This window comes from Alkalibacillus sp. S2W, from assembly GCF_046764385.1.
Taxonomy (GTDB): domain Bacteria; phylum Bacillota; class Bacilli; order Bacillales; family Alkalibacillaceae; genus Alkalibacillus; species Alkalibacillus almallahensis.
On the sequence record NZ_CP177234.1, the window covers coordinates 346030 to 460974 of the forward strand.

Consider the following 114945-nt stretch of genomic DNA (forward strand, 5'->3'; position numbering starts at 1 on the left):
AGCTAAATCGCTTGTAAAGCATACCACTCAACAATACGTTGTTTCAATCATTAATTATTCGAATTCCTTGGATAGCTACAGTTTGATGCATGGAGTATGAATTGTCTTGGATATTTGACTTATAATAGTACTTGAACTAACATAATGCTAATAATTTACTGGATTAGGCTGAGGGTACAGTTTATATTTCATTGTCGGGAAATAATCATCGAGACACGTCATATTACCCGGGAAATAATTTGATTTTGTCGGAAGGTGGTATTGTAATGAAAACAATTGGTGTGATTGGTGGTATGAGTTGGGAGTCGACCGCTGAGTATTATCAGGAAATGAATAGACAAGTGAAGGAACGTTTAGGCGGGCTTCATTCTGCTGAGTGCATGATTTATAGTGTGGATTTTGCTGAGATTGAACGTTATCAGGCTGAAGGTGAATGGGATAAGGCTGGACAAGTGTTAGCAGAAGCAGGGAAGAAGCTTGAATTAGCTGGAGCTGACGTGATTGTCTTAGCTACCAATACGATGCATAAAGTAATCGATCAGATTGACAAGGCAATTGAAGTTCCGACCATTCATATTGCTGATGCAACAGCTGACGCCATAAAAGCACAGGGTCTAAATCGTGTCGCATTATTAGGAACGAAGTATACAATGGAACAAGAATTTTATAAAGGACGAATAGCTGAACAGAATTTAGAAGTATTAGTACCTAATGAGACTGATCAGAATCGTGTCCATCGAATTATTTTTGACGAGTTAGTTTTAGGTGAATTCCATGACCATTCAAGAGAGTATTATATAGATGTGATTAATCGACTTGTACAGCAGGGTGCAGAAGGGGTGATTTTTGGCTGTACAGAGATTGGGTTATTGATTAAATCACACGATGTGACAGTGCCTGTTTTTGATACGTCTCAAATTCACGTCACACGGGCTGTTGATTACGCATTAGAGAATTAGTGGTTTGACCGTTTTTCACGGATTCGTTCGTCAAAGAACCAAATCATCAAAGCGGCTAACACACTAGCTATAAGTAGACCATACATGTCTGCAATATAATGGTTAAATTCTTGCATGAGTTTAGAGGGGTCTGCTAATAAACCGAGGGTAAAAATAAAGCTAAATCCGAATATAAGATGCCAAATGAGCGCTGACTTTTTGCGGTTTTTAGGTTTTAATTTATAAGTCAAAACATCGCTTAATACGGATGAGGGAATGCCATAGGAAATAAGGCAACCGATGACATACAAAGCGACCATCAGTAATAGAATGGTGAAAGAAATAGTACTTGTAAAACTTAATGTAATCGTCACGATTGGAATTAAACATATTGACGTTAGTAAAAAGGCGTAAAACTTTCTTAAGAGCATCATGATCACCTACTTTATTGTTAGCTTATCACGGCTCAGTAGTTTTTGAACATACAAAACGGGAGAGTAATCATATTCTCTCCCGTTTTTATGTTTATTCTATAATGGATAATCCTCGTTCAATTAACGTGTGTAGTTCATCGTTAACTTCTTGTAATTCATGCAATTCCGTTTCGACTCTGGTTGTTAATGGATCGTTTGGGGCTATGTCGTTTAATATTTCGAGCAACTCAAGCCGTGATAACCATTCATGAGGATGGTTTTCGTTTAATTCTTGGTGGATTTTCTTTATGGCTTCCACAGTCGGATTGTTCTCACGAATCTCGCGAATTTCAGCAAACAAGGCATTTAATGGCGTGTCTTCAGTCGATTCCGTGCCCTCGTTTTCATTTTCGTGAGCGGTATGGAAACTCTCACCGTCTGCTGCGCCTGCAAACACAGATATAACAGACATGCCAATTGCTAAATCAAATGACTCTTCCTCAAATGTCACAAGTGAATGTTGACCAAGTGACGCATGGCCGTTCTTGAGTCTTAAGAGAACAACTTTGTCATATCGTTTGATGATTGACTCAACCTCACCATTGATTTCTATTCCACTATTATAAATCAATGAGACTCGTTCACCTTCATGAATACCATTAGCTACTAATTCGTCATCTGTTAATGTTTCAAGTGGTTGGTCTAAATTGATAACTTCACCGATTGGAGCCTGGAACCCTTCTGGATATTGCTCTGAACCGTGTCCGACTAATTGTTGATCATCCACGGCTAGAGCTGTTGCTCCGTCTGTGGTGAACCAAATCGCTTCTCCTTGGTCGTTCTTAAGTAAATCAGCGATTGTGCCTGTAATCTGTAGACCTGATGACATCACTGCTGTTGCTGTATGACCTGACTTAACGGCTTTATCTAAACTTTCAGTACCACCTTGCATAAAGGCCATTGATTGTGCGAGTTCTTCAGCAGCTTCTGATAATTGTCCGAAACTTTCACATACAAATAAATGAGGTTGTGGTTTCGTAATATCAAAATCTGTTTTGATGACTGTTTCCTTATCAAATGGTAACTTATCTACATCATCGCTCAATGCGTTAGATCCTTCGCCGACAGAAGATAGTAAACCGGCGCCATATATTTTTGGGTCATCGAGTGTTCCGATAAGACCAAATTCAACTGTCCACCAGTAGAACCGTCCTACGATCTGCGCTTCAGATAATTCGGTAATCTGTGCCTCACGTTCCTCTACTTGTTGTTTTGCTTCAAGAATTTGTTCGTCTGTCGCTTCACCTTTTTCTAATAAATTAGAGTAGTGGCGGACGGCTTCAAAGTGGTCGTGTTCTTCTTTCGTCGCTAATGCTTTCATTCCAATTTCACCAAATCGTTTGACGAAAGCAGAGTATTCAGGGTCGGCTAAAATCGGAGCGTGTCCCGCCGCCTCATGAATAATGTCAGGCGCTGGTGTGTATAATATGTTCTCTAATTTCCGTATTTCATTAACGACAGGGAGAATACCATGTGCTTGAAATTCGAAAAATGCCACACCTGGAATAAAACCATCAATTGTCGCGGCACCCCAGCCAAATTGTGCTAAACTTTCATTCATCTCATCGACATTAGGTATTTGTTCAATTGATATAGCAGATGCTTTAAGTCCATCTGTGTAGGCTTCATGAGCTTTATCTTTTAGCAAATTATGATTTTGTCGCATCACATAACGCCAAACGGCATGATTAATCGCTGTATAGTTTTCATAGTTCTGGTCAACCGTGTATTTTCGTAAATGTTTAGGGACTGATTTTGGTTTAATTGTCTGCATGTTACCTCTCCTTTTTAGCGCTTTTATACTAAATCGCTTAAACGCTTTTATTTATTAAAGTTATGTAAGAATTATAAAAAATATAACATGGACTGTGAATCTAAACAAATATTTTTTAATATTTTTTGACTAATTTTCTCCAACTTGAACAGGATATAGTTGGTAATAGCTGATGTGGTGGGTGTTTAAGATATTTAGAAGAAGGGTATATTGAACAATATGTAGAGTGAAAGTACGGATCATTATTGAAAGGGGATTTAAGCTTATGAAAATGAACGTAACACAAAAACTCATTTCTGAACATTTAGTTTCAGGTGAGATGACACCTGGTGAAGAAATCGGGTTACAAATTGATCAGACATTAACGCAGGATGCGACGGGTACCATGGTCATGCTTGAGCTTGAAGCAATGGGTATTGATCAAGCTAAAACAGAAGTCTCTGCCCAATATGTTGACCATAACTTAATCCAAGATGATTATCGGAACCCAGATGATCATATGTTCTTACGTAGTGCAGCTAATCGTTTTGGCATTTATTATAGTCGCCCGGGTAATGGGGTCAGTCACCCTGTTCATATGCAAAAACTAGCTCGTCCAGGTAAGACATTATTAGGTTCAGACAGTCACACGTGTGCAAACGGTTCTATGGGAATGCTTGCGATGGGTGCAGGTGGTATTGATGTTGCCTTAGCGATTGCAGGAGAGCCTTATTACATTAAAATGCCAGAAGTTTGGGGCATTAAGTTAACTGGTAAGCTACCTGATTGGGTCAGTGCCAAAGATGTAATTCTTGAGTTATTACGTCGTCATGATGTAAAAGGTGGCGTCGGCAAGGTGATTGAATATTATGGTCCAGGTGTTAAAGAATTATCAGCCATGGATCGTCACGTGATTGCGAATATGGGAGCTGAGCTTGGTGCAACAGGTACGGTTTTCCCAGCGGATAAAGAAGTGAAACACTTCATGAAAGTGCAAGGTCGTGAAGAAGAATTTGAAGAATTATCAGCTGATCGTGGCGCTGAGTATGATATTGAAGAAGAGATTGATCTTTCACAATTAGAGCCGTTAATTGCTAAACCTTCAAGTCCTGGTAAAGTCGTACCTGTTACTGAAGTGGCAGGAGAACCGCTCTATCAATCATACATTGGTTCATCAGCTAACCCTGGTTATCGTGACTTTGCTATTGTAGCTGAGATTGTTAAAGATAAACATATTGCTGAAGGGTTATCGCTTGATATTAACCCATCATCTCGTCAGATCCTAACGCAACTGGTGGAAGATGGCCATATCGCAAGCTTACTTCAAGCTGGAGCTCGTCTTCACCAAGCAGGTTGTAATGGATGTATTGGTATGGGGCAGGCGCCAGCTTCAGGGAAAAACAGTTTAAGAACGACGCCTCGTAACTTCCCTGGTCGTTCAGGTACGAAAGAAGACAGTGTATTCTTATGTAGTCCTGAAACAGCAGCTGCATCTGCTCTAACAGGTAAGATCACGGATCCTCGTACGCTTGATATGAGTTATCCGAAGATTAAAGAGCCAACAAAGGTCGATTTCCAAAAAGAAAAACACATGTTAGAAGCGCCATCAACACCTGCTGAAGGATTAAAAGTGGAACTTGAGAAAGGACCTAATATTAGCTCGATCCCGCAAATGAATCCACTACAAGATCAGTTTGAAGTGCCAGTCCTACTGAAGATGGGAGATAACATTTCAACCGATGAGATCTTAGCTGGTGGTTCACGCGTTCTACCGTATCGTAGTAACCTACCTAAGATTAGTGCGTTTACATTTGAAATCGTTGATGATCAGTACTACGAACGGGCAATGAATATTAGAAATGAAAGTGGTCACGCTGTAATTGGCGGATATAACTATGGTCAAGGTTCAAGCCGTGAGCACGCTGCACTTGCGCCAAGATATCTTGGTATGAAAGCTGCTATAACGAAGGACTTTGCGCGAATCCACTTACAAAATTTAATTAACTTCGGTATTTTACCGCTAACGTTCGTGAATGAAAGTGATTATGATAAGGTGGAACAAGATGATGTCTTAGAATTCACCGATGTCCGTAATAAAATCCAAGAGTCTTATGAATTTGATGTTGGTATCAAAGGAAAAGATGAAACAATTCGAGTTAAACACAGTTTAACTGACCGCCATTTGGACATAATACTAGCAGGAGGCATTATTAACTGGGTGAAAAACAAACAAGAAAGTGGTGTCTAAATGGGTTCACAGGATTCGCGTTGTAAGGCATGTGATGGCGCTGGTCTATTAATGGACGATGAGGAATGGCGCTATACTTGCACAGTTTGTGGCGGTGACGGTTTTGTTTCAGTCTATGACCAAGAGGAAAATCGTCACTTAAGCAATGTTGATGATAACAATCGAATTTTAGACTAATGAGAAGCATCTCAATCCTTAGGTTGAGATGCTTTTCTTATGCAGGTTATTTTCGTTTAAATCGGGCTTTTGCTATGATGAAGTTAGGAGGGATGAGGAAATGAACGAACAAACAATTTTTGCAGATATGGACTTTTGGCGCAATGGTTTAATTAAATTAACAGAATCGATGACAGAAGAAGATTTAGATCGAATTCCTCAAGGTTTTAACAACAATCCGCGTTGGAACATTGGTCATGCTTTAGTCACAACGGATAGTTTGGTCACAGGTGCTTTGGGTGAAAGTAGCTTAGTACCAGAAGGTTATGCTGAGCTATTCGCACGTGGAACGAGTCCAAACGAATGGGAAGATAAAGTAGTACCTACGAAAGATGCGTTAATTGAACAATTATCCGTGCATAATCAGAAATTACAAGAATTAGTTTCAGGTAAATTAGATCAATCAATGGCATTTGACATGTTTCACTTAGAAACCGTTGAAGATGCGATTAAATTTGCAACATCTCATGAATCGATGCATTCAGGTATTGCTAAAGCGCAAAACCAAATGAAGTAAGTGAAAAAGGCTGACATATGTCGGCCTTTTTTTAGTTCTTTTATAAAGTTTTCTTTGAACACGTCACACATCCCGACATTATTTGTTAAAATAATATAAGTCTTTGTTTAAAGTTGAAATCAATGGGGGTGTTGAAATGACGTGGGAAATTTTAAATGTGATTGGCACAATGGCATTTGCTATTAGTGGAGCGATTGTTGCCTTAGAAGAACGATATGATCTTTTTGGTGTTTATTTACTTGGCTTTACGACTGCCTTTGGTGGTGGCCTCATACGACACGTTGTCTTAGGTTTACCAGTTTCAGAAGTATGGAATCAAAGCATGTTGTTTTTAATTGCATTTATCACGTTAACGTTATTATTTTTCATCCCGTTTCATTGGTTTTTAACAGGTTGGGCCAAATGGGGCGCATTCTTTGACTCTATCGGCTTATCCTCCTTTGCTGTTCAAGGGGCGCTCTTTGCTGTAGCAGCTGGCTATCCGTTACCAGCAATTATTGTAGGAAGTGTCATCACAGGAACAGGGGGCGGAATGGTGCGAGATGTCCTTGCGGGTCGGAAACCACTTGTATTACATAAAGAAATTTATGCGATGTGGGCTGTGTTAGGTGCGATTGTAATTGGTGTTGGCTTAGCTGATGAGATGATGGAATATATGATATTATTGTCCTTAATCATTACGTTAAGAATGCTCTCAGTTATGTATGACTGGCGATTACCTAGTCGAGGTGACTGGTTGAATTTCTTGAGACGAATGGGTCGATCGTCTTAAAGTTTATACCATTCAATAGTTTAAGTTTGTAGGGGTTATGGGGAACAATCATCCAGAAAGGGAGATATCATGACTTATTCAATGGGATTCTTTCGCCAATTTCCAATTTTTCAGGATTTAGCTGATGAAGAATTACAAGAAGTGAATGATATTGCTAATCAGCGTGATATGAAAAAAGGTAATGTTGTTTTTCATCAAGGAGAAGCGCGTGATGCTGTCTTTTTTGTGATTTCTGGATTGATCAAAGTTTACAAAGTGAGTGAGAGTGGCCAAGAACAAGTGATTAATTTCATTCACTCAAATGATATGTTTCCGCATGTAGGTTTTTTTGATGATTCCCCTTATCCTGCGACTGCTGTTACATTAACAGATACTCACTTGCTTGCAATTCCAATTGAAGCTTTCGAGAATTTATTAATTCAAAAGCCCAAGATTTCAATCAAAGTGATGCGAGTGATGGGAAAGAAAATCTTAGATTTACAATCTCGTGTCCAGCAAATTAGTACGAAAACAGTGTTTGAACGAACGGTTTCGATGCTAATTCAATTGACAGATGAGTTAGGTGAAAATGAAACAAGTGGTGAAATTACTGTAAACTTACCGATTACGAATACTGACTTAGCTAATATGGTCGGGGTTACACGTGAGTCAGTGAATCGCACATTTAATCAACTAAAGAAAGCAAATATTATTACATATAACCGAAACTATGTGATCGTCCACGATTATGAAGCGTTATTAGATCGGATATAACAGTTGAATCTTTTCAAAGCCTTTTAATGAAATGGCAGCATTGTGAGAAATATCACAAAGCTGTCATTTTTTTATGCTCCAAATGTGATATAAATCACAAATTATTCTCCTGAGGATTAGTATGATGAGATTAGATTCTTAAGAGGGGGCGTTAATATGAGTTCAAGAAAGAAGTCGGACCAAAATGAACCGAAACTTTATGGCACGTTTATTTCGGTTATAATCGTTGGAATTATTATTACATTGATGTGGATCGGAATCTTTATAGGATTTATGTAATTCATAAATAAGAGGGGAGAGTGAGTTTATGCATGTACACAAGTTAGAGAAAGTATGGTTAGCAATTGGGTTTATCACGTTAGTAGCATTTTTAACAACAGTCGGTATTCAAGCTTTTGCTTCTGGACACGGAGCACCTAGTGATTTAACAAAAGTGGATCCGCAGAATCTTGAAGAAACAGAGCCGTTTGATGACCCAGGTTTACATGAAATTGGGGAAAATGAATATGAGTTAGTGATGATTTTACAGTCTTATGGATTCACTCCTAATGAAATCACAATACCTGAAGATGCAACGGTGCACTTTAAAATTGCTTCAAAAGATGTGGTACATGGTTTTGAAATTGCGGGGACAACAGTCAATATGATGGCAACACCTGGGTATGTTAATTCAACAACTTATACCTTTGATGAGACAGGCGAGTATTTAATCTTGTGTAATGAATACTGTGGAACGGGTCACCATTTCATGAGTGCTCAATTGGAGGTGAAGTAAGTGGTTAATCAAAATGACGTAAAGTTAAGTTTATACCATATTTACGCGGCATTTGTCGCACTGTTTATTGGCGGATCATTAGGATTATTACAAACCTTAGTTCGTAGTGAATCGATTACACTGCCATTTAAGTTAAACTATTATCAGATTCTGACTGCTCACGGAGTATTGCTAGCATTAGTGTTTACGACATTATTTATTTTTGGGTTTATGTATGCAGGCATCTCACGCACAACAGGTGAATTCACTTCACACCGGCGTAAAGCAGCTTGGATTGGTTACCTTCTAATGATAATTGGTACGGTTCTTGGTGTCGTGATGATTTTAATGAATAAGGCAACAGTGCTTTATACTTTCTATGCGCCATTACAAGCATCACCTTTGTTTTATATTGCATTAGCATTATTGATCGTCGGAACGTATTTTGCTAGTTATGCCATCATTTCACAATACAATGGATGGCGAAAAGCTAATCCTGGTCAAAAGACGCCGTTATTTGCGTTTATGGCAGTTGCAACGATTGTCTTATGGTTAATTGCAACATTAGGTGTAGTTGCGGCAGTGCTTTTTCAGTTTATTCCTTGGTCATTGGGTTGGTCTGAGGAAATTAATGTCACCTTAAGTAGAACATTATTCTGGTATTTTGGGCATCCATTAGTGTACTTCTGGTTATTACCAGCTTATATGGCTTGGTATGTAGTCGTACCAAAAGTGATTGGTGGTAAAATATTTAGTGATTCATTAGCACGATTAGCCTTTTTGTTATTTATTTTATTCTCAATTCCTGTTGGTTTCCACCATCAGTTAACAGAACCAGGGATAAGTGAGGCGTGGAAGTTCTTACAAGTTATCCTAACGTTCGCGGTTATTTTACCATCATTAATGACTGCCTTTTCTATGTTTGCAAGTTTTGAGTTGGCTGGACGTGAAAAAGGATATAAAGGTGTGTTTGGATGGTTCAAAGGTTTACCGTGGAGTGATGTTCGTTTTCTATCGGCTTTCATTGGTATGGCATTCTTCATTCCAGCAGGAGCAGGCGGAATTATCAATGCGAGTCACCAAATGAACCAAGTCATTCATAATACAATTTGGGTCACAGGTCACTTCCATATTACAATAGGGGCAACAGTGATTTTAACGTTCTTTGGAATCGCTTATTGGTTGGTGCCGCATTTGAAAGGGCGCGTGCTGACGAAACGAATGAATAGTTTGGCTAATTTCCAAATTGTATTGTGGACAATAGGTATGTTTATCATGTCAGCAGCTATGCACTTCTCAGGATTGTCAGGCAATCCGCGCCGTACTCAAAACACTGATTACAACGGCCATGAAGTCGCTAGTCAATGGGGGAGTTATGAGACGGCGATGGCCGCAGGTGGAACATTATTATTGTTCTCAATCTTTATGTTTATCATATTAATTATTCGCTTAGCTAAAACTGAACCATTAGGTCAAGAAGAATTTCCAATTGGCACTGCCTTAGATGAAAGTACTAACCCTCCGAAACTTTTGGAAAACTGGAAGCTGTGGATTGGGATCGCGATTGCGTTGATTTTAGTTGCATATACCATCCCAGTATTTGATATTATTCAAAATCCTGCACCAGGTTCTCCAGGTTATAAATTCTGGTAATATAAAAGGGGGCGTCTGAAAATGAAACGACATGAATCGTTATATCCTCTGTCCCATCACCACCATCATGCCTTAGTGATGGCTGTGAATATGACTCAAGTAGGTACGGAAAAACAGAAGCACTCATATCGTGATATGTTGAGGCAGTTGATTGAGTTTTGGGAGAAAGACGGTGATCAACATTTTCATGATGAAGAAACAGTGCTGATTCCTCTTTACCTCGCGTATGGTGAAGAAGTTGATCATGAATCAGTAAAACGCATGTTATATGAGCATGCGCAGGTTCGTGGTTATGTTCACCAACTGAGACACTCAACGCGTGCTATGACAGAAGAGATGCAAGCTTTGGGTCAACTATTGCAAGATCATATCCGTTTTGAAGAACGAGATTTATTTCCAAAGGTAGAAGAACAAATACCAGAAAAGTATTTATATCAAGCAAATGGACAGTTTACACGAGATTCATATAGTGGGTTTTAAAAAGCTCGAGCGCATGTTGCGCTCGAGCTTTTTTGAAAGGAATTCGCTGTATCGAGAAAGGAATTCGCTGTATCGAGAAAGGAATTCGCTGTATCAGAAAACGAACTAGCACAATCGGATGAGTTGAACACACAAAAAACCAGCCGCATGAAGTTGCGGCTGGTTTATCAGTCAAAGTTTATTTTTTCACATCTTCAGGTACTTCCATGCCAAGACCGTCTGCAACACGTTGACCGTATTCAGGGTCTGCTTTGTAGAAGTGACCGATTTGACGTTTCTTAACTTCTTCCATTGTGCACTGGCCTAAGTGACCTACGACTGCTTCGATGAGGCGATCTTTTTCATCAGCGCTCATAAGGCGATATAAGTCACCAGCTTGTGTGTAATGGTCAGCGTTAGGGTAAGGTGCTTGTAGTACTTCACCTTCAACATCAAATGATTGTACTTTGCTGTCTGGATCTTCTTTCGGTGCGTCATCATAGCTATTAGGTTCATAGTTGATGTTGCTACCGTGATCACCATATTGCATGTAACCGCCACGCTGATAGTTGTTTTGCTCATTTACTGGACGGTTAACGGGTAATTGTTCATGGTTAACGCCTAAACGATAACGTTGAGTATCTGAGTAAGAGAATAGACGTCCTTGTAACATTTTGTCTGGTGATGCTTCGATACCAGGCACTACGTGAGCTGGAGATAACGCTGCTTGTTCAACCTCTGCGAAATAGTTTTCAGGGTTGCGGTTTAAGACCATCTTACCAACTTCGATACGAGGATAATCTTCTTTGCTTACTGTTTTGGTAACGTCAAAAATATCCCATTCATAGTCTTTGAAGTCGTTATAAGGAATGATTTGTACGTAAAGTGTCCAAGAAGGATAATCACCTTTATCAATTGAATTGAAAAGGTCTTCTGTGTGATAGTCAGGGTTTGTACCTGCGATTTCATCAGCGACACTTTCGTCCATGCCTTTCACACCCTGGTCACTAACAAAGTGATATTTAACCCAGAATGCTTCTCCTTCTTCGTTAACCCACTTATACGTGTGGCTACCGTAACCATTCATGTGACGGTAAGTCGCTGGAATACCACGGTCACCGTGTAGGTACGTCACTTGGTGTAATGACTCTGGTGAATTACTCCAGAAATCCCAAACCATGTTTTTGTCTTTTAAGTTTGTTTGTGGGTTACGCTTTTGTGTGTGGATGAAGTCCGGGAACTTGACCGCATCACGAATGAAGAAGATTGGTGTATTGTTACCAACTAAGTCATAGTTACCTTCTTCAGTATAGAATTTCAATGCGAAACCACGTGGGTCACGTAGTGTATCAGCAGAACCTTGTTCACCTGCAACAGTTGAGAAACGAGCGAACATTGGTGTGCGTTTACCTTTTTCGTTTAAGAAATCTGCTTTTGTATACTTAGAAATTTCATCATTAGTTACTTCGAAATAACCGAAAGCGCCTGCACCTTTTGCGTGAACGACACGCTCTGGGATACGTTCGCGGTCAAAGTGTGCTAACTTTTCAAGTAGATGAACGTCTTGAATTAGCGTTGGACCACGTTTGCCAGCTGTAATCGAGTTCTGATTATCGCCGACAGGAGCACCGCTAGACGTCGTTAGACGATTGTTTTTGTCTACCATAAAATAATTCCTCCTTAGAATTAAATGATACATTATTATATTAACTAATTTATATAGATTTGTAAATTAAAATAATTATAAATAAACTGTGACAAAACTATAGTGAAAAAGTAGCTCAAAAGACTAATGGATTTAATTGAAACTATTTGATAGTTCTCAAAAAAATCAAATAAATTTACACTTTTTATGATACATGGATTTTTGATATTTGGCTAGTGAAAGGACCTTAGAGGTACCATGAATTCTTAGTACCTCTTAATCGGCCAGTTTAGAAGCGTTTGGCGATGCCTTCAATCTCGACTTTAACGTTTTTAGGTAATTGGCTGACTTCATATGCCGCTCGAGCAGGATAAGGTTCATATAAATAGCTCGCATAGATATCATTTACCGTCGCAAAATCACCCATGTCATCAAGTAAGATGGTTAATTTAACTAGGTGATCATACGTTAACCCCGTTTGATCAAGTATAGCACCAATGTTTTTCATCACTTGTTGGGTTTGCTCTTCAACAGATTCGCCTACAATCTCCATTGTTTCTGGGACGAGAGGAATCTGACCGGAAATATAGATCGTACTGTCGACCTCAACGGCTTGAGAGTAGGGACCAATCGCTTCTGGTGCTTGACTTGTTGCATAAACTTTTTTCATCGAATCGCTCCTTTCGTGTTAACTCTATCTTAGCAAAAGAATACCCGAACGAAAAATGACAATTAAGATAAGTATAAAATAATTATTTATATTTTAAGAAAATTTGGTATAATCAGATTTATACAATAATGAAAGGGTGATTATATGAATAGAGAACAATTAATAGCACCTGAATATTACAACATCGTAAATGAATTTGAACAGTATCTAAAAGACCCGCAACGTGATGCAATTTTGTGGCAAGATGAAAACGGTAACAAGGACAAGGTAACCTATGAAGGGTTATTTAATCGTGCGAATCAATTTGCAAATGTCTTTACAGAAGCAGACTTACATAAAGGGGATAAGGTCTTAGTGATGACCCCCCGCCTAATTGAGGCGTATGAAGTGTATGTTGCAGCATTAAAAGCTGGACTTGTTGTTATTCCAAGTTCTGAAATGTTGCGTACAAAAGATTTGCAGTATCGTATTCAACATGGTGATGTTAAAGCGGTCGTCAGTTATTATCCGCATACAGATGAGTTTGAAGCGGTAAATCAGTTTAGCGATTTAACACGTTTTATATTAGGTGATAATCAAACGGGATGGCACCGATTAGATGAATTAGCTGATAAAGCCTCTACTGAGTTTGAAACCGTACAAACGAAACGTGATGATATGGCATTTCTATCCTATACTTCTGGTACTACTGGCAACCCTAAAGGTGTTGTACACACACATGGTTGGGGTTATGCACATTTGAAAACAGCTGCGCCGAAATGGTTAGGCATTCAAGAAAAAGATCTTGTATGGGCAACAGCTGGACCAGGTTGGGCGAAATGGTTATGGAGTCCATTTTTATCCGTATTAGGATCAGGGGCGACAGGTTTTGTTTACCAAGGGAAATTCTCACCAACGACGTATCTATCCTTACTTGAGTCTTACAGCATTAACGTTTTATGTTGTACGCCAACTGAATATCGTCTAATGGCCAAAGTCGATGGATTAGGTGAGTATGATTTAAGTAAACTTCATAGCGCTGTTTCAGCTGGGGAGCCGTTAAACCGTGAAGTCATTGATACATTTGAACATCATTTCAATTTAACGGTACGCGATGGTTATGGACAAACGGAAAATACATTACTTGTCGGTGTAACGAAGGGAATGGAAGTTCGTCCTGGTTCGATGGGTAAACCTACGCCAGGTAACTCAGTAGATATCATTAATGAAGATGGTCATCCAGTTAAAGTTGGTGAAGTGGGAGATATTGCTGTTCATCAATCGACCCCTGCTTTGTTTAAGGAATACTATAAAGACCCAGAAAAAACAAGTGCTACTTATCGTGGCGAGTATTATTTAACGGGTGACCAAGCGACGAAAGATGAAAACGGATATTTCTGGTTTGAAGGTCGAAGCGACGATATTATCATTAGTTCTGGTTATACGATTGGGCCATTTGAAGTAGAAGATGCCTTAGTGAAGCATCCCGATGTTCAAGAATGTGCTGTGGTCGCTAGTCCTGATGAAGTACGTGGTGCGATTGTGAAAGCATTTATTGTCTTGAAAGATGGCGTTAATCACGAACGTGAAGGTTTTGTTAAAGAGTTACAAGACCATGTTAAAGACTTAACGGCGCCGTATAAGTATCCACGTGATCTTGAGTTTATCAAAGAACTACCGAAAACAACGTCAGGCAAGATTAGACGGATCGAACTTAGAAAGCAAGAGATGCAATATTAAATAAATAAAGGTAGAATATAATAATTTTAGCCTTAAAATGATGGATGTTAAAATCACTATAATTAAGCACTTATGAAGCGGAATCAAAACACGTAGACGCCTGCGGGAACAGCACGCGTCTCGAGACCCCACAGGCCACTCTTTTGGACCGATGAGGCTCGAGCCGTGCCCGCGGCAAGCGAAGTGTTTTGATGGAGCGTCATTCAAGCAGAAACCCGAACGATTTATATTTTCAATTAAATCGTTCGGGTTTTATTTTGCATTATTAACTTTTGTCCCAGCCTCATCTTTGCATCCAAAATAACTATTCATGATAAGGATTAACGTGAACATAAACGTCTTGCACTTCTTGATGGTCTTCCATGAGTCGTTCTTTGACTCGAGCTGCAATACTATGACCTTCATCGACTGTAATATTAGGGTCGACACTGATTTTGACGTCAATAATGACATAGGATCCATGGGTTCTGGCATTTAATAAATCGAGTCGCTTAACTCCATCGATTTTTTCAGTGGTGATCTCGAACTTTTTCGTTCGACCGTGATCTAGCACAGTTTCTAATGTCACACTGACCGCATCGCGACCGATTTTAAAGCCCATCCACATGACGAGAATTGATATTAAAGCACCCGCAATTGGGTCGAAATATTGTAAAACTGGAATGCCAGCACGTTGACCAATCATCGCAATGCCAATACCCGCCAGAGCAATAAAGGAAGAGAGTGCATCTGATCGGTGATGCCATGCATCAGCAATCAATGCAGGGCTATTAATCTTATCGCCGAGTCGTTTCTTATATTGAAACAGAACTTCTTTCACAATAATCGAAAAGATGATGACATATAAAGCAATCGTCTTTGTGGCGCTTTCTTGTTGTTCTCTTAAAGATGTAATGGAATCCAGGAGAATCTCGAAACCAACAACAACCAGTAAAATCGCAACAATTAAAGTTGCGATATTCTCAGCTTTACCATGCCCATATGGATGCTCAGGGTCAGGTGGTTTTCTTGCTGCACGTATCCCAACTAAGACGGCAACTGAGCTTACAACATCCGATGCTGAATGAAAGGCATCAGCTATCAAGGCTTTACTATTACCAAAGACACCCGCCACACCTTTGATAATGGCAAGAATTAAATTAGTGACGATGCCAATAATTGATGCAAATTGTGCTTTTTGATGACGATTTTCCATATTTTAACCCACTTTATAATGTTCTAATGTTTATCATACCAATCTTAATTCCCTTTAGTCTAATGTTATTAAAATTATTTATGAAACTTTTGTTCTTCATCACATATGATAACGACATAGAAGATTAGGAGAGGAGTCGGTTCATATGTGTGGATTAACGGGGTGGTTTCATTGGAATCAGACAAACCCTAATCAGTATCCAGTGTTAAAAAAAATGACAGAGACACTTCAACACAGAGGAACAGATGATCAAGGATTTTTTATGAATCATCACGTCGCATTGGGTCATCAACGATTAGCTGTCATTGACCCAGATTACGGTAGGCAGCCAATGACAGTAGAACATAATCGCAATCGCTATACGATTGTCTATAATGGGGAGCTTTATAATACGGAGGAGTTAAAACGAGAATTAAAGCGCGAAGGTTTTGAATTTCAAACAACCTGTGATACAGAAGTTTTGTTAACAGCTTATGTTCATTGGGGAAAAGGTTGCTTAGATTATTTAAATGGAATATTCGCCTTCGCTATTTGGGATGATGCCGAAGAAGAGTTGTTTATGGCACGAGACCGACTAGGGGTGAAGCCACTATTCTACAGTGAAATTGGTGGTCAATTCTTATTTGGCTCAGAAATTAAAGCTTTATTACAGCACCCGAATATAGAACCTCTTGTTGATGAGAACGGATTAGCAGAGGTCTTTGCACTCGGACCATCCCGTACGCCTGGCCATGGGTTATTTAAACAGATTCGTGAATTGCGTTCAGGTCATGCTTTAACTTGTTCGAAGAAAGGTGTTCGTGTGTGGCGCTATTGGCAATTAGAAAGTCGTGAGCACATGGATTCGTTTGAAGAGACCGTGACTAATGTTCGTGAGTTGTTCACAGATGCTGTTAAACGACAATTGGTTTCTGATGTACCTATTTCAACATTTTTATCGGGCGGCGTTGATTCGAGTGCTATTACAGCTGTTGCGGCGAATCACTTTGAAGGGCAAGGTAAAGGGAAATTGCCAACATTCTCAATTGATTACCGTGGAAATCGAGATCATTTCGAATCGAATGCCTTTCAACCGACAACAGATGCTGATTTTACCTCAATTATCGCTGATCGATTTGGCACGAACCATCACAACTATTATATCAGTGAAGAAAACTTGGCTGGTTACTTAAAGGATGCCGTGATCATGAGAGACGCACCAGGTATGGCAGATGTGGATTCATCATTATTATGGTTTTGTGAGCAAATAAAATCAAAGACGACTGTTAGTTTATCTGGAGAATGTGCAGATGAGATCTTCGGTGGGTACCCTTGGTTTCAAGATGGTTTTGATCAAAGTTATGGTGGATTTCCGTGGATTCGCTCGTTGGCGGAACGAGAGAACTTATTAAGCCCTGAATGGCGGAAACGATTAAATATACAGGAATATGCAAACATGAGATATCATGAAACATTAGCTGAGACACCACAATTAATGGGCGAGAGTAACCAGGATCAAGAGCGGCGGGCTCTTTTTTATGTGAATATGCAGTGGTTTATGGCGCAATTGCTTGAACGGAAAGATCGGATGAGTATGGGCGCAACACTAGAAGTAAGGGTTCCATTTGCGGATCATCATTTAGTTGAATATGTTTGGAATGTTCCATGGGAAATGAAGCAAGCAGGTGGCTATGAAAAAGGGCTATTACGTTATGCTCTAGAAGGCTTATTACCGCAGGAGGTCTTATATCGCAAGAAAAGTCCTTATCCGAAGACTTTCCAACCGAAGTACACAGAATTGGTCGTTTCGATGATGAATGACGTTTTGAAAGATTCACAATCGCCTATATTTGATTTTGTTTCGAAAGAACATATCACTGAATTAATAGAAACAGAGGGAAAAGCTTATCGCAAACCATGGTATGGTCAGTTAATGACAGGACCCCAATTATTGGCACATCTTTGGCAGGTGAACTATTGGCTTAGTCATTATGATGTGCGTGTGACGTCATAAATTAAAGGCACGTCAGCTATGTCGAAAACATACTGACGTGCCTTTATATATGTGTTAGATGTGTCCTTTGCCTTCATGTTTCATAATTAAGTCAGCTGTTAATTGACCAGATAATGTCACCATAGGAACGCCACCACCTGGGTGAGTGGAGCCGCCGACAAAGTATAAATGCTCGAACTGGTCGCTCTTGGCAGGGATTTTAAATCCGCCGTTTGTTTTCTTATTGGCTGCTACACCATAAATGGAACCACCATTAGATGAATAAATAAAAGGAATGAGTCGTGCACGCTGTTTCATCCATTGTTCGTATGAATGACCAAAGGATTTAATAAGTATGCTTTCTTCTAACTGTATTCGGTGAATAATGGTAGGAATAAACCAACTGAAGACTAATAGAAATCCCAGAAAACTTAAGTTGATAAGGGTAAATCCTGTAATAATTAATAGTAACCCAGTGTAGAGGGGGTGACGTAACGATTTGAACGGTCCGTGCTTGATTAATACATCTGCTTGATCAACATAGACATGTCGGGTGAATTGTTTACCGAGGGTTCTAATCCCCCAATACCTCAAGGTAATACCACTGGCGAAGATAACTATTCCAAACCATGCTGCAATGGGCCAGTCGATTACCCAGAAGTTCATTTCACGTGAAATAAGTGATGCTGTAATAATGATGAGAACAGCTATTAACACCCAAGAAAAGCTTCCTCGATCAGTTGAGTCGTTCACCTTACGATTACGAAAGACAGTGAATTCTGATAGCCATATAATGGACAATATGATAAATAAAAAATCAATCATTTACTTACCCCGTTTAAACGACATGTTTCTTTTTTTCTACTCTGCAACTTTTCAATCTCAATTTTTGCATTTTATAAAAAAAGCCTATTAATGATGGTAGTATAAAATAACATCATTAATAAGCTGGCTAATGAACATCAGGATTAGTCAAATGAGTAATCACTCAATATTAATTTTGCTGGATTAGTTGCGAATAAATGTAAACGGTGAAGCGGTCTTGTTAAGGAGACGTATAGTAATTTAATGTCTGTCTCTTCATGACTATCGAATAAGTCATTAATTGAAACGACGAAGACAGAATCAAATTCTAGTCCCTTTGATAAATAAGACGGAATAATGACAATGGCTTCACTATCCATTCTTTCGTTTGGATCCTGAATTAATTGAGTGTGTATATATTGCGATAACTCCTCATGAATTTCTTTACAGTCTTCATATGTTTTGGCAATGACAGCAAAAGATTGAAGATTTCTTTCCTTCAGTATTTTCTTTTCATGTAAAATTGGATCAATTAAATCTTTTCCATGGTTAATTGATGTAAAAGTCGGCTTTTTACCGTGTCGTACAACTGGTTCTACTTTCGGTATATCAATGGTTAAGTGGTCGACCACATGGTTAGCGACGTCCATAATTTCAATGGTATTCCGGTAACTCTTTTGTAATTCATGATAATTAGACTTTGGTAAAATACTTTCCACTAATTCATCCCAAGTATCTATGCCTTGAAATCCATAGATACCTTGAGCAATATCGCCAACAATGGTAAATAACTGTGTATCCATAGCATCACGTAAGGCAATGAATTGGATTGGGCTATAGTCTTGAGCTTCGTCTATAATAACTTTGTTCATTTTATAATCTGATTCGACACCGTAAAGTACATCATGTAATAACAGAAGAAGCGCTAAATCTTCAGTTTCAAATTGGTTCTTACGAATAAGCTTCAATGTATGTTTAGAAAGGTCCGCAGCATCTTTCTCGGATAGATGACCATCACTATAAGAAGCGAGCCTTTCAGGGTCTTCCCACAGTTTTTTGTAGTATGTCATTAACCCTTTGTTAGGAAAATTCTTAAAGTATCGTTGCGTTGCACCTTTAATAGCAGTCTTTAATTCTTCCATACGCTGTTCTTTCTGCGTAATTAGCTTTGAAACAGTTTCTTTCCGCTTTTCTTCATCCTTCATACTATAGATAGCTTTTTCTAATTTCTCATCATAAAAACTCTCAACTTTTTCGGTCATTTTCTTTTGTTTCTGTTTGAAGTCTTGTTTAATAACATTTTTAATTTTATTCATTCGTTTGTATAGCGGTAGATAGCTATAATCGTCTCTAAACAGACGTTCAATTCGTCGGGTGCTATATAGTTTGAATTTATCAACTTTAAAATCCTCATCAGGAATAAAGGTTGGGATTAAATCGTTTATAAAATTATTGATAATGGTTTTGAAGAAGGAAGAGCCTTTTAAGTTTGATAAGTATTTAAGTTGATCTGTTTCTTCATCATTTAACTGTGAGAGTGATTCTAAGTCTTTGTTGTGAATAATCGTTAAGTTTTTACCAATCGCTTGTTGGACATAATCGGTTAGTGTTGTTTGATTGATACGGTCAACGCCTAATTCAGGTAATGCTTCAGAGATATAGTCTAAGAAAACATGGTTTGGTGCTAAAATCATGAGTTTATCTGGATCGAAGTTTTCGGCATATTGATAAATGAAATATGAGATACGGTGTAATGCAATAGTCGTTTTACCACTACCTGCAGCTCCCTGTACAATCATTGGTTTGTTTAGGTCTGAACGAATGACACGGTTTTGTTCTTCTTGAATCGTTGAAACAATTTCGGTTAAACGACTCCCTGCTGAACCTTCTAGTGACTCTTGTAATAATTCGTCTGTGGTCGTAAGGTCGATGTCACGGATGGATTGTAATTCACCATCTTCAATCATAAACTGTCGTTTTAAGGCGAGATAAGCTTCGCGCTCTTCACCGTTCACCTCGTAATTGACATTACCAATCCGTCCGTCGTAATAAACATTGGCTAAGGGTGAGCGCCAATCGATTAATATGGGGTCTTGTGACTCACGTTGATAGAGAGAGGTTTTTGAAATGTAGTACTCTTCATTTTGTCCTTCACGTTCTAACTGTACTTTGGCAAAGTACGGTTTAGATTGTATTTGACGTAGATTTTCGAGTTGTTTTTGGTTCGTTTCAAGTAAACGAGCGTTCGTTAAGATATTAATGTAGCTTAAACTTGAATCAAACCAATCTAAGTCAACAAAGGCCTCTTTGATATTCGCTTTAAATTGATCTTCATCATCATTTCCGGTCTTAATTACAGCCTGTATATAACGTTTAACAAATTCTAAATGCTGTTGTTCTTTTTCGAATTCCGGATGTCCTTCAACTGACATAGCATACGACTCCTTTTATCAAAATCACCATTATAAAATATCATATTATGAGATGTTTGGCGACAAACAACATCTCGAATTGTAACCCCTTCCAATAATCTGAATATTTAAACTTTATTTTTATGCAGAATACAGCTTTGACAACGACATATAATGTGTTAATATACATTTAAACGTATAAATATACAGAAAGGGCGATGAATATGAAACAAAACAAATGGGGATTAGCTTTTCTATTAGGAATAGTCTTAATCGTATTATCAGCATGTGGTGCAGGTAGTGCTAGTGACGGTGAGAGTGGTGATGCAAATGAAAGTAGTGAAGGAAATGGCGAGGATGAAAAGCAAGTGATTGAATTAGCAACATCTGCTGACTATCCTCCGTTTGAATCGATTAATGAAGAGGGTGACATTGTCGGTTTTGATATTGATTTAGCGAATGCAATTGCAGATGAATTAGGTTATGAATTGAAGATTAGTGATATGAACTTTGATGGGTTGATTGGAGCATTGCAATCAGGACGTGCGGATATGGTGATGGCTGGTATGTCAGCTACTGAAAAACGTTCTGAAAATGTGAATTTCTCAACGTCTTATCATAGTTCAGGTGAGATGTTCGTGACCAATCCGGATTCTGATATTACTAGTATTGAAGATCTAGATGGCACAACAGTCGGTGTTCAACTTGGTACGATCCAAGAAGAGGGAGCAGAAAATTTACAAGAAGATTATGATTTTGAAATTCAGGCCATGGATAAAGCAACAAACATTATCCAAGAGCTTAAAACAGGACGTATTGATGTTGGTTATCTAGATAAAACTGTTGCAGAAGGATACGTCGAAGAGCAGAACCTAGCAGGATTCGATGATCCAACTGAAGCAGCACCAGGCATGGCTATTGCTTTTCCAAAGGATGGCGATGAAGAATTATATAACGAAGTAAATAGCCTTGTAGAACAATTTTTAGAAGACGGTACGGTCGAAGAACTTGAAAAGAAATGGGAATTAAATGAATAGTTTTTAAAGTATACTGTTGATATTAAAAGTCATTAATAGGACTGAGTTGTTGAATTGTGAGGAGTGAAGGTGGCGACTCCTGGTCAACTAAGTTCGGTCACGTCCTGTGACCAACGTTGACATTAGGCCGTCCTGACCGTCACGGGAATAGCACGAGTCTCGAGACCCCACAGGCCATGCTTTTCGGCCGAGGGATGCACCTGCGTCTTCTCGTAACGCTTCGAAGTAGGCTTCCTCGGTGCAAGTAGCAGAGAAGCTTATTCGATGTAGCTGCCTGGCTCGAGCCGTGCCCGCGGAAAGCGTCCACCGAAAGCGGATCACAATTCAACAACGGACTTTAACAACACGAATAAAAAGAGAAAGTTAGGGGTGAGTAAGGCATGAATTTGGATTTTAGCCAAATCGTGCCTTATATTCCTTTTATGTTAGAAGGAGTATGGGTCACGTTACAATTTGTTATTATATCGATTATATTTGGTTTTATTTTAGGATCATTAGTTGCACTAGTAAAAATTAGCAATATTAAATGGTTGAAATTTCTAGCGGATGCTTATACATCCGTATTTCGTGGAACGCCATTGATTCTGCAGTTGTTATTGATTTATTATGCGATTCCACAGTTAACGGGATATGATATTTCACCGTTCTTATCAGCCATATTAACGTTCGGTTTGAATTCATCAGCATATGTATCAGAAATTATTCGTGCAGGGATTCAAGCTGTCGATAAAGGGCAACGTGAAGCAGCTGAAGCTCTTGGAATCCCGTATCGACCAATGATGCTTAAAATTATTTTGCCACAAGCAATGAAAAATATTTTACCAGCTTTGATGAACGAATTTATTACATTGACGAAAGAATCAGCGATTGTTTCTGTCATCAGTTATTTAGATTTAATGCGTCGTGCGCAAGTGGTTGCTTCAGATATATACCGTAACTTTGAACCATTATTATTTGTTGGCGTCTTGTATTATATTATGGTCATGATCCTCACAATTGTTGGTAAGTATGTAGAGAAAAGGATGAGAGCAAGTGATTAAAGTCGAACAGTTGCACAAAAGTTTTGGAGACAATGAAGTATTAAGTGATTTGAATACATCAATTGAACGCGGTGAGGTTGTAACGATAATTGGGCCATCTGGTTCCGGGAAATCAACGTTTTTACGTTGTTTGAATTTACTTGAGAAGCCCACTTCAGGTCACGTTTACGTCAATGATGCTGATATTACGAACCCGAAAGTGGATATTCTCAAAGTACGTGAACAAATCGGTATGGTTTTTCAACACTTTCATTTATTTCCGCATATGACGGTTTTAGATAACTTAACTTATGCACCGATGACGGTAAAGGGAATGAAGAAGGATGAAGCGGTTCGTAAAGCAAAAGATCTGTTAGAGCGAGTAGGACTTAGTGATAAAACAAATGCTTATCCGAATAGTTTATCAGGTGGACAAAAGCAACGTGTCGCTATTGCCCGTGCTTTAGCGATGGAGCCTGAATTAATGCTATTTGACGAGCCTACATCAGCTCTGGACCCAGAAATGGTCAAGGAAGTATTAGATGTTATTAAGGATTTAGCACATTCTGGAATGACATTAGCTGTTGTCACGCATGAAATGGGCTTTGCGAAAGAAGTGGCAGATCGAGTGGTTTTCATGGATCAAGGTAAGATTGTAGAGGAAACACAACCGAAGACCTTTTTTGATCAACCGAAAACTGAACGCGCCCAAAATTTCTTAGATAAAGTCTTATAATCATCTGAAAAACACATCGAGATTCGGTGTGTTTTTTGTATAGATTTAGGGTTGTTCGGGCTAACTAATAATAAATGATTAATGAAGGATGATGGTCATGGGGCAGAAAACACTGCGTTATTTTTTGTTAGCCTTAGCAATTAGTTATATTATTGGTTTATTTCTGTTCGCGCCTAGTGAAGATGCCGGGGCGCTACAGGCTGAAGAAACTGATGAAATAGAAGACACAACCTATCCTGATATTCAAATTCGAACTGTTTCAAGAGAAGATGAGCAATATAAGCTATATGTTCAGACACCAGTGTTTCAGGAAGCGACTTTAGACCAATTTTTTGGTGATTATGTCGAGCAAGTGATGAATCAATTCTTTCATATTGTTGAACAGAAGCAACAGCTGAATCATGATGTTCCAGCTGAGTTGAAGTTAACCGTTGAAATCGCCAAAGCAGGCGAGGGGCTATATTCGATACAATTTCATGAAGAATCGTATACAGGCGGTGCAACCGTTAACCAAAAAGTGAAATCATGGATGGTGGATTTAAAAGAGGGCGAGTTATTTGATCGCAAATCTTTATTTAAGGACACGGAAAAAGCCAAGGACACGGTGTTTGCCTTAATTGAAAAACAGCTCTACACGTCAGAACAATATCGTGATTATATTTTGGAACCAGAGTTAGAAGGATGGTTAGCTCAAACGGATTATCATTTTTCGAATATGTTCATTGATGATGGAAAGGCTGTATTTCATTTTGATCAATATGAAGTGTTGAGTGGGGCGGCTGGACTGCCAGAAATTTACGTTCCGATGCAGGAATTAGAGGGCTTGATTCAAGATGAATGGCTTAAAAGGTTAGAATTAGAAGATGCGACAGGGTTAGATTTTTATATGTAAGGCACTGCTAGAAGATGAGCATACTAGCAGTGCTAATCCTTAATCAATAAGTAGATAAGAATGTCTCAAGCTCATCGATTTTTGGAGATGAACGGGCGCCTTCTTTTCTGACACTGAATGCAGCCGTGGCATTGGCGTATTTAAGACTCTCTTCTATGGAATAACTCTTCATGCGAGCGTAGATAAAACCAGCGTTAAAGATATCTCCTGCACCAAGCGTGTCCAAAACTTGAATAGGGTAGCCTGAAGCTTCAATCGTATTCGTTTGTTGAACGGCTAATGCTCCTTGGTCTCCCATGCGTGCGATATAGGTTTGGTTTGCTGATACCAATTGTTTAACAGTGTCTAACCAGTTCTGTTCAGGGGACAAATAATGGAATTCATCCTCACCCGAGCCAAGAACATAATCAGTGTATTGAAGCGTCTCGATAATTGCTCTGTAATAGTCTGAATCAAGATCACTGTCTACCCTTAAATTTAAATCAAATGAGGTTGTTAACCCCAATTCTTTCGCTTCTTTAAATAGTGATAAGATTGTCTGTCGAGCTGATGTGTCCTCAAGCATTGAAATGCCTGATGAATGAACCCATGAGACGTTTTGAAAGATGTTGTCTTTAATGTTGTCACGTTTTAACGACTGAAATGCTAAGTCATGTTTAGGCCAAATATAAGGGTGTCGCTCACCATTTTGGTCAATAAAAGCGAATGTTGAAAACGTATTTAGATCATGATTGACCATTAAGTGATCGATGTTAACGCCTTCCTGTTGAAGCTCTTCAATCACTTGCTTACCTGGCGCATCATCACCTATGGTACCTAGAAAAGATATACTCATCGCTAATCTACTTAGGGCAACAGCTGTATTGGCTGAAGTGCCACCTCCGAGTAAAAAGGGTTCTTTAAAGTCAGCCTTTCCATCTCCACTAATTTCAGGTAAATGAACGACTATATCTACACCTGCATCGCCAATCACTAAGACTTGTAAGTTTTGTTCAAGCATCCTGAGCCGCCTCCACAAATGCACGTATTTTTTTGAAAGCCTTAATATGTTTTTCATCAATCGGATTGTCTTCATTGGTTGAAGTGAATGAATCAACGCCGTATGGTCTGGAGATACGGATTGCTTCTTGAACATTTTCACTCGAAAGACCACCCGCTATAATGCAGGGGACATTTGTTGATTCAATGATGGCCCGATCAATCTGCCAATCATGTATTTCGCCAGTCGCCCCGATTACATCTTCAGAATGAGATTTTGTATCGATTAGAAAATAGTCTGAAACGCCCTCATAACGTCTTACATAATCAAGTGCCTTTTGGCTTGCCAAATCTTGATCAGCATAGACTGGAATCGCTTGCATAATCTTTAATGGTTTAAACGCTTGTTTTAGTTGCTCAATTTCTTCAGGTGAAATGGCTTCGATATTACCAGAAAGATGAAGTACATCTGGCATAACAGCTTGTAAATTTTTTTGGATGTGATTGATATCTTCTGAAATAGTTAGTCCGATTTTTAATAGGTTAGAAGGAATAAATTCAAACACTTTCTTTGCTTCTTCACATGTCAGATGGCCAGGGTAAGTCGGATTTTGATCATATGGGATGCCTAGATGATCTGCCCCTGCTTCAATAGCCTGTTGCGCATCTTCAATTGATCGTATCTCATAGATTTGCACTTTCATGAATCATCACCCCTTTTTGAAGTGGTGCTCATAAATTCTTTATATCTATTATAGCAATAATTTTCGGAATATTTAATTTTGAAGTACTGGATAATGAAAAACTTGAATAGCCTTACCTGAAATATTTGAAAAATATGTTAATATAAATACCATATAAGTCTTGATGATAAAAAGGGGTGAGGGAATTGAATAGGGTAGAAATTTTGGGCACCGTTTTATTCGCATCGGGCGTCTTGCTGTTTGGACTTATGCACCTTGCGATTGCTAATTATGTGTCTTACGAATTAAATAGTTTTATATTTAGTCGTGTCATGGAAGCAACCATGGTTAATGTCCCATACTTTTTAAGTATAGGATTTATGGTCGTTGGGTTAATAATGATGTTTTATCGTGATATTAGACGCTATACGCTTTGACCGTGCAGAATTAGAAGAGAAACAAATCTAAAAACCCGAATGATTTCTATAGGATAAATGACTCTCACTCAGTAGATCGTTTGAAAGGAAACGGTCTACTCAATAATCCTATAAATAAATCAATCGGGTTTGTCAGTGTAAATGATGATTCAAAATTAGTAGGTTTTGTTCATTCTTTATTGTGATTTAACGGAATCCTCATGCATTTATTGAGCTTGAGTCTTGAGCTGAGCTTGGTGTAAATCAGCATAATGACCGTTTTGTTGCATTAATTCCTCGTGTGAACCTTTCTCAATCACTTGACCATTTTCAAACATAATAATTTCATCAGCATGGCGTATCGTATTAAGACGATGAGCAATCACGATACTCGTACGACCTTGCATTAATTGGCGCATGGCTTGTTGAATCTTAATTTCAGTCACTGTATCAATACTACTCGTTGCTTCATCTAAAACTAAAATTTTCGGATCTGATAAGATCACACGAGCAATCGTAATTAATTGTTTCTGGCCCTGACTAATACCACTGCCTTCTTGGTCAAGCATGGTGTCATATTGATCAGGTAGCTTCGCGATAAAGTCGTGTGCATTGGCAAGTTTAGCCGCTTCGGTGACTTCTTCATCCGTTGCATCTAACCGTCCGTAACGAATATTGTCCCGAATCGTTCCTTCGAATAGATAGGCATCTTGCAAGACAAAGCCCATGTACTGACGTAAGCTTGATCGTTTTATATCTTTTATGTCGGTTTCATCTAGTAGTATTCGGCCTTGATCGTATTCATAAAATCGAGATAATAGGTTAATGATCGTCGTTTTACCTGCACCAGTATGACCGACAAGGGCTGCCATACTACCAGCTTCCACCTGAAAAGAGACATCGTCTAATACTTTTTTATTATCATAGGCGAAATGAACATGATCAAATGTGATGTCGCCACGAGGTTCATCAATATCAATCGCATGAGTCTCGTCTTTTTCCTCGCTCTCTTCATCTATGATGTCAAAAACACGTTCTGCCCCTGCTACTGCGGTTAATAATTGGTTGAATTGATTGGCAAGTTCGTTTAATGGACGTGTGAATTGGCGTGCTAATTCTGTGAAAATGACAATGGTACCCACTGTCACCATACCATTTAATGCGAAAACACTGCCGGCAAAGGCAATAAGGGCAAAGCTTAACGAGTTCAGCATATTTAATACTTTAGGAATGAATCCAGAAAAGACAGATGCCCAATAACTTGAATGCATAACAGCGTTGTTTTTGGCCTCGAATTCGCGAATCACCCGATTTTCTTGGGAGAATGTTTTAACAATAGGCTGACCTGAAATCGTTTCTTCAACATAGCCATTTAAGTCACCAATACGATTTTGTTGGATTTTAAATAAAGGTCTGGTTCGTTTCGTAATCCATTTAATCCCGATCACAAGTAAAGGCACAATGGTTAAAGTAACGAGCGTCAATGGGGGACTTAAATAAAGCATGACACTGACGGTTCCAACAAGGGTTAAGATGCTTTGAAATATTTGAATAAACGATTGATTTAATGTGTTACTAATATTATCGACGTCATTTGTCACACGACTCATAATTTCTCCGTACTGACGCTTATCAAAAAATGAAATCGGCAGCTCATGTAATTGATTAAATAATTGAGAACGTAAACGATAAACAGCGTTTTGAGCAACACCAATCATGAGGAAGTTTTGTGTAAACAGCGTAATCGAGTAACTGAGATAAATGACAAGTAAAATAAGAATGAATCTCGTAAACCCATCTGACTGACGGTCCACAATGAAATCATCAACACCTCGACCAATTAAATATGGCCCAAGAATGGAAAAGGCTGCACTAAACATGACGAGAATCATGACGCCAAGTAAAAGCCAATTTTGACGCCACAAATAAAACCAAATACGCTTGATCGTTCCTTTCCAATCACGGACTTTTGGTTTTCGCCCCGCTGATGACTGATTAGCTTCACTTAAATCAATTTTTTCATATTGAAATGGCTCTAATAGTTTTTGTTTAAGACTCATGGCGTTCACCCTCTCCAAATTGTGACTCAACAATTTGTTGATACATCATCGATTGTTGCAATAGGTGGTCGTGGGTGCCCTCTGCCATTAATTGACCTTCATCGAAGAGTAAAACACGGTCAGCTTTCATAGCTGTAGAGATTTTCTGAGTCACAATCAAAGTCGTGCACTGATAATGATCAATAGCGTGGAGTAGTTGGGCTTCCGTTTTTAAATCTAATGCACTCGTACTGTCATCGAGCATGAGAATCGTCGGTTTACGAATCAGTGCTCTGGCGATGGAAATACGTTGTTTCTGACCTCCAGAAAGGTTAACCCCTTTTTGCCCGATCTTCGTTTGATAGCCATCTGGTAATGATGCTATTGTATCGTGAATTTGCGCATCTTGTGCTGCTTGTTGAACATCTTCAAGTGAGGCGCCATTTTTCCCCCAAGCAATATTGTGAAAGACTGTTCCTGTGAATAAGAGTGGATCTTGCGGAACGTATCCAATTGATTGCCTTAATTGATCGAATGAATAAGATTGAACGGGATGATGATCAATATATAATTGTCCCTCACTTGTATCATATAAACGCGGAATCAATTGAAACAAAGTTGATTTCCCTGACCCTGTTGCCCCGAGAATAGCCACTTTTTCTTGTGCCTGAATCTCAAGATTAATATCTTCCAAGACATTGTCATGAGCGTTTGGATAGTGAAATGATACTTGATTAAACTGAATGTTACCTGCAGTGACATGTTGATTCTGGTCGACTGATGGGTCTTCGAGTAAATCGACTTCTGTTGTGAAAACGTGTTCTAAACGTTCTGAAGAAGCCTTAGCACGAGCGAATGCTCTTGTTAAGAAGCCAAACATATTCATCGCTAGAGAAACTCTTAGGGCGTAGTTAATAATCGAAACAACTTCACCTACTTGGGCATTGTTTTGATTTATTTCTTCGTAACCAAACCAAAGAATGAATAGAAGACTCAGGTTCATGATTAATAATAGAATCGGAGAGGATGCTTCAATCACACGAAAAGCTGTTTTCGTTTCGTTCATGAGATGAGTATTAGCTGTTACAAAACGGTTTTTTTCATGTCGACTTCTTAGAAAAGCCTTAATTAATCGAATGCCACTTAGATTTTCTTGCATCACACGATTCACTTTATCCAAATAGCCTTGGACTTTAGTGAAAAGTCGGCTACTGATTTTCACAATGATCCCTAGTAGTAAAATAAGAATAGGCACGGATATTAGGAATATGAGCGCGATTCGCCAGTTAACGATAAACGACATGGTTATGCCGCCAATAACTAATAGTGGCGCACGGAACATAATTCTTAAGGCTAAGAAAAGCCCGCTTTGAATTTGCCTAATATCATTGGTGAAGCGGGTGATTAAGGTTGATGTCGGGTGTTCATTTAGGTTTTTAAACGAAAATGATTGGACTTTATCGAATAAATAGCCTCTAATATCATAACCAAATTTATAGGTCACATGTGATGAATAGAAGGAGTTTCCGATTCCTGCTATAAAAGATAAAATCGCAAGCCCAATCATAATTGAGCCCCAGTATATGACGACGTTTAGGTCTTGGGTGAGAATGCCGTTATCAATCATTTTGCCAAGGATAAATGGCAACATTAGCTCGACTGATAATTCGATTAACATCAGACTCCAAGCGATGATCATATGGAAATAGTACGGTGTTAAGTATGACAAAATATAACGCATATGATGGCCTCCGTGATTGCTACAATGATGGGAGAATAATATAGCTTAGAAATATACTCTATCTTATCACATGGCTATTAGTAGGTAACAGCAATATGAAATCTATGAAATAAGGTACTGTTAAAGTTTAGCGTTGATTTCAATTAATTTAGCACTTAGTTGTTGAATTGTGAGAAGCGAAGGTGGCGACTCCTGCAGGAACAGCACGAGTCTCAAGACCGCGCAGGCCACGATTTTCGGCCGAGGAGGCTTGAGCCGTGCCTGCGGAAAGCGTCCACCGAAAGCGGATCACAATATCAACAACGGACTTTAAAAATGCTTAAAATAAAAAAGAATCTGCCAATTAGGATGGCAGATTCTTAAGTACTATAGTTGTTCGTAATCAACGTTTTCTAAGATCCAGTTGTCATCTTGATAGCTGATGTTATAAATGACTCGAACGTGGCCTGAGAGTTCATTTTCTATTTCTTGAGTAACACGATAAGTCGTATCAGACGGTTGTTCAACTTGATAATCTTCTTCGAGGTTGATCCGTGTGTCACCACCTGTTGGACGAATATATAAGCCTTCTGAAGCGTCACTTGTAATATCTTCTTCAACAATGAAATTATCATATAGGTAATTAACTCGTGTTTCGGATAAAGTGTCACTCACGTCACTGATAATCTCTTCTTTGCTGTCATAGTGCGCTAAGCGATGGCTCTCACCTTCCACAGTTTCCAAAATTCTATCCTGAACAGCGTGATACTCATTCAATAATTCTTCTATATTTGGTTCAGAAGGGGAGTTCGTTTGTTCTTCTGATTCAGACTGTTCTGAGTTAGATTCATCTGAGTCGGATTCATTTTCGTCTTGATTTTGTTCTGAGCGTGAAACTGTCATGCTCTGGTCACTAAAATTAACTGTTATCGCTTCGATTGAGTCGTATTCAAATACGATATTGCCAATGTCATCAACTAGTGCATCTTGATCGATGTTGCCTGCGTTATTAAGGTTGATCGTTAGCATTTGTTCTTCGGCTTCAAATCCTTGATAGTTAAGACTGCTATAGTCATCATTGATTAATTGTGATAAGGATAAATCAAGTTGAACGTGTTCTGCGCCAAGTAATGATTGGTTTTCTCCATAAGTGGTACTGACACTAGAACCATCGACTGCGATTGCGAAGCTGGCGGATTGACCTTCCATTCCAGCATCTTGAATATCAATTAACCAGTAGCCATCCTCACTTAATAATTCAACGTTACTCACTACTTTAACCGTGTAGTCCTCGATAGTGCGTAAGGCTGATGCTAAAGCTTCTTGTTGTGACATATCGGATTGTTCACTTTCTTCAACAACTTCTAGGTGATCGGCTTCACCTTGTGAAGGATAAGATTCTGCTAAATCAGAATGCCATACACGGACTTCGTCACCTAATTGAACATCTTCCTCTGCATTAGAGTACCAAGTGGCAGGGTATTGGCCGTTTTCATTCTGCTCACTTCCCGTTACAAGAATCCGGGTATCTTCTTCTTCAACGACATACCCTTCGACATCAGGGTCGCCTTCAGGTGCCGTTATGGTTTCTTCTTCACCTTCATTGGCTGTGTTTGGGCTATCATCAGTTGCTAAGCTTGCAAAAATGGTGAACATTAGTAGTAAAGCTGCCGCAAGTGGAATGATCACTTTTAATGGAAACATGGGTTGCTTTTCTTTCCGCTTCGGTTCATTTAATTTCGCTAGAACTTGTTTACGATCATCATTCGTAAACGATGTTTGATTTCGATAAGTTTCACGTAAATCTTTAAGCTTTTGATTCATTTTCTTCACCTCCAGACTCGATGATGGTTTTGAGTCTTTCTCGTCCTCGTTTTAACCGAGCCTTAATTGTATTAGATTTCGTGTCTAAAATTGATGCAATCTCTTGTACGGATAATTGTTCAAAGTAATATAATATAATCACTTCTTTATACTTTTCCGATAATTGGTACACGCGTTGTAGTAATAACTCATTTTCATCAGCTTCTACTGAAATGGATTCAGGTGTTTGGGTTTCAATCGAATCTTTCTGTGCTGATTGCATCAATTTATCTCGAATTCGTTGTTGTCGTTGTTTAAACGAACGCAAATGATCTTTACTTTTATTAATTGCAATCCGAAAGAGCCAACTTTTTAATTGAGATTGTTGGTTAAATTGATCAACCTTGTGATAGACCGTAATAAATACATCTTGTGTCACGTCTTCTGCATCGGCTTCGTTCTTCACATATGAAAGCACGACACGCTTAATATCAGACCCGTAATATTGCATGCAATAATCCAAGATGTCGAGCCGGTCTTGTTCGGTTAAAGATTCTTTTTCTAGTGCAGCTAATTCAGAAACCGACATAACGAGCCTCCTTTCTGTTTTACTTATTAGACGTCGTAAAGCCAAAAGCGGTTGCATGATTTATGAATATTATAACCTTTATGTTATTAATCAGTGTATAATAGAGTGAATATAAATGAACAACGGAGGCCCTATATAATACATGGATGATTTAGTTCAATATTTACAAGATCGAGAAGGTGACATGGTAGAGTTGTTGCGTGAATTGGTTTTAATGGAGTCACCTTCCAATGATACTAAGTTGACGAAAGCAATGGGAGATTATTTGTACAAAATAGTGAATACGATGATTAAGGCTGATGTGGCACGTCTATCAGGCGACCCATATGCACCTCATATAAAAGCTGAATGGGGTGAGGGAGAGGAGCAGTTGTTGATTGTGACTCATTTAGATACGGTCTGGCCTGAAGGTACATTGGAAGACATGCCTTGTCATATAGAAACAGGTAAACTATATGGACCAGGTTCGTTTGACATGAAGGCAGGGATTGTTCAAGCGCTTTTTGCGATCCAAGCGATTGAGCAGGTTAATCAAGCAATGGATAAGAAAGTAATTCTATTAATGACGAGCGATGAAGAATTAGGGAGTCCGACGTCTAAGCCCTATATAGAAGAGGAAGCGGCGAAAAGCGATGCGGTTTTTGTTTTAGAACCAGCACAAGGAATACATGGTGCTCTGAAAACCGCTCGAAAAGGAGTGGGGACTTATGAGCTTACGGTTCATGGTATATCTTCTCATGCTGGGATTGAACCTGAAAAAGGCGTCAGTGCTATAGAAGAGTTAGCTGAACAGATTACATATCTATCTAATCTAACTGATATTGATCAAGGAACAACCGTCAATGTCGGTGTGATTGACGGTGGCTCATCGAAAAATATGATCGCAGAAGAAGCACATGCAGTGATCGATGTTCGTGTTCAATCTGAAGCAGAAATGAACCGAGTGGTATCTGAAATTGAAACAATTAAGCCGATTAATGATGGCATTAGCATTGACATAGAAGGCAGTATTTACCGTCCACCTCTTGAACGTACAAATGATAGTGAGGTGTTATTCGAGCATGCTCAAACCTTAGCGAAACAATGCTTAAACATTGAATTAGAAGAAGAATCGACGGGAGGAGGAAGTGATGCGAATTTCACTGCTTCATTAGCTCCTACATTAGATGGTTTAGGTGCCGTAGGGGATGGGGCTCATGCGAAGCACGAGCATGTGATCATACACGAGCTTCCGAAACGCAGTGCTCTTTTAGCTATGTTATTACGTCGTTACGGCCAAGTATCTCAATAAGCAGGTCGTGTTATCTGAACGGATAAAGGGTTTGTTTTTTAATATGATGGGTCATTTACTTCAAAAGACACGTTCATTAATCAATGCTATAATGACAACCATAGATCGTTTAAAGGAGTCCAACCATGATTTGCGAACATCCCTATATTACGTTCAGACGTGAAATTGATCATGTTCATTTTCAACAGAAAAACATCGAAGATACCCATTATATTCGATTATATGAAGATCGTATTGAAACAGCTGAATACACGTATGAAATAAGCATGATCTTTGATATGTCTTATAAGATGTTATCAGGTCAGTATGGGTTTTTTTATTTCCACACCACAAAAGGTGTTATGACCTTCCAAATAAAAGAAAATCCTGAACATTTAATTCAAGAATTCCGTAAAGTTGAAATCAAGTAATGGAGGAACACAATGAGAAAACATGTATTACTCGTTGATGGAATGGCTTTATTATTTCGTGCTTACTATTCCACAGCGATGATGAATAATTTTATGATTAATAGCCAAGGCCTTCCAACGAATGCGATTCATGGCTTCACACGTCATTTATTAACGGCGATTGATACCTTTAACCCAACACATGTGATTAGTTGTTGGGATATGGGAAGTTATACGTTTCGGAATGACCTTTTCCCAGACTATAAAGCCAATCGTAGTGCCCCGCCAGAAAATCTCGTGCCACAGTTTGATCGAGTGAAAGAAGTGACGACTGCGATGGATATCCCGAACGTAGGGATTCCTGGTTATGAAGCAGATGATTGTATTGGCACATTAGCAAGTCATTATCAAGATGAGGCAGATGTCACAATCCTTACAGGGGATCAAGATATCTTGCAATTATTAGATGATCATGTTCGTGTCGCCCTTCTGAAAGAAGGATACGGCAACTATGATACTTATGAGGCGCCACGATTTGTAGAGGAAAAAGGCATTGAACCGAAACAAATGATTGAACTTAAGGCTATGATGGGCGATACGAGTGACCATTACCCAGGTGTTCGAGGCATTGGTGAAAAAACAGCCTTGAAATTGTTAATTCAACACGGGTCACTTGATGCCATTCTTAATAATTTAGATGCTCTGACGAAAGCCCAGCGGACAAAATTTGAAGCTGACCTTGATATGGTTCACTTATCAAGACAACTAGCCGAAATTCGGTGTGATGCAGATGTGTCATGTGATTTGAATGAAGCACTATATCAGCCAGAACGTGAGAAAATAATCGCTAAATTTAATGAATTTGAATTTAAACGGTTAGGCGAGCGAATCTAGGAGGCGATGGCATGCGCGTATGGTCTATTCACCCGAAATACTTAGATGCTAAAGGTTTAGTGGCGTTGTGGCGTGAGACCTTGTTAGCTCAAAAAGTATTAAAAGGTGAAACAAAAGGGTATCGAAATCATCCTCAACTCGTACGTTTTCGTGATCAGAAGAACCCACTTCAAGCGATTGGTACGTATTTGCAATATGTGTATGATGAAGCTGTGCAACGTGGTTATAACTTTGATCAGAGTAAAATCTATGATATTGATCAAAGCTTACATCTGAATGTGACGAAGGGGCAAATAGAATATGAATGGCATCATTTGCTGACAAAATTAGAAGTGCGTGATCCTGAGCGCTTTGAATCGTTAAAAGGTATGAAACACGAATCAATTGAAGCACATCCTTTATTTTCGATTGTGGAAGGTGAACTCGAAAATTGGGAACGTGTGACCAAGAAATAGGAAGGGTTATACATGAGTCAATTAACATTAATTAAACCGACAACATCACTTGAATCAGCTTATTTGGATTTTTTAAATGACTGGCATGAAGCGGGTGAAAGTGTTGTGCCGTCTGTTTTAGATGCAAAACCATCAGAATTCGAGGCATTAGTTGAACAATTATTAAACCGTGAAAAAGGGGTTGGCCTAACAGGAGAAGAGGTCCCAGCTTCAACACGTTGGCTCGTTGATGAAAAATATAAAATCATCGGTGCATGTGTTATTCGCCATGAACTAGTCGGTTCCTTAGTAGAAGTCGATGGTTTAGTCGATTTCGGCGTGCGACCATCTGAACGAAATGAAGGGCATGCGACGTTTATGTTGAATGAAGCGATGGCAATGTTGAAATCATTTAGCATTCCTCGTGCCTTAGTCACTTGTCAGGATGGTGACTCAACTGTACAACGCGTTTATGAAAAGGTAGGCGGTATGCAAGGTCTGCCATTTACCAAAGAAAATGGTGAAGTCGTTAGACGCTTCTGGATTGATTTACGAGGTTAAGTATAAACAAAGAATTAAATTAAACAAATCAATCGATTGATTAATAGTAAAGCATCATGTATTAAAACATGGAGGTGAGCATATGAGTATTTTAGGAATCCATCACGTATCAGCCATGACGAAACAAGCCCAATTAAATGTTAATTTCTATACGAAACTATTAGGAATGCGGATGGTCAAAAAGACGGTCAATCAAGATGACCCATCGATGTATCACCTCTTTTACGGTGATGAAGTTGGTCGACCAGGGACTGAATTCACATTCTTTGAAATTCCGCAAATTGGTCAGAATCATGATGGCAATAATAGTATTTCGGCAACATCGCTTCGCGTACCTACTGACGATGCCTTGTCCTATTGGGAGGAGCGATTATCCTCAGCTAATATAGAACATGATGGGGTTCAGGAACAATTTGGTCGGAAGGTCTTACCATTTCGAGATCATGAGAAACAACGGTTGGTTTTGGTGTCTGATGAAGGGAACAACGGTGTAGCTGGCGGCAAGACCTGGGAAAAATCTTCCGCAAGCCCGCAGCATGGCATTGTTGGTCTTGGTCCTATTCATTTAACGGTGTCTGACCTTAAACAACTTGAATCAGTAATAGTCGACGTTCTGGAATTCCGTCATATTGGCGAGTATCAAGGTGAGCAACGTGAAACGGTTTATGTCTATGAGATGGGCGAAGGTGGTACAGGTGCAGAAGTACATGTCCATCATCGCGCGGATCTTCCTTCAGAACGATTAGGTCGTGGTGGCGTTCATCACGTGGCATTCCGTGTTGAAGATGAGTCGAGTTTGAAACGCTGGATTGATACTTTAACTGCGAATGGAATTGGCCATTCTAATTTTGTTGATCGTCATTATTTTAAATCCGTCTATTTTCGTGAACCTAACGGAATTTTATTTGAATTAGCGACTGATGGCCCTGGATTTGCAACTGATGAAGATATTCATCATCTAGGTGAGTCACTTGCTTTGCCGCCATTTTTAGAACCGAAACGGAACCGTATTGAAAAAGTTTTAAAACCAATTCACACGTCATAAGAAATTGATATGGTAGGTGCCAATAAAATATGAAAAAAGTATACTGTCAAAACTGCGGAAAACACATCGAATCCAAACGAGATTTATTTACAACTCAAATCTTCTTTATGATTCAAGCTTATTGTCAAACATGCTATTTTGAACGCATTAAAAAGGTGTCATCACTTGCAGTGAGCAATACACCACTGAATGGACGTTATTCAAATTTCCTAGCGTTAATGACATTAGTGGGTTTAATCATGGTCTATTTTGCAGAAATAGACTATATCAAAGTTCCATTATTAGTTGTTCTATTCATTGTGTTATTCATGCGTTTGTATTCATTTATTCGATTTGAACGGCATTTGCTAATTTAAAGGTGGGACATGTCCATGCGTTTTATGTTTCTTGTCTTAGCGGGCGCAATCTTGTGGGGAACGACAGGAACGGCGCAAGCACTCGCACCTAATGAGTCATCACCATTTGTAGTAGGTGCATTACGCTTACTCATTGGTGGTGGCTCTTTATTTATTTTAGTTTCATTACAAAAACAATTTTCGTTTCGTCATTTACCTAAGAAACCAATATTAATAAGTGCCATTGCTATGGCTTTATATCAACCATTCTTTTTTTCAGGTGTCGCAATGACAGGAGTTGCTGTTGGAACAGTCATTGCGATTTGTGGTGCTCCAATTATAGCTAGATTATTCGAAGTCATTAAATTTCGAAGTATCCCAGAAAGACTATGGGTCATAGCAACAGCTTTAGCGATTCTGGGGTGTATCTTATTATTTTCAGCAAGTGAAAAGGTCGCCTTTGACCCGAGGGGAATGATTCTCGCTTTGCTTGCTGGGGTAGCCTTCGCTGTTTATACATTAACGAGTAAACAACTTGTCGCATCTTATCGATCAGACACGATTGTAGCTGTGGTGTTTAGTACGGCAGCACTGTTCTTATTACCTGTTCTAGTAGTATCTGATTTAGCCTGGGTTTTTGAGCCAACGGGACTTGTGACGATGCTTCACTTAGGGTTGCTGGCCACTGCTTTGGCCTATTTATTATTTGCAGCTGGCTTAAAAAGTGTTTCCGCTTCGGCTGCTGTCACGCTTGCCTTAGCAGAGCCTTTAACAGCTGCTATGCTCGGGTTTATTTGGCTAGGTGAGCCATTAAATTTCGTGTCTGGTTTTGGAATCGTGCTGTTATTAGGTGCGATATTGATCCTGACTTTAAAACCGTCAAATCAAGCTTCAACCGCATAGAAAGAACCGTCCAAACCTTTAATCATTTGGACGGTTCTTTCGTTTGCTAAAACTCATCACTAGTGATGATAAGAAATGACCAACTAAAGTGTATACTAGTACGGCAAAAATGGCGGAGAACTCAATGACATAAATGCCATCTAATACTTTTGAAGGAAAGATCCCTTCAAATGGGAAGAGTAATGGGGCGCTTGTTTGATAAATCCATTCCACAAATGGAGCCGACTCAGACGCTCCGAATAATTTTAGGATAATTCGTAATCCTAAGAGTATCTGAACGATCCAGACTAATATATTGATCAATTGGTTGATATATTGCATCATTTTCATAAGTTTCACCTCTTATTCATGGTTACCACATATGTTTCGTAGCTTAAACATCTCTTTTGACGTTGACTATGATATAGTTTTGTTAAAATGATATGTTTTTATCTTATATAATGTTTCTGTTAAAGTTTAGCTGTGATTCTTATTAATTTAGCACTGAGTTGTTGAATTGTGAGAAGCGAAGGTGGCGACTCCTACGGGAACAGCACGTGCCTCGAGACCCCGCAGGAAGCGATTCTCTTCCGAGGAGGCTCGAGCCGTGCCCGTGGAAAGCGTCCACCGAAAGCGGATCACAATTCAACAACGGACTTTAACAGTGTCTATAAGCATAAAAGACTGAAGGAGTTTAAACATGTTTACGGTATTAATTATTTCAATTGTGATTGTCATTGTTGTAGCTGTTCTAACAATTATTGCAATATCAAAAGGGTATGCCTATGAACATACCGTCGATCCTTTACCTGAAGAAAAAGATCAATCAGATCCTGACAAAAACAATGAGTAGCCCAAGCCATTTGTTAAAGGCCGACATGTACTTAAAAACGTGCATGTCGGCTTTTTTTATCACTTCGGAGTTCGGACAGGACGTCCCGAACTTAGCCGAAGTTCCTTTAGTTGCCGAGAGATGCACCTGCGTCTTCTAGTAAAGCTTCGAAGTAGGCTTCCTCGGTGCAGGTTTCAAGAAAGAGTATTCGATGAAGTTGCCTGGCTCGAGCCGTGCCCCTGCATAGAAAACACTGTGAAAAACGAACGTAGTGAGATTGAACAGTTGTTGCACTTGTGCCTTATGGGTAAAAGCGTCCACCGAAAACGGATCACAATATCAACAACGGACCTGAACAAAGCCAAATAGTACAAAATATTACAACGATATAATAAATCAATAACAATTTAGTTGTATGGGTTCAATCAAGTATAGAGATGCGGTATTATATCTTTGGTTGATGGGAGGCGAAAAGATTATGCAACGACTAGCCTTTTTTGACAACGCCAAAGTCTTTTTTATATTTTTAGTTGTTTTTGGCCATTTAATCCAACCTATGCAAGGTGATTTGATCAGTGTTGATGCGCTGTATCAATGGATATATATATTTCATATTCCTGGATTTGTGTTAATGAGTGGTTATTTCGCTAAAGGAAGAGGCGATCAAAGTTTTCTAGTTAAAATGATGAAAAAGCTGTTACTACCATTCTTATTATTTCAAGTACTATATTCCATTGTACCTATTTTAAGTAATAATGATCCTTGGTATGTCGCTTTATATGAGCCTCATTGGAGTCTGTGGTTTCTAGTAAGTCTATTTTGTTGGCATCTTCTATTAATTGTTTTCAAACACTTATCACCAATTAAAGGTTTGTTGATCGCGTTTAGTATTGGTTTAGGCATTGGTCTTGTCCCATTTATTGGGCATGAATTTAGTGTGTCGAGAACATTTGTCTTTTTCCCATTTTTCCTAATGGGTTACTGGATGGACCAAACGTTAATCACGTATCTAAAAGAAATGAAGTTCAAGCTTGTAGCCGTTTTGATCTTAGCCATATTATTTGTAGGCAGTCTAGTTATGCCTGTTATCCCTGATGAATTACTGTTTGGATCAGCTTCTTATAGTGCATTAGGGATGGAATCGATTGGAATTATAGCACGGCTTAGCTTATACGCTTTAGCGATTTTAATGGTGTTTGCTGTATTAGCCTTAATTCCAAATAAGAACTATCAGATCACGGCAATGGGGCCTTATACACTTTACGTCTATCTGCTTCACGGTGTGATTATTCAATTTGTTCGCGAGTTAGGATTGCTGCGAATGAATGAGAATTTAGATGTCTTAGCTTTAGCGATTATTGCCGGTGCCATTGTCATGTTCCTATCATCAAGATATGTGTTGATTTTCACTCAGCCGATCATTGAAATGAATACAGTCTGGGCAAAACAGTGGTTGAAAATTCGAAGTCAGCAACAAGTGAATTATCGAAATCATCAATCGACATAAAGTTAAATCATTTGTGAATCTAAAAAATCTCCGAACTATCCAGATGGGTAGCTCGGAGATTTTTGTGTTTGTTAGTCTAAAACAACTTGATTGAAAAAGGATTCGAATTGTTCGTTTGGTGCTGCACCGACAATACGGTTGATTTCTTCGCCATTTTCATAATGAACGACAGTTGGTGTGCTTTCGATATTGAAATTATTCCAACCTTGGTCATGTTCAAGAAGGTTAAATAATGTCAGATCAACATCCATATCTTCAGCTAATGGCATCAAACGTGGTGTTGTTTCTTGACAATGGTGGCATTCGGGGCTGAAATAGTACACTGTTAAGGAATCTTCTTCTGCAATTTGTTGTTCTAATTGGTCTGGTTCGACCGCTTGACTATAATATTCTTCATTGGATGTGTCAGATTCTTGGTTTGTTAATAAGATTAAGACGACAAATAAGACAATGATAATACCGCCAAAAATTAATATTTTTTTCAACTTAAATCCTCCTAAGTTAGATCAGCATAAATTAATGAGATTGCTTGATCTTACGGTTCCCTAAGATGCTTAACGTAATTATAATCGCAAATGCAAGCCCTGCTAAGAATGGAATCGTAATAAATCCACCCCAGTTAATATATTGTGCGACACAAGATACCTCACCACAGCTTAAAGCATTATCTTGCATAAAAGCAATTTTTTGAATCGTGTAATGATATATCGAGATAGCTAGTCCTATACCTGATAAGATCATGCTGTATTGGAAAACGTGACGATCTTTCCCGACAATACCGATTATCATGATTATGACGAGTGGATACATGAATATCCGTTGATACCAACATAATAAGCACGGATCGAACTGACGAATTTCTGAGAAGTATAAAGACCCGAGTGTAGCAACTAAGGCCACAATCCATATCATAATCGCAGTGTTTTCGCTTTGTTTTTGCATGGATAGATCTCCTTTTACAAATAACATCTATCACAAATTATAGTATGAATGCTTGAAAAAAGTAAGTTTTATTTATGAACATTTTCTAACTTCACGAAAATGGTGTATGATAAGAAAAGATTGGAGGCGAATTCATGCATAAATTACATAATATAAGCAGTCGAATGGCAACAGCTTTTTTGACTATGGCCTTAACATATATCGCTTACTTACTATATTCAGGTTTTCGTTTGTCAGAAGCTTATGATCTTGTGTCTAATCCATTTGTATGGTTGATTTTCATTGTTTACCTGGTGATTTGCTCTTATGTAAATGAATGGGCAGTACGTAAGCTGGATGATGACTCAAAACGGACGTTTGTGTCATTGTATATGCTTTCAGCTATGTTTATTTGGGTACTTGTTTATATCCCTTTAGCGATGAGTTCTATGGCGGCGTACCTTTATATGATTTTTTATAGTAGTTTGTTTACAGTATTTGCGTTTTTATTGTTTTATTTTATTGAACGCATTGTGCGTCGTTCGAAAAGACGTCCATTTGGCGTGGGGGTTCCTGCGATTATTATTCTAATTATTATTATGATATGGAATCCTGCGATTAAATCTGGATTTTCTGAAACATATGATGAAGGTCAGTATGAAGTAACATTTGATCAATTTAATGGTGAAGAAACGGTGCATATACCAGTGGAATCCGGTCAAAATTATGAAGTGAGGGTTGAATGGGACCTAGTCGATGACTCAGGAAATAATTATGGCCTAAAACGCCATTCGGCTACAAGTAACTACGGTAACTTAGATTATATCGGTGAAGATGAGGATTGGTTATACCAATTCGAATCTTCTGAGTCAGGTGATTTACCTATAAAATATCACGGTCATAATATAAGTGGCTCAATTGTGATTACATGGAAAAACGTCTCAGACAATTAATCTTGTCCGAGACGTTTTTCATTTGATTTAAGCTCTTGTTTATAATCATACATCGCACGATCAGCTTTTGAAATATAGAATTCAATGTTTTGTTCATCATACAGGGATTCAATTTCATTGGCGGTTAATTCCACAAAGCCATAAGATAATGAACATTCCCTAGATTCTTCTTTAAACTGTTGATCAATATCATGAATGATTTGTTTAATGTCAGCGAGATTATACTCTGTTGTAATAAACAAAAATTCATCTCCACCAAAACGAAAGACCTGTGTTCGGTCTGTTTGATACTGATCAACGATTGTAGCAAACAATTTAAGGAGTCCATCTCCTGCAAGGTGACCATAATGATCATTGATTCGTTTTAAATTGTTAAAGTCAATCACTGAGAGAATTAAACGGGGAGGTGGTTGATTTGCGTTATAAAGCTAAGCGATTTGATCATAGAAATGCTGACGGTTGTACAAACCCGTTAAGGGGTCAGTCATACTCTTTTCTTTTAATTGTTTGATTGCATCATTTAATTGTTTTTCATTTAAGGCTTTTTCAACGTACAAATCATTGAGTTGGTTGGTAGTATCATAAATCTTGGAAATCGAACCTAAAAATGATTCAGGAAAAGGTGTCATGATCAACCAGAATTCCTTTTTGACATGTTAAACCTCTACTATATAAGGAACTGACTCATCATTTAGCTTTAAATAAATATCTGATGTATATTGTTCTTCATGGTTTAAGAATCGCTTCATTCTAGTTAAAGATTGCTCATCAACAAAGTCAAAAATGGATTGAGAAGGGTACATTTTCTTTGCTTGTTTACCTGTTCGGGTTAATATTTCACCGTCGTGATTAGTTTGGATAATCAATGTATCGGATTGATTCAGAACTTGTATGAGGTTCTTATTGTTATTGTGAATAGAAATCTCCTCCAGGGTCTAATTGAGCAATAGCTTTTTTTAAGCATGTGATGAAAAAATGTTGTTCATTAAAATCCGTAATAGTCTTTGGGATATGTTCAATTAATAATCGATAGTTTTGCACGATATGCCCCGAATCAATGCCGCGACTTGTTAATACTTCGTTTAGCCAAGCTGTATAATCGAGAAAAATAGATGCCGATTTTAATTGATAACTTGTTGTAAGATACTGCAAATGGAAATAGTTATCCTCTCGACAACGTTCTACCCCTTTATCGCCAAAGCGATCGTACAGTTCCGGTTTCTCCTTGTAAATGTCTGCCACAACAGCATCAACAAGTTGTTGATAAGGGGCATGCTGCATAAGTTCTGCAGGGTACATTACGTCGCCACCACCTTATATCGATAGACTTTCGGTACAATTTGGGCTAGCTCTTGATCAGGATAATTTTTCTCCAGTTCATGAATTTGTTTAAACTGTTCGCTACGAGCCCAATTCAAATAATCTTGCTTTGTTTCCCAAATAGTATGCACGGTTAACTCATGAGGTTTTTTGTCGTTTTGAAGCAATTCAAATTTAATGAAGCCAGGTTGTTCATCTACTTGACGTGATCTATTTTGATAGATTCCAATTAGCTCATCAATTTTGTCTTCTGGTACGACGACAGTGGAGTCGACAATATACATCTTAATCACCTTTTCTAATCAACCACTGATGAAGTTCATCAATGCTTTCAAAATTATAGTCATGTTCAAGTTGATTATAGAGCTCAGGATACTGTAATAAGGCGTAACCGCCAATCAGTATTTTCGTATGGGCTAATCTTTTCTCGTTGCGAATCATTTCACCGAGCTCTTTCGCTTTTGTTATATGGTTAGGCAACGTCATCGAATAACAAATATAGTCTGGTTGATGTTCAATCAATGATGAGATTATATGGTGATTCGGAATATCCGCGCCATAATAATAAGTCAAAAATCCATGCTCTAAAAACATGTTGAGAATGATCTGAATGCCTAAATTATGTTGATTCGTTTCAACAGAGAATAAGGCAACAGACTGGTTGTATTCTTGATCTGCTTCTATTGCTTGAATCGTTAATTGCGTAATCACGAATTGTGATACAGCCGTTGCTAAGTGTTCCTGAGCAACTGACAAGTTGTTTGCCTGCCAAAGTTTACCGACTTCATACATTGCCTGTGAGACGAGGCGATAAGCATCCATTGTGTCACCCTGCTCCAACAAGGAATTAATGATAGTCTGAGCATTATGTGTATTACCAGATAGAACTGCTTCATAGAAGTCATTAAAATAATCAGATGGGTGCATAGCTTTACCTCACAAAAATACAAATTTCGATAAATATATTATAGCGGTTAATCAAGGAGAAATAAAGGATTTAACGTTATCGACAGCCTCTTTACAGTTATTAGTCTATAATTTATAATGATATAAGTATTAACTTATATAAGGAGATGCTTATATGATATTGCAACCACAATCCATTCAGCAAACGTCTCAAACGCTTAAGTTATTAGGAGATTCTAATCGTCTTAGAATGATGCAGTTCATTTATGAGCGTGAATGTTGCGTGTGCGAACTAGTTGAATTAATCAGCCTATCTCAGCCTGCTATCAGTCAACATTTACGTAAACTGCGAGATGGTGGTCTCGTCGTGGAACAACGAAAAGGATCATGGGTGTTTTATCGAATGAATGATGAACACGCAACTATTGAATTAATAAAAGAAATTCTACAATCTTTACCAAGTGTCCAGGGTGAGTTGGATGAACTTGAACAAGATGGACTAAACGTTATATGTCATAAATAAAGGAGTTTACGTCATGGATTTAATCATAGCTATCATCATATTTTTAGTTACGTTAACATTTGTTATCTGGCAACCTAAGAATTTAGGAATTGGTTGGACAGCGTGTGCTGGGGCATTACTCGCCTTGGTATTTGGCGTTGTAAACGTGCAAGACGTCATTGATGTAACAGAGCTGGTGTGGAATGCGACATTCGCATTCGTTGCGATTATTATTATCTCGCTAATATTAGATGAAATTGGCTTCTTTGAATGGGCAGCCTTACATATGGCACGACTTGCCGGTGGTAATGGTGTGAAAATGTTTGTGCTAGTGACATTACTTGGCGCTGCTGTGGCTGCGTTATTTGCGAATGATGGAGCGGCGTTAATTTTAACACCGATTGTTTTATCAATGGTGCGTGCTCTTAATTTCAAAGAGGCGATGATTTTGCCGTTTATTATGGCGAGTGGTTTCATTGCTGATACGACATCACTACCTTTAGTGATTAGTAACCTCGTGAATATTGTGTCGGCTGACTTTTTTGAGATCGGTTTTTTAGAGTATTTAATACGGATGATTATTCCAAATTTATTTTCAATGATTGCAAGTATTGCGGTATTATATCTATTCTTCCGAAAATCTATTCCAAAGACTTATGATTTAAGCGAATTGCAAGAACCTAAAGACGCGATTAAAGATCATAAGATGTTCCGCATTTCGTGGTTTGTCTTAGCTGTTTTACTCGTTGGGTACTTCGCAAGTGAGTGGGTTGATTTTCTTTACGTATCATTCGTGGCAGGGGCGATTGCCGTTATCTTTCTCATTTTAGCGAAACGCAGCCCTGCAGTTCCGACAACCGATGTTGTCAAAGGTGCCCCATGGGATATCGTCTTCTTTTCGGTTGGAATGTATGTCGTTGTCTACGGGTTGCGGAATGTTGGTTTAACAGATGTTCTGGCAAACGTAATTGATTTAGCTGCAGGTCAAGGACTTTTGGCTGCGACGATGTCGATGGGCTTTCTGGCGGCAATCTTGTCTTCTGTGATGAACAATATGCCAACCGTCATGATCGATGCTTTGGCTATTGAGGCCTCAAATACATCAGGTATGATTAAAGAAGCATTAATTTATGCCAATGTGATCGGAAGTGACTTAGGTCCGAAAATCACACCAATTGGTTCACTTGCGACATTATTATGGTTGCATGTGTTATCGAAGAAAGGGATTAAGATTTCGTGGGGCTACTACTTTAAAGTCGGCTTAATCTTAACGATTCCAGTATTAGCTATCACGTTACTCGGTTTATATGTCTCAATTATTTTAGTGAATTAATAAGGAGTGTTTTGTATGAGTAAACCTATTATTTATTTCTTGTGTACAGGTAATTCTTGTCGCAGTCAAATGGCTGAAGGATTAGGACGTCAATTATTAGGTGATGAGTGGGAGGTCCATAGTGCTGGGATTGAAGCGCATGGTGTAAATCCAAAAGCGGTTGAAATGATGGATGAAGTAGGCATTGATATACGAGATCAGCAATCAGCTGTCATTGATCGTGATTTATTGAATCGAGCGAGTTTAGTGATCACGCTTTGTGGTGATGCGAAAGAAAACTGCCCCGTTACGCCACCGAATGTTGAGACGGATCACTGGGGGCTTGTTGATCCGGCTAAAGCAGAAGGAAGCGAAGAAGAAGTAAATCAAGTTTTCCGTGAAGTCCGAGATGATATTAAACATCGAATTGAATCACTGAAGAATCATAAATAAAACCAAAAACACCTCAGCTTCATGAAATTCAACTTGAAGCTGAGGTGTTTTGTATGGTTGAGGTTATTGTACTGTTTCTAGTTCTTCTTGTGGGCCGAAGAATTCAAAGTTAAGACGATCTTCAGTCACGTCGTGTTGATTTAAATGATTCATAACAGCTTCCATAAACGGTTTCGGACCGCAGAAATAAAAGTCAGCTTCATCCATTGGCAAGTGATCCTTCATCCAATCATATGTGATGAAACCTTTTTGGTGGTAATGTTTAGTGGCCTCATCATCCGCTGTTGGATGAGATAGAATGGTATAAACATTAACATGTTGATGGTTTAACACTAAATCCGTTAGTTCTTGTTCGAAAGCTTGAACATCTCCATTTCGAACAGCATGCACGAATGAGACTGGTCGATTCGGTTGTTGCTCAACGACTGTATGGAGCATATTGATAAGCGGTGTGATGCCAACGCCACCAGCCATTAGAACGAGTGGTTTTGTACTATTCATGTCTAGCGTAAATTCGCCTGCTGGTGCACTGACGTCTACCTGGTCACCAATGGATGCTTCGTTGTGTAAATAATTGGAGACCACGCCATTCGGATCATGCTCATCTTCACGTTTAACACTGATTCGGAAATAATCTTGATTCGGTTTGTAGGAAAGACTGTACTGTCGAATATTCGTGTAGGTTTCACTTGGAATATCAAGTTTAACACTAATATATTGACCAGATTCGAACGTTGGTAGTGGTTGTTCATCAACTGGTTTTAAATAAAATGATGTGATGACATCACTTTCAATCACTTTATCCGCAATGTAGAAAGGTTTGAAATCTTTCCACCCACCTGGTTGTTGCTCAGTTGCTTCATATAAATCTGCCTCAACACTGATGAAAATATCAGCAATCACTTGATAAGCATCTTCCCAAGTTTGCATGATGTCATCTGTTGCAGCATCACCTAATACGTCTTTAATCGCAATAAGTAAATTTTCACCGACGATTGGATAGTGTTCAGGTTTAATGCCTAAACTGCGGTGTTTATGAGCGATTTGTTCGACAACAGGCATAATCGATTCTAATTGGTCGATGTGTTCAGCTGATGCGATAATAGAGTTAGCTAAAGCGCGTTGCTGTTTACCTTGTTTTTGATTCGCTTGATTGAATATATTTAAGAGCTCTGGGTGTTTTTCGAAAAGCAATTGGTAAAAACGCGTTGTAATCGTCGTGCCATGTTCACGTAATACCGGAGCTGTTGCTTTAATGGTATCTTTTTGTTGTTCTGTTAACATTTGAAACCCTCCATATTTGAGTTAATTTCATTATCTAATTTATAGAAGGGTTGATTTGTGATATATATCACAAAAACAGTTTGAAATTATGAAGATTTTATTGACTGTAAGATTTTTTGATTGGTTACGTCTAATAAGTAATTCAGGCAGAAAGTGGGGGCGTGAGATGGATGATGATTTGATTATAAATTGGTTTGATCAATATGCTGATGATATTTATCGGTTTTTAGTCTTTCGGTTAGGTACACCAGATGTAGAAGATTTGGTTCAAGACGTCTTCATTAAAGCGATAAACCATCAACAGTCATTTCGTGGCGATGCGAACCCTAAAACATGGCTGATTAGCATTGCCCGTAATTTAGCTACAGATCAAATGCGTAAAAACAAAGTAAGAGATTGGCGACGATTGATAGATGAGGAAGACTTTCAACCCAAAACAGTTGATTCGCCCGAGACAGTCGTGGAAAATGCTGAATTAAAAGTTTATGTTCGAGAATTAATCAATCAATTAAAGCCCAATTATCGTGATGTTGTCTTTTTACGCGGTATCGAAGAATTCACCGTTGCAGAAACCGCACAAGTATTAGGATGGTCCGAAAATAAGGTGAGCACCACTTATCATCGTGCGATTAAAGCACTTCAGCGTAAAGGAGGGGTTGCTTTTGAGTCAGAATCATGATGAATTAGATGTTTTGAAAGAAGAGTCGAAGGATTGGAAAATGGATCAACAAAGAAAAGAACAGATGCGCCAAACGCTTCAACAATATGCTCAGAAAAAACAAAAGCGTCAAAAACGACAACGTTGGATGGTGGCTGGTATTGGTTTAGCTGCAACGGTTATCTTTATGTTGGTTGTTCTATCATTTGCGATTGGTGATGATGTTGCTGAGCCTACAGGAGAAGCCCCTGAAAAAACAGTAACAAATGGCCTTAAAGTTCATGATATGGAATCTGTTGGTTCAGGCGATCGTAAACGTCAATACAGAATCGTTAGTTCTATAGAAGGTGAATATGAATCATTTACTAATGAGATTAAATCAGAGAACGGTCAGACATATGATTTTACCATTAATGAAAGGAACGACCGATTTATTATTGAACTAACAATCCCTGAAGATGAATTACCATCCTCGGGTGTACTTTACTGGCATGCCACGATTGATGGTGAGACCGAGTCGCACAGAATTGAGGAATTTCCGCGTGAAGATGAATCGACAGAAGGTGAACCAATAATGGTTGAATTAGTGTCAGAGGAAGAAGAAACCATTGTTCTTGAAGGAATGGAAGAGAAAACTACCATCCTTACGTATCGAATCACGCCTTACAATATAACGTATTCACTTGAGGAATTCTTTTCAAATGTTTCATTTCCGAACGAAGTCGTCACTCATCGTAATCGTGATGCTACGACGGGAATAAGTATTAAAATACAAGTATCTGAAAACGGAGCGCTAGAAGAAGTAAAAGCTGATTGGCAATCTGAAATTGAATCACTAGGAGAAGCGGATTTATCTACCTATGATACAGCACTTGAAGGGACGCATTACGCTGGTCAAGGAGAAGGGTATGTCATTGGTGAGCTAGGTGAAGATGTAGTTGTTATTGAATATGAATTCCCGATGGAAGCGGGTGACGGATTCTGGCCGCGCTTTGAACAATTACTTGAAACAATTGAAAAAGAATCTTAATCGCAGTATGGAAGCCTTATTGGTACAATAGAGACTAATAAGGCTTTTTTATGTGGGTGGGAATAAAATTATGTTTGATTCATTATTAGCTTTAAAGAAAGGTAATTCGTATCAAAGACGAGCTTATGACGTGATTCAAGAGGTTGGCGTTTTAAATGAGTTCGCATCCTACGATCCGATTGTTTGTGGGACGATTCCATTGAATATTCATGACGGGGATTCTGATCTTGATATTATTTTTTATGTACATGATCTTGATGATTTTGCTAGACGGTTAAGTGAGGCTTATCAGTCATTTAAGTCATTCTCACTCAAAACAATTGAAGTCAACGGGTCAACTGTCGTTAAAGCTAATTTCTATGCTTATGGCTTTGAATTTGAATTGTTTGGTATGAATCAACCAACCAATAGGCAAAATGCGTATTTACATATGATGGTTGAAGGGCACATATTGATGAATCATCCAGAGTTTATGGAGGATGTACGTCATTTAAAAAGAGAAGGATTCACAACCGAAGCGGCGTTTTGTGAATGCCTAGGACTGGATTATCAAAATCCTTTCGAGCGATTAAAGGATTATGGTAAGGAACATAACTATATTTAAGAGGGTGTATAAGATGAAAGAGAATATTTGGCATACTCAAGCGAAAGAACAATGGAACGAACGTGCAAATTTCTGGCACGCTAGAAGTCAACCCATGTGGGAAGAAGGAAGCCGACGTAATATTATCCCATTTTTTAATCAGTTCGTGCCGAAGCAAAGTGCAGTCCTAGATTTAGGTTGTGGTGATGGCTACGGCTCTTATAAGTTGTGGCAGTTAGACTATAAGGTAACAGGTGTTGATTTATCGGATGATATGATTGACTTATGTCGTGACCGTTTGACTGAGGATATGACTCATTTAAATTTTCAACAAGCTGATATGGCTCATTTACCATTTGAGAACAATACGTTTGATAGTGTGCTTGCTATTAATTCACTGGAGTGGACTGAGAAGCCATCTGAGACTTTACAAGAAATAGGGCGAGTCGTTAGATCTGGAGGCTATTTGTGTTTTGGTATCTTAGGCCCTACAGCAGGACCTAGAGCTAATAGTTTTGAACGATTATACGGTGAAGATGTCATTATGAATACCATGATGCCATGGGAATTCGAGCAATTAGCCGAGCGTGAAGGTTATCGTATTATAGGTTCAGAAGGGATTTATAAGGAAGCTGTGTCAGATCGCATGCTTGGGCAATTACCGAAAGATTTAAAACAAAGCTTAACTTTTATGTGGTTAACGATGTTACAGAAACAATAAAACCTGATTGCTTAACCCATTTTATAAGTCACCAATATATTGTACAGAACGAATGTGAGTTTTGGATAATTCAATGACTTCATAGATGAAATCGTCTTGGCTTTCTTGAAATCCTTCTTGAATCCAACTTTGAATTAAACCATAGAATCCGAAAGCAATATAATGTTTAAAGTAACCCATATTAACAGGCTGGTCACTAATTGTTTCGAATGTAAAATAGTTTTTATAGATGTCCAAGAATTTGTTAGGGAGACTGCGGTGCAGACCAGGCAACGTATCATCATAGTTGATTAAGTCAAAGTAAAAGCGTTGCTGGTGAATATAAGAAATAATTTCAAAATGTGAAGGTTTTAATTTGTCAGTGTTGATTGTTTGGCTTCGTTTATAGGGAACCTGCACGGCCTCCTCTAGTCCATATAATAGCTCATGTAGGAGTTCTTCTGCTAATTCAAACTTATCATGGTAATGAACATAGAAGGTACTCCGATTATATTGTGCTTGTTGAACGAGATCTTTTACTGTAATCGTGTGGAAGCCTTGTTCTTTAATTAATTCAGTTAAGGCGATTTTGAAATGGTTCTTTGTTCGGTTTTGTCGAATGGATTCCTCTTGCATGATATTCCTCCCTTTATTTAGACAAATGAAACGAATCTGTCTAAACAATAGACAAATGTTTAAAGATTCATGATTGTACGATTGTCCAAGCGTTGTATACTTTCATTATAAACGAACATTATGCGACATGACATAATCTAAAGCTATGAAATTTTAGTCGTTTGATGTAAGCATTTACTCAAAAATAAAGTAAATCAAGGAGGTTTATTCATGCAAAAACGTTTCGACAATCAAGTTGTATTGATTACAGGTGCAGGGTCTGGTTTAGGGCAGGCTGCAGCAGTCCAAGTTGCAAAAGAGGGGGCGAGCCTTTCTTTAGTGGACCTTAATCAAGAAACATTGGATGAAACAAAAGCGAAAGTTCAAGAAGTAGCGCCTTCAGTTGAAGTACTCGTTATTAAAGCAGATGTCTCCAATGAAGATGAAGTTAAGAATTATGTTGATCAAACGGTAGAAACATTTAAACAAATTGATGGATTCTTTAATAATGCAGGAATCGAAGGGAAATAAAACTTACCAGAGGATTATGGTTCTGATGAATTTGAGAAAGTTGTTAATATCAATTTGAATGGTGTTTTCTATGGTATGAAATATGTATTAGAAGTGATGAAGAAACAAGAATCTGGTTCAATTGTTAACACAGCCTCGGTAGGAGGTATTCGTGGTGTTGGTAATCAATCTGGCTATGCGGCAAGTAAACATGGTGTCGTAGGCTTAACGAAAAACTCAGGTATTGAATATGGTCAATATGGCGTTAGTATTAAAGCTATTGCACCAGGAGCGATTATGACACCAATGGTTGAGGGGTCATTAAAACAGATCGATCCTGATAACTGGGAAAAAGTTGGCGAGCAATTTGTTAAGCCTAACCCAATGAAGCGGTTTGGTAAACCAGAGGAAGTAGGTTATTTAATCGCTTTCTTACTTTCTGATCAGGCTAACTTTATTAATGCTTCAGTCATTCCAATTGACGGTGGACAATCTTATCAATATTAATAAAAAAAAGCTACTCCGAAAGCTCGGAGTAGCCTTTTTAATTAATTAAATTTTAACGTTAACTTCAGTGTCTTCTTTTAGATTTTCAATTAACGTTTGTTGTTGTTCGCGTTTTTTCTGTTGTTTGACTTGTGATTCTAGTTTGCTACGCATATTTTCTAAACTTTCTGCTTCTTGATCTGCTTGTTCCATTTGTGATTTGTAGTCTTCATATGCTTTTTGAATGTCTTCATCTGAAACGCTTGGTTCTTCCATGTTTTCATCCAAATAGTTTTGGATTAATAAAGATGACCGAATTTGATCTTTAACCTCTTCTTTGCTCATACCAAGTTGCTCGTATACAGCATCTTTAGATTCAAGCTCATTTTGTTCTTGCATTGAACTAATTTGTGAGTCAACTTCTTTAGTCACTTTTTCTTCAGAAGGTTCAAGACCAGCATCAAGTGCTGCTAGTTCAATTACTTTTGAGTTAACAACCTGATTCATAGCTGCATCACGAATTGCGCCAGCATTTTGACTAGGATCTTGTCCCATCATTTGATAGCGTGAACTTAATGTTTGCTCAGCTTGAAGTAAGCGAGAACCTAAGATGTCTTCGCCACCAACAGTTGCGACGACTTCATCTTCACCAACGTCTGAAACAGATTCACCTGATGATTCAGAGTTACCTTCACCGTTAGATGACTCTTCACTGCTACCATCTTCGCTATTACTATTTTCTTCATTACTGTTACCATTTTCATTGTTACTTTCTTCTTCTGATGTACCTTCATTTTCTGTGCTACCTGAATCGCCTTCATCGTTATTATCACCGCCACAAGCGACCATTACGCTAGCGAGAATCGCTAATACGAAGAGTAAAAGCGTCTTTTTCATGTTAATACACATCCTTTGCTGTTTATAAAATGTTTCGTTAGTGAATTGTAGCAGAGGGCTTAGACTAGTACAAGCCAAAACCCTGCTCGAAAATAAAATGTAATATGATTGTTATAAAGTGTTATTAGCGCATCTTTTATAGGGTGTTCTAAAAAAAGATTTTTTATTTTAAAGGGTTTGGGGTTGCAATTTAGTTCAGAAGGGTGTAAAGTAAGAGTTGAACAAATGATTGATATCGATGATTACTGAAAGGCCTCTCTTAATTGATGTCGTAAGTAACGAGATTCAATTTTTGTCAACACAATTAAGGAGGTCATTATATATGACAGGTACAGTTAAATGGTTTAATTCAGAAAAAGGTTTCGGATTTATCGAGCGCCAAGACGGTGACGATGTATTCGTACACTTCTCAGCTATCCAAGCGGAAGGTTTCAAAACATTAGAAGACGGCCAAACAGTTGAATTCGAAATTGTTGAAGGCGACCGTGGACCACAAGCAGCAAACGTTGTTGCTCAGTAATAGACTGATTAAAAAGGTGTGTAGCTTAAGCTACACACCTTTTTTTGTATCTTCTAGGGCTTATATAAACCTCTCCATAAACACAAGTTTTTATGGATAAATTTCAGGGTAATGGTTAACTATCAACTTAAATGGACGATTAGGAGGTACAATTTATGCGTGATACTTTTAAAAAAGGATTATCATTAGGTTTGGGATTAGCACAGGCAAGTAAAGAGCAAGTGGATAAAGTATTAGATGAAATGTATGATAAAGGTGAGTTATCCAAATCAGAATTAACCAATTTATTAAATGAAGTTCGTCACAAAGGTGAACAACGGCAAGAAGAACTGGATCAAAAAGTTCATGATAAGCTTAAGTCGTATCTACATGAATTAAACATTCAGACACGTGAAGATTATGATCGATTAGAAAAACGTGTTGCTGAATTAGAAGCGAAACATGATACGAACGAAGAGTCCTAATTAATAGCGATGGAGGCATTCCATGATTGGTAAACGAATGAAGCACATGCGGCGGTATAGAGAAATAGCAGCAGCACTAGCACGAAATGGCTTTGGATACTTCGTAAAAGAAGTAGGGCTTGATCAAGTGTTTTCTCTACCACGTCGCGTTTATGTTAACCAACGACATAGTGAGACACCCCAACAATTAGGGATGAGACTACGGTCATTTTTAGAAGAGCTAGGTCCGACGTTTATTAAGGTTGGCCAAATTGCTAGTATGCGTCCTGATTTATTACCTAAAGATGTCATTCGTGAATTGTCTTATTTACAGGATGAGCTAGAACCATTTTCATTCGAAGATGTTCAAATGATGATCGAGCAAGATTTCGGGGAACGTGTTGAAGATTTATTTGATGAATTCAACCCTGAACCAATTGGTGTAGCGTCTATTGGTCAAGTACATGAAGCGACATTACCTAATGGTCAACGTGTTGCGGTTAAAGTTCGCAGGCCAGGCGTGTTTGAACAAATACATACAGACCTTGAAATTTTAGAAGAGTTAGCCAAACGTGCTGAACGTCGTTTTAATTGGGCCGAGCAGTATCAAGTTACAGGTGTTTTAGAAGAATTTAAGAGTGCTATTATTGATGAACTTAATTATGAAACAGAAGGATTAAATGCTGATTTAATGCGCAAGCAATTCGATGAATGGGAAACCATTAAAATTCCTAATATCTATTGGGATTACTCCTCTAAGCGTGTGTTAACGATGGAATTTGTAGAGGGGTATAAGCTAAACCAAGTTGATGAGATGAAAGAAGCGAATTTTGACCTTGATACAATTGCAGAAAACATGATCCAAGCCCTTTATCATCAAATCTTTAAAGATGGATTATTTCATGCGGATCCTCATCAAGGAAACTTCTTTATAACTGAAGATCAAAAAATCGCTTTAATGGATTTTGGGTTAGTTGGAAGGTTGTCCCGTGATATGAAATCCAGGTTGGCTTCATTGGTCATTGCCATTGTTCGCCAGGATGCCAATAAAATCGTGAAGACGATTAAGAAACTAGGAATTGCACCAGATCATCTAGATGAATCGTCTCTAAGAAGAGATATTGATCAGCTCATGATCAAGTATTATGATGTCCCATTAAAAGATATTAGCATTGGTGAATCGATCACGGATATGTATAAGATTGCTCAGCAACATCAAATCTATATTCAACCTGACTTATCGTTAGTGGGCAAGACGATGTTTACCATGGAATCAGTCATTGAAACGCTTGCGCCTGATCTTGATATGTTTGCGATTGCTGAGCCATACGGGCGAGACTTACTTCGTCAAAAGTACAACCCGAAACGAACAGCTGAGAAGATATTTGACCAATTAGGTGAATATGGAGAGGCTGTCGAAGATTTACCAGAAGTCTTACAAGAGATAAATGCTATGGCTAAGAAACGCAAAGTTCCGATTGAGATGAATTTCTCTAAAGCAGACACATTTATGCGGAAATTAGATCAAGTGAGTAATCGATTATCATTCAGTATTGTGTTATTAGCGTTTAGTTTGATTATGGTCGGGTTAATGATTGGTTCTGCATTAAACGAACAACATTCCATGGTTTGGAGTATTCCTGCGATTGAAATTGGGTTTGTGATCGCATTATTAATGTTTCTTTGGATGTTATATTCAATTATGAGGTCAGGCAGGTTTTAAGTTAATATTAGAAAGTTAATGGCAGCGAACGGTTTAGTTTGCTGTCTTTTTTTAATTGACTAAAATCAAGTGGCCACAGATAAAGTATGTAGTGATGCAGTTAATGTTACGAATTTTGTCGAAATATCATAGTCATTTTGTCTTAACTGTATTAAAATATGGATAGATGTTACAAGAAATTGTGAGGAATATTAGATGGGTTTATTAGACTATAATTTGATCATGACAGTAACAATCAATGGTACATACAATCAGTTTTTAGTAATTTTATCAATTCTGATTGCGATTATTGCCTCTTATGCAGCATTGTCCTTAAATGAGCGTTTATATCATAGTGGTCTAATTCATCCTTATTTTTGGATTGGTTTAGCGTCGTTAACGATGGGAGCTGGTATTTGGTCGATGCACTTTATTGCCATGAGCGCTTATCAATTAGGCGTACCCATGACGTATGATCCTATATTAACCATTTTGTCCGTTTTGCCAGTGATTTTTGCTGCATTATTAGCTTTTTGGATGGTTTATTATCGTAAGCGTAAGTACTTACATATGTGGATTGCTGCTATGATTATGGGAATAGGGATTGCATCTATGCATTATTTGGGTATGGAAGCGATGCGAATACCTGATGTCACCATGGACTATCATGCTGGCTATGTATTTCTCTCAATCTTACTAGCGGTGGTAATTTCATTAATTGCTCTTCTCATATTGATTAACCAACCTGAACGCATGAAATTGCATAATAAAGCGGCCATCGCCAGTCTATTAGGTTTGGGCGTGTCTAGCATGCACTACACGGGAATGTATGCGACATCCTTTGAGGCAGATCCTGTAGTCTTAGAGACGGAAGGGACACATGAGTTGTTCGGGATTCTGATGGCAAGTGTTATAGTAGGGGTTTTGGCAATCGTCTTTTTCTCAATATTTAGCACAGTGTTCGATCGTCAATTAAAAAAGCGATTAGAATTGTATGATCCATTGACTAATCTCCCTAATCGAAAAGTTTTTAATCAACAGATGGGTCAATTTAAGAATATGAATGAGGTTGGAGTTGCCGTTATTCATCTACGTGATCTCGATACGATTAATAATAAGTATAGTTATCAACAGGGTGATGAAACGATCAAAGTACTAGTTGATTTTATTAAACAGGCTTATCGAAAGTCTCTTTCTAGGCGTGAATTCTTAATTTACCGGATTAGTAATCAAAAAATCGGTGTCATTGCTAGCGAATTTACGATATCAAAGAAACTAGGAGCTTTCTCTAAAGACTTAATTCATCGGTGTCAAAGTGAGACTGTTGCAGGACTTAACGTCAGTGTAGCTTTAGCTTCCAAGCCAAAAACAACGAAAAATACGATGGAATTAGTTGATCAAGCCTATGCAGTTATAAACACAAAAGGTTTTGAATTGATCAATGATTATGCGTTCTATCAGGGCACGACACATAGTGAAGGGCTTCGAGAGAAACTATTGGAGCGAATGCGTTTAATTGAGTATGACGAGGAATTAGTAGTGAAGTATCAACCTAAAATTGCAAATCATAGTCACGAATTTATTGGAGTTGAAGCATTGATTCGGTGGAATGATCGACAGCTTGGCTTTATTTCTCCAGGACAATTTATCCCGATTGCAGAAAAAACAGGTGATATTCACCCCATTACACTCTGGTTAATCGAGCGTGTTTGTAAACAAATCAAGGAATGGCAGTGGGCAGGATTTGATGTCGGTAAAGTGGCCATTAATTTATCAAACCGAACACTTATAGAAGATACTTTTGTTGTTGATGTTGAAAATATTATTGAGAAATATCAGATCAATCCAAGTTTATTAGAATTTGAAATCACGGAATCAAGCATTATTGAAGAAGAGAAAGTGGCACTCATGACGATAGAAAGCCTACGTGAATTAGGAGCAACGATAGCTTTAGATGATTTTGGTACAGGTTTTTCATCGTTAACTTATTTGCGTAAACTCCCAATCGATAAAATGAAAATCGATAAGTCATTCTTAGAGGGAATCGTAGAAGATGCACTGGCTCAACAGTTTTTAGCGGATGTGATCAATCTCGGTTCAACTTTATCCCTTGGTGTTGTTATTGAAGGTGTTGAAGAAGTTGAAGAGCTTGATATTATTAGACAAACCTCTGCTGACGAAATTCAAGGTTTCTATTTCGGAAGGCCAATCTCAGCTCATGAATTGATGGACTGGAACACTTCCTATCAAGAAAAATTATTAAATTAATATAATATTGCATGCATGAAAATTTGATTTTTCGGGTATAGATTAGATAGACTTTATATAAAGGAGTGTTTAGATATGAGTCATTTATTTACAACAAAAGCAACAGCACAAGGCGGACGTGGTGGTCACGTTAAGTCAGAAGATGGCGTGATTGATTTAAACGTAGTTATGCCGACAGAAAATACGGATGAAACAGGGACAAACCCTGAACAATTATTCGCAGCAGGTTATGCAGCATGCTATGACGGTGCTCTTAACTTAGTTGCTAAGAATCAAAAGAAAGACATTGAATCAACAACACATGGTGAAGTTAGTTTCATGAAAGATGAATCTGATGGTGGATTCAAAGTTGGTGTGAAACTGATTTCTGAAATTAGCGGTGTTTCTCAAGATGAAGCGGACGAATTGATGAAAGAAGCGCATAAAGTTTGTCCATACTCTAAAGCAACGCGCGATAACATTGAAGTAGAGTTAGAAGCGGTTGTTAAATAAAATTGTGTGATAAAAAGGTCTGTGGCGTTTCAAGCCACAGACCTTTTTTTTGAATCAAGAACCTCAGAAGTTGAAGCAAGCATCCCAAAAGATGAATTAAGCCTCTTCAAAGTTGATCTAAGTCCCACGAATAATAAACTAGCATAAAAATAAAACCATTTAAGGAGTCAGTTCCTCAACTGGTTTCATGCATTAGTAATCTAAAATCTTAATTTGAACTTGTCTTCTTCCGAATCGGTTCGCATCAGCCTCATTGGCCATAAAGACATCGATACGATTACCTTTAATAGCGCCACCGATATCACCTGCTACAGCAGTACCATAGCCTTCAACCCATACGGTTGCACCCAATGGAATAACATTCGGATCGACGGCAATGACTTTCTGATTTGGATTTGCACGTAAGTCAATGCCTGTTTTTGTTGTACCACTGCAGCCATCACAATGTGCTGTATAAGCGGTTGCTTCCATATACATTGTTTCTTTCACGTCATTGGATTCGCTGACATGTTGAACCTCACCAGAATTATCTTGTTGCTTTGTTTCTTGTTCTTGGTTATTATTTTGGTTCGACTCTTGAGATTGTTGTTGCTCATTGTTTTGTTTTGATTCCTTTTCTTCGTTATCTGCTTGATTACTAGATTGTTTGTTAGCTACTTTTGTTTTAGATTCTGATTTCACAACAGTAATGCTCTCTTTTGTTGAGAGATGTGTTGAGATGGCTTGGTAGTTATTTGAGCTTGTCTTCGATGAATCTGTGTCTTCTGTGTTTTCTGCATCTGTATCTTGGCTTGAATTAGCGTCTTTTATATTAGAATCAAATGCTACTAATAGAATGGCAATCAGGATCCCTGCACCAAGCATTAGTACAATAGTTTTATTCATGTTCATACCTCCGTAAATTGAATAAATTGACAATAGGACTTTGGTTTTCTTTTTTGAGCCCGAGGGGTAGTATAACAGTTACAAGTAACAGGTCAATCACAGTGCTTGTACAAATGTATAACAGTTTGATGACATGCCTGAAAAGAATCTAAAAATTTTTAACAAACAGACTAAAAGCACTATTTCATCAATTTGAAAAGGCTGTCACAAAGGGTTAAAATAAAGTCAAGATCCTAATGGGAGGGGTATTAGTGAAAGTTGTATTATTGAATGGAACTATGGTTGGCTCAAAGACAAAGACGCTTTTATTAGAAGCGGAGCAACATTTAAAAAATATATCAAACGAAATTGAAATTGAATCTATAGATTTAGAACAATATCCTGTCGATTTTGCAGACGGGCGGGGGTTAGAAGATTATTCTGAAGTGACACAATCGTTGATTAAAAAATTGGAAGAAGCGGATGGTTTTATTGTGGCGTCGCCTATTTTTCAAGGGTCTATTCCAGGTTCGCTTAAAAATGCTCTTGATCTTGTATCACCTCAATCGATGCGCTACAAACCTGTGGCGCTCATGGCAAATGGAGGCACGGTACAACATCATTTAGTGATCGAGAACCAACTGAAGCCTGTTTTTGACTACTTTAAGTGTTTAATCACACCTAATTATGTCTATACCGATTCGTCTCAATTCTCCCATACTAATGAATTAATTGCGGAAGGTGTAAAACATCGCATTTATGAAATGGCTCGTGTATTTTCACATTATTTACCGATGAGTCAGGCGATTAAAGAAGGCGATCATTTATACTCTTAAGCTAAAAGTGAATAGAGACTTTTAATATAATTCCCTAAAGTACAGGTCTAGACCTGTACTTTTTTAATGGTGTCAACATTCATGTTGTCAAAAATGCTTTAAGAGAAGATTGTGAAGGTAATGAAAACGCTTTACCATAGACATTAGCAATCATATTAGATTCAGTTAAAATCATTTTATAAGTAACTTGAGGAGGAAAAAGTATGGCACAAAATAGTGTGCGCGAAAAGATTCAACGTTTCGGTAGTTATTTAAGTGGCATGATTATGCCGAACATTGCAGCTTTTATTGCATGGGGCTTAATCACGGCATTATTCATTCCGGACGGTTGGATTCCAAATGAATCATTGGCTCAGCTCGTAGGACCGATGATCACCTATTTATTACCGCTTTTAATTGGTTATACCGGCGGTCAAATGATACACGGTGGCCGAGGTGGCGTAGTTGGTGCAACAGCGACAATTGGTTCTGTTGTGGGTACAGACATTACCATGCTCTTAGGTGCTATGATCCTAGGTCCACTCGGTGGTTATATCACTCGTAAAATGGACGAGGCGTTTCAACATCGTATTCGCTCAGGATTTGAAATGCTTTATAATAACTTCTCAGCAGGTATATTAGGTGCAATATTAGCAGGATTGGCATTGAAAGTCTTTGGCCCATTAGTTTCTGCATTAAACCAAGTGTTAGCATCAGGCGTTGAAGTGTTAGTGAATGCAGGATTATTGCCATTGGCGAATATCATTATTGAACCGGCCAAAATCCTGTTCCTTAACAATGCCATCAACCATGGTATCTTAAGTCCGTTAGGGTTAGAAGAATCAGCTGAAACAGGCAAATCGATTCTCTTCTTATTAGAAACGAACCCAGGTGTGTAATGCAAAATAAAAGTACAGAAGTTTGCAACTAAAAAGTACACAACACTGCAATCAAAAAAAAAGACTTGCCAGCCCAATCAAATACCACTACTGTTATTGGTGTCGAATCAATTAAACAGTGGAGGTTGAAAGGAATGCTGGCAATGTCTGAAATTAATTGTATCAAAGTTTTACGAAATCAAAAATCAAAATCCGTCAATTCAATCGCTGAAATGCTTGGTATTAATTGGCGTACAGCTAAAAAGTACGCCGATAAGGATTGGGTGCCTCAAGAAAACGTGCAACCCAAACAAGGCATGATGCATGAAGAAGGATGGGGTGAGATCGTATCGGATTGGCTTATAGAAGATTATAAACTACCTTACAAAAAGCGTCGTACGAATAAAGCTATTTTTGCACAATTACAAGCCATTGGCTTTGAAGGCTCATATCGTACCGTTTGCCATTTTATTAAAGACTGGCGTGAAGGAAAGATCAACGATGATTCCACGAAGGATAAGGGGTACGAAAGGTTACAACATCCTCCAGGTGAAGCGCAAGTTGATTTTGGCTTGTTAGAAGCTGTTAAAGATGGTCAATATGTCGATGTTCATGGTTTGTCCCTTAGTTTACCTTATAGCAACGCAACTTTTTGTGTTCCGTTACCAAGTGAAAACCAAGAATGTTTCTTAAAAGGGCTAGAAACTATTTTTAAACAAATGGGAGCCGTTCCTAGAGTGCTAAGAATTGATAATTTAAAAGCAGCTGTTATTAAACCTAGGGGACGCCATCAGGAAGTTGAATTCACCCATGAACTCCATCAATTTTCAGCATATTATGGTTGTGAGATTCAAGCTTGTAATCCCTATAGTGGCCATGAAAAAGGTCATGTCGAAAATAAAGTTGGTTATATTCGATATAATTTCACAACACCTGCACCTGTCATGACGTCATATGAACAACTCACAGACTGGTTGGAGGACCAACTGACACAAGATCGCCAACGCCAACATTATGTAAAACAACAAACAATTGAAGACCTTTATCAAGATGAACATCAACACATGCTTCATCTTCCTGATCAAGATTATCCGATATTTAAAGAAAAATGGGTGAAAGCTAATAAATATGGGGAAATTGTGGTCGACCAAGTCAAAGTACATGTACCTAAGAGCTATAATTTTGGACAAGTTCGATTAGTGCTTTATTGGGATCAATTTAAAGTCACATCTCCTAACGGAGAGATCCTTATGAAAGATGTTAGACCGTATATGCATAAAAGAAGACAAATTCCTTGGCAAGGTATTCTATCCTCTTGGCTGGATAAGCCAAGAGCCATAGAGTATTCACGTTACCAACCATACTTGCCGGTTCGAATATTTGAATATATCCGGATTGAGGATCATCGTTTAAGAAAAGAAAGGCTGCGTTGGTTGATTCATCAATTGGCCCAACATGATATGGAACAAATTAATGATCAATTTTATGACTTAATAGATAACGATCTACAACCTGAACACGACGACCATCCATATGATGTTGACTGGAGCCTTTATGATCAAAACATTCCAAGGGGTGAGTCAACATGACGCGGGATATTAAAGCCATGTGCAAGTCACTAAGATTAGCGTATGTAGCAGACGTTTATGAATCAATACCATTTGAAACAAAAGAGCAATTTTTAAAAGAGCTATTTGAAAAGGAATTCGCTTTAAGGGAGGAAGCCAGAGCGGACCGCTTAATGAAGAAGGCGAAGTTCTTACATGTTAAAGAACTGGATGATTATCATTGGGGAAGCCATATCCATTTTCCTCAACAATTAGATAAAGATGAACTGATTTCCCTCAGTTTTATCAAACGCGTCGAAAATGTCATCTTAACAGGAGCACCAGGAACAGGTAAAACCCATCTAGCAACAGCGTTAGGCCGGGAGGCTTGTCGAAATGGTTTTGAGGTCCGATTCTTCCGTGTTTCAGATCTCGTTGATCAATTAGATAGAGCGTGGCAAGACGGAAAATTACGAAACTTTAGGAACAAGTTTAAAACGGTTGATTTAATCGTATTAGATGAAATGGGATACATTCCATTCGGAAAAGAAGGAGCAGAGCTGTTATTTCAACTCATCTCTGAGTGGTATGAACAAAAAAGCTTAATGATCACGTCCAATTTAGAATTTAGTCAATGGAACCGGATATTTTCAGATTCACGTTTAACAGCTGCCTTAGTGGATCGCGTGATCCACCATGCGCATGTACTAAACTTCACTGGAGATAGCTTTAGAGTGAAGCACGCACTATCTAATCAAGAATAGCGAAAAAGGGCTGGCAATCTTATGTATTTTTGATTGCAAAACTATGTATTTTTCTCTTGCAAAATACACCAGGACCTGGTTTAGGTGTTTTACTAGCATTTGTTGTGTTTGGTACAGGAATGGCAAGAAGTTCTGCCTCTGGTGCGACTATTATCCAATTCTTTGGCGGTATTCATGAAATCTATTTCCCTTATATTTTAATGAAACCATCATTGTTATTAGCGGTAGTAGCTGGTGGTGTAAGTGGTGTATTCACCTTTAGTATCATGGATGTTGGTTTAACAGCAACGCCATCTCCAGGTAGTATTTTTGCTTTAATGGCAATGACTCCTAGAGGTGATCATTTAGGTGTCTTATTAGGTGTGATTGTTGCAGCAGCTGTTTCATTCTTAATTGCTTCCGTTATTCTGAAAGCGAGTAAGACTGATGGCTCTGAAGAGTTAGAGAATGCAACTAACCAAATGGAATCACTTAAAGGTAAAGAGAGTTCGGTCTCTGGACAGTTAAAACAAGATCAACAATCAGCTCAATCTGATGAAACAAACGAAGACGATCAAGCCGAAGAGGAGCCTGCTGAAGTGCCTGAGAACGTTAATAAAGTCATCTTTGCGTGTGATGCAGGTATGGGCTCAAGTGCGATGGGCGCTTCGCTCTTAAAAGACAAATTCAAAAAAGCTGACATTGAAGGTATTGAGGTAAATAATACAGCCATTAATGAATTGCCTGGTGATGCTGATATTATTATCACGCATAAAGACCTTACTGATCGTGCTAGAACGAAAATGCCAGGTGCTTATCATATTTCAGTAGAAAACTTCTTGAATAGTCCTAAATATGATGAGTTAGTTGAAACTATTAAAAAGCAATAATCTAACAAAAAATCGTGGAATAGCCTTTCTAGAGTGATTTCCACGATTTTTCTATGCGCATTAAATAATTAAGTTGTTTAGTTTTGACAACAATGATTATGTCTAAATAGCAAGAAGATTGAATTGCTTGAGCCGTTTTAGGGTAGTTACAATAATAGTGGGCATTTAGATGAAATGTCAGAAGGGGGTGTGAATCAGTGTACATTTCTGGTCGTGAGCGTAAATTAATTGAGACACTCTTATCTTACGATGAACCAATTCCTGTTAATCAGTTGTCAGGGGAATTAGATGTTAGTGTCAGAACGGTTCACCGTGATTTAAATAATCTTGAATCAATCATTCAAGATTATCACTTAACGATTCATAAGAAATCTGGTGTGGGCGTTGAGTTATCAGGAGACAAAGATGATCAAGAACGGTTGAAGCATGCGATTTTACAACTTGAGCACACTGATTACACACCCGAAGAGAGACAATCTATTATACTGACGACGTTATTAGAAGCTCAAGACCCGATTAAATTGTATGCATTGGCGAATGAACTACAGGTTACCATTGCGACGGTTAGTCATGACCTCGATTATTTGCAGCCTGTATTAGAGCAATACGAGTTAAGTTTAATTCGTAAGCGAGGGTATGGCGTGAAGATTGATGGTGAAGAAAAGCAAAAACGCTCAGCGATGAGTTATCTCATATCTAAACATGTCGATGAATCAGAGCTCATTCATTTGTTAAGTAAACATATAGAGCAAGACTCGCAACAGATGAATTCGATTTCGCATCGTCTTCTTGATTTAGTTGAACATGATAAATTATCGCGGGTTAAAGAAGCGGTCAATCAAACGAATGCGGATTTACCGTACGAACTAGCAGACAATGCGTACATTGGTTTGATTGTTCACTTAGCGTTGGCTATGGAACGATTACAAAAAGGTGAGACGATTCAATTTGATCAGGCGTATTTGACCGAGTTAGAAGATTCGAGAGAGTTTCAAATAGCTCAAAAGATGATAGAAAAGCTAGAGAAGGCGTTTGATATGACGATCCCTCGTGATGAAATTGGATATATCACGATGCATCTTCTAGGGGCAAAGTTGCGTTATGATCATGATTATTTGCTAGAAGAATCTTCACTTGATATGGCTTTTAAAGCTAAAGAATTAATTGATTTTGTTAATCGCAGAATGGAGCGGTTTGTATTTGAGCAAGATCAGATTTTAAATGATTTGGTGGCTCATTTAAAACCTGCTGTTTTCCGTTTATCGCAAGGGATGAATATTAAAAACCCCTTAGCATCACAAATTGAAACCGATCACCCTGTCTTATTCGAGATTATTGAAGAGGGAGTTCATCAAGTTTTTCCTCATTTAGCTTTTCCAAAAGAAGAGGTGGCGTATTTAGTATTACACTTCGCCTCGACGATGCTAAAGATGGAAGAGGATGTACGTTTTGATTTATTAGTTGTGTGTTCGAGTGGGATCGGCACATCGAAAATGTTAGCGACTAAAATTAATCAACAATTTACGGAGATCAGTTCAGTTGACCATGGTTCTTTGTTTGATATCGAACGCTTAGACTTAGAGAAATATGATTTTGTGGTATCAACTGTCCCCATTCAAAACGTGTCTTATGAGTATGTGCTGGTATCACCTATGTTAGACCAAGATGACATTCGTGAGATTAATCGTTTTATTCATAAACAACGCGTGAGTCGAAATGTAGGAAGAATGAATCGGACCGAAGAAAGCTCAATTCATTATGATGACATGAAAGCGTCTCAACCTCATCATCCACTACCGATTATTGATGATGTTTCGGTTAATCCGATTCAGGAAACATTAAGTTTAGAACAAACGGTGAAAAAGGTTTGTGAATTATTGCTTGATCAGGATGTGATCCGCGATGATCAAGTTGTTTCAGATCAGTTGTTAAAAAGGTTGAATAGCGGTGGGGTCGGAATCCCCAACACATCTTTAGCTTTATTTCATACACGGAATCATGAGATTGTGAAGCCTTCCTTAACAATTTATCCATTACAGACGCCTATTAAGGTAAAGGGAATGGACGATCACTGGATGGAAATGAAGCACATGATGGTTATGATCTCACCAGAATCTGTTGGTCAATATGAATTAGAAGTTCTAAGTTCGATTAGTGAATTACTCGTTAAGGATGATCAAGCGATTTCTGTTTTCGTGTCTCAAGAGGAAGACATAATCAAAGCTTATTTAGTGGAGCAATTGACTTAAGCGACTCTTAACATCAAATAGAAGGGAAGAATGACAATGGCTAATGATATTTTAACGAAAGACAATATTGTATTAAATGCAGAACTAAATAGTAAAGAGGAAGCTGTGCGTTATGCAGGGCAGATTTTAAATGATCAAGGGTATGTAGAAGCAAGCTACATTGACAAAATGTTAGAACGTGAAGAAGTATCTACGACGTATATTGGCAATCAAGTCGCGATTCCTCATGGTACAGAGGATGCGAAATCAACCGTTAATGAAACGGGTCTATCGGTTGTGATTGTACCGGATGGTGTAGACTTTGACGGGAACGAGGTCAATATTTTAATCGGTATCGCAGGTAAAGGAAATGAGCACTTAGAGATTCTATCTAAAATTGCACTCGTTTGTTCTGAAGAAGAAAATATTCAAAAGTTGATCAACGCTGAAACAAAAGACGAAATTCTAACGATTTTAGGAGGCGTTAATTAATGCTAGCTGTGCATTTTGGCGCTGGTAATATTGGTCGGGGGTTCATTGGGACGTTGCTCTTTGATGCGAATTACCATACCGTGTTCGTCGATGTTAATGAAACTATTATTCAGGAAATTAATGAACGCAAGCAATATCCTGTGATTTTAGCAGGAGAAGAAGAGCAAGAGAAAATTGTGAGCAATATTTCAGGTATTGTCAGTACAGAACAGCCAGAAGAAGTAAGTGAAAATATTGCTAAAGCAGATATCGTCACGACTGCCGTTGGACCACAAGTGCTTCCGATTATCGCCCGAAATATTGCTGAAGGCTTAGTGAAACGGTTTGATGAAAAGAACGATTACCTGAATGTCATCGCCTGTGAGAATATGATCGGTGGCAGCACATTACTCAAAGAAAAAGTGTTAGAACATTTGCCACAAGAGTATCATGCGTTGTTAGAAGAGCGGGTAGGGTTTCCAGATGCTGCTGTTGATCGCATTGCCCCTAATCAAGAAAATGAGGATCTGTTAGTCGTTACAGTTGAGCCTTATTATGAATGGGTGGTCTCACGAAATGATGTGAAAGGTGAGATTCCAGATATAAAAGGAATTACTTATGTTGAAGATTTAACATCATATATTGAGCGCAAATTATTTACGGTCAATACAGGACATGCTGCGATCGCTTATCTAGGTGACCAATTTGGATATGACACCATTAAGGAGGCTACCCAAGATCAGGAGATTATAACGACTGTGAATGGCGCTTTACAAGAAACAGGGCATGTTCTCATTCAATTATATGGATTTGATGGCGCAACGCATAAGAAGTATCGTAAGAAGATTGTTAATCGATTTAAAAACCCTTATTTAAACGATGAGATTACGAGAGTAGCACGTGGACCGAAACGTAAATTAGGAGAGAGAGATCGCTTGATTCGTCCAGCCCTTCAGTATGTTGAATTGTTTAATGAAGCTCCTAAATATTTGATCAAGGTGATAATCAGTGCCCTTGACTATAGTAACGAATCAGATGCTGAAGCAGTGGAATTACAACAAATGATTCAAGAATCTGGCTATGCTCAAGTCTTAGAAGACGTATGTGGCTTAAGCCCAGAAGAACCACTATATGATTATATAATGGACGAGTTAGGTAATTAAAGCTAAATCCCTTAGCCAACTCATACATACGAGTATGAAGGCTAAGGGATTTTTATTAAGAAATTAATTTGGTCTTACTCCCAAGTGAAATTCGGATGGCGCTTATTAAGGAAGGCATCAACACCTTCTTGGTGATCCGAAGTTTGTCGCATGTTTGTCTGACCTTTTGTCTCAGCAGCCAAGAACGATTTGAGTTGATCAATCGTTTGCTGATGATAAATCATTTTCGACTCAATCATCGCCAAGATTGGTGACTTCTTCAATTTATCAATATACTGATTAACCACTTGATCCATATCAGAGTTAATCACAAAGTCGATTAAACCCAACCCTTTTGCCTCATCAGCTTCTAATCGTTTACCTTCCCAGATGATTTGCTTCGCACGTACAGTCCCGATACGTTGTTGCATGAAGAAATGTCCGCCTCCATCAGGAATCAAACCTATTCCGATAAAGTTCATCGCGACTTTAGCATCTGATTTCGCTAAAACATAGTCACAAGCAAGTGTTAAACTAAGGCCTAGTCCAGCAGCTGAACCTTTCAGAGCAGCGATCGTGATTTTAGGCATTTGATAAAGTGTTAAGACAATGTCCTCAATGGTGTTCATAATGTTTTCGAAATCCCCGCCAGCATCTGAATTTACCATCATGTTTAAGTCTCCACCTGCTGAAAAAGCTTTACCGTTCGCTTCTAAAACGACAATTTTAGAATCATTATGGAATGCTTCATTTAAGCGTTCAGCTAAAGCACTTAACATTTCTTCGTTTAAAGCATTCATTTGTTCAGGACGATTCAAGGTAATAGTCGTCACATGATCTTCTTCGGTTAATAAAACGAGATTAGACATAGAATCCCTCACTTTTAATAGTTTAGATGCCTAATTGCATCAACTTGTTATAATACATAATTGCTTCTCTGTCGCGGTTCTGACTGACTAATGACTCTGCAAGGAAGAAATATAGTTGTTTTAAAGTCCTATTTTCTCCTCGTTCAACCAAATAATTGAGCCAGTATTGTTCAGCTTCATTAATAAACTGTGTTGTGTGAAGGGTATCATAAATTCGGTGTTCTAACAGCCATAATAAACAACGAATTTTCTGATCACCAATCTGATCACTTAATTGTTTACCATATTCAATATACGACACGGCTTCGTCATATTCCTGCAAATGATGATAAGATTTTGCGATTAGTTGAACACAATGAAGTTTTTCAAAAGTAGAATAAAATCCTGATAAAGCTTGTTCTAAGTAGTTCAATGCGTGTTCCCACTCTTGTTTTTCACAATACATGAAGCTAATATTATACTGTACATTGGCCGTTACATGATCTGAATCCATCATCGGTCTTGAGTTTAATACTTGAAAGAAATAGCGTTCTGCAATATCAAATGCTTGCAATAATGTATAATTGATGCCGAATAAGATGTAACAATTGGTAATTTTGGGATACATAAACACATTGATATATTGTTCTTTAGCGATTTGACAATAGTGATTGCTGCGAGCAGGTTCAGATAATCTGGTGTAAGTAGCAGCAATTAAATAATACAAATCAGGATCTTTCATCGCATAACGCGTTAGGACTTGTTCAGCATCGATGAGATATAGAATCGCTTGGTGAGGATAAGCAAGGTGAATATAGTAAACGCCCATGATTTTAAGAAAGTAGTAGCGTTTTTCTTCCTCGAAGCTTGATTCCATTTGTAATAGCTCATCTATTTCGTAGTAATTAACTCGGTCATCTTTCATTTCAATAAAATAATAAAGTTCGATTAACTTGAATAAATGGATGATTTGTTCATGGTGAAAAGGAGTTAATTGGTTTTTTAAAAATTGATAGTAAGAGCTCGCTTCATTGAAATTCTTTTTCGAAATAAGTTTATAAAGCCACATGATTTCGTCTTCAATAGCATAGTTCGTCATTTTATTAAAAGATTCAAGTGAGATACCCAATCGTTCGCATAACATATTAAATAGATCTTGGCTTGGTTCAATCGTATCGTTTTCTATTTTACTTAAATATGAGATCGAACATATTCCATCTGCAAGATCTCGCTGGGATAAGCCTTGATTTGTCCTATGATATTGAATGAATGAGCTCACATTAAACATTTTTTCACCTAATTTATAAGAGTAGGATGGACTGTTATAAAACAATTGTATGATTTTACCTTCTATTAGTATTGTAAGCAAAAAGGTAACGAATGTAAAAATCCCTTTCGACTTAACTGTTATGTTGTCGAAAGGGACCGATTTACTTAGTGAAAATGTGATGTCTTTTCATTTAATTCTTCAATCATCATTTCAAGTTTCTCAGCTTCTTGTTGTAATTTTTGGAAGGCATTTTGCTGTTCGCTTGCTGAGGCTGAAATTTCTTCAGTACCTGCGGCTGTTTCTTCAGTAACAGAACTAATGCTTTCCATTGTTGCGGTGATTTGCTCAGATTGCTTACGTGATTCGTTCATATTTTGTGATAGTTTCTCTAGGCGATCATAGATTTGGCTGACATGCTCAGCGATATTATTAAACGATTGCTCAGATGTATCGACTGCATTCACTTGTTCTTCGCTTAGACGTGTTGTTTCTTCCGTTTGAACATTGATTTTATCAACACCTTGGCGAATTTGATCAACCATTTGTTTAATATCATCTGTCGCTGAAGTTGATTGATCAGCTAATTTACGAACTTCATCAGCTACAACGGCGAAACCTTTACCGTGTTCACCAGCACGCGCAGCTTCGATCGCTGCATTTAAAGCAAGTAAGTTCGTTTGTTCAGCAATATCGTTTACAAGTGCAACAGCTTGTTCAATCTGCTCCGTGTAATGCGTGAATTGTTCTACTGAGGAACGAACTTCTGCCATTGCTTCTTGGTTCTGATCCATAATGGTTTTCTGTGAGACAAGTGCTTTATGCCCGTCTTGGACAGCTTGTTGTGCATGGGTACTTTCTTCATTGGCGGCGTCACTTTCTTCAGCATTTGCTTCAAAATCATGTTGCATATTTTCAACGAGTGTCACCGCATCTTGGACATCGTTAGAAATTGATTGACTACCTTGAGCTAATTCATCGGTAGAACTTGCGACTTGTTCACTGCCCTCTGTTAAACTTTTAATTTCATCGTTTAGTTGTGTACTAAAGTCGTCTACACGTCGATTAATAGAATGGATGGATTCGACGGTGTCCTTTAAGTTTTCAATCATCGTCTTAAATGAACGCTTAAGCTGGCCGACTTCATCTTTTTCTTTCTCATCAACGTCAATGTCTAATGATAGTTTACCAGAAGCTGCTTCTTGTGCTTGTCGTGATAATGCTTGTAGTGGGTTAGCAATGCGGTTCGATAATCTAAGGGTTAAGAATAATGTGAAGATAATCAAGATCATACTCGCGATTAAAATAATCATCAGTATTCCACTGATCATATTTTGCTGTTCTTCGATATTCTGATCATACCAATTATTACTCGCACGTTCTAACATGTAGGCATCATTCACAAGTCCAGCAGTTCTTAATGCTTGCTGTTGGACGTTGTTCATATTCTCAGATTCGAGCGCTTCATTGGTTGCTGTTTGCCAATTCGAATATTTTTCTTGCGCTTGGCTAGCCCAGCGTTGTTGCTCCTCTGTCTCAACTAAATCCATAATCCCTTGAATTGTTTCATTTGTTTGCTCTACTTGCAATTCAGCCTCTTGTTTCGTTGCTGCAGAAGGGCTGTAGAAGTAAGTAGACAAAGCCTGTTCAGTAGATTGAAGCTGAGAATAGATATCTTTACTTTCAAGTAAGACATCAATGTCATCTTGTGATGAATCTTGTAAATTAATCATCTGATAAGCAATAAATGACACGATTAGTAAACTCAATATAAGCGGTGTCAATGTCATTATGTACAATCGTTTTTTAATGGACATTCAAAGACTCCTTTCCGGATTAATTTTGTGCATCATCTAAGGTCTGTTGTTGTTGATCCGTTAGCTCTATGACGCGAATTGGCGCTAAACCAACCCCTTCTTCTTCTAGTCCTAATTCGCGGTGATTTCCTTCTAGTGATTCACCGTTACTGAGCTGTTCCATTACATTATAAATGGCAATATTGACGTTCTTGACCATGGATGAAACAACGGCATCTTCAGCAATCGTGTATTGGTCCGTATCGACACCAAATGCATGAATGCCCTGACTTTGTGCTTCTTGTAAAGCACCTGTTCCAGTAAAACCTGCAGATGGGAATATGTAATCGGCTCCTTCATCAATCATATTACTAGCGATCTCAGCCCCTAATTGGTCATCATCGAAAGTTCCGGCGTACTCAGTTAAAATCTCAGCATCTGGATTGGCTTCTTGAACACCTTGTTTAAAACCATCTTCGAATTTCTGGATCACGTCACTTTCAACACCACCGATAAAACCGACGACGTCACTATCTGTGCGCATTCCTGCAATTAAGCCGATAAGACGGCTACCTTCATCTTCTTTAAAGGTAATTGACGTCACATTTGGTAGGTCAATCGTGTCATCAATCACGACAAATTGTTGGTCTGGATATTCCTCTGCTTTTGCCTTAATGGCAGGTGACGTTGTGAAGCTGAGACCAAAGATGACATCATGGTCTTGGTCGATGAGCTGTTGAAGCTTCTCTTCATAGTTCTCATCTAATGGTTCGCGGTAATCAAAAACCACATTTAATTCATCTCGTGCTTGTGTTAATCCTTGGAAGGCTAAGTCACTAAAGGCATTATCACCAATACCGCTTTCTGTGACGAGAAGCCCAGCACTTAGGGTGTCCTCACTTGAGTCTATATTCTCACTGTTTGATGAACATGCGACTGTCATCATTAGTGTGAATAGTAGTAGAACAGTGATTTTGATTCGTTTCATAATCAACCTCCTAAACTTAATAAATATGTCGAATTTCATCGATATTTCTTACTAGATTAATATCGGACAGCGAATCATTTTTTAAAGTTAATATTCAAGAAAATAACAAAATTTGTTTGACGTTGATGACCTTTCAGCTTAAGATTAAAATTAGATTAATTTAATCAATAAAATATATAGGTGTGAATGACGAGTAGCATTCACTTAATAGGGAAGTCCGGTGTGAATCCGGCGCGGTCCCGCCACTGTGTAGAGGAGCAACTAACCAAACCACTGTCGAATCGACGGGAAGGGGTTAGACGCTAAGATCCTGAGTCAGGAAACCTGCCTATATATTTTAGCTGATTTCCTTCGGGGCTAAAGGGAACGCTATATATCAATCGATCGATTGATTTGTATATAGTAAAGCGACATGCGCTTGTTTTCTTCTGTCCATGGAGGAAATAAGCGCATTTTTTATCATAGAAAGGAAGCGGTACAGATGATGCAAAGCAACTTGAAAAAATGGCTTCTCACGTTATTAATCGTGTTAGCTGTCGGGTTAACAGCTTGCCAAAGCGATGAGGGGTCCGAAGAGGCGAGTAATGGAGAAAACAGCGGAGAAGAGACAACTGAAAATGAATCGAATGAAACTGGAGAATCCGATGAATCCAGTGAATCTGAGGAACAGTCGTATCCCGTGACGTTAACTGATCGTACAGATACTGAGGTAACAATTGAAGAAGAACCCGAATCAATCGTGTCCGTCATTCCAAGCGCGACAGAGGTTGTATACTCAGTAGGTGCTGGTGATCAGGTAGATGGTGTGTCTGAATGGGCAGATTATCCTGAAGAGGTAAACGACGTTGAAACAGTCGGGGATATGAATCTGAATATCGAAAAAATTGTTAGTTTAGAACCAGATTTAGTCGTCGCGGATGTTCAAAATGCTGACGATATTGATGCTATGCGTGAAGCCGGATTAAAGGTGTTAGTTATTGGTTCTCAAAGTTTAGAAGAGGTGTATCACGATATTGAACTAGTTGGTCAAGCTACTGGTCAAATGAACCAAGCTCAGGATGTCATTGATGGTATGAAGACAACGGTCAGTGATGTTCAAGATAAGGTAAGTGATATTCCTGAAGAAGAACGTAAAAAAGTGTGGATTGAAGTAGGACCGGAACTATTTTCTGGCGGTGAAGGATCTTTCATACATGAGGTTCTAACATTAGCAGGTGGTAAGAATATCATCGCCGATCAAGAAGGTTGGCCACAAGTAAGTGAAGAGGTCGTTATTGAACAAAATCCAGATGTCATTATTACGACATATGGTGAAACGACAGAAGGTGCACACGAAACAATCATGAACCGTGATGGTTGGGATAGTATTTCAGCTGTTCAGAATGAGGAAATTTATGATGTTAAAAACAGCCTTCTTTCACGACCTGGACCGCGTTTGGCTCAAGGTGTAGAGAGACTGGCAGAAATATTGTATCCAGAAGAGATGGAATAAGTGTAAAATGAATGGATGTTGATGATGGCAAAGCGTTCGACCTTATGGCTAACGATGATCAGTTTATTAATAGGTTTAGTGATATTAATGGGGTTATCCATATCACTGGGGTCAGCCCAAATATCGTTTACGACTGTTTGGCGAGTTATATTGTCACACGTCCCGATTATGGGGGACTGGATCGAGCGTGATTGGCCTGATTCAACAGCGACGATCGTGTTAGATTTGCGGATGCCACGGATCTTACTTGCTTCTGTTGTAGGGGCGGCATTAGCTTTAGCAGGGGCGCTTTATCAAGGAGTGTTACGCAATCCGTTAGCTGATCCGTTTATATTAGGTGTTTCATCAGGAGCATCATTTGGCGCAGCAATGACGTTTGTGTTTGGTATCCAAATGGTTTGGATTGGGCAGATGACATTACCTGTCGTTGCGTTCATATGTGGGTTTGCGACATTAATGGTCGTTTATTCGATTGCTCGAATCGGTCAAAAGGTCAGAATGGAAACGATTATCTTAGCAGGTGTGGTTGTTCAAGCATTTTTAGGTGCCTGTTTGTCATTGGTCATGTCATTAGCAAATGAGAAATTGCAGACGATTGTGTTTTGGATGATGGGTAGCTTGACGTTGACGGATTGGAGTTATAACGCAGTTGTTTTACCAGTGATTGCTCTTACAGCAATTGTGGCCATGATGTTTACGAGAGAACTTAACATGCTCGGACTAGGTGAGGAAGTGGCGCACCATTCCGGCGTATCGGTAGAAAGAACTCGATTTATTCTGCTAATCTTAGCATCGCTCATGACTGGCGCAGCAGTTGCCGTTTCAGGTGCGATTGGTTTTGTGGGACTAGTCGTACCCCATATGATTCGGCTAATCGTTGGATCTGATTATCGCATGATATTACCATTATCAATTATTGGAGGCGCGCTATTTCTTGTAGGAGCGGATACATTAGCGCGTGTCATCCTAGCACCCCGAGAATTACCGCTCGGTGTGATTACAGCCTTTTTAGGCGCGCCATTTTTCATTTATTTATTGCGTCAGGCAAAACGCGAGTACTTTTAGGAGGAATCGATATGCTTTCCTTACAACATGTGTCGAAAACCGTTGACGAGCAGACACTTGTTTCTAATGTATCCTTTGATGTGGAAGCCGGGCAGTGCGTTGGGTTAATTGGTCCAAATGGCGCCGGGAAATCAACATTAATGAAATTAATTTCAGGGATGTATGAGGTGACAGATGGGCAAGTGTTATTGTTTGGCCAAAACGTGAAACGATGGTCGCATAAGAAAAAAGCTCAACGTGTGTCTGTTCTGACACAAGATGGACTCGCACCTTATCCAATGACTGTTTATGATACGGTGATGATGGGACGTTATCCACACTTGAAATTTTTCCAACGTGAAAGTGCAGATGATTTAAGTCGGGTTGATCATGTGTTAACTATGACAGGGTTAACGGATTTAAAAGACCAAATGCTCGACACACTAAGTGGTGGTGAACGTCAACGCGTCGCGATTGCGAAGGCGATGGTTCAGGATCCTGATTTATTATTACTCGATGAACCAACATCCTTTTTAGATATTGGATATCAGACGGAGGTCTTGAACATCGTGAAAGCTTGGCAAGAGCGAACAGGCTTAACAGTGCTCATGGTGTTGCATGATTTAAATTTAGCCGCGCAATATTGTGATCGGTTAATTTTGATTAACCAAGGTGAAATCGTCAAGCAAGGGTCTAGTGATGATATTTTGACTACCGAGACATTAGAAGCCGTCTATCGAACGACGCCACAAATCGTTCGTCATCCTGTCAAAGATATTCCACAAATTTTATTATAAGGGCATCTTCCACTGACCATGTTATGTATAATAGAATAGATGAAGGTATGTAACATGGAATAGGAGTTGACGTTTGTATGGAATGGCGGAATTTATATAGAGGTATTATTATGGGGATCAGTGATATTGTCCCTGGAATAAGTGGTGGAACGATTGCTGTTATTTTAGGTATTTATGAACGGCTAATTGAAGCGATTAATGGTGTTTTATCACGTGAATGGAAAAAACATCTAGGGTTTTTGATCCCACTCGGGTTGGGCGTATTACTGGCTATATTCACATTAGCGAATGTGATTAATTGGTTACTTGACCATTACCCGAATCAAATCTTGTTTTTATTTATCGGGTTAATTATTGGTATTATTCCGATGTTATTGAAGAAGTCTGATTTTAAGAAAACTTTTGGCCCTGTACATTACTTATTGTTTGGACTAGCTGCTGTTTTGATCGCTTCGACAGCATTTTTTCAAGAAACTGCAGGTGAAGCAATCGAAACGTTTGATGCTCGCACGTATGTCTTGTTATTTTTATCAGGTTGGTTAGCGAGTTCTGCGATGATCTTACCGGGAATCAGCGGCTCGTTGCTATTGCTACTCGTTGGCATGTATCCGACATTTACATACGTGTTAGAAGATATTGTAATTCAAGGACTGATTCCGCTAGCACTCGGGATCGGATTTGGGTTACTTGTGATGAGTAAAATCATTCGGTTCTTCTTATCGCACTATTTTTATCAGACGTATGCGTTAATCGTTGGACTCGTTGTTGGTTCTGTGGTCGTGATTTATCCAGGTTTTCAACCAAGTATTGTTTTAAATGTCATGAGTATCGCACTGATCGGTGTGGGGCTCTATGTGGCGGCCTTATTAGGTAAATTAGAACATCAAGCATAAATACAGAAAACTGGGCTTACCCTATGCAAGTAGGATGAGCCCAGTTTTTAGTATCAGACTGTTGAGAAAGGCATTTAGAATTGTGCGATTTCTGCTTCATCTCTATAATTTGTGAAATTGAGGTTTTTGTTGTTCGAATGTGGCAACATAGTTAAATCCGACATCGCGCAATAGCTCATAGCTTGATTCGATGTGATCGCCAACACGTTCAGGTTTGTGGGCATCCGAACCAACTGTGATAATCTCGCCACCCATATCGTAATATAATTGCAGAATGTCACGGGTTGGGTGAACACGGTCCATGCCGTATTTGTAGCCGGACGTATTAATCTCAATTCCTTGTCCACGTGGGATAATAACTTTGAAAACTTCTTCGATCACGTCATGAAAGTGATAGACGCTTGGTTCATATTTATAACGAGTCACTAAATCAATATGGCCTAAAATACTAAATTGATCGAATGCTTTAGCGCATTCATATAACTCGGTGTAGTACTTTTCATAGGCGTCATTTAATGATTGGCCTTCGAATAAGCGTCCGGAATGCAAATCTTTATGGTCAGTCGTATGCATTGAGCCAATAATAAAATCAAAGGAATGGTCTTGTAATAATTGTTGATAACGCTCCGTTAAATGGGGTTGAAAGCCAAGTTCGATTCCTTTTTGGATCGTGATTTGCTTGCCATATGTTTGTTGCATCTCACGTATTTTTTGCTCATATTGATTTAAATTAACGTCGAAGTGAATCGTCGGATCAGGATAGTCATAGTCAATGTGTTCGGTGAATGACAGTTCCTTGACCCCGCGCTTGATTCCCGCTTCAATCATGTCTTCCATGGGTGCGTCGCAGTCAGCTGAAAAATTCGAATGCATATGATTATCAAACATGGTCTCATCCTTTCTATCAATCTCATTGTAATGGCTTGACAGTTAGTAGGGCAATCGTTAAAATATTTTACATAACTTTATTCTGATAAAGTGATAAATAAATAGAGTGATAAAGGGTGTTTATATGGCATTTAATCAACCGTTGCCACAAGGGGTAACTGATTTATACGCACAGGATTATGAATTAAAACAAACATTAATAGATCGACTTAAACAACTTTATCATGTGTATGGGTGTCAGCCGATCCAGACACCGACTTTTGAGTATTATGATTTATTTAAAAATATACCGGGAACGATGGATGACGATCAAATGATTAAATTAATTGATCGTGATGGTAAAGTGCTTGTATTAAGACCAGATGCTACGGTTCCGATTGCACGCATGGCCTCACAGGCGACGTCAGATGCGCCATTATTAAATAAAATGTATTACGTCACGAATATTTTTCGGATGGAAAGTGGTGAATCGGACCGAACGTCTCGCTCCTTTTCCCAAGTTGGCGTGGAATGGTTTGATGATGGTCGCGAATTAAATGATTTAGATATGGTTGTTTTAGCGATTAAATCATTGAAACATACTGGCTTGAACGCTATTCAACTCGAACTAGGTCAAGCTCGTTTCTTTCGAGCCCTAATGAGTGAAACAGATTTAGACGCTGTAGCGGAAGCGCAAATACAGGCAAAATTAGAAGCGAAAAATGAGTATGAACTAAGTGATTTATTGGATGAATTAAACGTATCAGAAGTGGTGAAGAAAGCGTTACTTCAATTGCCGCAATTATTTGGTAAGCCAAGTGAGGTACTAAAACAAGCGACAACACTTGTTTTAAATAGTGAAATGACGCAAGCTTTAGATCATTTAACCCGTTTAGTGGAGCGTCTGGATGAATTGGGTTATGCTGAAGATGTATCGATTGATCTTGGTTTAGTTAATCATCTGAATTATTATACAGGGGTTATGTTTCAAGGTTATATCGAAGGGTATGGTAAACCAGTGATTCAAGGTGGACGTTATGACCAATTGATGACGTATTTTAACCTGAAAACAAGTGCCATTGGTTTTGGCGTTTATATTGACGACTTGCTAAGAATCGCGAAACAACAGCAAGCTGTCTCATTACCGAAACCATCACAAGCTGTGGTTATGACGAATGATGACACGATTAAAACAGCGATGAGATTAGCTCAACAATTGCGTGAATACAATGTCGTGACGACGTTAGCTTCTAATCAAGATTCAATCAATCAGGCTGAATTAGTCATCGATGTTGTGAATCAAACGATGGATATGAACGGAGAACAGGAATCTTATCACCAATTGGATGACGTTTTTGAAAAGGTAGGTTTAACGAATGGAAACGATTAAAATTGCTCTCGCTAAAGGCCGCTTAGCTGATTTAAGTCTAGAACTGCTTGAACAAATCGGCATTTCATTTTCATCTTACTACGAAAAAACACGTAAATTAACGTTTATAAGTGATGATGGAAACTATGAACTGATTTTAGTCAAGGCGATGGATGTGGGTACTTATGTAGAGAATGGTGCTGCTGATATAGGTGTTGCTGGAAAAGACACATTGCTTGAAGCAGGGGCAGATGTGTTTGAAGTGATTGATTTAGGGTTTGGTCGTTGTGAATTTGCGGTGGCTGGTGAACCAGGCACTGAATTGTCTGCTCATCAACCACTTACCATTGGAACGAAATATCCGAAAATTACCAATGACTATTTCCAAGCACAAGGACGCCAAGTTGAAACCATTAAATTAAACGGTTCTGTTGAATTAGCGCCATTAGTAGGATTGAGTGATGTGATTGTCGATATTGTAGAAACTGGGAGTACGCTTAAGGAAAACAATCTTGAAGTGATCGAGACGATGCTATCCATTAGCGCACGACTCGTGGTAAACAAAGCCAGTTTCAAGACAAAAGGAACGGCCATTCGTCCAGTGATCGATCAAGTCAAATCAATCGTTGATGAAAAAGGACGTGTCACAAATGGAAATTAATCGTATCCAAACAAATGATATTCCTCAAATTATTAAGAATCGTAAAAGTCGTGACGCTGTTCAATACGATGAGATTGATGACCGTGTTAAAACGATCGTTCAAGCGATTAGAAAAGATGGCGATGACGCAGTTAAACATTATATCCATCAATTAGATGGCGTTGATTTAACCAATTATATCGTGACACAAGCAGAAATAGAGGAAGCCTATCGTATCGTAAGTGAGGATATGATCGAGGTCCTAAATGAAGCGAAAGCGAATATTAAGGAATATCATGCTAAACAAAAAGAGACCTCTTGGTATTCAGCAGATGCACAAGGGACGTGGTTAGGTCAGCAAGTCACACCAATTGAGCGCGTGGGCATTTATGTCCCTGGAGGAAAAGCTGCTTATCCATCAACGGTTCTGATGAATATCGTGCCGGCTGTTGTAGCAGGTGTAAGTGATATTATCGTGACAACGCCAGTACAAGCTGACGGAACGATCAATCCGATGACATTAGTTGCTGCTGATATGGCAGGCGCAAGTCAGATTTTAAAAGTTGGAGGCGCTCATGGTGTCGCAACTTTAGCTTACGGAACGGAAACAATCCAGGCTGTTGATAAAATTGTCGGGCCAGGCAATGTGTACGTAGCACGTGCTAAAAAGTATGTCTTTGGTGATGTTGGCATTGATATGATTGCTGGACCGAGCGAAGTGTGTGTTATAGCAGATGAAACGGCAGACGCAGCTTTTGTTGCTGCCGATTTAATCGCACAAGCTGAACACGATGAACTCGCATCGGCTGTCGCTGTAACGACAAGTGAAGCGATCGCATCAGCCATACAACGAGAAGTAGAGGGACAGATGAAAAAACGTGCTCGCCAGGCTATTTTACAAGAGTCGATTCAGCAACAAGGCGGGATTTATGTTGTGTCAGAATTGGAGACAGCGATGGAATTCGTGAATGCCTGGGCACCAGAACATTTGGAATTACAAATAGCTGAACCGTTCGAATGGTTACCTCATGTTAAACATGCGGGCGCGATTTTTCTAGGACACTATACACCAGAGCCTCTCGGTGATTATTTCGCCGGTCCGAATCATACATTGCCGACAAATGGCACAGCTAAATTTTCCTCGCCACTCGGAGTTTATGATTTCATGAAAAAATCTAGCGTGATTTACTATACAGAAAGTGCGTTACAACAAGTGAGACATCAAGTGGAGCGATTTGCTGATCAAGAAGGGCTTGATGGTCATAGAGAGTCGGTCCGGATTCGATTTAATGAATAAGGGGAGGTTAGAATTATGCGCCAAGCAACGATTAAACGAGAAACAAGTGAGACTGCGATTGATTTAGCTTACGGATTAGATGGTAAACAAGACATTCATATTGATACAGGTGTTGGTTTTTTGGATCATATGTTAACCCTATTTGCTGCACACGGTTCTTTTGACTTAACAGTAAGTGCTGATGGCGATACGTATGTAGATGATCACCATACTGTAGAAGATGTCGGGATTGTCTTAGGTCAAGCCTTTAAACAAGCCCTTGGTGATAAAGCTGGAATCACGCGATATGCATCTGATTTTACGCCAATGGATGAGGCCCTAAGCTTAGTATCGATTGATGTGTCCAATCGTCCATATCTAGTTTTTGATGTAGATGGCTTAGGTGAAAAAGTAGGGGCGTTTGATACAGAACTCGTTGAGGAATTCTTCCGTGCGTTTATCAATCAAGCGGGTGTGACTTTACACATTAAATTGATGCACGGCTCGAATAATCACCATATCATTGAATCGATTTTCAAAGGATTTGGTCGCGTATTAAATGAAGCGGTCACGATTAAACATGAAGACGGATCCGTCCCTTCTACAAAAGGAACGTTATCAGAGTAAGGAGTACAGCCATGATAGCCATTATTGATTACGGAGCAGGTAATTTAAAAAATGTGAAACACGCATTAAAACTATTAGAAATTGATGCATTCGTTACGGATGATCCAAGTGATCTAGCTCAAGCAGACGGGATGATTTTGCCTGGTGTTGGTGCTTTTGGTGAAGCGATGAAACGCCTTGAAGCAAGTGGTTTTGTCGATACAATTAAACAAGAAGTAGACAAGGGAACGCCTCTTTTAGGGATTTGTTTAGGGATGCAATTGTTGTTCGACAAAAGTTATGAACACGGTGAACATGCTGGTTTAGGCTTGATAGAGGGTGAGATTGTTCGGTTTTCTGACGATGTGAAAGTCCCGCATATGGGTTGGAATCAGTTAGCATTAAAACAAATGACATCGCTTAATGAAGGTGTTCAAGATGAGGACTATGTTTACTTTGTTCATTCCTATTATGCTCAAACGACGCATGAAGCAGATATTTTACATGAAACGGTTTATGGAAAGTCGTTCACGTCAGCTGTGAAACGAGGTCACGTGATGGGGATGCAATACCATCCAGAGAAAAGCTCGCGTGTCGGAATGCAATTACTAAAAAATTTCGGGGAGATGGTGCAATGAGAATTTTTCCTGCGATTGATTTACGAAACGGACAATGCGTTCGTTTAAAGCAAGGTGACTATAACGATGAAACCGTTTATGGTGATCCTATTGAGATGGCGGAACAGTGGGAACGTGATGGAGCGAGCTACTTACACCTAGTCGATTTGGATGCAGCTAAAGGGGACCCTTCTGAGAACGGCGAGGTAATCGAACAAATTGTGAGTCACGTCAATATTCCAGTGCAAGTTGGCGGAGGCGTGCGTGATTTAGATCGCATTCAAACATTATTAGATAAAGGCGTGACGCGAGTTATATTAGGGACGGCGGCCGTGAAGGATCCGGCGTTTGCTAAAGAAGCCGCTGCACAATTTGGTGGTGACCGTGTTGTCGTTTCGATTGATGCACGTGATGGTTATGTGGCAACGGACGGTTGGATCGAAACGTCTGAATTAGAAGCGGTTGACTTTGCTGTCCAGATGCAGTCTTATGGAATCAAAACGATTGTTTATACTGACATTGCTAAAGACGGCATGCTCCAAGGACCTAATATCGATGCGCTTTACGAAATGAATGAGGCCACGTCGCTTAATGTCATCGCATCAGGTGGTGTGACTTCCTTAAAAGATATACGCGCGCTTAATGACGTGAAACTTTACGGTGCGATTGTTGGAAAGGCGTTATATGAAAACAAAGTGAATCTAGCAGCGATTATGAAGGAGCCATCAACATGTTAGCCAAACGCATTGTCCCATGTTTAGACGTACAAGATGGCCGTGTGGTAAAAGGCAAGAAGTTCACTGATATTCAAGATGTGGCTGACCCGGTTGAGTTAGGTAAGCGGTACAGTGAACTAGGTGCTGATGAATTAGTATTCTATGATATAACGGCTTCCCATGAAAAACGCGATATTTTCTTAGACGTGGTCGAACGTGTATCAGAAGAAGTTCACATTCCATTTACAGTCGGTGGCGGCATTCGAACGGTCGATGATTTTCGGGCTGTTCTTCAAGCTGGTGCTGATAAAGTGTCGATCAATAGTGCGGCTGTCACGAATCCAGATCTGATCGATGAAGCATCTGTCCGTTTTGGCAATCAATGCGTTGTTTTATCGATTGATGCGAAAGAAGCGGACGGTGAATGGTACGTCTTTGTGAAAGGCGGCCGAGAGAACACGGGTAAGAAGTTAATCGAATGGGCCATAGAAGGGGAAAAACGTGGCGCTGGCGAGATTGTTTTAAATGTCATGGATACTGATGGCGTTAAACAAGGCTATCGAAGCGATGTGATGGCTCAGTTAAGTGACCACGTTAACATCCCTGTTGTTGCTTCAGGTGGTGCAGGTAAAGAAGAACATTTCCTCGATGTATTAACGAATGGAAAAGCAGACGCAGCCTTAGCCGCATCTGTCTTTCATTTTAATGAAATAGAATTAAGCGATTTGAAACAGTATTTATATAATCATGAACTTCCGATTAGGTTAGGGTGATCATAGGTGGAATCATTAAATATTCAATTCGACGAACAAGGCCTTGTCCCAGCGATCGTAAAAGACGTGCGAACAGGTGAGGTATTAATGCTAGCATATATGAACGAAACGTCGTTAAACAAAACAATCGAAACTAAGCGAACATGGTTTTATAGCCGTAGCCGCGAAGAATTGTGGCAAAAAGGAGCGACATCTGGAAATGAACAGCATGTCAAACAGTTATACTACGATTGTGATCAAGATGCTCTACTTGTAAAAGTTGAACAAACTGGCCCAGCCTGCCATACAGGTGAGAAAAGTTGCTTTTACCACGAAGTGGACTTAGGTGAGCAATTAGCTGTTGATCCACAAATAGTTGAACGTGTCTTTGAATCTATTCAAGACAGACGTGACAATCCTCAAGACAACTCATACACGAATTATCTATTTGACGAAGGCGTTGATAAAATCCTGAAGAAAGTAAGTGAAGAAGCAGGCGAAGTGATTATCGGGGCCAAAAATCAAGATAACGAGAATCTAGCAATGGAAGTAGCAGATCTAACGTATCATATGCTTGTGTTAATGGCAGAACGTGGTTTGAGTACAGATGATGTTAAAGCTGTATTAACTGAGCGGATGAAAGGGGATTCCAATGAGTAAATTCTGGAGTCGGACAGCTCGCGAAGCGGAGCCATATGTACCAGGGGAGCAACCTAGTGATGCCAATGTTATTAAGTTAAATACAAACGAGAATCCATTTCCACCATCACCTCTTGCGCTTGAGGCAATGGAACAATCCATTAATGCGGATTTGAAGAAATACCCAAGCCCGACAGCGGACCGCTTAAAAACGGTGATTGCTGAGCGAGAAGGTGTAGATGTGAATAAAGTCTTTGTTGGAAACGGTTCAGACGAAGTGCTAGCGTTTGCGTTTCAAGCGTTTTTCGACCCGAATGAAGCCATTAAAATGCCTGATATTACGTATAGTTTTTATCCTGTTTATGCGAATCTTTATGATATTCCTTATCAACAAATACCATTACAAGACGATTTATCGATTAATGTTGACGGGCTAAAACGATCTGTTGGTGGCGTTGTTTTTCCTAATCCGAATGCACCGACTGGTTTAGAATTATCACAGGAGGCAGTGGAGTCTATTGTCGCTAATAATCCCAACCAAGTAGTGATTGTAGATGAGGCTTATGTAGAATTTGGGGCAGCATGCGCTGTAAGTCTAACAACGAAACACCCTAATTTATTAGTCACGAAGACGCTATCGAAGTCGCACGCCTTAGCAGGTTTAAGAGTCGGTTACGCGATTGGTGATGTAGCGTTAATTGAAGGATTAGAACGGATTAAGAATTCATTTAACTCGTATACGATGAATCGTGTTTCTTTAGCAGGGGCTGAAGTGGCATTAGCTGATGAACCGTATTATGCTGAGACTCTGCAAGCCATCGTCAAGTCGCGTGAATGGGTTAAGCATGACTTAAAGGAGCTAGGATTTTGGGTATCTAATTCTAAAGCCAACTTTCTATTTGTTAAGCCAAGGGGAATTGAAGCCGAAACCTTATATCAGCAATTAAAAGCTCGAGGGGTTTATATTCGTTATTTTAATAAACCAGGTTTAGAAGGTTATGTCCGAATTTCAATTGGTACAGATGACGAAATGAAGCGCTTGATTGATATCATTCAATTACTTATAACATAGGCACTATTAAAGTCCGTTGTTGATATTGTGTTCCGCTTTCGGTGGACGCTTTCCGAGGGCACGGCTCGAGCCTCCTCGGAAGAAAAGCACTTCCTGCGGGGTCTCGAGACTCGTGCTATTCCCGTGACGGCCCGGACGGCCTAATGTCGACGTTGGTGACAGGACGTGACCGAACTTAGTCGACCAGGAGTCGCCACCTTCGCTCCTCACAATTCAACAACTCAGTGCTTTGTTATTTGAAAATCAACACTAAACCTTAACAGATTCATATCATAATAAATGCCGGAGGGTCGGAACCCCTCCGGCATTTATTATTTGTTCTGGTTCATGAGACGTAAGGCGTTGAGTGTAACGAGCAATGTTGCTCCCATGTCGGCTAAGATCGCAATCCACAATGTGAGCCATCCTGGGATCACGAGTAGTAAGGCGAGCGCTTTGGTACTTAAAGCGAAGATGATGTTTTGTTTGATGATCCTTAAAGTTTTCCGACTTAACTTCACGGTGTAAGGTAGGGATGTTAAATCGTCTCCCATTAATGCGACATCGGCTGTTTCTAATGCTGTGTCGGTTCCAGCACTTCCCATCGCAATGCCGACATCAGCAGTCGCAAGGGCTGGCGCATCATTGACACCATCACCTACCATCGCAACAGTCCCATGTCTCTGTTGTAATTGTTGAATTTGTGTTCGTTTATCTTTTGGCAATAACTTGGCAATATATTGGTGTATACCAACTTGATGACTGATTGATTGAGCTGTTCGATCATGATCGCCTGTTAATAAAATCGTTTCAGTTAATTGGGCTTCTTGTAGTTGCTCAATCATGTCTTTAGCAATAGAACGTAATGGATCAGCGATATTAATAAAGCCAAGTGTACGTTCTTGATCGCCTAAAAGAATCACGGTGTAACCTTGTTCCTGCGCTGCTTGGATTTTAGCTTGTTGATTTTCAGTTAGCTCGAATATTTCAGGGCTTCCAATCGTATAGTGAGTGTTATTGATCGTTCCTTGGACACCTTTTCCTGTTAAAGATTGAAAGGATTCAACGGTGAGCGTTTCGTTTATTTCGAATTGGTTATCTGTATAATCAATAATCGACTGTGCTAATGGATGTTGAGATTTCATTTCTAAAGCACTGGCTAATTGGAAGAATTGTTCCGGTGACAACTGATCATCAAAAAGTTCATATTGTTGAACAACAGGTTTTCCTTGGGTAATGGTTCCTGTCTTATCAAACGCAATCGCTTTAATTCGCCCGAGAGTTTCTAAGAATGATCCGCCTTTAATAAGCACGCCATTTCGAGCAGCACTTCCAATTGCCGTAACGATTGCAACAGGCGTCGAAATCACAAGGGCACATGGACAACCAACGACTAGAACGGCCAGGCCTTGATAAAGCCATGTTTCAAAACTTAAACCAAATGCGAGCGGTGGAATCGTCGCAACGCCAAGGGCAATAACCATAATAAGTGGTGTGTAATAAGCCGCGAATCGGTCGATTAACTGTTGTGCAGGGGCTTTTTCATTTTGAGCTTCTTCAACGAGATGAATAATTTTGGCTAGCGTTGATTGATCCGCACGCTTTTGCGCGGTGATTTCTAAATAGCCTTCTTCATTGAGGGTACCAGCGAATACATTTTCATCCACAGCTTTATAGACAGGGACAGACTCACCAGTAATAGCTGCTTGATTAATCGAACTTTCACCTATTGAGACAACGCCATCGACAGGAATTTTCTCACCGGGTTTAATGATGACAGTCTCGCCAATTTCGATGTTTTTGACATTGACGACTTCATTTTGCCCGTTTCGTTTGACGGTGGCTGTATCAGGTGCTAAGTCCATGAGTGATTGGATCGACGAACGTGCGCGGTCGATTGAGAATTCCTCGAGCCATTCGCTGATCGCAAATAATATGACGACAACAGCTCCTTCAACCCATTCGCCAATAATCACAGCGCCAATGACGGCAATGGTCATTAGCGTTTTCATATCGAATCGCCACTTGATTAGATTACGTACACCAGTCTGGAGTAACGAATATCCGCCGATTGCTATTGAACCCAGGAAGATCGTTGTTGTAACGATGTGTTCTTCACCTAATTGACTTAATGTGACTAATCCGACTAGAAGCAAAATGAACGACGTGACTAAATGCCAGTTTGATTTCAAGGTTTGCATGAGATCAAATGATTTTTTGCTATATTCTTTTGAGACTGCTAATTTTTCGAATGAACCGGCTTTCTCGAGGTCATCAATCGACGCTTCGCCATAAACCGTAATCTTGGAGGCGCCGAAATTGACTTCAGCGTCATCAACGGACTTAATCTCTTTAACATTGTCTTCAAACGTTTTTGCACATGAGGAACAAGACATCCCTTGTACGTAATAGGTTTCTTGCGTCATGACAGGGCCTCCTGTTCGTGTTGATGTTCAACAGCTACTTGGATAAGTTGGACGACATGATGATCATCCAAAGAATAATAACTATTTTTTCCGTGTTTACGGGTTTTGGTGAGCCCGTGTTGTTTTAATGTTCTTAAATGATGGGATGCTGTCGCAACAGATGTTTCAGTGACAGCTGCCACATCACAAACACAGAGTTCGTCTTCAATTGTTAACGCTTGGGCGATTTTAACGCGTGTAGGGTCAGCAAGGACTTTGAATAATTGGGTAACGGATGGCGTTTCTGTTTGACTAACTTGTTTATGAATATGGGTTAACTGTTCATCTGTAATTTCGGACGTGCAATTCGTTAATTTCACAATAAGTCGCCTTCTTTCATTCAAACCAATATTTGATTGTATTATATTAAAATGACTGTTTGAATGTCAAGCGCGACCATTCACTTTAGCGTGGTGATATGATAAACTAATGGAAAAAGTTAAAGGTGATCTTAATGATAAGAGAGGGAACAGAGCGAGACTTAGATCAGATAGAAGAGATTGTCGGAGAGGCTAAACAAGGGATGGCTCAGGCTGGCTTAACACAATGGGGAGAGACGTATCCGCTACGTGAACACTATGAAAAAGACTTACATAATCAAGAATTGTACGTGTTTGAACAAGATCAGCAAATTATTGGTGTGGCATGTATTAGTAACAAAGGACATGAAGAGTATCATGAAATTGCTTGGTCAGAAGCTGATGCATTTCTCTGTTTAAAACGTGTCGCCGTATCACCACAAGCGAGACAAAAGGGAGTGGGATTAGCCTTCTACGAGTATGCTGAACAACTAGCCGCTCAGCATGATATTCCTTACATTCGTACAGATACCAATGGAGAAAATGAAGCGGCGTTGAAATTATTCGAAAAAGGAAACTACACCCTAGTAGACAGACAATACCATGGGCAGTTTCCGCAGCCGTTCTATTATTACGAAAAGAAGGTTCATTCCTCATAAACTAAATTGAAAAGGCCAGACAAAGCATTGTTGCAATTGTCTGGCCTTTTATGATTAATTCTACTATTTAGATGTTAGATCGAGGTATTCCTCAACGTCTCGTTTACAAAGCTCAATGCCTTTTTCCCAGAACGCTTCTTTCGTAATATCCTCACCTAAGTGTTTCATGGCTAAATCTTCAACACTCATACGAGCCGTATCCTGCAATAATGCCATGTACTTGTCTTCATAGCTCACGCCTTCTTCAAGTGCTCTCGCATAGATACTAAGTGAGAATAGATAACCGAATGTATACGGGAAGTTGTAAAAAGGCACGCCCGTAATATGGAAATGTAGTTTGTTAGACCAATAGCTTGGACTCGTAGACTGTACAGCGTCTTGATAAGCTTCACGCTGTGCTTGATCCGTCAATTCATTCAATCGCTCAGCTGGGACGAATCCATTTTTACGTTCAGCATAAAAACGCGTCTCAAATAAAAAGCGAGAATGGATATTCATGAAAAACGTTACACTACGTTGTAATTTATCCTCTAATAACGCAATTTTATCTTGATCGGATTCAGCTTCTTTAACAGATGCATCCGCTACGATCATTTCAGCGAATGTCGACGCTGTCTCAGCAACGTTCATGGCATAGCGACGGTTTAATGGATGAACGGGCTTTAAAGCATGCGTATGGAAAGCATGGCCAAGTTCATGTGCTAACGTAGCGACGTTAGACATAGAACCACTGTAAGTCATGAAAATCCGTGATTCTTCGCTTAATGGGAATCCAGTACAGAAACCACCAGGGCGTTTTCCTGAACGGTCCTCAGCTTCAATCCATCCATTTTCAAAAGCATGCTCTGCAAAATCAGCTAGTTTCGGGCTGAATTGTTTAAAGTGTTTCAAAATAAACTGAGCACCTTCATCATAAGATAGAGTTTGAGTGTTTTCTTGAGTTGGTGCACCTAAGTCGTACCAATCTAGTTTCTCTTTACCTAGTAAGCTTGCTTTACGGTATAAGAAATCAACAAAAGGTTGTTTGTGTTTCGTGATGGCACCCCACATCGCATCAAGCGTCTCTTGTTGCATACGGTTAATATCGAGGGGTTCTTTTAACACATTGTCCCAACCACGTTTGTCATAAACGTTTAAGCGGAAACCAGCTAAATGGTTTAATGTGTTCGCAAATAGTGATTCTTTCTCTTTCCAAGCAGCTTCAAGCTTTTCATAGACTTGTTTACGGACATTTGGGTCTTCATGTGAAAGTAAGTTATTGGCTTGCCCGACTGATAATTCCTTTTCTTTACCGTCGACTGTCACGTTAACAGTCATTTCACCAACAATAGTGTTATACATCTGACCCCAGGCATGATAACCATCAACAGACAGAGCTGTAATTAAGGACTCTTCATCTTCTGATAGCTGTTCTTGTGCCGCTTCACGCCATTCATTTAAGACAAATGAAAGGTCAGCTAATTGCTCGTGTTTAAGTAATTCTTGCCAAACGGACGCTTCAGTTTGGGCTAGCTTTTGCTTGAAACGGTTAAAAGCTGCACCATAAGTAGCATTTAGTTCCATCACTTCACTGCGAAGGGTACTTGCTTTATGATCCGTCATATCTTGAGCTTCTAAGCACGTAATAAAAGCACCAGCTTGACGAATGTGTTGGCTAACATTTGAACCTTCTTCTATAAGTGAAGCAATGTCATCAGCTTCAGAACTCGACGTTGGGGTTTCAAATTGATTTAGTTTCGCTGAATATGTTCTTAGACGGTCTTTAACCTCATCTAAATGTTGGCGCAGCTCTTTAGAATCACTGCCCCCTTTAAAAAATGTCTCTAAATCCCAGACAATCGGATAACTTGTTTGTGGCATGCAACGAACCTCCCGTTTAGTTTCATAATTTTCTAAATAATACAACGATAGTATAGCATACTCATTAGTTCGAGTGAAGAAAATTTCGAAACTAGAAATAAATTCAACGAAAAAATCGCGCAACATCCAAGTTGCGCGATTAAATCAAACATTATTCATTTAAATCTTTTTTCGCTAAATACCAGTCAATCACTTCAACACTGTCATCGTTCACACGAGCATCTGCATCTTGTTGAGTAGCAGGTGGTGGAACAAGAACTTGATCGCCTGGAGTCCAATTTGCTGGTGTTGAAACTTGGTGCTTAGCTGTTGTTTGTAGGGCTTTAACTAAACGGACAATCTCAGCCATATTACGACCAGTTGTTAACGGGTAATAAATGATGGATTTAATCTTCTGTTGATCGTCAATGACGAATACCGCACGGTTTGCTTCAGTACCACTGTCATTCGGATGGATCATGCCGTATTTTTTAGCCACATCTTTACTTAAGTCAGCAATTACAGGAAACTCGATTTTAACATTGAAATTTTCTTCAATATTTCGAACCCACGCAAGGTGAGATTGATTACTGTCGATACTTAGACCAAGTAGCTCTGTGTTCAATTCCTTAAGTTCAGGTAAGATTTCTTGGAATGCGACAAACTCAGTCGTGCAAACAGGTGTAAAATCCGCTGGGTGTGAGAATAGTACAAGCCATTTTCCTTTGTAATCAGTTGATTTAATCGGACCTTGTGTGGTTTGCACTTCAAAATAAGGGGCATCATCGCCAATACGTGGCATTTGATACTCTTGCTCTTCACTCATAAAACAATCGCTCCTTCAAAGTATTATAATTCAGATAAATTTACTATGTTTTATTATATACTCACTTTAACAAATAGATACAGAAAAATCAAAAAAAATGACCCATATTATTAATTGGTTTACATACAGTGGGAAAAAAGCAAAGGTATAATACGTTAAGGATGCTTATTTATGTTAAGATAATTCTAAAAACTGTCATAAATGGTTTTATTTGAACGGCTTGATCTTTAAACAGTTATAACACAATAGAATCATATTGGTGTAAAAAAAAGTTATTACGACGGAGAGGAGGATCAAATGTTTAAAATCATTTTTTTGATTATCTTTTTGGGACTGATGTATGTTTTGCTGAGAAACGAAAGGAATAGCATCAAGTTCACATTTCTCATATATTTTTCTTTATTATCGATTGTATTCATAATTGGATTAAACTATATATCATCAACCTATCAGTTGTCCCACGATCCCATTGACGGTGGTTTCGATAAAAAGTTTGACTGGGTGTATGTATTTTTGTATTTATATTTCATTCCTCTGTTTATTTTATTGGGATATAAGTTATTTAAATTCACTAATAAATTTTTTGAATCAATTTGGGCAAAAATCACGATGTCCATACTTTGGCTTGCAGTATTAGCAGCAATGGGGGTTGTCTTACCCTTTATATTTATACTGATGTTTTATGGATTTGCACCATAACTAGACAGACACCTTTATAAATTGTTCGATCATATGTGCAGCAACTAGAATTTGCATTAATTTAGCAAAGAAAAGCCTTTGCAAAAATTAGTATATGTTAAGTAGCGATAATTTTTATGATGCTAAATGATGAAAGTTGGAATGATTCATATGACACTTAGTAAGAAGGCAAAAATACTTGCAATAGTTATTGGTGTAACTGTTTTTCTAAGTGGTGTAGCAAGTAAGCTAATTGAAAAGTTATTTTAAATAAAATACTGACATATAGAATTTGGGCGTCCACCTAGTTCGGATTTTGTTTTTTATGTTAAATAAGTATATTAAGGAGAGTTTGTATGTTTTCATCAAAGATTAAGTGTAGTCATTGCAATAAAGAAATTGAATCAACTGATAAGATAGCGATTATAGTTGAAGCAGGGGAGTTAAATGGTATAACAAATTTAAAGAGCTGGGCGAAGAATCATAAAATCCTTTGTTTACAGTGTAACGATACAAAATAATAAAATTAGATATAAGAAACAGCTCAGTAAAATTGAACTGAGCTGTTTTATCTTACATCAAAATCTAAATGCATTTTTAGCATATATAGTTCTTGAAATGCGTAAGAAGCAATTATTTAAGGTTTGCTTCATCCAATTTAACGAATTCAAATCCATCATTTTGTAATTGGGGAATGGCGGCTTGAACACCACCACTAGTTCCGCTTGATGGCTGGTTCATGTGTAATAATGCGATTGAGCCTGCTTCGGCTTGTAAAAGGGATTCCTCAACTTCATCGCTAGAGTAAGTTCCACCAGCGTCACCGAGAATGTCGTAGTTAACGACTTCCAACCCTAAGGCTTCTACAAGATCAACGGCGACATCGTCGTAATGAGCTGTTCCGGAACGAAAATATGACGGTTCTTCTCCAGTTATGGAGGATATATGATCTTGGTTGACCATCACTTCGTCATATGCTGCTTGTGCATCTTCCGTACCGTTAATTCCATAAGCTTCTTCTCCTGTTACAGAGAGAGGTTTATGATGAGTGCCGTGATTTTCGATTTGAAATAATGGGTTATTGGCTAGTTGTTTGAAGGTCTCAGGATTCTCTTCAATCCAGCGTTTGTTCATAAACAACGTCGCTGGAATCTCTTGTTCGATTAGGTAATCCATGAGTGCCTGATCATAGCCACTGCCATGCGCACCACCACAAGCATCAAATGTTAAGGCCATTTGTTTTTGATTGGTATCGAGTTGAGTTTTAACGCCACTAACAAATTCACCCCATTCAGAAGGGGTGCGGTCATAGTGATTAATGGTTATAGAATGGTCTTGTAATTGTAATGATTCTTTTTCATGAGTGGATGGGGCTATTTCTGGATGCATGTCAGCTGGTAGCGTATCAGAGCAAGCACTCAACAGAAAGCATCCCCCTATTAATAGTATAATCTGTTTCATAAGTTATCCTTTATTTAAATGTAATATGTTCAAACTGGGCTACCAAATGATTACCAGTATCGACTGAAATTTGACCATTATCTAGAATAATATGATCGTCTTGCCGACAACTAGGTTCAATGATTGCTAGAGTATCTAAAAAACGTTCAGGATCATTGACACCGATTTGAATGTTTGAGAACGAATCCTGGTTAATCAAGCTAGAATCGCCTGGTCGATTGATACCACCGTCCCATTCTATTAAGAAGGGGAGCGGTCTATTAAGTGATTCATCCATTGGAAATAACATGCGCCAAGCTAATTCTGATCCGTCTGGTTTGGTTCGTTGTCCAGGAAAAGGTCCCGCAAATGACACTTGCTCTTGTGTTAAACGATTCATGATGTCATCTAAATGATTGACTCGTAAAGCGAATTGAAACGGGCCCTCATGCTTTTGGTCGTACGCTTGAATGGTTGATTGAATCAGTGGATTTTCGGATGATCTCGCAATCGTTTCATCATCAACTCCAAGCCATTCAATATAACAATCATTTTGCATAAAGGCTAAATGATTATGAGTCCCCCAAGCATCGTGCTTTCCGCCAGCTGTTCCTTGTAATTGATGAACTTGCGAGAATAGTTCTTTATGTTGCTTCGGATTGAAAGAGTGTATGACAAGATGGTCAAAAGCTGTCACATAAATCCCTCCAATTTAAGATAAGTGAAAAGCGTGTGCGATCTTTTCATAAGCTGCTAGTCGCTGTTCGAATGGCGCGACAATTGAATTAATCATGACTTCACTAACTTGATAATGGCTTGCTAAGTCGATAAGCTGTTGTTTAACACTTTCGACATTTCCCAGAATCATCCTGCCACGATTTTCGACAATTCGTTTTTGTTCGAAATGATTAAACGTCATTTGACTGGCTTCTTCAGGGTTTGGAAAATGATCGCGTCGTTGACCTTGATCAGCCATTAGTAAGGCAGTATCCAAACTCGAAGCATAGTATTCAGCTTCTTCATCTGTATCACCAACGACGACGAACACGGCAATACTTGCGTATGGTTCTTCCTGAAGTGGTGACGGAATGAAATGGTCATAATAACGCTCGACAGCTTCGCGGCCATCTTCAGGGTTAATAAATTGGGCGAAATTATAAGACGTGCCAAGTTCGCCTGCAACTTGGGCACTGGATCCACTTGAGCCAAGCATCCATACAGGCGGTGTCGTTGGACTCATCGGTGTTGCTTTCACCTGATAACCCTGTGGATCTTGACCTAATAAATAATCGATTAAATATCGAGCGTCAGTCGGATAATTTTTGGTATCGGGATATTGACCACGATTGAGCGCATAATTAACGCCAGGTTGTCCGCCTGGTGCTCGTCCAATCCCTAAGTCAATTCGAGTTGGATACATCGCTTCTAAAACGCGAAATTGTTCGGCCACTTTAAAAGGACTATAATGTGGAAGCAAAACGCCACCTGTTCCGACACGAATTTGCTTTGTGTGAGCGGCAACCGTAGGAACGAGCATCTCAGGTGCTGAGCCAGCTAAGCTCGTCGTGCTATGATGTTCGCTCATCCAAAAACGTGTATAACCTAACTCATCAGCATGTTGGGCTAATGTTAAGGTTTGCTGTAAAGCTTCTTGTGGCGTGTGATTATGTAATAGTGGTGATTGATCGAGTACACTTAGTTTTAACATGATACATGACACCCTTTTCAAAATAAGTTATGATTATAATTGTTTTAGATATTACGAGAAAATTCAATTGATTTGCCTATAGAATGAGAGGAAGAGCGATGGGGAATAAACCAATCACCTGTTATTGGTGTAATAAACCAATTACTGAACGAGAAAATTTAAGAACGGCTAACATTAAAATGCTCGTTAGGCCGTTCCATGAAGACTGCTTCCAGAAGCGAGTAGAGAAGAAGAAAGAATCAGCCTCAATGTTTTTTGATGCAACACCGTTTAACGGCCGTTATGCGAATATCATGACGGCAATCTTCTTAGTCTTATATGTGTTATTTATCTTTGTTATTGAAGTCCCAACGATTGCCTATGTCATGGTGTTGCTTTATCCGCTATACCGATTATATAGCTGGTTGCGATTTGAACGAAGGTTATGATAAGCAGAAATTAAAGAAATGAAAAATGCCAGCTGCAGTGCTGGCATTTTTTTATGCGTGCTGATGATGTTCTTTAGCTAATTGTGCGAGTTGCTCAGCTGATTCATTGACTTCACTATATGATTCACTTAGTTGCTGAATAATCTCGTTAATATGCGCTACTTTGTTACCCATTTCATCATTAAGGGCTTTACTCTCATGTGTATTTGATAGAATGCCATCGAAGAAAGCATCCATACGTTTCATACTTTCGCTATTTTTCTGGATATGATTCGTCGTTTCAGAGACGCTTTCTGACACACGATTAATTTGATTATTCGTCGTTTCGATTAATTCGGTAATATGATCGATTGAACCTCGCGTCTGTTCGGATAATTTCTTCACTTCTTCTGCAACCACCGCAAAGCCTTTACCTAATTCGCCTGCCCGGGCAGCTTCGATGGAGGCATTTAAAGATAAGAGATTCGTTTGCTCTGATACATCTGTAATAAAGTTAAGTATTTCGTTGATTTTAGATGATGCTTGTTCAAGTTCTGCCATATCTCGAAAAATGGTATTCATTTGATTTTCTATGTAATCAATTTGAACTAACTGTTGTTCTAAGTCAGCTTTACCCGTTGAGGATTGGTCTTCCACGGTTGAAGCTGTTTCAACTGTTGTTTGAGAGAATGAATGGATCTCATTCGAATGCTCTAGTAATTGTTTGGTTGCTTCGTCTGTTTGATTAGAAACAGCGACGAGCTCATCTGACATACGTTCAATTTCCTCAATCAGAGCTTGCTGGCGATTGTTATGTTCTTGACGTTCTCGGTTATTTTCTTGTTCAAATGTTTCTAAAACAAGTTGTTGTTCAATGTTTAAGATTTTAGATGTTGCAGATAGGGCAATGCGAATATCATCCACATGCTCAAAGTGGTCAAAATAAATCTCGTGAAAAGAATTCAATAAGTCTTGAAAGGCACATAAATACCATTTAGGCATGAGGCCAATTTTGACATGAGCATAAGCAATATACTTACGTTGCTCAACGAAAGAATCATCAATAACTCCATTGAACATTTCTTGGATATGACGGGTTAGAGTTTGTTTCAGTCGTTCAACGGAACTATTAGTCTCAATAATTCGCATCAAGGAAGGTTCATGCTCAATATTGGCATAAAACTGTGCAACAATGGATTCAATATGCTCTGATACAAGGGGTTTGAGTGACTTAAGGGTTGCAAGATCATATGATGTTAGGTTCACCATTTTTAATTGTTTCTTTAAGTCTACCTCTTGATGAGCATTCATTTTGACTTCATTTAAGTAGTCTTCTGGATTTAGAACCGGTTCTGATTGTTTCTGACGTTTAAACATAATTGACACTCCTAAAACGGTTATTATTGTTTTTAGTATAATAATAAAGTCATGGAAAGTAAATCCGTTTTTAGAACTTTTGTCTTATTGTGTCGATTGAGCAACAGCAATCCCTAGTGGATAGTGTACACCTTCACGTCCTGGTTCGATTAAGACACCGTTTTGGTAGTATAATTCGACATCATTATAATCAGAAAATAGTTCTTGGAATTCAGCGATGGTTAATTGATGGACGTGAAAAGGTGATCCTACTGGCATGCCACGTCCCTGGCCGAATGGAGTAGACACGATTAATGTGCCACCAGGTTTTAGTAATCGTTTGTAATTATCGAGTAAGGCTTGTTCTTCAGCGATATGTTCAATGGTTTCGAAACTAACAATCGCATCGAAAGTGCCGTATCGATCAACTAACGTCTCATCAATCGCATTCTCAACCACAAATTGTGTTTTCGGGTGATAATATTCACCCTTTGCGTACTGGATGATCTTCGGGTCAAGATCCACACCGACTACTTCGTCGACTTGTTTTTTGCGTCGTTTCGCTATCATATGACTGCCATAACCAGCACCGCACGATAAATCAAGGACACGTCCGTGTACATATGGCAAGGCAAATTGGTAACGTGCGATATGTTCCAAAAGTAGCGGGTTTAAAGGATCCATCAATTTGGGAATGACGCGTTCACCTGTATCTTCAATCATAATTGTTCCTCCTTGTTTATTAGTTCAAATAATTGCCAAATGGTTTTGACGGGTGCGCACGAAAAATCTATAATTAATGTAACATAGATAAAGGATGATGAGGATGAACGAAGAAGAATATAAAGTCCGCAAAGAAGACCCGTCACTTAAATTATTTGTCGTGTTATCAAAAGCATCGGGAACGCTAAATCATTTAGCACAACATGATATGACACGCTATGGCTTGAACCCGAGCGAATTTGCCTTATTAGAATTGCTTTATCACCGAGGACGTCAACCCTTACAAAAGATCGGCGAAAGGATCCTTCTAACTAGCGGGAGTATTACATATGTCGTGAATAACTTAGAAGCAAAAGGCTGGTTAACTCGAGTGCCCTCACCTAATGATCGCCGTGTGACTTATGCAGAAATAACAGAAGCTGGCCGAGATTTGCTGAACGAAATCTTTCCGAAACATTGGCAAGCAATCGAGCAGTTTATGGGTGGATTGACAGAAGAGGAAAAGCAAGAAGCGATTGCGCTTATGAAGAAACTTGGTCGTTCTGCTGAAACACATATGCATGAAGATTCATGACGCACACCTACTTGTGTCCTTCATATAATGTGAGTATCAAGGCTTCTTAGGTGAAAGGTGGTAGGTCGATGTCTCCCAATGTATATAACGGATGGCAGAGTCCGGTCGTATATTATTATGATCCGACTGTTTATGCTGAATGGGGATACCAGACACAAATGGAAGTGCCATACTTACCGAATGACTCAATGGTTAATACGAATCAGATGGAATGGCTGTGGCATTATTTCCAAAAAGAAGACGGGGAAATAGATCTTGATAAAGTAATCAAAACATTAGGGCAAGTGGTCCAATTGAGCCAGCAAGTAACACCTATAGTTAAAACTTTATCTACATTTGTTCGTCCAAATGAATAAGTCCAATGCGCCGCGAAGCTTAGCCAAATGCGGCGTATTTTTTGTTAATCTAACATTTTAATAGATGGTTCATAAATACCGCAGCTATGTTAAACTAATTAGGGTTACGAATGATTACGATTGAAAGAAGGATGATCATGATGAAGAATCAACCACCTATTAAAACACCGTTCTATTATGGTTGGCTTATTGTAGCTGTTTCTGCGCTGGGCGTATTTTTCTCAGGCCCAGGCCAAACATATGCCATATCGATTTTTATTGAATATTACATAGAGGATTTTGATTATTCGCGTTCACTAGTCTCAGGGCTTTATTCAGCCGCGACACTGTGTGCGGGATTTCTGTTGTTTACAATTGGTAAATTAACAGACTTATATGGTCAAAGAATTATGATGTTAGTCATAGGTTCATCACTAGCATTTGCAACGGTTTGGAATGCCATGATTGTAGGACCAGTTATGATGTTCTTCGGTTTCTTCATGTTGAGGATTTTTGGACAAGGATCGATGACTTTATTACCTAATACCTTGGTGCCACAATGGTTTATGCATAAGCGTGGACGTGCATTGAGCGTGATGACAATTGGCGGTTTTGCAGGGGCAGCTTTAATTCCACCGCTTAACACCTTTTTAATTCAAACGTTTGATTGGCGAACGGTATGGTTAATCTGGGGTGGAGCTATTGCTCTTATATTTATTCCAGCTGTCTTGCTTATTGTTCGTAATAAACCAGCAGATATTGGTGAAGTTATCGATGGATCGACTCCGCATAAAGAGCATCGTCGTTATCCGTCACGGTTACCTTCGTTTGCATTAATCGGTTTGGCATTATTAATGTTAGTCACTTTAATCCCGACCATTGAGACAGCCTTTATTGATTGGATTGGTTGGTTACCATCAGCGTTTTGGCGAATCTTGTTGTTTACTGCTTTAGTGATTACGGCGTTTTATGTGATGCGTCACCGTCAATTTAAAGTGAAACAATTAGATGAATCGCCAGAGGAACAAGAGCGTTCACAACCTGAAACCGAAGACCGTGAAGTAAGCTGGACGTTACGTGAAGCGGCCAAAACACGAGCTTTCTGGATGATTTTATTCTGTGTTAGTGTGCCAGCTTTAACAAACACAGGCATTACCTTTCATCTTGTTTCTATTTCTGAAGGAAAGGGATTATCGGTTGAATTATCAGCCATTGTTTTATCGCTAATGGCTATTGTCGGTTTTCCGATTACATTTGTAACAGGTTATTTAGTGGACAAGTTTAAAGTTAATATAGTGTTATCGATGACATTTGTGGTTCATATCGTTGCGATTCTATGGTTATGGCAGACACAAACGAATATCGCCTTCATTATTTATGGCGTCATTTGGGGAACTGCTCATGGTTTTGAGCGGATTACACTGAATATTGTTTGGCCGAACTACTTTGGTAAACAACATTTAGGAAGTATTCGTAGTGTAGCGCAATCTGTCATGGTTGTTGGTTCCGCTTTAGGTCCGCTTCCATTCGGTATATTTTATGATTGGCTTGGTGGCTATTCTGAGATTTTATTAATATCTTTAATCTTACCTGTATTGGCTGCTATATTTGCCTTTATTTCACCTGCGCCAAAATCCGAATAAGGTATAAAAAGAGCACGACGAGCCTTGCCTCGTCGTGCTTTATTTATTGATCATCACGTAAGAAGGAAATAACAAGTCCGCCTTCACCAGCATAATTGGCAATGAGTGGGCCCATTTCTACGATATATTCTTCATCTTGGTGATAACGGTCTCTAATTTGACCCATAATTTCCTTAGCTTTAGATTCACAGCGGCTTTGTGACATAACAATTGTTTTGCCTTCGAGTGACTTTGTATATTCGCCAATTTGATCAACTAAACGACGAAGTGCTTTCTTCTCGCCACGTATTTTTTCAGTGACTTCAATTTCACCTTCTTCAGAGGCGCGCATAAGTAATTTGATATTTAATGTTTTAGCAATAGCTCCGCGGAAACGATCGAGACGTCCGCCTTTAATTAAATTTTCAACCGTTCTAAGGGAGAAAAGCGTCACTGTACGTTCAGCATTTTGGCGTGTTTGTTTAACAATGTCTTGAAAATCAAACTGTTTCATTTTGAGTTTGATCGCTTCATTTAACAAGAGAGCCATACCACATGAAGCACTTGTAGTATTAACAATCTCGATTTGTCGATCTGCATCCTCTTCAAGCAACATATCTCGTCCGATAACAGCGTTTTGATAAGTGGCGCTTAGATTCTTCGATAAGGATAATAATAGAATCGGAGTGTTTGGATCAACAGATTTGAAAGCTTCATAGAAATCGTTCGGGCTTGGTGCTGATGTTTTGGCTAAATCATCTGTGTCATCAAGTTTTTCGTAAAATTGTTCTGTCGTTAAATCGATGCCTGCTTTATAGACGCCATCACTAAAATGAATGTTAAGTGGGATTGTTTTGACGTTAAACTTGTCTGCGAAACCTTGTGGCAGATCAACACCGCCATCGACCATTAGTTGAAAAGACATTTTATTCACCTCTATTTAATTGCTTATTTTGTCTTTCGTTAATTACTTTAACCTTTCGTTTCTTTGATGTACTAATAATAAATAACATTAAACCAACAATAACTATGGAACCACCTAAAAATTGTGACCACGTGACCAGTTCTCCTAGTACGAAATAGGCCAAGACTGAGGCGCCGACAGGTTCAAATAAAATCCCCATCGTAATCGTTGAAGCGCTCACCCATTTAATCGCCCAATTGAATAAAGTATGGCCAAAGAATGTTGGAATAATAGCTAATGCTAGAAAGACGAGCCATGTATCATTAGAATACCCTGTAAATGGTTGAGATAGTACTAGATTATACAAAATTAACGTAACAGAGCTAATACCATAGACGATAAAAGTATACGTCATCAGTGATAGGCGTTGGCGAACGTTTTGTCCGAATAAGAAATAACCTGTAACCGCGATTGCTCCCATTAAGGCAAGGAAATTACCGAAGAGCGCCCAACCACTAATTTGAAAATCACCCCAACTAATGATCGCGCTACCTGTGAAGGCGATTAACATGCTCAGAACTGCCCCGCTAGTAAATCGTTCTTTGAAGAATAAATACGTTCCAATGAATGCGAAAATGGGTTGTGTCGTCACAAGAACAACTGAACTGGCAACAGATGTATGATTGAGTGATTCAAACCATAAGATGAAATGAAAAGCTAAAAACACACCTGCAGCAGCTGAGTAAATCCAATCACGCTTAGATATATTGCGGAATTCACCGATGTTTCTTAATAATACATACGGTAACATAATAATCACAGCTAGTAATAAGCGGTAGTTGGCAGTGATTGACGATGGAGCATCAGCGAGTCGAACAAATATAGCAGAGGTGGAAACAGCTAAAACGCCGATCACAATCGCTATATAAGGTGCAATTGTTTGTTTGTTCATCGTGTCACTCCTTATATGTGATTCAAATTAAATGCGGAAATGCCCTTTATAACGAGCGAACAAAATCGGACCGAGTGCTAAACCTCCGATTAAGCCAAAAATATGAGCGTAAATATTAATGCCAGGTCTAAATGTTAAGACAACCCCAACAATAATGATCACAATAATGATTTGGCGACTATTAGCATCAATTAATTCGGGGCGCATTAATAATAAAAATAAGTAAATACCGAACAAGCCAAAAATAGCGCCTGAAGCACCTACATGAGCATAAGTCATCTCTGCTAAAAATAGTGTCACAACATTAGCCATTATGCCAACTGTAAGATATGCTAAAATGAATTTAATTCGACCGAGCATGACCTCTAAGGCAGGTCCGAAAATAATTAAACTAAACGTGTTAAATAATAGGTGCATGGGTTCAAAGTGTGTGAAAATTGGCGTGACAAGCCGCCAGTATTGTTGGTCAAGTAAGATCGGTAAGTTCGAACCAACGATTAGTTCTCGGAAAGGCATAGATAGACTTGATATCATGAAGACAATGATATGGATTGCTACAAGGGTTGATATGACTGGGTAAAATTTAAGAAATTGCTTAAAGCTCTCTGTTCGTACGAAAAACATTCTTGTTAGCCTCGCTTTATTAAACACATTATTTCCTTTAAGAATACTAATCTTTTCCCAATCTTGCAATAAGAAAGACAGGTGAACATTCATGATCCAAGGTATTGGTGTTGATTTGACTGAAACAAACCGGATTCAAACGTTATTATGGCGACAACCTCGCCTGATCGAACGCGTATTAACTGAAAGAGAACGAAGCGTGTTATCACATTATACAAATGAAAAGCGTAGATTAGAGTTTATTGCTGGACGATTTGCTGCGAAAGAAGCATATAGTAAAGCAGCGGGGTGTGGCATAGGAAAAGATGTTTCATTCCAATCGATAGAATTACTTTCTAATGGTACTGGACGGCCTATAATTTATATTAATGGCGTTTACAGTCAACATGTCCATGTTTCGCTATCCCATAGTGATCACTATGTCATAGCTCAAGTAATTATTGAAGAGACTTCATAGCTCGTCTGCATATTCCCACTCCTTGTCTCATATAGTGTATTGCGGGTAACAAAAAGGTCCGATGTGCACATTGTCACCGCAACTGAATAGATTGCTTGTTTCTATGATACAAGCCATAAAACAATGAGACGGAGGAGTTGTTTGCATGAAAAGAAAACTAATGCTCTTTGTAACTGCGGTGGTTGCCGTAATGGTATTGACTGCCTGTGGTGAGGAGACGGTGGATGATGTCTTACAAGCATTAGACGATCAAGTAGCTGACATGTCAAGCTTTAAAGGGAAAGCTAGCATGACGATGTCGACTGGAGATGAGCCAGAACAATATGAAGTGGACGTCATGCATAAGGCTGATGATTATTTCAAAGTGGTTATGAACAATGCTGAAGATGAAAAAGGAAATCAAGTGATTCTCAGAAATGATGAAGGTGTCTTTGTATTAACTCCTTCGATTAACAAGAGCTACAAATTTCAAAACGATTGGCCTAATCAACATAGTCAGCCGTATATGTACACATCGCTTGTGAATGACGTTTTGAATGATCGTGACCGAGAATTCCAAATGACAGATAACTACTATGTATTTAAGGTCAAAACGAATTACAAAGGTAATCAACAATTACCGTATCAAGAAGTCTATTTCCATAAGGACTCGTACAAGCCCGCTTTAGTTCGTGTACAAGATCAAAACGGTGAAACAATGGTAGAAGTTGACTTCGAATCATTTGAATTCAATACAGATATTGAAGATCGTGAATTTGATACAGATGAGAATTTATCTGAAGGAGCAGTCAGTGTTCCGACGATGACAGAATTAGAGGAACAAGAAGCGACTGTTTACAAACCTAATTTCGTCCCAGAAGGTGTCGAATTAGCGAAGGAAGAAGTTATTGAATTTGAAAATGGTGAACGCGTCATGATGTCTTATGAAGGCGAGAAACCATTCACTATCGTTCAAGAACAATTCGAATCCTATCCGACAAGCCTGCAAGTCCCTGTTACTGCAAGTGGTGACATGGTTGATTTAGGGTTTGCTGTTGGTCATTTAAATAATCATTCACTTGAATGGCAATATGAAGGAAACCGCTTTGTGATCGCGAGTGACTCATTAACTGTAGATGAAATGATTCAAGTGGCTCAATCTGTTGATCAACAAGTTGTGAAGTAAAGCGAGTGATTAGATCAACCCGTCTTTAAGGCGGGTTTTTATTTTAGAGAGGTTCGTGATTGACAGCCTGCAATCTAGCGGTAGATAATATCAATAACAAACATTCAAGATAAAGAAGGGTCCTAAATGACGCAATCTTTTTACCGTGATACGTGGGCTGATATTGATTTAGACGCGATTCGATTTAATATGAAACAAATGAAAAAACGATATCCATCACCTAAAAAAGTATACGCTGTTGTTAAGGCTAATGCTTATGGACATGGTGATGTTGAAGTAGCGCAAGCGGCTTTGGAAGCGGGGGCTGATCAACTTGCGGTTGCTTTGCTTGATGAAGCGGTCCATTTACGAAAACAGTTTCCAGAAGTACCGATTCTTATATTGGGTAGGATTCGTCCGGAACAAGCACCTGTTGCGGCAGAACACAATTTAATGGTGACAATCTTTCAATTGGAATGGGTTTTAAAAGCAGATCAATACTTGGAAGAACCGTTACACGTTCACCTTAAAATTGATACAGGTATGAACCGTCAAGGTATAAAGTCGGCTGATGAAGCGTATGCTTTATTAACAACGATGAAATCAACATCCTTAGTTTTAAAAGGGGTCTATTCTCATCTTGCAACAGCTGATGAAGACGAACGGCTCTTGCTAGAAACGCAAATGACACGCTTTCAGCAATATATCACAGAATTCCAAGATTACTTGACTGATGAAATAGAAGTTCATCTAGGTAATTCAGCGGGAGCAATGCGTTTTCCGGAATCAATGTATGACGCTGTTCGGTTTGGGATTGGTATGTATGGCTTGTATCCTTCTGATCTAGTGCGCGATGAAATTAAGATTCCATTAAAACCCGCATTTTCACTACAGAGCCGATTGATCCATGTTAAACAAATTGAACCAGGTGAAACGATTAGTTATGGAGCGACTTATACCGCTCGGGAGAAAGAATGGATTGGTACGGTTCCATTGGGATATGGTGATGGCTGGATTCGTAAATTACAAGGATTTCATGTTCTAGTAAACGGCAAAAAATATCCGATTGTTGGCCGGGTCTGCATGGACCAATTTATGGTGAAACTTGATCAACATTTTCCAGTTGACACACCAGTAGTTATTATTGGTGAACAACAAGGGAACGCTGTCACAACAGACGATGTGGCAAGGCATTTAGATACAATCAACTATGAAATTCCTTGCATGATTAACCAGCGTGTTCCGAGAGTTTATCATAACGTGAATAAATGAAATAGCGTCAAAATCCCATTTCATTCGTAATTTCGCTTTACGAAACTTAGCGAATAATGTTATGCTACTTACAGATTTGCTGTTCGTAAATTGTTGGGGGTGTAAGGATGTCTGATAATTCACAAGAGGTGGTTGTCGAACTACCGATGTCTTTACTTAATGAGTGCGATGAATTAGTTGGCTCAGAGCAAGATCACTCTAATCATCAAGAACTCATTTTGCAGGCTGTTCACAGCTACGTCAAAGAAGAGAAGAAACGTCAAATCAAAGAAAAGATGCGCCGTGGTTACGTAGAAATGAAAAATATCAACTTAGATATCGCATCTGAAGCTTTCCAAGCTGAAGAGGAGGCTGAAACCACTCTTGAGCGCTTAGTGAGTGGGGTGTAAATAACTTGTACGTTAAACGAGGCGATGTCTACTACGCAGACTTGACGCCCGTAGTAGGATCTGAACAAGGCGGTGTTCGCCCGGTTCTTATTATACAAAACAATATTGGAAATCGTTTTAGTCCAACCGTCATCGTAGCAGCAATTACAGCACAAATACAAAAAGCAAAACTACCGACACACGTCGAAATTGACTCTGAAAAGTACGAATTTGAACGAGATTCGGTTATTTTGCTGGAACAAATACGAACAATCGACAAACAGCGTTTAACTGATCAAATTACAACGTTAGACGAATTTTTGATGGGACAAGTCGATGACGCCTTGCAAATTAGCCTTGGACTTATGGATTTATAATTCATCATATGAACCACCTATTGTTTGCAATAGGTGGTTTTTCATGTGTATGTGGTACATGGTGATTGGCTATTTTATGTAATTAGTGGTCATGACTTTATGTATCTGTAAATTAAAGATATAATGACTGCAAGTGCGTAAAAGGCTAAAATTTTCAGAATAATGTAGAAAAATATATCATTTAGTGGTAAATTGATAATAATAGTCTATTTATGGAGGTTTTGGAACGACATGAAGGTAAAAGAAGTCGTATTAGAGAATAGTGATCAGCTAATTGATCGCTGGATTAGTCAGTTGGAGAACGACTCATTACAAGATTACACGTCAACCATTTCTGGTGACATGGTTGAGCAAATGAATAAAGAATTTGCCGAAGTGGTCATGCAGAGCATGAAAGAAGAGAATAATCAACTTGAGGCTTTAGACCAATTTGCCGAGAAGGTTGTTAATTTAGGCTGGCCGTTTGGTTACATTGCTGAGGGGCTTCAAGCATTTCGTACGGAAAGTACTAAGTTCGTACTTGATCAGTTAGATACTGATAATAAAGACGAATTTGTTGAGGTAATGGAAAGTGTGAACAATTGGATTGATCCTTTAAAGATTCGATTAATGAATCAGTATTCGACTAATTGGAACAATATTCTGTCGATGCAGAAATTAGCGTTAGAAGAATTGTCAGCCCCACTTATCCCTGTAATGGACGAGATTACGGTTATGCCATTAGTAGGTACGATTGATACAGATCGTGCGAAACTAATCATGGAAAATTTACTAAACGGTGTCGTGAAAAACCGTACAGATGTTGTATTAATTGATATTACGGGAGTGCCAGTAGTCGATACGATGGTTGCACACCATATTATTCAAGCAGCTGAAGCAGTAAGGTTACTAGGAGCAACCTGTATTTTAGTCGGCATTCGTCCAGAAATTGCGCAGACTATTGTTAATCTAGGAATTGATTTAAGTCAATTCCCAACGAAGAGTTCACTCAAGAAAGGATTCCAGACAGCTCTTCAAATGACAGAGCAACAAATCGTCTCAAAGGATTCTAGATCAGAAGATATTGAAGAAATATTAGATTCAGTCGGGAAGGAGTAATTGAGTTGCGTGTACCTATTCTAAAACTCCATAATTATTTATTAGTTTCCATTCAAATTGAATTAGATGACCAAACAGCTATGAAATTCCAAGAAGACTTACTAGGTAAAATACATGATACTGGTGCGTCAGGCGTAGTAATCGACTTAACATCAGTCGAAGTCGTAGATTCATTTATCGCAAAAGTATTTGGGGATGTCGTATCCATGGCTGATTTAATGGGGGCTAAAGTCGTATTTACTGGTGTCCAACCAGCGGTATCGATGACATTAATTGAACTAGGCATATATTTAAAGGAGGTACCGACTGCACTCGATCTGGAGCAGGGTATTATTAAGTTAAGACAAGAATTGGAGGAGAAGTGATGAAGGGAACTCTATCCTCTGTTGTTATTAAGCAAGAATGGGATATTGTCGGTGCAAGACAAGCAGGCAGACAAGTTTCGCAAGGTCTGGGGTTTGGTTCAGTCGATCAAGCCCGAATTGCGACGGCTATCTCAGAATTAGCACGTAATATTTATTTGTACACTGAAGAAGGTGAAATTACATTTGAAGAAGTGCGTGACACTCCTAAAGTTGGTTTGAAAATTATAGCACAAGATCAAGGCCCTGGTATCAAAGATTTAAGTGCCGCAATGAGAGACGGTCACTCAACATCGGGTGGTTTAGGCGCTGGTTTGCCTGGCGTTAAGCGTTTGATGGATCATTTTGATTTAGAATCTGATGAAAATGGAACCAAGGTGACCGCGATTAAGTGGGCTCGGTAGGAGGGATTGGCTGTGAGCTCAATCGAATCAGATATGCAGAATTATAAAGAGTTATTATCGCAGTATTTAAAAACGCGTGATGAAGCCATTTTATATCAAGCAGAACAATTCAGTAAACAATCGATTCAACAAAATATATCTCCCGACGAAATCGTAAATGTACATTATGAAGCTTTGGAAGAAGTTATGCCTAATATGGGCGAAAGTGTGCGTGATTCATTCCAGTTTTTGATTGAAACAATGATTTCTTATGGCTTAGCTTACCAAGAACACCAAGTTCTTAGAGAGAAACAAATCGAATTACGTTCGGAAATTGGTGTAGCGGCCAATATGCAAGAGACATTGTTAAAAACTACAGTGCCATCCGATGAAAAAGTTGACATTGGGGTAAAATCAGTGTCAGCCAAAGAAATGAACGGCGATTATCATCATTTTATTAAAGATGAAGATGGAAATATCGGGATCACCATTGCAGATGTGATCGGAAAAGGCGTTCCAGCTGCTTTTTGCATGTCGATGATTAAGTTTGCGATGGAAAGTTTTTCAGAGAATGAAATTAACCCGCAACGTATATTAGATTCCTTGAACCGAGTGGTTGGTCGTAACTTAGAAGAAGGTATGTTCGTGACAATGTTTTATGGATTTTACGACACAACTGATCATCAATTTTATTATGCTTCTGCAGGCCATGAACCTTGTTACATATTAAGATATGATACAGGTGAATTTGAGGAAATTGATGCAAAGGGTCTTCTGTTAGGCGTGAGTGGTGAAGTTTCATATGAAGAACGCCAAGTTGACGTCCGATCAGGCGATTTAATTATTTTGCTGACAGACGGCGTGACTGAATGCAGAGTGGATGGACGTTTTATTGAACAAGAAGAAGTTCTAGATATTATAAATCAGTTCGCACACCTAGATGCTCAAGGCATTGTAGAAGGTGTGTTTAAATATTTTGAACGTCTACAAGATTTTCAACTACGTGATGACTTCACGTTACTTGTCATAAAAAGAAAAGATTAGTATGTTTGAGTAATAACTGAAACGGGTATGAATGCTTAAAGAGATTAAGAATGGGGGATTAATGATGAATTTACATATCGATGATCATCTTGAACAAGATGTGGGTGTATTAAAACTATCAGGTGAAATCGATGCTTATACTGCTCCACAACTGAAAGAAAAGTTACTAAGTTTAGTAGAGGAAAAACAAAAAGTTGAAGTTGATTTACTTAAAGTAAGTTACATGGACAGTACAGGATTAGGCGTCTTTATTAGTGCGCTGAAATTATCGAAAGAAAAAGGTCATGAATTTAAGTTAGTGAATTTACAAGAGAATGTCTATCGATTATTCAATATTACTGGTTTGAATGAAGTGATCAATATTGAAAATACAGTTGAGGGTGAAATAACATGAAGCAAGCTTTCGATTTTGTTGAGATGAAACTGCCGGCTAAATCAGAATTCGTTGGTGTTTTAAGGCTTACAATCTCTGGCCTCGCTAACCGTATGGGTTTTTCTTATGAAGAAATTGAGGATTTGAAAGTAGCGACATCCGAAGCGATTACGAATGCAGTAAACCATGCCTATTATGATGAAGACACAGGTGAAGTGACGATTGGTTTTGGTATGTATGATGATCGTATTGAAATCATGATTGCTGATCGTGGTGGCAGTTTTGATTTGAAAGAAATCCGCGAACAAATTGGTCCATATAATGATGGAGAAACTTCAGTAGAAGAAATGCGAGAAGGAGGTTTCGGTCTTTTCTTAATTGATGCCCTAATGGATAAAGTCGAAATTAACAATAATCATGGTGTTATTGTCATCATGACGAAGTTCTTGTATGAAAATGAGGTGGGGCAGAATGACGACCAAATCTCAACAACACAATAATGAGGAAGATATTTACGAACTCATCACGTACTTGCATAACCATCCAGAAGACGAGGAAATTCAAGAACGGATCATATACCAATATGAGAATTTGGTGCATTCTCTAGCAAAAAAGTACTCTAAGAACAGTGAAATCCATGAAGACTTAGTACAAGTCGGGATGCTAGGTTTAATGGCTGCAATCAGACGATATGATGGCTCTTATGGTAAATCGTTTGAATCATTTGCTGTTCCCACAATTATAGGTGAAATCAAGCGGTTTATTCGGGACAAGACATGGAGTGTACATGTGCCTAGACGTATTAAAGAATTAGGCCCGAAAATTAAAGCAGCCGTTGAAGAGTTGACGACTGATCACCAAGAGTCGCCATCTGTACGTGAGATTGCGGATTATTTAAATGCTAGTGAAGAAGAAGTGCTAGAAACTATGGAAATGAGCAAAAGCTACAATGCACTATCAACTGATAGACAAATTGAAGCTGATGCGGATGGTAGTACAGTGACGATATTGGATCTTGTAGGGCAACAAGATGAAGGTTATGAACAAATCGACCATAAATTGCTTATAGAAAAGATGTTACCATTATTGAGTGATCGTGAACGTGAAATCCTTGAATGTACGTACTTTGAGAATTTAAGCCAAAAAGAAACTGGTGAACGATTAGGCTTATCGCAAATGCATGTATCACGCCTACAAAGACGTGCCTTAAGGAAATTAAGAGAGTCAATGAGTGAAGAAGACTTGGAGGTTTTATTTTGATTGAAAAGCGAGACCGTATGGAGGTTGCGACTTTTCAAAAACCGAAGAAAGGTAACTATCACTCAGGTGACTCTTTTTTTTATCACGAAACAGAAGATGGTTTTTTCTGTGCCCTGTCAGATGGCTTAGGTAGCGGTGAGGTTGCTAAGGAATCGGCGGATGCTGTCATTGAAGTCATTAAGGACCATCATGACGAGCCCTTAGAACAGATTATAGAAAAAGCAAATCATGTTTTATTCGGCCAAGAATTACGTGGTTGTGTTTTAGGGTTGTTGAAAATCAATTACCATGAAAACACTTTTTCTTATGCTTTAGTCGGGAATATCAGTGTTTTTATGGTGAATGCTGAAGGTAAAAAACAACGGAATATCCCAGTTCCTGGTTATCTATCAGGTGTGGATGCACCAGTTCATGTTCATACCAAACCACTTGAACCAGGTGCATTATTCTTTATGTTTTCAGACGGTGTTAACGAACAACAATTAACAAAAGAATTCTACAATCAGAATTCAATGGATCTAACAGTGGAATGGTTTAACTTACAACAAGATGATTATATGGAAGATGATACAACACTAATAGCCATGAAGTATCTTGGCTAAAAAGAGGTAGCAGAGTGCTGCCTCTTTTTTTGTATTATAGGCCTATATGTGATGTGCGTTGATTTTTGTTATACTTTAAAAGGATTATGATTTGAGGAGGAAGACGAACGTGACAGAAGTCAAAACACAACTAATCGATGTTGTTTCAAAACAAGTAAAATTAGATCAAACGATTGTTCAAACCGTTGTTCAATTATTATCAGACGGTAATACGGTTCCGTTTATCGCCCGTTACCGTAAAGAGCAAACTAAAGGATTAGATGAAACAGAAATCCAAGCCATTCAAGAAACTTACGATTACCAAGAACAATTACACGAACGAAAAGAAGAAGTCATTCGTTTAATAGACGAACAAGGGAAGTTAACTGACGAATTAAAACAAGATATTATGAAAGCAACAAAACTACAGCGAGTGGAAGATTTATACCGTCCTTATAAGCAAAAACGACGGACTCGCGCGACGATTGCCAAGGAAAAAGGTCTCGAACCACTGGCATTAAAAGTATGGGCACAACAAGGGATGAATTTACGGCAAGAGGCAGAGAGTTTTATTTCTGAGGAAAATGAGTTGCCTGATGTGGATGCTGTCATTCAAGGTGTTAATGACATTATAGCTGAATGGATTTCGGATGAACCGGCATTCCGTGATGATATTCGTGCATTTACATACCATCATGGGTTACTTCAAACTGAGTTGAAGAAGAATGCCGAAGACGAACAAGAAATTTATCAGATGTATTACGAATATGAAGAACCTATTCGTAAAATCGTACCTCATCGCGTGTTGGCGATCAACCGTGGTGAAAAAGAAAAAGTTCTAAAAGTATCAATTGAACCACCAGCGGATAAAGTATTGGATTATCTGAAACGAGCGGTGATTCGTAATCAAGATACAGAAGAGGCACAACTCATTGACGAAGCGATTCAAGATAGTTATAAACGTTTAATCCAACCATCGATCGAGCGTGATATTCGTACGTCTTTAACAGATGATGCTGAAGAGCATGCCATTGATATTTTTGCAAAGAACTTACGTAATTTACTCCTACAACCACCGTTGAAAGGCAAAACGATCCTGGGCGTTGACCCTGCTTTTCGGACAGGGTGTAAGTTGTCAGTCGTCGATGATACAGGACAAATGCAAGAAGTAGATGTCATGTATCCTACAGCACCTAAGAAAGACGTAGAAGGTGCTGAGAAGAAAGTGTTACAGTTTTTAAATAAATATCCGATCGAATTAATTGCGATTGGGAATGGGACAGCTTCACGTGAGACGGAACAGTTTATTGCTGATGTCATTCAGAAGCATAATCTAGATGTCGCTTATTTAATTGTAAATGAAGCGGGCGCGAGTGTGTATTCAGCGTCAAAATTAGCTCGGGAAGAGTTTCCTGACTTACAAGTTGAAGAACGTTCTGCCGTATCGATTGCAAGACGTGTACAAGACCCATTAAGTGAGCTTGTTAAAATCGATCCGAAATCGATCGGTGTAGGACAGTATCAACACGACGTTAGTCAGAAGAAGCTGGCGAACTCCCTGCAATTTGTAGTTGAAACAGCAGTAAACCAAGTGGGTGTTAATGTTAATACAGCATCATCTTCACTGCTGCAATATATTTCAGGCTTAAATAAAACCGTTGCCAATAATATCGTCGCTTATCGTGAAGAGAATGGACGTTTTTCAGACCGCAAACAAATCAAGAAAGTTCCGCGTCTGGGGGATAAAACATACGAACAAGCGATTGGCTTCTTAAGAATTTTGGACGGCAATCAACCGCTTGACCGTACATCCATTCACCCTGAAAGCTATGATGTCACAAAACAATTATTAGCTAATATTGATATGACGGTAGAAGCCATTGGAACAGAAGAGATTCGTCAAACATTAGGTGAGAAATCATTGGAACAATTAGGTGAAGGGCTAGATGTCGGCCGTTTGACGTTACAAGATATCGTAGAAGATTTGAAA

120 protein-coding genes, 6 pseudogenes and 1 riboswitch (1 of these 127 only partly in view) are annotated in these 114945 nt (G+C 38.9%); of the genes and pseudogenes, 82 read left to right on the top strand and 44 right to left on the bottom strand.

The window, feature by feature from the left end; translation table 11 throughout:
- Nucleotides 1-266 precede the first annotated feature (266 nt).
- Entirely contained in the window at nucleotides 267-959 is a 693-nt protein-coding gene (locus ACKXGF_RS01915) for an aspartate/glutamate racemase family protein (protein WP_411954628.1), read from the top strand.
- Here the strand turns inward: ACKXGF_RS01915 and ACKXGF_RS01920 are convergent.
- Nucleotides 956-1369, bottom strand: coding sequence for a hypothetical protein (locus tag ACKXGF_RS01920; RefSeq protein WP_411954629.1), 414 nt, complete (start codon nucleotides 1367-1369; stop codon nucleotides 956-958). The two genes, ACKXGF_RS01915 and ACKXGF_RS01920, sit on opposite strands and share 4 nt — an antisense overlap.
- Nucleotides 1370-1463: 94 nt before the next feature.
- Nucleotides 1464-3185, bottom strand: a complete 1722-nt coding sequence (locus ACKXGF_RS01925; protein WP_411954630.1) for an aromatic amino acid hydroxylase — start codon at nucleotides 3183-3185, stop codon at nucleotides 1464-1466.
- Nucleotides 3186-3450: 265 nt separating this feature from the next.
- On the opposite strand from ACKXGF_RS01925, the gene ACKXGF_RS01930 reads away from it, so the two are divergent.
- From ACKXGF_RS01930 to ACKXGF_RS01970, 9 genes are all read left to right on the top strand, one after another.
- Nucleotides 3451-5412: an aconitate hydratase gene (locus ACKXGF_RS01930; RefSeq protein ID WP_411954631.1), complete on the top strand. Its 1962-nt coding sequence runs from the start codon at nucleotides 3451-3453 to the stop codon at nucleotides 5410-5412.
- On the top strand, nucleotides 5413-5589 hold the full coding sequence (locus ACKXGF_RS01935; protein WP_411954632.1) for a hypothetical protein: 177 nt from the start codon (nucleotides 5413-5415) through the stop codon (nucleotides 5587-5589).
- A gap of 100 nt (nucleotides 5590-5689) precedes the next feature.
- Nucleotides 5690-6145 carry a DinB family protein gene (locus ACKXGF_RS01940; RefSeq protein ID WP_411954633.1) on the top strand — a complete coding sequence of 152 codons (456 nt, stop codon included), beginning with the start codon at nucleotides 5690-5692 and terminating at the stop codon, nucleotides 6143-6145.
- Nucleotides 6146-6281: 136 nt separating this feature from the next.
- Nucleotides 6282-6917 carry a trimeric intracellular cation channel family protein gene (locus tag ACKXGF_RS01945; RefSeq protein ID WP_411954634.1) on the top strand — a complete coding sequence of 212 codons (636 nt, stop codon included), beginning with the start codon at nucleotides 6282-6284 and terminating at the stop codon, nucleotides 6915-6917.
- Between the two features lie 69 nt (nucleotides 6918-6986).
- On the top strand, nucleotides 6987-7670 hold the full coding sequence (locus tag ACKXGF_RS01950) for a Crp/Fnr family transcriptional regulator (protein ID WP_411954635.1): 684 nt from the start codon (nucleotides 6987-6989) through the stop codon (nucleotides 7668-7670).
- A gap of 156 nt (nucleotides 7671-7826) precedes the next feature.
- Nucleotides 7827-7949: a hypothetical protein gene (locus tag ACKXGF_RS01955; RefSeq protein WP_411954636.1), complete on the top strand. Its 123-nt coding sequence runs from the start codon at nucleotides 7827-7829 to the stop codon at nucleotides 7947-7949.
- Between the two features lie 28 nt (nucleotides 7950-7977).
- Complete coding sequence (locus tag ACKXGF_RS01960; RefSeq protein WP_411954637.1) at nucleotides 7978-8445, top strand: cytochrome c oxidase subunit II; 468 nt, start codon at nucleotides 7978-7980, stop codon at nucleotides 8443-8445.
- On the top strand, nucleotides 8446-10077 hold the full coding sequence (locus ACKXGF_RS01965; RefSeq protein WP_411954638.1) for a b(o/a)3-type cytochrome-c oxidase subunit 1: 1632 nt from the start codon (nucleotides 8446-8448) through the stop codon (nucleotides 10075-10077).
- 21 nt (nucleotides 10078-10098) lie between these two features.
- Nucleotides 10099-10557 carry a hemerythrin domain-containing protein gene (locus ACKXGF_RS01970; protein WP_411954639.1) on the top strand — a complete coding sequence of 153 codons (459 nt, stop codon included), beginning with the start codon at nucleotides 10099-10101 and terminating at the stop codon, nucleotides 10555-10557.
- A gap of 178 nt (nucleotides 10558-10735) precedes the next feature.
- Here the strand turns inward: ACKXGF_RS01970 and ACKXGF_RS01975 are convergent, their stop codons facing one another.
- Nucleotides 10736-12202 (bottom strand): catalase, encoded by a 1467-nt coding sequence (locus tag ACKXGF_RS01975; RefSeq protein ID WP_411954640.1) that lies wholly within the window; start codon nucleotides 12200-12202, stop codon nucleotides 10736-10738.
- A 268-nt stretch (nucleotides 12203-12470) separates the two neighbouring features.
- A complete protein-coding gene (locus ACKXGF_RS01980; protein WP_411954641.1) occupies nucleotides 12471-12851 on the bottom strand; it encodes a RidA family protein in 381 nt (126 codons plus the stop codon).
- A gap of 144 nt (nucleotides 12852-12995) precedes the next feature.
- On the opposite strand from ACKXGF_RS01980, the gene mbcS reads away from it, so the two are divergent.
- A complete protein-coding gene (gene mbcS, locus ACKXGF_RS01985) occupies nucleotides 12996-14570 on the top strand; it encodes an acyl-CoA synthetase MbcS (RefSeq protein WP_411954642.1) in 1575 nt (524 codons plus the stop codon).
- 304 nt (nucleotides 14571-14874) lie between these two features.
- On the opposite strand, the gene ACKXGF_RS01990 is transcribed toward mbcS, so the two are convergent.
- Nucleotides 14875-15765: a cation diffusion facilitator family transporter gene (locus ACKXGF_RS01990; RefSeq protein ID WP_411954643.1), complete on the bottom strand. Its 891-nt coding sequence runs from the start codon at nucleotides 15763-15765 to the stop codon at nucleotides 14875-14877.
- 145 nt (nucleotides 15766-15910) lie between these two features.
- On the opposite strand from ACKXGF_RS01990, the gene asnB reads away from it, so the two are divergent.
- Complete coding sequence (gene asnB, locus ACKXGF_RS01995; protein WP_411954644.1) at nucleotides 15911-17758, top strand: asparagine synthase (glutamine-hydrolyzing); 1848 nt, start codon at nucleotides 15911-15913, stop codon at nucleotides 17756-17758.
- A gap of 54 nt (nucleotides 17759-17812) precedes the next feature.
- On the opposite strand, the pseudogene ACKXGF_RS02000 reads toward asnB, so the two are convergent.
- The 3 genes and pseudogenes from ACKXGF_RS02000 to helD all read right to left on the bottom strand — a co-directional run.
- Nucleotides 17813-18025 (bottom strand): annotated as a pseudogene (locus ACKXGF_RS02000) (phytoene desaturase); the annotation flags it as partial.
- A 57-nt stretch (nucleotides 18026-18082) separates the two neighbouring features.
- Nucleotides 18083-18562: pseudogene (locus ACKXGF_RS02005) on the bottom strand (methyltransferase family protein); the annotation flags it as partial.
- 143 nt (nucleotides 18563-18705) lie between these two features.
- Nucleotides 18706-20973, bottom strand: coding sequence for an RNA polymerase recycling motor HelD (gene helD / locus ACKXGF_RS02010; protein WP_411954645.1), 2268 nt, complete (start codon nucleotides 20971-20973; stop codon nucleotides 18706-18708).
- 203 nt (nucleotides 20974-21176) lie between these two features.
- On the opposite strand from helD, the gene ACKXGF_RS02015 reads away from it, so the two are divergent.
- The 4 genes from ACKXGF_RS02015 (at nucleotide 21177) to ACKXGF_RS02030 (ending at nucleotide 24636) form a co-directional block, all read left to right on the top strand.
- Nucleotides 21177-21989 (top strand): ABC transporter substrate-binding protein, encoded by an 813-nt coding sequence (locus ACKXGF_RS02015; RefSeq protein ID WP_411954646.1) that lies wholly within the window; start codon nucleotides 21177-21179, stop codon nucleotides 21987-21989.
- Nucleotides 21990-22369: 380 nt separating this feature from the next.
- Nucleotides 22370-23029: an amino acid ABC transporter permease gene (locus tag ACKXGF_RS02020; RefSeq protein ID WP_411954647.1), complete on the top strand. Its 660-nt coding sequence runs from the start codon at nucleotides 22370-22372 to the stop codon at nucleotides 23027-23029.
- On the top strand, nucleotides 23022-23744 hold the full coding sequence (locus ACKXGF_RS02025; RefSeq protein ID WP_411954648.1) for an amino acid ABC transporter ATP-binding protein: 723 nt from the start codon (nucleotides 23022-23024) through the stop codon (nucleotides 23742-23744). The genes ACKXGF_RS02020 and ACKXGF_RS02025 overlap by 8 nt, the downstream gene beginning before the upstream one ends.
- Nucleotides 23745-23841: 97 nt before the next feature.
- Complete coding sequence (locus ACKXGF_RS02030) at nucleotides 23842-24636, top strand: DUF3298 domain-containing protein (RefSeq protein WP_411954649.1); 795 nt, start codon at nucleotides 23842-23844, stop codon at nucleotides 24634-24636.
- Between the two features lie 43 nt (nucleotides 24637-24679).
- On the opposite strand, the gene ACKXGF_RS02035 is transcribed toward ACKXGF_RS02030, so the two are convergent.
- Nucleotides 24680-25636, bottom strand: coding sequence for a carbohydrate kinase family protein (locus ACKXGF_RS02035; protein WP_411954650.1), 957 nt, complete (start codon nucleotides 25634-25636; stop codon nucleotides 24680-24682).
- Entirely contained in the window at nucleotides 25629-26318 is a 690-nt protein-coding gene (locus ACKXGF_RS02040) for a phosphoribosylanthranilate isomerase (RefSeq protein ID WP_411954651.1), read from the bottom strand. Before ACKXGF_RS02040 ends, ACKXGF_RS02035 begins: the two co-directional genes overlap by 8 nt.
- A 185-nt stretch (nucleotides 26319-26503) precedes the next feature.
- On the opposite strand from ACKXGF_RS02040, the gene ACKXGF_RS02045 reads away from it, so the two are divergent.
- Nucleotides 26504-26734: a hypothetical protein gene (locus ACKXGF_RS02045; RefSeq protein ID WP_411954652.1), complete on the top strand. Its 231-nt coding sequence runs from the start codon at nucleotides 26504-26506 to the stop codon at nucleotides 26732-26734.
- A 206-nt stretch (nucleotides 26735-26940) separates the two neighbouring features.
- Here the strand turns inward: ACKXGF_RS02045 and ACKXGF_RS02050 are convergent, their stop codons facing one another.
- From ACKXGF_RS02050 to ACKXGF_RS02065, 4 genes are all read right to left on the bottom strand, one after another.
- Complete coding sequence (locus ACKXGF_RS02050) at nucleotides 26941-28773, bottom strand: ABC transporter ATP-binding protein (RefSeq protein WP_411954653.1); 1833 nt, start codon at nucleotides 28771-28773, stop codon at nucleotides 26941-26943.
- Nucleotides 28763-30493 carry an ABC transporter ATP-binding protein gene (locus tag ACKXGF_RS02055; protein ID WP_411954655.1) on the bottom strand — a complete coding sequence of 577 codons (1731 nt, stop codon included), beginning with the start codon at nucleotides 30491-30493 and terminating at the stop codon, nucleotides 28763-28765. The genes ACKXGF_RS02050 and ACKXGF_RS02055 overlap by 11 nt, the downstream gene beginning before the upstream one ends.
- A gap of 366 nt (nucleotides 30494-30859) precedes the next feature.
- Nucleotides 30860-32296 (bottom strand): DUF3221 domain-containing protein, encoded by a 1437-nt coding sequence (locus ACKXGF_RS02060; RefSeq protein WP_411954656.1) that lies wholly within the window; start codon nucleotides 32294-32296, stop codon nucleotides 30860-30862.
- Nucleotides 32280-32864 (bottom strand): sigma-70 family RNA polymerase sigma factor, encoded by a 585-nt coding sequence (locus ACKXGF_RS02065; RefSeq protein ID WP_411954657.1) that lies wholly within the window; start codon nucleotides 32862-32864, stop codon nucleotides 32280-32282. The genes ACKXGF_RS02060 and ACKXGF_RS02065 overlap by 17 nt, the downstream gene beginning before the upstream one ends.
- Nucleotides 32865-33006: 142 nt before the next feature.
- Between ACKXGF_RS02065 and ACKXGF_RS02070 the strand changes: the two genes are divergently transcribed.
- From ACKXGF_RS02070 to ACKXGF_RS02105, 8 genes are all read left to right on the top strand, one after another.
- Complete coding sequence (locus tag ACKXGF_RS02070; protein WP_411954658.1) at nucleotides 33007-34155, top strand: M20 family metallopeptidase; 1149 nt, start codon at nucleotides 33007-33009, stop codon at nucleotides 34153-34155.
- A gap of 125 nt (nucleotides 34156-34280) precedes the next feature.
- Nucleotides 34281-34565, top strand: coding sequence for a hypothetical protein (locus tag ACKXGF_RS02075; protein ID WP_411954659.1), 285 nt, complete (start codon nucleotides 34281-34283; stop codon nucleotides 34563-34565).
- Nucleotides 34566-34577: 12 nt separating this feature from the next.
- Nucleotides 34578-35438, top strand: a complete 861-nt coding sequence (locus ACKXGF_RS02080) for a 5'-3' exonuclease H3TH domain-containing protein (RefSeq protein ID WP_411954660.1) — start codon at nucleotides 34578-34580, stop codon at nucleotides 35436-35438.
- 11 nt (nucleotides 35439-35449) lie between these two features.
- Nucleotides 35450-35893, top strand: coding sequence for a pyrimidine dimer DNA glycosylase/endonuclease V (locus tag ACKXGF_RS02085; protein WP_411954661.1), 444 nt, complete (start codon nucleotides 35450-35452; stop codon nucleotides 35891-35893).
- Between the two features lie 12 nt (nucleotides 35894-35905).
- Nucleotides 35906-36433 carry a GNAT family N-acetyltransferase gene (locus tag ACKXGF_RS02090; RefSeq protein ID WP_411954662.1) on the top strand — a complete coding sequence of 176 codons (528 nt, stop codon included), beginning with the start codon at nucleotides 35906-35908 and terminating at the stop codon, nucleotides 36431-36433.
- Nucleotides 36434-36515: 82 nt separating this feature from the next.
- Nucleotides 36516-37478: a ring-cleaving dioxygenase gene (locus tag ACKXGF_RS02095; RefSeq protein ID WP_411954663.1), complete on the top strand. Its 963-nt coding sequence runs from the start codon at nucleotides 36516-36518 to the stop codon at nucleotides 37476-37478.
- 29 nt (nucleotides 37479-37507) lie between these two features.
- On the top strand, nucleotides 37508-37834 hold the full coding sequence (locus ACKXGF_RS02100; RefSeq protein WP_411954664.1) for a hypothetical protein: 327 nt from the start codon (nucleotides 37508-37510) through the stop codon (nucleotides 37832-37834).
- A 15-nt stretch (nucleotides 37835-37849) separates the two neighbouring features.
- Nucleotides 37850-38716: a DMT family transporter gene (locus ACKXGF_RS02105; protein ID WP_411954665.1), complete on the top strand. Its 867-nt coding sequence runs from the start codon at nucleotides 37850-37852 to the stop codon at nucleotides 38714-38716.
- 18 nt (nucleotides 38717-38734) lie between these two features.
- Here ACKXGF_RS02105 and ACKXGF_RS02110 read toward each other — a convergent pair whose 3' ends face one another.
- Complete coding sequence (locus ACKXGF_RS02110; RefSeq protein WP_411954666.1) at nucleotides 38735-39046, bottom strand: YggT family protein; 312 nt, start codon at nucleotides 39044-39046, stop codon at nucleotides 38735-38737.
- 349 nt (nucleotides 39047-39395) lie between these two features.
- Here ACKXGF_RS02110 and ytzI point away from each other — a divergent pair, with 349 nt between their 5' ends.
- Nucleotides 39396-39548, top strand: coding sequence for a YtzI protein (ytzI, locus tag ACKXGF_RS02115; protein WP_411954667.1), 153 nt, complete (start codon nucleotides 39396-39398; stop codon nucleotides 39546-39548).
- Nucleotides 39549-40005: 457 nt separating this feature from the next.
- Nucleotides 40006-41034: an acyltransferase family protein gene (locus ACKXGF_RS02120; protein WP_411954668.1), complete on the top strand. Its 1029-nt coding sequence runs from the start codon at nucleotides 40006-40008 to the stop codon at nucleotides 41032-41034.
- Between the two features lie 71 nt (nucleotides 41035-41105).
- Here ACKXGF_RS02120 and ACKXGF_RS02125 read toward each other — a convergent pair whose 3' ends face one another.
- Nucleotides 41106-41519: a thioredoxin family protein gene (locus ACKXGF_RS02125; protein ID WP_411954669.1), complete on the bottom strand. Its 414-nt coding sequence runs from the start codon at nucleotides 41517-41519 to the stop codon at nucleotides 41106-41108.
- A gap of 31 nt (nucleotides 41520-41550) precedes the next feature.
- Nucleotides 41551-41976, bottom strand: a complete 426-nt coding sequence (locus ACKXGF_RS02130) for a disulfide oxidoreductase (protein ID WP_411954670.1) — start codon at nucleotides 41974-41976, stop codon at nucleotides 41551-41553.
- A 134-nt stretch (nucleotides 41977-42110) separates the two neighbouring features.
- On the opposite strand from ACKXGF_RS02130, the gene ACKXGF_RS02135 reads away from it, so the two are divergent.
- Nucleotides 42111-42908: a hypothetical protein gene (locus ACKXGF_RS02135; protein ID WP_411954671.1), complete on the top strand. Its 798-nt coding sequence runs from the start codon at nucleotides 42111-42113 to the stop codon at nucleotides 42906-42908.
- Here the strand turns inward: ACKXGF_RS02135 and ACKXGF_RS02140 are convergent.
- The 6 genes and pseudogenes from ACKXGF_RS02140 to ACKXGF_RS02165 form a co-directional block, all read right to left on the bottom strand.
- Nucleotides 42905-43312: pseudogene (locus ACKXGF_RS02140) on the bottom strand (GGDEF domain-containing protein); the annotation flags it as partial. The gene ACKXGF_RS02135 and the pseudogene ACKXGF_RS02140 overlap by 4 nt on opposite strands.
- Nucleotides 43313-43336: 24 nt before the next feature.
- Nucleotides 43337-43537, bottom strand: a complete 201-nt coding sequence (locus ACKXGF_RS02145) for a hypothetical protein (protein ID WP_411954672.1) — start codon at nucleotides 43535-43537, stop codon at nucleotides 43337-43339.
- 27 nt (nucleotides 43538-43564) lie between these two features.
- Nucleotides 43565-43774 (bottom strand): hypothetical protein, encoded by a 210-nt coding sequence (locus tag ACKXGF_RS02150; protein ID WP_411954673.1) that lies wholly within the window; start codon nucleotides 43772-43774, stop codon nucleotides 43565-43567.
- Between the two features lie 40 nt (nucleotides 43775-43814).
- On the bottom strand, nucleotides 43815-44207 hold the full coding sequence (locus ACKXGF_RS02155) for a hypothetical protein (RefSeq protein ID WP_411954674.1): 393 nt from the start codon (nucleotides 44205-44207) through the stop codon (nucleotides 43815-43817).
- Nucleotides 44207-44512 carry an antibiotic biosynthesis monooxygenase family protein gene (locus ACKXGF_RS02160; protein ID WP_167262117.1) on the bottom strand — a complete coding sequence of 102 codons (306 nt, stop codon included), beginning with the start codon at nucleotides 44510-44512 and terminating at the stop codon, nucleotides 44207-44209. The genes ACKXGF_RS02155 and ACKXGF_RS02160 overlap by 1 nt, the downstream gene beginning before the upstream one ends.
- A 1-nt stretch (nucleotide 44513) precedes the next feature.
- On the bottom strand, nucleotides 44514-45155 hold the full coding sequence (locus ACKXGF_RS02165; RefSeq protein WP_411954675.1) for a B12-binding domain-containing protein: 642 nt from the start codon (nucleotides 45153-45155) through the stop codon (nucleotides 44514-44516).
- A 154-nt stretch (nucleotides 45156-45309) separates the two neighbouring features.
- Here ACKXGF_RS02165 and ACKXGF_RS02170 point away from each other — a divergent pair, with 154 nt between their 5' ends.
- The 3 genes from ACKXGF_RS02170 to arsC are packed head-to-tail and all read left to right on the top strand — an operon-like array spanning nucleotide 45310 to nucleotide 47401.
- Nucleotides 45310-45657, top strand: a complete 348-nt coding sequence (locus tag ACKXGF_RS02170) for an ArsR/SmtB family transcription factor (protein WP_411954676.1) — start codon at nucleotides 45310-45312, stop codon at nucleotides 45655-45657.
- Nucleotides 45658-45670: 13 nt separating this feature from the next.
- Entirely contained in the window at nucleotides 45671-46969 is a 1299-nt protein-coding gene (locus ACKXGF_RS02175; protein WP_411954677.1) for an arsenic transporter, read from the top strand.
- Between the two features lie 15 nt (nucleotides 46970-46984).
- Nucleotides 46985-47401, top strand: a complete 417-nt coding sequence (gene arsC / locus ACKXGF_RS02180) for an arsenate reductase (thioredoxin) (protein WP_411954678.1) — start codon at nucleotides 46985-46987, stop codon at nucleotides 47399-47401.
- Between the two features lie 63 nt (nucleotides 47402-47464).
- Here arsC and hmpA read toward each other — a convergent pair whose 3' ends face one another.
- Nucleotides 47465-48685 carry an NO-inducible flavohemoprotein gene (gene hmpA, locus ACKXGF_RS02185; protein WP_411954679.1) on the bottom strand — a complete coding sequence of 407 codons (1221 nt, stop codon included), beginning with the start codon at nucleotides 48683-48685 and terminating at the stop codon, nucleotides 47465-47467.
- 166 nt (nucleotides 48686-48851) lie between these two features.
- Between hmpA and ACKXGF_RS02190 the strand changes: the two genes are divergently transcribed.
- The 4 genes from ACKXGF_RS02190 (at nucleotide 48852) to ACKXGF_RS02205 (ending at nucleotide 51677) form a co-directional block, all read left to right on the top strand.
- Entirely contained in the window at nucleotides 48852-49364 is a 513-nt protein-coding gene (locus ACKXGF_RS02190) for an RNA polymerase sigma factor (protein WP_411954680.1), read from the top strand.
- On the top strand, nucleotides 49348-50373 hold the full coding sequence (locus ACKXGF_RS02195) for a hypothetical protein (RefSeq protein ID WP_411954681.1): 1026 nt from the start codon (nucleotides 49348-49350) through the stop codon (nucleotides 50371-50373). The genes ACKXGF_RS02190 and ACKXGF_RS02195 overlap by 17 nt, the downstream gene beginning before the upstream one ends.
- A 70-nt stretch (nucleotides 50374-50443) precedes the next feature.
- Nucleotides 50444-50977, top strand: coding sequence for a DUF4269 domain-containing protein (locus ACKXGF_RS02200; protein ID WP_411954682.1), 534 nt, complete (start codon nucleotides 50444-50446; stop codon nucleotides 50975-50977).
- Between the two features lie 13 nt (nucleotides 50978-50990).
- Nucleotides 50991-51677 (top strand): class I SAM-dependent methyltransferase, encoded by a 687-nt coding sequence (locus tag ACKXGF_RS02205; RefSeq protein WP_411954683.1) that lies wholly within the window; start codon nucleotides 50991-50993, stop codon nucleotides 51675-51677.
- Between the two features lie 21 nt (nucleotides 51678-51698).
- On the opposite strand, the gene ACKXGF_RS02210 is transcribed toward ACKXGF_RS02205, so the two are convergent.
- Nucleotides 51699-52292, bottom strand: a complete 594-nt coding sequence (locus tag ACKXGF_RS02210; RefSeq protein ID WP_411954684.1) for a TetR/AcrR family transcriptional regulator — start codon at nucleotides 52290-52292, stop codon at nucleotides 51699-51701.
- A 210-nt stretch (nucleotides 52293-52502) separates the two neighbouring features.
- Here ACKXGF_RS02210 and ACKXGF_RS02215 point away from each other — a divergent pair.
- Nucleotides 52503-53288, top strand: a pseudogene (locus ACKXGF_RS02215) (SDR family oxidoreductase).
- Nucleotides 53289-53333: 45 nt separating this feature from the next.
- On the opposite strand, the gene ACKXGF_RS02220 reads toward ACKXGF_RS02215, so the two are convergent.
- Nucleotides 53334-54164, bottom strand: a complete 831-nt coding sequence (locus ACKXGF_RS02220; protein ID WP_411954685.1) for a SurA N-terminal domain-containing protein — start codon at nucleotides 54162-54164, stop codon at nucleotides 53334-53336.
- Between the two features lie 322 nt (nucleotides 54165-54486).
- Between ACKXGF_RS02220 and ACKXGF_RS02225 the strand changes: the two genes are divergently transcribed.
- The 5 genes from ACKXGF_RS02225 (at nucleotide 54487) to ACKXGF_RS02245 (ending at nucleotide 59589) form a co-directional block, all read left to right on the top strand.
- Nucleotides 54487-54684, top strand: a complete 198-nt coding sequence (locus ACKXGF_RS02225) for a cold shock domain-containing protein (protein WP_167262104.1) — start codon at nucleotides 54487-54489, stop codon at nucleotides 54682-54684.
- A gap of 155 nt (nucleotides 54685-54839) precedes the next feature.
- Nucleotides 54840-55148, top strand: coding sequence for a phasin family protein (locus tag ACKXGF_RS02230; RefSeq protein ID WP_411954686.1), 309 nt, complete (start codon nucleotides 54840-54842; stop codon nucleotides 55146-55148).
- 22 nt (nucleotides 55149-55170) lie between these two features.
- Complete coding sequence (locus tag ACKXGF_RS02235) at nucleotides 55171-56850, top strand: ABC1 kinase family protein (protein ID WP_411954687.1); 1680 nt, start codon at nucleotides 55171-55173, stop codon at nucleotides 56848-56850.
- Between the two features lie 195 nt (nucleotides 56851-57045).
- Nucleotides 57046-59097 (top strand): EAL domain-containing protein, encoded by a 2052-nt coding sequence (locus ACKXGF_RS02240; protein ID WP_411954688.1) that lies wholly within the window; start codon nucleotides 57046-57048, stop codon nucleotides 59095-59097.
- Between the two features lie 75 nt (nucleotides 59098-59172).
- A complete protein-coding gene (locus ACKXGF_RS02245) occupies nucleotides 59173-59589 on the top strand; it encodes an organic hydroperoxide resistance protein (protein WP_411954689.1) in 417 nt (138 codons plus the stop codon).
- Between the two features lie 192 nt (nucleotides 59590-59781).
- On the opposite strand, the gene ACKXGF_RS02250 is transcribed toward ACKXGF_RS02245, so the two are convergent.
- Nucleotides 59782-60474 (bottom strand): 3D domain-containing protein, encoded by a 693-nt coding sequence (locus ACKXGF_RS02250; RefSeq protein WP_411954690.1) that lies wholly within the window; start codon nucleotides 60472-60474, stop codon nucleotides 59782-59784.
- Between the two features lie 251 nt (nucleotides 60475-60725).
- Between ACKXGF_RS02250 and ACKXGF_RS02255 the strand changes: the two genes are divergently transcribed.
- The 8 genes and pseudogenes from ACKXGF_RS02255 to ACKXGF_RS02290 all read left to right on the top strand — a co-directional run bounded on the left by ACKXGF_RS02255 (nucleotide 60726) and on the right by ACKXGF_RS02290 (nucleotide 69188).
- The gene (locus ACKXGF_RS02255; protein WP_411954691.1) at nucleotides 60726-61289 is read left to right on the top strand and encodes an NADPH-dependent FMN reductase; all 564 of its coding nucleotides are present in this window, start codon (nucleotides 60726-60728) and stop codon (nucleotides 61287-61289) included.
- Between the two features lie 203 nt (nucleotides 61290-61492).
- Nucleotides 61493-62161: pseudogene (locus ACKXGF_RS02260) on the top strand (PTS transporter subunit EIIC); the annotation flags it as partial.
- 71 nt (nucleotides 62162-62232) lie between these two features.
- A complete protein-coding gene (gene istA, locus ACKXGF_RS02265) occupies nucleotides 62233-63735 on the top strand; it encodes an IS21 family transposase (protein ID WP_411953786.1) in 1503 nt (500 codons plus the stop codon).
- Nucleotides 63732-64457, top strand: coding sequence for an IS21-like element helper ATPase IstB (istB, locus tag ACKXGF_RS02270; protein WP_411953787.1), 726 nt, complete (start codon nucleotides 63732-63734; stop codon nucleotides 64455-64457). Before istA ends, istB begins: the two co-directional genes overlap by 4 nt.
- A gap of 38 nt (nucleotides 64458-64495) precedes the next feature.
- A pseudogene (locus ACKXGF_RS02275) lies at nucleotides 64496-65326 on the top strand (PTS mannitol transporter subunit IIBC); the annotation flags it as partial.
- A 197-nt stretch (nucleotides 65327-65523) separates the two neighbouring features.
- Nucleotides 65524-67575, top strand: a complete 2052-nt coding sequence (locus ACKXGF_RS02280) for a BglG family transcription antiterminator (RefSeq protein ID WP_411954692.1) — start codon at nucleotides 65524-65526, stop codon at nucleotides 67573-67575.
- 36 nt (nucleotides 67576-67611) lie between these two features.
- Nucleotides 67612-68046 carry a PTS sugar transporter subunit IIA gene (locus tag ACKXGF_RS02285; RefSeq protein ID WP_167262096.1) on the top strand — a complete coding sequence of 145 codons (435 nt, stop codon included), beginning with the start codon at nucleotides 67612-67614 and terminating at the stop codon, nucleotides 68044-68046.
- Complete coding sequence (locus ACKXGF_RS02290) at nucleotides 68046-69188, top strand: mannitol-1-phosphate 5-dehydrogenase (RefSeq protein WP_411954693.1); 1143 nt, start codon at nucleotides 68046-68048, stop codon at nucleotides 69186-69188. The genes ACKXGF_RS02285 and ACKXGF_RS02290 overlap by 1 nt, the downstream gene beginning before the upstream one ends.
- Before the next feature lie 74 nt (nucleotides 69189-69262).
- Here the strand turns inward: ACKXGF_RS02290 and ACKXGF_RS02295 are convergent, their stop codons facing one another.
- From ACKXGF_RS02295 to ACKXGF_RS02310, 4 genes are all read right to left on the bottom strand, one after another.
- Nucleotides 69263-70036, bottom strand: a complete 774-nt coding sequence (locus ACKXGF_RS02295; RefSeq protein ID WP_411954694.1) for an enoyl-CoA hydratase — start codon at nucleotides 70034-70036, stop codon at nucleotides 69263-69265.
- A 22-nt stretch (nucleotides 70037-70058) separates the two neighbouring features.
- Nucleotides 70059-71303, bottom strand: a complete 1245-nt coding sequence (locus ACKXGF_RS02300; RefSeq protein WP_411954695.1) for a helix-turn-helix domain-containing protein — start codon at nucleotides 71301-71303, stop codon at nucleotides 70059-70061.
- Nucleotides 71304-71449: 146 nt separating this feature from the next.
- Nucleotides 71450-73099, bottom strand: coding sequence for a methyl-accepting chemotaxis protein (locus ACKXGF_RS02305; protein WP_411954696.1), 1650 nt, complete (start codon nucleotides 73097-73099; stop codon nucleotides 71450-71452).
- Nucleotides 73100-73118: 19 nt separating this feature from the next.
- Nucleotides 73119-74066 (bottom strand): BMP family lipoprotein, encoded by a 948-nt coding sequence (locus ACKXGF_RS02310; protein ID WP_411954697.1) that lies wholly within the window; start codon nucleotides 74064-74066, stop codon nucleotides 73119-73121.
- A gap of 161 nt (nucleotides 74067-74227) precedes the next feature.
- A riboswitch (cobalamin riboswitch) is annotated at nucleotides 74228-74413 on the top strand.
- Between the two features lie 134 nt (nucleotides 74414-74547).
- Here ACKXGF_RS02310 and ACKXGF_RS02315 point away from each other — a divergent pair.
- The 4 genes from ACKXGF_RS02315 (at nucleotide 74548) to ACKXGF_RS02330 (ending at nucleotide 78292) form a co-directional block, all read left to right on the top strand.
- Nucleotides 74548-75558: an ABC transporter substrate-binding protein gene (locus tag ACKXGF_RS02315; RefSeq protein ID WP_411954698.1), complete on the top strand. Its 1011-nt coding sequence runs from the start codon at nucleotides 74548-74550 to the stop codon at nucleotides 75556-75558.
- A 24-nt stretch (nucleotides 75559-75582) separates the two neighbouring features.
- Nucleotides 75583-76623 carry a FecCD family ABC transporter permease gene (locus ACKXGF_RS02320; protein WP_411954699.1) on the top strand — a complete coding sequence of 347 codons (1041 nt, stop codon included), beginning with the start codon at nucleotides 75583-75585 and terminating at the stop codon, nucleotides 76621-76623.
- A gap of 11 nt (nucleotides 76624-76634) precedes the next feature.
- Nucleotides 76635-77399, top strand: coding sequence for an ABC transporter ATP-binding protein (locus ACKXGF_RS02325; RefSeq protein WP_411954700.1), 765 nt, complete (start codon nucleotides 76635-76637; stop codon nucleotides 77397-77399).
- Nucleotides 77400-77476: 77 nt separating this feature from the next.
- Nucleotides 77477-78292 (top strand): DUF368 domain-containing protein, encoded by an 816-nt coding sequence (locus ACKXGF_RS02330; protein WP_411954701.1) that lies wholly within the window; start codon nucleotides 77477-77479, stop codon nucleotides 78290-78292.
- Nucleotides 78293-78394: 102 nt separating this feature from the next.
- Here ACKXGF_RS02330 and ACKXGF_RS02335 read toward each other — a convergent pair whose 3' ends face one another.
- Nucleotides 78395-79180 carry a histidinol-phosphatase HisJ family protein gene (locus ACKXGF_RS02335; RefSeq protein ID WP_411954702.1) on the bottom strand — a complete coding sequence of 262 codons (786 nt, stop codon included), beginning with the start codon at nucleotides 79178-79180 and terminating at the stop codon, nucleotides 78395-78397.
- Nucleotides 79181-79304: 124 nt separating this feature from the next.
- Here ACKXGF_RS02335 and hisZ point away from each other — a divergent pair, with 124 nt between their 5' ends.
- The 9 genes from hisZ to hisC are packed head-to-tail and all read left to right on the top strand — an operon-like array spanning nucleotide 79305 to nucleotide 86846.
- The gene (gene hisZ, locus ACKXGF_RS02340) at nucleotides 79305-80549 is read left to right on the top strand and encodes an ATP phosphoribosyltransferase regulatory subunit (protein ID WP_411954703.1); all 1245 of its coding nucleotides are present in this window, start codon (nucleotides 79305-79307) and stop codon (nucleotides 80547-80549) included.
- Nucleotides 80536-81189 (top strand): ATP phosphoribosyltransferase, encoded by a 654-nt coding sequence (gene hisG / locus ACKXGF_RS02345; protein ID WP_411954704.1) that lies wholly within the window; start codon nucleotides 80536-80538, stop codon nucleotides 81187-81189. The genes hisZ and hisG overlap by 14 nt, the downstream gene beginning before the upstream one ends.
- Nucleotides 81179-82465, top strand: a complete 1287-nt coding sequence (gene hisD / locus ACKXGF_RS02350; RefSeq protein ID WP_411954705.1) for a histidinol dehydrogenase — start codon at nucleotides 81179-81181, stop codon at nucleotides 82463-82465. The genes hisG and hisD overlap by 11 nt, the downstream gene beginning before the upstream one ends.
- A 15-nt stretch (nucleotides 82466-82480) precedes the next feature.
- Nucleotides 82481-83071, top strand: coding sequence for an imidazoleglycerol-phosphate dehydratase HisB (hisB, locus tag ACKXGF_RS02355; RefSeq protein WP_411954706.1), 591 nt, complete (start codon nucleotides 82481-82483; stop codon nucleotides 83069-83071).
- 11 nt (nucleotides 83072-83082) lie between these two features.
- Nucleotides 83083-83688 (top strand): imidazole glycerol phosphate synthase subunit HisH, encoded by a 606-nt coding sequence (gene hisH / locus ACKXGF_RS02360; RefSeq protein WP_411954707.1) that lies wholly within the window; start codon nucleotides 83083-83085, stop codon nucleotides 83686-83688.
- The gene (hisA, locus tag ACKXGF_RS02365; protein ID WP_411954708.1) at nucleotides 83685-84404 is read left to right on the top strand and encodes a 1-(5-phosphoribosyl)-5-[(5-phosphoribosylamino)methylideneamino]imidazole-4-carboxamide isomerase; all 720 of its coding nucleotides are present in this window, start codon (nucleotides 83685-83687) and stop codon (nucleotides 84402-84404) included. Before hisH ends, hisA begins: the two co-directional genes overlap by 4 nt.
- A complete protein-coding gene (hisF, locus tag ACKXGF_RS02370) occupies nucleotides 84398-85156 on the top strand; it encodes an imidazole glycerol phosphate synthase subunit HisF (protein ID WP_167262079.1) in 759 nt (252 codons plus the stop codon). The genes hisA and hisF overlap by 7 nt, the downstream gene beginning before the upstream one ends.
- Before the next feature lie 6 nt (nucleotides 85157-85162).
- Nucleotides 85163-85795, top strand: coding sequence for a bifunctional phosphoribosyl-AMP cyclohydrolase/phosphoribosyl-ATP diphosphatase HisIE (gene hisIE / locus ACKXGF_RS02375; protein WP_411954709.1), 633 nt, complete (start codon nucleotides 85163-85165; stop codon nucleotides 85793-85795).
- Nucleotides 85788-86846, top strand: coding sequence for a histidinol-phosphate transaminase (gene hisC, locus ACKXGF_RS02380; protein WP_411954710.1), 1059 nt, complete (start codon nucleotides 85788-85790; stop codon nucleotides 86844-86846). The genes hisIE and hisC overlap by 8 nt, the downstream gene beginning before the upstream one ends.
- 311 nt (nucleotides 86847-87157) lie before the next feature.
- On the opposite strand, the gene ACKXGF_RS02385 is transcribed toward hisC, so the two are convergent.
- Both ACKXGF_RS02385 and ACKXGF_RS02390 read right to left on the bottom strand, forming a co-directional pair.
- Nucleotides 87158-89251 carry a heavy metal translocating P-type ATPase gene (locus ACKXGF_RS02385; RefSeq protein ID WP_411954711.1) on the bottom strand — a complete coding sequence of 698 codons (2094 nt, stop codon included), beginning with the start codon at nucleotides 89249-89251 and terminating at the stop codon, nucleotides 87158-87160.
- The gene (locus ACKXGF_RS02390) at nucleotides 89248-89610 is read right to left on the bottom strand and encodes an ArsR/SmtB family transcription factor (protein WP_411954712.1); all 363 of its coding nucleotides are present in this window, start codon (nucleotides 89608-89610) and stop codon (nucleotides 89248-89250) included. The genes ACKXGF_RS02385 and ACKXGF_RS02390 overlap by 4 nt, the downstream gene beginning before the upstream one ends.
- Nucleotides 89611-89744: 134 nt before the next feature.
- On the opposite strand from ACKXGF_RS02390, the gene ACKXGF_RS02395 reads away from it, so the two are divergent.
- Nucleotides 89745-90248, top strand: a complete 504-nt coding sequence (locus ACKXGF_RS02395; RefSeq protein ID WP_411954713.1) for an N-acetyltransferase family protein — start codon at nucleotides 89745-89747, stop codon at nucleotides 90246-90248.
- Between the two features lie 63 nt (nucleotides 90249-90311).
- Here ACKXGF_RS02395 and ACKXGF_RS02400 read toward each other — a convergent pair whose 3' ends face one another.
- Both ACKXGF_RS02400 and ACKXGF_RS02405 read right to left on the bottom strand, forming a co-directional pair.
- On the bottom strand, nucleotides 90312-92108 hold the full coding sequence (locus ACKXGF_RS02400) for a M3 family oligoendopeptidase (RefSeq protein WP_411954714.1): 1797 nt from the start codon (nucleotides 92106-92108) through the stop codon (nucleotides 90312-90314).
- A 151-nt stretch (nucleotides 92109-92259) separates the two neighbouring features.
- Entirely contained in the window at nucleotides 92260-92913 is a 654-nt protein-coding gene (locus ACKXGF_RS02405) for a peroxiredoxin (RefSeq protein WP_167262072.1), read from the bottom strand.
- Between the two features lie 297 nt (nucleotides 92914-93210).
- Between ACKXGF_RS02405 and ACKXGF_RS02410 the strand changes: the two genes are divergently transcribed.
- Nucleotides 93211-93612, top strand: coding sequence for a hypothetical protein (locus tag ACKXGF_RS02410; protein ID WP_411954715.1), 402 nt, complete (start codon nucleotides 93211-93213; stop codon nucleotides 93610-93612).
- Between the two features lie 612 nt (nucleotides 93613-94224).
- Here the strand turns inward: ACKXGF_RS02410 and ACKXGF_RS02415 are convergent.
- Genes ACKXGF_RS02415 through ACKXGF_RS02425 form a run of 3 tightly spaced genes read right to left on the bottom strand, consistent with a single transcriptional unit; the run spans nucleotide 94225 to nucleotide 96739 of the window.
- Nucleotides 94225-95013 carry a polysaccharide deacetylase family protein gene (locus ACKXGF_RS02415; RefSeq protein ID WP_243864183.1) on the bottom strand — a complete coding sequence of 263 codons (789 nt, stop codon included), beginning with the start codon at nucleotides 95011-95013 and terminating at the stop codon, nucleotides 94225-94227.
- Between the two features lie 49 nt (nucleotides 95014-95062).
- The gene (locus ACKXGF_RS02420; protein WP_411954716.1) at nucleotides 95063-95728 is read right to left on the bottom strand and encodes a VOC family protein; all 666 of its coding nucleotides are present in this window, start codon (nucleotides 95726-95728) and stop codon (nucleotides 95063-95065) included.
- A 15-nt stretch (nucleotides 95729-95743) separates the two neighbouring features.
- Nucleotides 95744-96739 carry an LLM class flavin-dependent oxidoreductase gene (locus ACKXGF_RS02425; RefSeq protein ID WP_411954717.1) on the bottom strand — a complete coding sequence of 332 codons (996 nt, stop codon included), beginning with the start codon at nucleotides 96737-96739 and terminating at the stop codon, nucleotides 95744-95746.
- Between the two features lie 98 nt (nucleotides 96740-96837).
- Here ACKXGF_RS02425 and ACKXGF_RS02430 point away from each other — a divergent pair, with 98 nt between their 5' ends.
- Nucleotides 96838-97167, top strand: a complete 330-nt coding sequence (locus ACKXGF_RS02430) for a hypothetical protein (RefSeq protein WP_411954718.1) — start codon at nucleotides 96838-96840, stop codon at nucleotides 97165-97167.
- Nucleotides 97168-97218: 51 nt separating this feature from the next.
- Here the strand turns inward: ACKXGF_RS02430 and ACKXGF_RS02435 are convergent, their stop codons facing one another.
- Nucleotides 97219-98523, bottom strand: coding sequence for a protoglobin domain-containing protein (locus ACKXGF_RS02435; protein WP_411954719.1), 1305 nt, complete (start codon nucleotides 98521-98523; stop codon nucleotides 97219-97221).
- 84 nt (nucleotides 98524-98607) lie between these two features.
- Entirely contained in the window at nucleotides 98608-99225 is a 618-nt protein-coding gene (locus tag ACKXGF_RS02440) for a class I SAM-dependent methyltransferase (RefSeq protein WP_411954720.1), read from the bottom strand.
- Between the two features lie 103 nt (nucleotides 99226-99328).
- On the opposite strand from ACKXGF_RS02440, the gene ACKXGF_RS02445 reads away from it, so the two are divergent.
- The 3 genes from ACKXGF_RS02445 to ACKXGF_RS02455 all read left to right on the top strand — a co-directional run bounded on the left by ACKXGF_RS02445 (nucleotide 99329) and on the right by ACKXGF_RS02455 (nucleotide 101777).
- A complete protein-coding gene (locus ACKXGF_RS02445; RefSeq protein WP_411954721.1) occupies nucleotides 99329-99799 on the top strand; it encodes a MarR family winged helix-turn-helix transcriptional regulator in 471 nt (156 codons plus the stop codon).
- Between the two features lie 68 nt (nucleotides 99800-99867).
- On the top strand, nucleotides 99868-100155 hold the full coding sequence (locus tag ACKXGF_RS02450) for a YppG family protein (RefSeq protein WP_411954722.1): 288 nt from the start codon (nucleotides 99868-99870) through the stop codon (nucleotides 100153-100155).
- Nucleotides 100156-100292: 137 nt separating this feature from the next.
- Nucleotides 100293-101777 (top strand): MFS transporter, encoded by a 1485-nt coding sequence (locus tag ACKXGF_RS02455; protein WP_411954723.1) that lies wholly within the window; start codon nucleotides 100293-100295, stop codon nucleotides 101775-101777.
- 43 nt (nucleotides 101778-101820) lie between these two features.
- On the opposite strand, the gene ACKXGF_RS02460 is transcribed toward ACKXGF_RS02455, so the two are convergent.
- From ACKXGF_RS02460 to ACKXGF_RS02470, 3 genes are read right to left on the bottom strand one after another with little or no spacing between them, the layout of a single operon-like run.
- Nucleotides 101821-102681 carry a DegV family protein gene (locus ACKXGF_RS02460; RefSeq protein WP_411954724.1) on the bottom strand — a complete coding sequence of 287 codons (861 nt, stop codon included), beginning with the start codon at nucleotides 102679-102681 and terminating at the stop codon, nucleotides 101821-101823.
- Between the two features lies 1 nt (nucleotide 102682).
- A complete protein-coding gene (locus tag ACKXGF_RS02465; protein ID WP_167262061.1) occupies nucleotides 102683-103612 on the bottom strand; it encodes a DMT family transporter in 930 nt (309 codons plus the stop codon).
- A 27-nt stretch (nucleotides 103613-103639) separates the two neighbouring features.
- Nucleotides 103640-104236, bottom strand: a complete 597-nt coding sequence (locus ACKXGF_RS02470; RefSeq protein ID WP_411954725.1) for a rhomboid family intramembrane serine protease — start codon at nucleotides 104234-104236, stop codon at nucleotides 103640-103642.
- A gap of 91 nt (nucleotides 104237-104327) precedes the next feature.
- Here ACKXGF_RS02470 and acpS point away from each other — a divergent pair, with 91 nt between their 5' ends.
- From acpS to ACKXGF_RS02540, 14 genes are all read left to right on the top strand, one after another.
- Nucleotides 104328-104693: a holo-ACP synthase gene (gene acpS, locus ACKXGF_RS02475; protein ID WP_411954726.1), complete on the top strand. Its 366-nt coding sequence runs from the start codon at nucleotides 104328-104330 to the stop codon at nucleotides 104691-104693.
- 145 nt (nucleotides 104694-104838) lie between these two features.
- The gene (locus ACKXGF_RS02480; RefSeq protein WP_167262058.1) at nucleotides 104839-105858 is read left to right on the top strand and encodes a LolA family protein; all 1020 of its coding nucleotides are present in this window, start codon (nucleotides 104839-104841) and stop codon (nucleotides 105856-105858) included.
- Between the two features lie 126 nt (nucleotides 105859-105984).
- Nucleotides 105985-107109 (top strand): alanine racemase, encoded by a 1125-nt coding sequence (alr, locus tag ACKXGF_RS02485; RefSeq protein WP_411954727.1) that lies wholly within the window; start codon nucleotides 105985-105987, stop codon nucleotides 107107-107109.
- A 107-nt stretch (nucleotides 107110-107216) separates the two neighbouring features.
- Nucleotides 107217-107498, top strand: a complete 282-nt coding sequence (locus ACKXGF_RS02490; RefSeq protein WP_167262056.1) for an antitoxin — start codon at nucleotides 107217-107219, stop codon at nucleotides 107496-107498.
- Nucleotides 107499-107503: 5 nt separating this feature from the next.
- The gene (locus tag ACKXGF_RS02495) at nucleotides 107504-107854 is read left to right on the top strand and encodes a type II toxin-antitoxin system PemK/MazF family toxin (protein WP_167262055.1); all 351 of its coding nucleotides are present in this window, start codon (nucleotides 107504-107506) and stop codon (nucleotides 107852-107854) included.
- 231 nt (nucleotides 107855-108085) lie between these two features.
- Nucleotides 108086-108952, top strand: coding sequence for an STAS domain-containing protein (locus ACKXGF_RS02500; protein WP_411954728.1), 867 nt, complete (start codon nucleotides 108086-108088; stop codon nucleotides 108950-108952).
- A gap of 5 nt (nucleotides 108953-108957) precedes the next feature.
- Nucleotides 108958-109317, top strand: a complete 360-nt coding sequence (locus ACKXGF_RS02505; RefSeq protein ID WP_167262053.1) for an STAS domain-containing protein — start codon at nucleotides 108958-108960, stop codon at nucleotides 109315-109317.
- Nucleotides 109317-109718 (top strand): anti-sigma regulatory factor, encoded by a 402-nt coding sequence (locus ACKXGF_RS02510; protein ID WP_411954729.1) that lies wholly within the window; start codon nucleotides 109317-109319, stop codon nucleotides 109716-109718. The genes ACKXGF_RS02505 and ACKXGF_RS02510 overlap by 1 nt, the downstream gene beginning before the upstream one ends.
- Before the next feature lie 12 nt (nucleotides 109719-109730).
- Nucleotides 109731-110741, top strand: coding sequence for a PP2C family protein-serine/threonine phosphatase (locus tag ACKXGF_RS02515; RefSeq protein ID WP_411954730.1), 1011 nt, complete (start codon nucleotides 109731-109733; stop codon nucleotides 110739-110741).
- A 64-nt stretch (nucleotides 110742-110805) separates the two neighbouring features.
- Nucleotides 110806-111135: an STAS domain-containing protein gene (locus ACKXGF_RS02520; protein WP_167262051.1), complete on the top strand. Its 330-nt coding sequence runs from the start codon at nucleotides 110806-110808 to the stop codon at nucleotides 111133-111135.
- Nucleotides 111132-111614 carry an anti-sigma B factor RsbW gene (gene rsbW, locus ACKXGF_RS02525; protein WP_167262050.1) on the top strand — a complete coding sequence of 161 codons (483 nt, stop codon included), beginning with the start codon at nucleotides 111132-111134 and terminating at the stop codon, nucleotides 111612-111614. The genes ACKXGF_RS02520 and rsbW overlap by 4 nt, the downstream gene beginning before the upstream one ends.
- The gene (sigB, locus tag ACKXGF_RS02530; protein ID WP_167262049.1) at nucleotides 111586-112374 is read left to right on the top strand and encodes an RNA polymerase sigma factor SigB; all 789 of its coding nucleotides are present in this window, start codon (nucleotides 111586-111588) and stop codon (nucleotides 112372-112374) included. Before rsbW ends, sigB begins: the two co-directional genes overlap by 29 nt.
- Nucleotides 112371-112976 carry a PP2C family serine/threonine-protein phosphatase gene (locus ACKXGF_RS02535; protein WP_411954731.1) on the top strand — a complete coding sequence of 202 codons (606 nt, stop codon included), beginning with the start codon at nucleotides 112371-112373 and terminating at the stop codon, nucleotides 112974-112976. Before sigB ends, ACKXGF_RS02535 begins: the two co-directional genes overlap by 4 nt.
- A 109-nt stretch (nucleotides 112977-113085) precedes the next feature.
- Nucleotides 113086-114945, top strand: partial view of a Tex family protein gene (locus tag ACKXGF_RS02540; RefSeq protein WP_411954732.1) — the 5' portion only. It continues 306 nt past the right edge of the window; only the first 1860 of its 2166 coding nucleotides appear in the window; the start codon lies at nucleotides 113086-113088; its stop codon lies beyond the right edge, outside the window.

Excerpts from the sequence above, each read along its gene's own strand:
- ACKXGF_RS01915 (WP_411954628.1), top strand. The coding sequence starts at position 267 with ATGAAAACAATTGGTGTGATTGGTGGTATGAGTTGGGAGTCGACCGCT.
- ACKXGF_RS01920 (WP_411954629.1), bottom strand. The coding sequence starts at position 1,369 with ATGCTCTTAAGAAAGTTTTACGCCTTTTTACTAACGTCAATATGTTTA.
- ACKXGF_RS01925 (WP_411954630.1), bottom strand. The coding sequence starts at position 3,185 with ATGCAGACAATTAAACCAAAATCAGTCCCTAAACATTTACGAAAATAC.
- ACKXGF_RS01930 (WP_411954631.1), top strand. The coding sequence starts at position 3,451 with ATGAAAATGAACGTAACACAAAAACTCATTTCTGAACATTTAGTTTCA.
- ACKXGF_RS01935 (WP_411954632.1), top strand. The coding sequence starts at position 5,413 with ATGGGTTCACAGGATTCGCGTTGTAAGGCATGTGATGGCGCTGGTCTA.
- ACKXGF_RS01940 (WP_411954633.1), top strand. The coding sequence starts at position 5,690 with ATGAACGAACAAACAATTTTTGCAGATATGGACTTTTGGCGCAATGGT.
- ACKXGF_RS01945 (WP_411954634.1), top strand. The coding sequence starts at position 6,282 with ATGACGTGGGAAATTTTAAATGTGATTGGCACAATGGCATTTGCTATT.
- ACKXGF_RS01950 (WP_411954635.1), top strand. The coding sequence starts at position 6,987 with ATGACTTATTCAATGGGATTCTTTCGCCAATTTCCAATTTTTCAGGAT.
- ACKXGF_RS01955 (WP_411954636.1), top strand. The coding sequence starts at position 7,827 with ATGAGTTCAAGAAAGAAGTCGGACCAAAATGAACCGAAACTTTATGGC.
- ACKXGF_RS01960 (WP_411954637.1), top strand. The coding sequence starts at position 7,978 with ATGCATGTACACAAGTTAGAGAAAGTATGGTTAGCAATTGGGTTTATC.
- ACKXGF_RS01970 (WP_411954639.1), top strand. The coding sequence starts at position 10,099 with ATGAAACGACATGAATCGTTATATCCTCTGTCCCATCACCACCATCAT.
- ACKXGF_RS01975 (WP_411954640.1), bottom strand. The coding sequence starts at position 12,202 with ATGGTAGACAAAAACAATCGTCTAACGACGTCTAGCGGTGCTCCTGTC.
- ACKXGF_RS01980 (WP_411954641.1), bottom strand. The coding sequence starts at position 12,851 with ATGAAAAAAGTTTATGCAACAAGTCAAGCACCAGAAGCGATTGGTCCC.
- mbcS (WP_411954642.1), top strand. The coding sequence starts at position 12,996 with ATGAATAGAGAACAATTAATAGCACCTGAATATTACAACATCGTAAAT.
- ACKXGF_RS01990 (WP_411954643.1), bottom strand. The coding sequence starts at position 15,765 with ATGGAAAATCGTCATCAAAAAGCACAATTTGCATCAATTATTGGCATC.
- asnB (WP_411954644.1), top strand. The coding sequence starts at position 15,911 with ATGTGTGGATTAACGGGGTGGTTTCATTGGAATCAGACAAACCCTAAT.
- helD (WP_411954645.1), bottom strand. The coding sequence starts at position 20,973 with ATGTCAGTTGAAGGACATCCGGAATTCGAAAAAGAACAACAGCATTTA.
- ACKXGF_RS02015 (WP_411954646.1), top strand. The coding sequence starts at position 21,177 with ATGAAACAAAACAAATGGGGATTAGCTTTTCTATTAGGAATAGTCTTA.
- ACKXGF_RS02020 (WP_411954647.1), top strand. The coding sequence starts at position 22,370 with ATGAATTTGGATTTTAGCCAAATCGTGCCTTATATTCCTTTTATGTTA.
- ACKXGF_RS02030 (WP_411954649.1), top strand. The coding sequence starts at position 23,842 with ATGGGGCAGAAAACACTGCGTTATTTTTTGTTAGCCTTAGCAATTAGT.
- ACKXGF_RS02035 (WP_411954650.1), bottom strand. The coding sequence starts at position 25,636 with ATGCTTGAACAAAACTTACAAGTCTTAGTGATTGGCGATGCAGGTGTA.
- ACKXGF_RS02040 (WP_411954651.1), bottom strand. The coding sequence starts at position 26,318 with ATGAAAGTGCAAATCTATGAGATACGATCAATTGAAGATGCGCAACAG.
- ACKXGF_RS02050 (WP_411954653.1), bottom strand. The coding sequence starts at position 28,773 with ATGAGTCTTAAACAAAAACTATTAGAGCCATTTCAATATGAAAAAATT.
- ACKXGF_RS02055 (WP_411954655.1), bottom strand. The coding sequence starts at position 30,493 with ATGCGTTATATTTTGTCATACTTAACACCGTACTATTTCCATATGATC.
- ACKXGF_RS02060 (WP_411954656.1), bottom strand. The coding sequence starts at position 32,296 with ATGAATCAAAAGCTTAAAGATTTACGTGAAACTTATCGAAATCAAACA.
- ACKXGF_RS02065 (WP_411954657.1), bottom strand. The coding sequence starts at position 32,864 with ATGTCGGTTTCTGAATTAGCTGCACTAGAAAAAGAATCTTTAACCGAA.
- ACKXGF_RS02070 (WP_411954658.1), top strand. The coding sequence starts at position 33,007 with ATGGATGATTTAGTTCAATATTTACAAGATCGAGAAGGTGACATGGTA.
- ACKXGF_RS02075 (WP_411954659.1), top strand. The coding sequence starts at position 34,281 with ATGATTTGCGAACATCCCTATATTACGTTCAGACGTGAAATTGATCAT.
- ACKXGF_RS02080 (WP_411954660.1), top strand. The coding sequence starts at position 34,578 with ATGAGAAAACATGTATTACTCGTTGATGGAATGGCTTTATTATTTCGT.
- ACKXGF_RS02085 (WP_411954661.1), top strand. The coding sequence starts at position 35,450 with ATGCGCGTATGGTCTATTCACCCGAAATACTTAGATGCTAAAGGTTTA.
- ACKXGF_RS02090 (WP_411954662.1), top strand. The coding sequence starts at position 35,906 with ATGAGTCAATTAACATTAATTAAACCGACAACATCACTTGAATCAGCT.
- ACKXGF_RS02095 (WP_411954663.1), top strand. The coding sequence starts at position 36,516 with ATGAGTATTTTAGGAATCCATCACGTATCAGCCATGACGAAACAAGCC.
- ACKXGF_RS02100 (WP_411954664.1), top strand. The coding sequence starts at position 37,508 with ATGAAAAAAGTATACTGTCAAAACTGCGGAAAACACATCGAATCCAAA.
- ACKXGF_RS02105 (WP_411954665.1), top strand. The coding sequence starts at position 37,850 with ATGCGTTTTATGTTTCTTGTCTTAGCGGGCGCAATCTTGTGGGGAACG.
- ACKXGF_RS02110 (WP_411954666.1), bottom strand. The coding sequence starts at position 39,046 with ATGAAAATGATGCAATATATCAACCAATTGATCAATATATTAGTCTGG.
- ytzI (WP_411954667.1), top strand. The coding sequence starts at position 39,396 with ATGTTTACGGTATTAATTATTTCAATTGTGATTGTCATTGTTGTAGCT.
- ACKXGF_RS02120 (WP_411954668.1), top strand. The coding sequence starts at position 40,006 with ATGCAACGACTAGCCTTTTTTGACAACGCCAAAGTCTTTTTTATATTT.
- ACKXGF_RS02130 (WP_411954670.1), bottom strand. The coding sequence starts at position 41,976 with ATGCAAAAACAAAGCGAAAACACTGCGATTATGATATGGATTGTGGCC.
- ACKXGF_RS02135 (WP_411954671.1), top strand. The coding sequence starts at position 42,111 with ATGCATAAATTACATAATATAAGCAGTCGAATGGCAACAGCTTTTTTG.
- ACKXGF_RS02145 (WP_411954672.1), bottom strand. The coding sequence starts at position 43,537 with ATGACACCTTTTCCTGAATCATTTTTAGGTTCGATTTCCAAGATTTAT.
- ACKXGF_RS02155 (WP_411954674.1), bottom strand. The coding sequence starts at position 44,207 with ATGTACCCTGCAGAACTTATGCAGCATGCCCCTTATCAACAACTTGTT.
- ACKXGF_RS02160 (WP_167262117.1), bottom strand. The coding sequence starts at position 44,512 with ATGTATATTGTCGACTCCACTGTCGTCGTACCAGAAGACAAAATTGAT.
- ACKXGF_RS02165 (WP_411954675.1), bottom strand. The coding sequence starts at position 45,155 with ATGCACCCATCTGATTATTTTAATGACTTCTATGAAGCAGTTCTATCT.
- ACKXGF_RS02170 (WP_411954676.1), top strand. The coding sequence starts at position 45,310 with ATGATATTGCAACCACAATCCATTCAGCAAACGTCTCAAACGCTTAAG.
- ACKXGF_RS02175 (WP_411954677.1), top strand. The coding sequence starts at position 45,671 with ATGGATTTAATCATAGCTATCATCATATTTTTAGTTACGTTAACATTT.
- arsC (WP_411954678.1), top strand. The coding sequence starts at position 46,985 with ATGAGTAAACCTATTATTTATTTCTTGTGTACAGGTAATTCTTGTCGC.
- hmpA (WP_411954679.1), bottom strand. The coding sequence starts at position 48,685 with ATGTTAACAGAACAACAAAAAGATACCATTAAAGCAACAGCTCCGGTA.
- ACKXGF_RS02190 (WP_411954680.1), top strand. The coding sequence starts at position 48,852 with ATGGATGATGATTTGATTATAAATTGGTTTGATCAATATGCTGATGAT.
- ACKXGF_RS02200 (WP_411954682.1), top strand. The coding sequence starts at position 50,444 with ATGTTTGATTCATTATTAGCTTTAAAGAAAGGTAATTCGTATCAAAGA.
- ACKXGF_RS02205 (WP_411954683.1), top strand. The coding sequence starts at position 50,991 with ATGAAAGAGAATATTTGGCATACTCAAGCGAAAGAACAATGGAACGAA.
- ACKXGF_RS02210 (WP_411954684.1), bottom strand. The coding sequence starts at position 52,292 with ATGCAAGAGGAATCCATTCGACAAAACCGAACAAAGAACCATTTCAAA.
- ACKXGF_RS02220 (WP_411954685.1), bottom strand. The coding sequence starts at position 54,164 with ATGAAAAAGACGCTTTTACTCTTCGTATTAGCGATTCTCGCTAGCGTA.
- ACKXGF_RS02225 (WP_167262104.1), top strand. The coding sequence starts at position 54,487 with ATGACAGGTACAGTTAAATGGTTTAATTCAGAAAAAGGTTTCGGATTT.
- ACKXGF_RS02230 (WP_411954686.1), top strand. The coding sequence starts at position 54,840 with ATGCGTGATACTTTTAAAAAAGGATTATCATTAGGTTTGGGATTAGCA.
- ACKXGF_RS02235 (WP_411954687.1), top strand. The coding sequence starts at position 55,171 with ATGATTGGTAAACGAATGAAGCACATGCGGCGGTATAGAGAAATAGCA.
- ACKXGF_RS02240 (WP_411954688.1), top strand. The coding sequence starts at position 57,046 with ATGGGTTTATTAGACTATAATTTGATCATGACAGTAACAATCAATGGT.
- ACKXGF_RS02245 (WP_411954689.1), top strand. The coding sequence starts at position 59,173 with ATGAGTCATTTATTTACAACAAAAGCAACAGCACAAGGCGGACGTGGT.
- ACKXGF_RS02250 (WP_411954690.1), bottom strand. The coding sequence starts at position 60,474 with ATGAATAAAACTATTGTACTAATGCTTGGTGCAGGGATCCTGATTGCC.
- istB (WP_411953787.1), top strand. The coding sequence starts at position 63,732 with ATGACGCGGGATATTAAAGCCATGTGCAAGTCACTAAGATTAGCGTAT.
- ACKXGF_RS02285 (WP_167262096.1), top strand. The coding sequence starts at position 67,612 with ATGGCTAATGATATTTTAACGAAAGACAATATTGTATTAAATGCAGAA.
- ACKXGF_RS02290 (WP_411954693.1), top strand. The coding sequence starts at position 68,046 with ATGCTAGCTGTGCATTTTGGCGCTGGTAATATTGGTCGGGGGTTCATT.
- ACKXGF_RS02295 (WP_411954694.1), bottom strand. The coding sequence starts at position 70,036 with ATGTCTAATCTCGTTTTATTAACCGAAGAAGATCATGTGACGACTATT.
- ACKXGF_RS02300 (WP_411954695.1), bottom strand. The coding sequence starts at position 71,303 with ATGTTTAATGTGAGCTCATTCATTCAATATCATAGGACAAATCAAGGC.
- ACKXGF_RS02305 (WP_411954696.1), bottom strand. The coding sequence starts at position 73,099 with ATGTCCATTAAAAAACGATTGTACATAATGACATTGACACCGCTTATA.
- ACKXGF_RS02310 (WP_411954697.1), bottom strand. The coding sequence starts at position 74,066 with ATGAAACGAATCAAAATCACTGTTCTACTACTATTCACACTAATGATG.
- ACKXGF_RS02315 (WP_411954698.1), top strand. The coding sequence starts at position 74,548 with ATGATGCAAAGCAACTTGAAAAAATGGCTTCTCACGTTATTAATCGTG.
- ACKXGF_RS02320 (WP_411954699.1), top strand. The coding sequence starts at position 75,583 with ATGGCAAAGCGTTCGACCTTATGGCTAACGATGATCAGTTTATTAATA.
- ACKXGF_RS02325 (WP_411954700.1), top strand. The coding sequence starts at position 76,635 with ATGCTTTCCTTACAACATGTGTCGAAAACCGTTGACGAGCAGACACTT.
- ACKXGF_RS02330 (WP_411954701.1), top strand. The coding sequence starts at position 77,477 with ATGGAATGGCGGAATTTATATAGAGGTATTATTATGGGGATCAGTGAT.
- ACKXGF_RS02335 (WP_411954702.1), bottom strand. The coding sequence starts at position 79,180 with ATGTTTGATAATCATATGCATTCGAATTTTTCAGCTGACTGCGACGCA.
- hisZ (WP_411954703.1), top strand. The coding sequence starts at position 79,305 with ATGGCATTTAATCAACCGTTGCCACAAGGGGTAACTGATTTATACGCA.
- hisG (WP_411954704.1), top strand. The coding sequence starts at position 80,536 with ATGGAAACGATTAAAATTGCTCTCGCTAAAGGCCGCTTAGCTGATTTA.
- hisD (WP_411954705.1), top strand. The coding sequence starts at position 81,179 with ATGGAAATTAATCGTATCCAAACAAATGATATTCCTCAAATTATTAAG.
- hisB (WP_411954706.1), top strand. The coding sequence starts at position 82,481 with ATGCGCCAAGCAACGATTAAACGAGAAACAAGTGAGACTGCGATTGAT.
- hisH (WP_411954707.1), top strand. The coding sequence starts at position 83,083 with ATGATAGCCATTATTGATTACGGAGCAGGTAATTTAAAAAATGTGAAA.
- hisA (WP_411954708.1), top strand. The coding sequence starts at position 83,685 with ATGAGAATTTTTCCTGCGATTGATTTACGAAACGGACAATGCGTTCGT.
- hisF (WP_167262079.1), top strand. The coding sequence starts at position 84,398 with ATGTTAGCCAAACGCATTGTCCCATGTTTAGACGTACAAGATGGCCGT.
- hisC (WP_411954710.1), top strand. The coding sequence starts at position 85,788 with ATGAGTAAATTCTGGAGTCGGACAGCTCGCGAAGCGGAGCCATATGTA.
- ACKXGF_RS02385 (WP_411954711.1), bottom strand. The coding sequence starts at position 89,251 with ATGACGCAAGAAACCTATTACGTACAAGGGATGTCTTGTTCCTCATGT.
- ACKXGF_RS02395 (WP_411954713.1), top strand. The coding sequence starts at position 89,745 with ATGATAAGAGAGGGAACAGAGCGAGACTTAGATCAGATAGAAGAGATT.
- ACKXGF_RS02400 (WP_411954714.1), bottom strand. The coding sequence starts at position 92,108 with ATGCCACAAACAAGTTATCCGATTGTCTGGGATTTAGAGACATTTTTT.
- ACKXGF_RS02405 (WP_167262072.1), bottom strand. The coding sequence starts at position 92,913 with ATGAGTGAAGAGCAAGAGTATCAAATGCCACGTATTGGCGATGATGCC.
- ACKXGF_RS02410 (WP_411954715.1), top strand. The coding sequence starts at position 93,211 with ATGTTTAAAATCATTTTTTTGATTATCTTTTTGGGACTGATGTATGTT.
- ACKXGF_RS02425 (WP_411954717.1), bottom strand. The coding sequence starts at position 96,739 with ATGTTAAAACTAAGTGTACTCGATCAATCACCACTATTACATAATCAC.
- ACKXGF_RS02430 (WP_411954718.1), top strand. The coding sequence starts at position 96,838 with ATGGGGAATAAACCAATCACCTGTTATTGGTGTAATAAACCAATTACT.
- ACKXGF_RS02435 (WP_411954719.1), bottom strand. The coding sequence starts at position 98,523 with ATGTTTAAACGTCAGAAACAATCAGAACCGGTTCTAAATCCAGAAGAC.
- ACKXGF_RS02440 (WP_411954720.1), bottom strand. The coding sequence starts at position 99,225 with ATGATTGAAGATACAGGTGAACGCGTCATTCCCAAATTGATGGATCCT.
- ACKXGF_RS02445 (WP_411954721.1), top strand. The coding sequence starts at position 99,329 with ATGAACGAAGAAGAATATAAAGTCCGCAAAGAAGACCCGTCACTTAAA.
- ACKXGF_RS02450 (WP_411954722.1), top strand. The coding sequence starts at position 99,868 with ATGTCTCCCAATGTATATAACGGATGGCAGAGTCCGGTCGTATATTAT.
- ACKXGF_RS02455 (WP_411954723.1), top strand. The coding sequence starts at position 100,293 with ATGATGAAGAATCAACCACCTATTAAAACACCGTTCTATTATGGTTGG.
- ACKXGF_RS02460 (WP_411954724.1), bottom strand. The coding sequence starts at position 102,681 with ATGTCTTTTCAACTAATGGTCGATGGCGGTGTTGATCTGCCACAAGGT.
- ACKXGF_RS02465 (WP_167262061.1), bottom strand. The coding sequence starts at position 103,612 with ATGAACAAACAAACAATTGCACCTTATATAGCGATTGTGATCGGCGTT.
- ACKXGF_RS02470 (WP_411954725.1), bottom strand. The coding sequence starts at position 104,236 with ATGTTTTTCGTACGAACAGAGAGCTTTAAGCAATTTCTTAAATTTTAC.
- acpS (WP_411954726.1), top strand. The coding sequence starts at position 104,328 with ATGATCCAAGGTATTGGTGTTGATTTGACTGAAACAAACCGGATTCAA.
- ACKXGF_RS02480 (WP_167262058.1), top strand. The coding sequence starts at position 104,839 with ATGAAAAGAAAACTAATGCTCTTTGTAACTGCGGTGGTTGCCGTAATG.
- alr (WP_411954727.1), top strand. The coding sequence starts at position 105,985 with ATGACGCAATCTTTTTACCGTGATACGTGGGCTGATATTGATTTAGAC.
- ACKXGF_RS02490 (WP_167262056.1), top strand. The coding sequence starts at position 107,217 with ATGTCTGATAATTCACAAGAGGTGGTTGTCGAACTACCGATGTCTTTA.
- ACKXGF_RS02500 (WP_411954728.1), top strand. The coding sequence starts at position 108,086 with ATGAAGGTAAAAGAAGTCGTATTAGAGAATAGTGATCAGCTAATTGAT.
- ACKXGF_RS02510 (WP_411954729.1), top strand. The coding sequence starts at position 109,317 with ATGAAGGGAACTCTATCCTCTGTTGTTATTAAGCAAGAATGGGATATT.
- ACKXGF_RS02520 (WP_167262051.1), top strand. The coding sequence starts at position 110,806 with ATGAATTTACATATCGATGATCATCTTGAACAAGATGTGGGTGTATTA.
- rsbW (WP_167262050.1), top strand. The coding sequence starts at position 111,132 with ATGAAGCAAGCTTTCGATTTTGTTGAGATGAAACTGCCGGCTAAATCA.
- sigB (WP_167262049.1), top strand. The coding sequence starts at position 111,586 with ATGACGACCAAATCTCAACAACACAATAATGAGGAAGATATTTACGAA.